Below are 115343 nucleotides of genomic sequence, written 5' to 3' on the forward strand. Positions count from 1 at the left end.
TCACCCGTCCGCCGCTCGTCACCTCAGGAGCAAGCTCCCTTGTGTTACCGCTCGACTTGCATGTGTTAGGCCTGCCGCCAGCGTTCAATCTGAGCCATGATCAAACTCTTCAATTAAAGTTTTTTTGTTCGACTACGTCGAACTGCTCAATGAATTCTGTATCTTTTGCTTTCACTTTTTAAAAAGTGAAGACAAAAGTCATATTGCTATGAACACTCATTCATTAAGTAAATTTTTGATTGCTTCGTTAGAAGCAATTTCGAATAACTTAATCTCTGTGAGTGCCCACACAGATTTGCTTGTCATATTGTTAAAGAGCGTGAAGTCGTCTTTCAGACTTCGCCTTAGACGCTTAGGTCGTTTGGCTGAGGAGGCGTATTCTACACTTCCCGTTGTCGGCGTCAAGCGCTTATTTTAAGAAGTTTTTCAAGCGATGATTCTTTATACAAGGCACATCTAATAAAGCTCTTAAAGCGATTGTCACCAGATTCAAATCTCTTTCGATTTTTGAATCCCTAACACCGCTGCAAGTCCCGTTCTATCTAGCGTTTACGCTGGGTAGTTGGCCTGCTGTGCCGTGTCAGTGGATGCGCATTATAGGGATGTGAGATGAAAGCACAAGGGGCTTTTTCAATAAAAGCCGAATAACTTAACCAAATGAACATTAATAAGGCACTATGCGGTTTAATCCAACAAGAATACCGAGTTCAGCATAGGTTAGCGGCTATCACAGCGAGTATTTAGCGGGCGTTCGATAGCTCTTTATATAGTGCCAGCTCTTATAGTAGTGCGACTTATTGAATAATCTATCGCCATATTGGCATTCTATAGCATTCACGCTAGCATGGTACGGGTGAGTATCAGACTTCATTTAAGTCAGTTCATTTTAACTATGGATAGAAAAATGATTAAAACAATAAAAATAGGCGACACTAAGCTTCAACTTCCTGCCAGCACAACTGCCATTGCTAGCGCACTTTTGGTATTGTCACTCTGGTCGTCATCATCCCATGCCAACGTTATCTACACCTGGATCGACGACAAAGGGGTTACTCACTATAGTCAACAGCCACCTGAGCACACTCAAGAACAAACCAATTCGGATAAACTGTACAGTGAAGATATCGAGCCCAAGCAAATTGGTACAGTAGCGCCATCCGCATCAATAGTAGATAAGGCCCCAACAGATTTAGAGAATAAAGCAGCAGTCATTACCCAGAATGACCAGAAACAAGCGGAAGGGATCTGTAAAAATGCTAAACATAGCCTTAATGTGCTTACGACTCACACTAAATTAAATAAGAAAGATGCTAGCTCGGGTAAAGTCGTCGCAATGACAGAAGAGCAGCGACAAGCCGCAATCGCTGAGCATAAACAGAAAATCAAGCTCTTTTGCGTAAATTAAAGCTCATTGACACCTCTTATGGCCCTCGGTTCTGACAAAAAAACAGACTCAAATGAGTCTGTTTTCTTATAGAGTCACACTAGTTACTCGCTTGAAGAGTATACATCGAGCGTGCAACACCATCTTTACAGGCTTCCTGCCCCGCAGCCCAACCATCATCAAAGCGTTGTAGGCCGTCCAGTGCAGTATCTTTCTTTATCGAGTCATATAGCTCAGTCTGCTTCTTCGCTGTGACATAAGCATTTTTACAGCCACGGTAATAACCATAGTGATAAAGGCTTTCATACTCCTTGTTACCTTCACCAATATAAGGCCCTGACACCGACTTTTCTTCATAACTCGAACTTGAAGAACAGCCAATCACACTAATTGAAACTAATGCGATAAAGGCTAATTTATTTTTCATAATGCTCTGCTCCGTGTCCATTTCAAATTTTGAATTCACAATTTCAGTACATACCTTGAGTATTATCCATTACTTAAATAATACCAATTAGGCGAATAACAATCGGTAAAGGCTAGATATTGAAAATAAATATGTTTAGGTAAATTAATCGTCATCCATAACCAATATACCTTAAGACAGAGGAGTGTTGAGGTTAATTTTTAAACAAAAAAGCTTCAACCTAGGTTGAAGCCTTTTCACCAAACACCTAATGTCTAGGTTCTAACTTATTGTGTAAATACTAAAGCATCATCAGCAACTGAAACCTTAATATCCTTACCCGGCAAGAGTTGACCACTAAGGATCTTCTGCGCCAATGGATTTTCAACCTCTTGCTGCAGCGCTCTCTTTAGCGGTCTTGCACCATAGATAGGATCAAAGCCCGCTCGTGCGATCATTGATAGTGCCTCGTCTGTCATCTCAAGTCCGAAGTCTTTTTCAGCAAGACGCTTCTTAAGCCCTTCAATCTGAATGCCAGCAATATGAGCAATGTTTTGCTCATTCAACGGATGGAAAACAACTGCCTCATCAATACGGTTCAAAAACTCCGGTCTAAAGTTCTGCGTCACAACCTGCATCACATCTGACTTCATCTCATCATAGGACTGAGTACCAAAACCGAGCTGAATAAGATCAGAACCTAAATTTGAGGTCATGATCACCACAGTATTTCTGAAATCTACGGTACGGCCCTGACCGTCGGTAAGACGTCCATCATCTAATACCTGTAGTAAGATATTAAATACATCAGGGTGCGCCTTCTCTACCTCATCCAATAAAATTACTGAATATGGCTTACGTCGCACGGCTTCGGTTAAGTAACCGCCCTCTTCATAACCGACATACCCTGGAGGAGCACCAACTAAACGCGAAACCGAATGTTTCTCCATAAACTCTGACATATCGATTCGCACTAATGCCGATTCGGTATCGAATAAGAACTTCGCCAGTGACTTACACAGCTCAGTCTTACCTACACCGGTTGGGCCTAAGAACAGGAACGAACCAATAGGACGATTCGGATCTGCAAGACCAGCTCTGCTACGGCGAATAGCATTAGACACTGAATCAACCGCTTCATTTTGACCAATCACCCGCTCATGCAGCGCATCTTCCATCTTAAGCAGTTTTTCACGCTCACCTTCAAGCATCTTAGACACTGGAATACCTGTGGCCTTAGATAGTACTTCGGCAATCTCAACATCGGTGACTTTATTACGTAATAAGGTCATGTCCTGCATCTCAGCTTGTGAAGCAAGATCTAGTTGCTTTTCTAGCTCTGGAATACGGCCATACTGCAGTTCTGACATGCGAGTTAAGTCACCTGCACGCTTAGCTACCTCCATATCCATTCTAGCTTGCTCAAGATCGGCCTTAATATGCTGAGTTCCGGCTAATGCCGCTTTTTCAGTACGCCAAATCTCATTTAGCTCGGCCGCTTTTGCCTCAATATCTTTCAGCTCGCTACGCAGCACTTCTAAACGACGTAAACTCGCTTCATCTTCCTCTTTGCTCACCGCCTGCTCTTCCAGTTTTAACTGAATTGCGCGGCGCTCTAATCTATCTAAAGATTCTGGCTTAGAGTCAATCTGAATACGGATACTCGATGCAGCCTCATCAATCAGATCGATTGCCTTATCGGGCAACTTACGATCAGAAATGTAGCGGTGTGACATGCTTGCCGCCGCCACGATAGCAGGATCGGTAATTTCAACGTGATGGTGTAGCTCATAACGCTCTTTAAGGCCACGCAAGATGGCGATAGTGTCTTCAACACTTGGCTCGTCAACCAACACTTTCTGGAAACGACGCTCAAGGGCCGCATCTTTTTCAATGTACTGACGATACTCATCCAATGTTGTGGCGCCCACGCAGTGTAAGTCACCACGAGCCAGAGCAGGCTTAAGCATATTACCTGCATCCATTGCACCATCAGACTTACCAGCACCAACCATGGTGTGCAACTCGTCAATAAAGAGGATGACTTGCCCCTCTTCTTGAGAAAGCTCATTGAGCACTGCTTTTAAGCGTTCCTCAAATTCACCACGATACTTAGCACCAGCCACTAATGCGCCCATGTCTAATGACAAGACACGTTTATTCTTAATGCCTTCTGGAACCTCATTGTTAATGATCCGCTGAGCGAGACCTTCAACAATCGCCGTTTTACCCACGCCAGGCTCACCAATAAGCACTGGATTGTTTTTACTACGACGCTGCAACACCTGAATAGTACGGCGAATTTCATCGTCACGGCCAATAACAGGGTCTAACTTACCCTGCTCTGCTCGTTCTGTGAGATCGACGGTGAACTTTTTCAGAGCTTGGCGTTGATCTTCAGCATTTGGGTCATCAACTTTTTGGCCATTGCGGATCTGATCAATGGTCGACTCCATTAACTCTTTTGTCGCACCAGACTGCTTCAACGCTTGTGCTAAAGCATCATTACCCTCGAGTGCAGCTAATACAAACAGTTCACTAGAGATAAACTTGTCTTTACGCTTTTGCGCTAGCTTATCGCATAAGTTGAGTAGGCGAACTAATGCCTGAGATAGCTGTACATCGCCGCCCGTCCCTTCGACTTGCGGTCTTTGCTCTAAATCTTTACTTAATAAAGAGCGCAGGGTACTCACTTGGATCCCCGCTTGTGTCAGTAGAGGGTGAATTGACCCCCCGTCTTGATTTAGTAATGCCATCATCAGGTGTGATGGTTCGATAAATTGATGATCTCGTCCTAGTGCCAATGACTGAGCATCTGAGATCGCCATCTGGAATTTATTAGTCATACGATCGAGTCGCATAAATCCTCCGAGAACACATTAAAATTCTATAAATAAAAGGCAATGAATATTGCGCATCTGCTTCGAGAAATTGAATTGGATGCCATTATGACCATTGCTAGAAACGGTATAAATCCATTCGTACTTCTATTCACATTAGAAAAGGGGGTACTCCGCTATTAAGCAGAATATCTGTTACTTAAAAGATGGGGACTATTTAAACAAAATCAAGTCTGAGTTAACGATTAAGCCAAATAAATGATGCCATGCGGCCAGTAATACCGTCGCGGCGATAGGAAAAAAAGTGGGATTCATCTGCAACAGTGCAGCGCTGGTCTTTAAAGACACGCTTCACACCTAACAAAGCCAATCTAAATTCAGCAAGGCCTTGAATATCGGCTAGGAATTTAGCCTGACCATTGGCATCGATATGTGCCGTAAAAAATTTCGCAGCTTGTGGGTGCTTGGCTTCAAACTGTGCCTTTACCTCACTGCCGACTTCAAATGCGTTTGGTCCAATCGATGGCCCTAAATAAGCCACTAACTCACTCGGCTGATGAGCAAACTTATGCACAGCCGCTTCAATAATGCCATCACACAATCCGCGCCAACCAGCATGAACAGCCGCGACCTCGGTGCCCTGTTCATCGCACAGTAATACTGGCAAACAATCGGCGGTCATGACTACACACACTTGATCTAAACTACGGGTGTAACTGCCATCGGCATGGTGAACTTGGGTGTTGTCAGCATCGATGACATCAATACTGTGGATCTGCTCAAGCCAAGCGGGTTTTGCAGGGAGGGATAACTGCTTTTCAATATGCTGACGGTTAGCTAAGACCTTTTGCGGGTCATCACCGACGTGCAGCCCTAGATTAAGGCTGGAAAATGGTGGCAAGCTGCAGCCACCTTTTCGAGTAGAAAAAGCGAGGTTTACCCCGGATGGGATAAACCAAGCTGGATTTTCTATTTTAGCCGTCATTAGTACGCTGTCGGGTTTTCTTCAGTGTCTTTACGCAGCGCTTTAGTCAGCTTAACCATATCCTCAGGGATAGGCGCTTGCCAGCTCATGATTTCACAGGTAAATGGATGTGCTAACTCAAGTCTTACAGCGTGCAGTGCTTGACGCTTGAAGCCCATGTAAGTCTCAAAGAAGTCCGGCGCCGCACCTTTTGGTGGACGTGGGCGACCCGCATAAACAGGGTCACCAACCAATACATGACCAATATGTGCCATATGCACACGAATTTGGTGAGTACGGCCAGATTCCAGACGTAGTCTTAGGCGTGTATGCGCTCTGAATTTTTCCGCTACGCGGTAGTGAGTCATCGCAGGCTTACCATTATGAACCACTGCCATATGGGTACGCTTAGTCGGGTGACGATCGATTGGCTCATCGACGGTACCACCAGCAATAATAGTGCCTGTGACAATCGCTTCATACTCACGGGTAATATCACGTGCCTGTAGCGCCGCCACTAGATGTGTTTGCGCTTCAACAGTCTTAGCCACTACCATCAAACCTGTGGTGTCTTTATCCAGACGATGCACAATACCTGCACGTGGCACCAACTCAATACCAGGGCAATGATGCAACAGGGCATTCATTAAGGTACCAGTTTGGTTACCCGCACCTGGATGAACCACTAAGCCAGCTTGCTTGTTGATCACCAAAATATGGTCATCTTCATAGATGATATCTAAATCAATCGCTTCAGCTTCAGCTTTAGTTTCTTCTTCCAGCGTGGCATTTACGGTTACAACCTGACCTTCTAGCACCTTAGTTCTAGGCTTGTCAGAAACCTCGCCATCAATAAAGACTGAACCTGATAAAATCCACTCTTTAATACGTGTGCGCGAGTAGTCCGGGAACAATTCGGCCAGAGTCTGGTCTAATCTTTGCCCGGTTTGTGTTGCTGTGATCTCGCTTTTTAGATTAATCTCTTGTGTCATATGAACCGTACCCACTTTTCTGGGTCCAAAAATGTTTACTATCTGTTACAATCGGATTGTTTCTATTTTATCGTGAAATGGAAAAATTCTTAACAATAACTTTAAAAGAATCGAATTCAAGTATGCATAAAATTGCCAAAAGTGTCGCTGTAGTCCTTATCACACTTGCAGCTACGGCCTGTAGTAGTAAACAGGGCGAAGACCCTGCGATGACAAAGAGCTCTCCAGAAGTGCTCTATTCTCAAGCAAGAACCTCTATGGAACTAGGTAATTACAGCAAAGCTGTTCGTTCTCTAGAAGCCTTGGACTCACGCTTTCCATTTGGTCCGCACAAGACTCAGGTTCAACTTGATCTTATTTATGCCTATTACAAACTTGACGATCCAGCATCAGGTATTGCGAATATCGATCGCTTTATTCGCTTAAACCCAACTCATAAAGATATTGATTATGTTTATTACATGCGCGGCCTAGTCAATATGCAGTCTGATCGATACCTGTTTCACGATATGCTAAATATCGATCGTTCTGACCGCGATCCAAAGGCTGCGCAAGATGCATTCAAAGATTTCGATAGACTAATTAAGTCTTATCCAAACAGTAAGTATGCAGCAGATGCACAAAAACGCATGCAGCACCTAAAAAATAGACTGGCACTTTACTCGATCAAGGTAGCTGAATACTACATAAAAATGAATGCATGGAGTGCTGCGGCGATCCGCGCTCAGTCGGTTTTAGAGACCTACCCAGGTACTCCATCAACTGAAAAAGCATTAGAGATCATGTCTACAGCCTATGGCGAACTTGGTCAAGAAAAGCTTAAAGATCATGTACTCATGGTAATGAAGGCCAACTATCCAGATAATAAATTAGTGGCTAAATAAGCTGTTAGCCAAGCATATTTGACGATAAATAATGGCCTCTTTTAGAGGCCTTTATTTTTTGTTCAATTTACAGCACTTTCTTAACTAATCAGCCCTAGTTAGCGTTTTTCCACTATATCTGCCGACTAAAATGAAATTCTAAGGCGGTTTCCTTGCGATAAACTGACCACTCACTATTTACCGCATCAATTCAAGCGAGTGCTTTCCTGTTGCCATAGGCCTACTGCTTAGGGATAACCCAACGCCAATAAAGCACTGGCAGCATCAACACATCGAAACCCCAAGCAAATATCACCACTAAGCATGAGAGCAAGCTCAGTTGAGCAATAGGCGCAAAGGCAGACAATAAACCAATAGAGAAACCCAGTGCGATTGTCAGCGTGGTAAAGCTAATGACTGGCAACACCTTGTTCAGGCTCTGCCACATAGAAGTCACGGTTAATGCTTTACTATCAGGCAGCTTTAACATCAGATGCAGCGTATCATCGACGATAATCCCTAGCATCATGCCGAGCACCACCGCCGTGCCTAAACTAATAAAGCCGCCGTTTAGTTGCCAAAGGGCAAACACCCATAATAACGGCAAGAAGTTAAGCAATAGTCCCATCAAACCAAACAGCGGTGAGCGCTTAAGTAAACTCAATAGAATCGCCAAAGCAATCAAGGCTAGTGCAAATGACAGCAGCATATTATTGGCATTATCGACGCTTAGATGAGCGAACATTAAATTACTGGCAACAGGGGGACTCACCTTTACGGCAGCAGAATGCTCTGTAAGCCAGATATCGACCTTTTGTTCAAAGCTAATCAACTCCATAGCCGTCAAGGGCTGAAGATATAAAGTCACTAAACTCGATTGCTTATCTGCCGACAATTCACTGGCAAGCCCGAGCTCTTTCACCGAGTTACTGGCTAAGATCTGTTTAAACTGATTCTTGCCAATGCCTGCACTCTTAATCCAGTCGCCGATATGCTGCACCTTTACGACCTCTGGTTGGCGTTTTAAGAAACGACTGAACTTATAGATAAAACTTATCTCACTCTTAGCAAGCTGCTCATCATTCGCAGAGCTCACGACATAATGCTGCAGGTTAATGCCTGCAAAGTATTGAGTCATTTTCTGACTAGAGAGGGCAAAAGGATTTGTAGGTTCAAAATAACTTAGCGGATCGTCATTTAACCTCAATTTAGACACACTGAGCAGCGCCAAGGCACTTATCAAAATAATTCCCGTCATCACTGCCAACGGACGCTTAGCATTGAGCTTTGCAATCTGAATCACTGCCGAAAAGTCTAGACCTTTACTCGCTGAGGCTTTGGAGTAACCTGCAAAAAAGATAAGGCTAGTTAATGTCAGCAGGTAGTTACAAAGCACCGCAAAGCTCACAAGCAGACCAAAGCTTTGAATGGGAGGAGAGGGACTGAACATCAATAGGCTAAAGCCAAATATAGTGGTGATGCTGGAGTAAAATAGTGGCGCCTGATTAATCTTTACCGTATGCCTTAGGGACTGCTCATTTGTTTGACCACGATTAATCTCGGCGCGCCAACCAAAATACAGGTGAGATGCATAAGCAAAACCTAGGGTCACAATTATCACAGGCACAAAGGCGGTGATAGCCGCGAGAGTAAGCTTTAACCAAGCCGCGACCCCTATGGTCAACACTAAGGTGATAAGGTTATTAAGACTAAGCGCAAAAACCCATAACCTCTGCCGAATAAACAGTAACGCCATCAAAAAGATGATGCCCAATAATGCGGGGGCAAACCAACTCAAGTCATGGATTAATACCTTGGCATATTGCCAATTAAGCGCATGAGTACCATTTAGATAACTGTTAACCCCTAAAGGCTGCCAGTACTCACGGCTGTTATTGTTCACTCTTTGCAATACATCATCTAACCATAAACTCTGATTAGTAAAATCTTGCACTCTATGGGTGTTCAGCTGTAACTGCAGCAACAGAGCCCTACCGCCTTGAGACAAAACAGACGCCAATCTAGGATGGGTTTTATAGGCTAATAACTTATCTTGTTTGGCAGTGCCCTCAACAAACTGGTTATAACCTTGAATACTTGCGATATCTTGGCTGGCGTTAAGCAAGCTGAGAAAGACCATTAATTGCGCCTGTGGCTCTTTATCTCGCCAATCTGAATCTGTTTCTAGCAATAGCCAGAGTTGATCATGGCGCTCAAATTTATCCATCATGCTGTTAAACGCCACGAAGCGTGGTTCAGATGGGGCGAAATAGTCATTAAAGTCTATATCGAGATTAAGCCGAGCAAAGCCCGCCACACTGAGCAACAACAGGGCAGCGATTACCATAAACATGATTATCGGGTGTCTTTGAATACGCCAGATGGCACGATATTGGTAACCCAATCACTCTCTCCCTTTAAATAGCAGTGAATAAATCAAAAAACGGGTAAAGCCTCTTCTCACCTCATCTAACTCTACGTCCACATCCATTAAGCGGCTCATTTACGATTATTGCTTACTTCTATAGCTATACGTCTAATTATTCAACGAACAAGCAAGAAAACTCACTTATTTTCAGAAATGGGTTGACTCAAAACCTTAAAAGCCTTTTAATAGCGCCCGTTGCCCGAATAGCTCAGTCGGTAGAGCAGAGGATTGAAAATCCTCGTGTCCCTGGTTCGATTCCGGGTTCGGGCACCAATATTTAGTTTAGGTGTTGCAACAGCTAAACCAGCGATAAGGCAAATTAAGACCTCAAATCGCTAAACTAAACCTCGCACTGCGAGGTTTTTTTATGCCTGTTATTTAACTATTTTAATTCAATCCACATAAAAAAGCCCCGAGATGACTCGAGGCTTAATAGAGGCTGTTGTTTTAAGTTAAGCAGTGAAGCTAGACCTTAAACTTACTCACCGCATCTTGCAGGTACTCGGCACGCTCACGCACCTCTTCGGTCGCACTGGAGTTCTGAGTGGCGACCTCAGCAGTCTCTTGAGCGATATCACGGATCACCACCACATTTTGGTTCACCTCTGCGGCCACCATACTTTGCTCTTCAATCGCGGCTGCAATCTGCGTACTCATATCCATAATATTGGTCACGTCACCGTTGATCTGCTCAAGCAGGGTGCCTGCCGATGCCGCTTGCTCTGCACTTTCATTGCCCTGTTCACGGCTCGACTGCATCAACTCAACGATAGAATGAGTGCGCGACTGTAGGGTCTGAATGATCGAAGCGATCTCCTCTGTTGACTCCTGAGTTCGCATCGCAAGACTACGCACCTCATCGGCAACAACCGCAAAACCTCGTCCCTGCTCTCCAGCTCGAGCCGCCTCGATAGCGGCATTTAATGCCAGTAAGTTAGTTTGCTCGGCAATGCCGCGAATAACATCGAGCACGCTGCCTATGGTTTCACTGTCTTTCTCAAGCTCACCAACCACAGCGGCAGACTCGTTGATCTGCTGCGCCAGCAACTCAATTTTCTCAATCGTCTGCTGCACACCAACCTGCCCGGTCTGAGCGTTGTCGTGGGTCATACTGGCTTTGTTTGCCGCAAGCTCAGTGTTCTTAGCGATCTCATCAATGGTTGCTCCCATCTCGGTGATCGCCGTTGCCACCATATCGGTCTCATTTAGCTGGTTTTCTGCGCCTTGGGAGGCGCGCGCCACATTACCTGAAAGTTCTTGGCAAGATTGATTCATGGTCTCAACTGACTGAGTAACCTGATGAATAAGCTGCTGAAAGCTTTCAACCATGCTGTTGAAGTGCTTGGCAATCTGGCCAAGCTCATCATCGCTGCTGGCGTCACAGCGCATCGAAAGATCTTTATTTTCCTCAATATGGGTAATCACATCGGTAATGCGTTTCACAGGCTCTATGATGCTGCGAATAATCATCAAGGTTGTAATCGCTAAAGCGATAGCAATTAAGACGGCAATAGCGAGGCCGAAAATAAATGCCGAACTCTCTTTATCGCTAATCGCATCTAAGGCTAAAGATTCAAGCTGATTAAGGGCACTATCAGTATTGGCAACGGCTTGGCGTAACTGGCCGCGCTCACCTTCAGAAATCGTGAGGCCGAGTTGCTTCTCTTTTTGTACTAAGGCTTTAAAGTCAGCGTTATATTGTTGAATATAATTCAGCACCTGCTGCTTGGCTTGTCTGTCCAACTTGGACGCATTCGCTATATTGATAAACCCTTCGAGGTTATCATCAAATTTCGCCACATAGCCTTCACTGCGCCTAAGCATAAAGTCTTTCTCGGCGCGTCTAAGTTGCAGCATCTGCACCATCAGTTGTGGTTCATCATATTGCTCAACTAAGCTTTCAACTTGATGAACAGCGCCTCGCAAGGTGCCATATAAACCAGTCTTCGGCGTGAGACCTATCTGCTTATTTAAGCTAACCACATTGCTAAAGGCGGATTCATAACGACCGAGCTCTTGACTGAACTCGCTTAGGCTTGCTATTGGAATAGAGTATTTATCGAATACTCGTGTCAACTTCACTACCGTTTCCTGAGCTTCTCGGTTGTCGGACACATGCTGCTCGACATACTTAAGATCCTTTCTTGCCAGAAAGTCCTTTTCATCTTTACGTAGCATTAATATCTCATTCTTAAGCCCTGAGATATCTTGCGATGCTTGTGCTAATTCCGTTTGCACTTGACTAAAATAAACTTGAAGGCCAAACATCGCGGCTAACGCCGTGATCGATACCCCTGCACTTAACAGTAACTTGTAACGTATTAGCATTTTACATCTCTACTTATTATCAACTTGTCTCCCCTAGCTAACGCAAACTGCGTTTGACCAAGGCTGCCCCCTTAACTTATCGGCCGATTATATAGTAGATTTAGCTACAAAAAACCACAAAAACAGCAAACTATAACTAACATTCTAATTATTAAGTTGAAATATAATTCAACAACTAAAAGTTCATTGACTCAGTCCAAACCTGCAAATAGTATAAAATATACTTAAATGGAGGTTTTCATGTTAGTCATTAATGCAGAATCAGTTCATCAGTCACTTAATTTCCCCGATCTAATCAATGCCCTAGATGAGACCTTCTCTCGCCCAGCAGGCATGCCGCAACGCCAAGTCTTTGGCCTTGATGACTCGGGTGAGCATCATGATGCATTTGCGGTATTACCCTCTTGGAATGATAAAGCGATAGCCGTAAAAGCCTTTACCTATTTCCCTGGCAACCCACAAAAAGACCCACTGCTTGCTAGCCTCTACTCAAAAATTTTGGTCTTTAGTCGTGAAACTGGCGAACCCCAAGCCCTCGTTGATGGCACCAGCGTCACCTTCTGGCGCACAGCGGCCATCTCGGCATTAGGCAGCCGGTACCTATCCCGAGAAGACTCAAGCAAGCTACTGGTTTGCGGCACAGGTAACTTAGCCTCCTTTATGGCGCTCGCTCATGCCAGCGTACGCCCGATTAATCAAATCACCGTTTGGGGACGCAGTGAAGAGAAAGCCCGCAAAACCATCGAGCTTATTCGCAATAAGCGTCCAGATCTTGAAGTCATGCTCTGCACTGAGCTTGAACAGAGCGTACGCCAAGCCGATATCATTAGCTGTGCAACAGGAAGCCCAACTCCGCTGTTTGATGGAGACTGGGTACAACCGGGTACCCATACTGACTTTGTGGGTAACCATAATCATGACAGACGTGAGTTCGACACAAAGCTGCTCTGCAAGTCTTCGGTATTTGTCGATTCAAAAATCAACGTGTTTGCTGAAGCGGGCGAACTGCTCTTGCCTATTGAAGAGGGGGTCTTCTCTCTTGACGAAGTTAAGGGAGAGCTCGGTCAACTGTGTACGGCGCAAATTAAAGGCCGCATTAGCAATGATGAGATCACCATCTTCAAGACTGTCGGTACAGCCTTGGCCGATCTCGTCGGTGCGCAACTGGTGTTTTCAAAACTAAGCTAGATGCCAAGCTAACTTTTGGCGAGCAGTTGTTTGCTGCATAAAAAGAGAAGCGTATTAGGCTTCTCTTTTCTATTTCTCTCACTCAGCCACTTCGTCATTAAACCCACAGTAAAAATCCCCCCTTCCCCATTTACAAAAATAATTTCTATTGCATTTAAACCTTTTTATCTATTGGCTATGTCTTATTAGTATCGCAAGCGCACAAGGAAAGTTGAGTGACGGCACAAATACGGGTAATGGAGCCAAGGCCGCTTCTAGAGCCTGAACTTATAGATAAGGCAAAGCTAGGTGACAAGTCTGCTTTTAAGAAGCTCTACCAGCTGCACCACCAGCGTGTATATGCACTTTGCTTGAGGATCACTGGCCAAGTGTCACTGGCCGAGGAAGCAACCCAAGACTGCTTTGTCAGGCTTTGGCAGAAGCTGCCGCAGTTTCGTGGTGAGAGTCAATTTACCACCTGGCTACATACTCTGAGTGTCAACCAAGCTCTATCTAGCCTAAAGAAGCACCGCTCATTCTGGTCACGGTTTGTCAGCAGCGATACCGACCTGCAGAGCGTCAGGGACGAGTATGAAGACCTAGATAAAATTTTGCTCAAACTGCCAGAAAGAGCGCGCATCGTCTTCGTTCTCCACGCCTTAGAAGGTTACAAGCACGAAGAGGTCGCGCAACTGATGGGCATCGCACCCGGTACAAGTAAGGCGCAATACCACAGGGCACAGAAATTACTTGAAGCACTAATAGAGCAAGGCCAAGTCGATATAGGAGGCCGCCATGAATGATGCTAGCGCTAAACTGACCCAATTAATTAATCAGGCGCCTAGAGAGATCGCACCACAAAAAGAGCTATGGAACGATATTGAAAGACAGCTAGATAAAGTAGAGCTTGACCAGCCTCAAAATAAAGCTCAACAGAGACCTGTATTTAGGCGTCTTGCCGTTGCCAGCATCATTTTGCTCGTGGGGCTGCTAGGCATGAATATTTGGCAGCACAATGGTGAACTTTCAACATTAGCAACGCCATCGCCGCTATTAGCCACGTTAGCTGAGATAAAGCTGCAGCATCAACTACAGGTCGAACAGTTAAGCCAGCAGCAACACCTTACCAATTGGCAAGCCAGTGAATTGGGCTTACCGCTTGAAAACGGTATCGAACAACTTAGAAAAGCCGCAGAGCAGATCTATCAAGCCCTGCAACAAACCCCCAACGACAAGGAACTTTGGCAGCTATGGCTTTGGACTCAACAGCGAGAAATTGAGTTACTCCAACAAGGCCAAACTCTGCCAGTTAACCCATTACCCCAAGGAGTTTAAATATGAAACCATTACTGAAAAGCACGCTGATGGCGAGTGCACTTTTATTGAGTCATATGGCGATTGCAGGAGAAGCGATCGAGCAGCAGCAAACGGTTGAGGCCAATCCGGTAGTGAAAGTAAAAGTGCAGCGAGGTAGTGTCAGCTTTAAGTCCTGGGATAAAAATGAGATCGCCGTAAAAGGCACACTGGACGACCTCAGCGAAGGGTTTGTCTTTTCCGTCAAAGGCAACAAAGTGCTTATTGAAGATACCCTGCCACGTCAATACAACGGCAGTAATAAAGAAGGCTCTGAGTTAGTGATAACACTGCCAAGTAACCTAAGACTTGAAGCCGAAGGGGTATCGGCAGACTACCACCTCGATGCATTAAACGGCAAGCTTGAGGTCAGTTCAGTCAGCGGCAATATCAAAGCCAATGACCTAAGCGACAAAACCCTGCTTCAGACAGTGTCTGGCGATATTTCTACTCGCAGTCTTGCAGGTAAAAGTAAGCTGCAAACCGTTTCAGGTGACATCAAGGATACCCAAAGCTCCGGCACATTAAGCTACCAAATGGTGAGTGGTGAGCTCGCTGCTGATACTCAGGCAACCAAGGTGACGATAGAGTCTGTATCTGGTGATGTAACCATAGCGTTAGATAGTGTTGATACTCTGGCAGTCAAGACTGTCAGTGGAGATTTGGAGTTATCCCTCAATTCCTTATTAAACCGCGCGAAACTCGGGAGCGTCAGTGGCGATATCGAGGTTAACTTTCTCGGTGATACCGATGTGAGCTTCAATATCAACGGCGGCCCTAGCGGTAAGATCAGTAACAAGTTAACCGAGGATAAAGTCACTAAAGAGAAGTACTCACCGCAAAGTTACCTAAAATTCCAGACGGGTGATGGCCGAGCCGAGCTCAACGCTTCCACCATTAGTGGTAAAATTGAGTTACTGAAGTAAGCAATTTAAGTCACAGCGACTCCAACTAGATACAAGCTTTACTTCATCATGATAAACAACAAAGGCTGTAACCACTATGAGTTGCAGCCTTTATTTTACCTTCAAAGCGTGGCGAGAAAAGAGACTCCCGACCTAACAACCTGTGGTGCCAATAAAGGAGATAAATTCCTTTGCGGCAGGTGTTAAGGCACGAGACTTTAAATACACAGCACCATAATCCACTTTAATATTCGGCATGTCTTGCACCTTTAATAATACTAACCGCCCCGCTTTTAATTCGTCCTCAATAATCACTTGAGGCAATAGACCTATCATATCGCTGTTATAAAGTAGCAAACGAATTGATTGAAAGATCTCAAATCGCAATAGACCAGAAAAAGCCTGTCGGCTTGAATCAAATAGATCGCCAAACAGATTTTCTATTTCATGGGTCGTGGCGCGAGGCAGGGCTATTGGGAAGTCTTTTAGCCTCGGGGTATAAAGGTTTGCTTCTCTAACGAGTGGATGTTCTGGTCTACAACAAAAAACCCCGCTAGAGTGACAATAGTTAATCACCTCTAAGTCATCTCGCTGATCGAAACCTGTTACTTTGGTTTCTGAAACAAACAGATCCAACTTCCCTCTTGAAAGTAGCTCACTCAACTCACTGACATCTCGAGTCCGTAACTCCACACTTATCGATGGTGAATACCGAGAAAACTCACTCAAAATCTCACTCAAAATATTGCTAGATGCTAAGGTTCCGCCACCAATTACAAGCTTACCGCTTGATTTACCACTGTTAACTTTTATATCAGACTCTAGAAGATGCACACCATTTAAAATCTTGTCGCTATGCTTTAAGACTAAATCACCATGAAAGGTCAACTTTACATGCCTTGAGTCGCGAGTAAATAATTGCACTCCAAGGTTCTGCTCCATCTTCTGAATACTGCGTGTCAAAGAGGGTTGAGTGATGGCTAACTTATCGGCCGCGACACTGAAGCTCTTACATTCAGCCAGCGCCACAAAGTGTTTTATATGCCTTAACTCCATATACCTCATCCAACAAAATTTTCATTAATCTAGATAAACTCAAACTCGCCATGAGCTTCGGCTAACAAACAGATAGTAACAGTTGAAGGTTAACCCTCGATTAAGCCAACTCTGCCCCTAATAAGCTATTCCAGATATAACGTTGATTCAAGCTTCGCCCATTAAAGGTGTGACAACTTGTATCAATTGTAACCATCCCCTAAGTCGTCCATACAAGCGGCATTAAACCTTGATATTTCAATGCCACAAGATCGATAGCAGATCGTTATTTCAGTGTAATAACTAAGAGAACTCACCAAAATATGAACATATTTTTCATAAAAAAAACTGAAATACCTATCAGCTATACCTGCATTCATTCTGACTATTGGCCACAAAAACAACAAACAGTTAACAATTGGGTTGCACAAATACAACCAGAAGGCAGGACAATGAAACTAAAAAAAATAAGTCTGATGACAGTTGCGGCTATCTATGCCGCAGGCGCTGGAGCTACGGCACTTAACAGTGCCCCCAATCGTATTGAGTTAGAAACACTCAGTGTGAAACCCTTTGAGATGTCAAATGAGCATTATGAAGCGATAAAAGCGGCCTCCCAGGAAAGGTTAAATCGCCCAGGAATGACAGCGAAGCCAAATAACCACCGTCCGCAGGGACAAGCTGAAAAGATACCGTTTAAATTTGAAAAAAACATAACCGGTGAACACACCTATATCATTCAACTCGCTGAACAACCTGTGGCAACTTATGATGGCAACATAAGCGGTTTTACCGCGACAGCATTGAGTTCATCGCCGCAAAATTTTAGCTCAAATAACAAGATAAACCTTAATAGCAGTGCCTCTCATACCTACCTAAACTATCTCGAAAATAGACAACTCAAGGTGAATAGCCTGATCACTAACACCTTAGGCTCACCGAAAGAGATCGAACAATCATACCGGTACGCTTTTAATGGTATGAGTATGAAGTTAACGCAGCAGCAAGCTGCACGAGTGGCAAAAATTGATGGTGTTCGTGCGGTAACACGCTCAGTGGTGCTTGAACTTCACACCGATGTTGGCCCTCAACATATTGGCGCCGATAAAGTTTGGAGTGGAGAAACATCACAAGCTAGTCCCAACACGGGGCACGGTGTGGTGGTGGGTATTTTAGATACAGGGATTAACTCTGACCATCCCTCTTTTGCTCCGGTAGGCGACGATAATGTACAGATAACCAATCCACTCGGAAGTGGTAATTTTATCGGTGATTGTGCACTTGAAGAGTTTGCCAACCTATGTAATGACAAGCTTATAGGTATACGCTCCTACTCTGAGATTACCGACTCCTATGGAGACCCTATCTTCAGAGGTATGGGACCACTCGCGCCTTGGGAACGCATTCGTCCGGCAAACGGCGAGGACTATAATGGCCACGGTTCCCATACTGCCTCAACGGTTGCGGGTAATGTTCTTTTTGATGTTCCCTACCAGATGTCAGAAATAGGGGCAGATAACAGTGTCACGGGCCGTGATACAGAGTTTGTATTTGAACGTGTTTCAGGTGTGGCTCCACACGCCAATATTGTCGCCTATCAAGTCTGTTTTCCAGGAACGGGCTCCACGCAATATGTTGGTTGTCCCCAAGATATCACCCTGAAGGCTGTCGATGATGCAATCGCTGACGGAGTTGATGTTATCAACTACTCAGTCGGGGGGGCAGAACAGCTTCCATGGGAGTCGCCAACAGAGCTCGCCTTTCTTGCCGCAAGAGAAGCAGGCATATCTGTTTCAGCCTCTGCAGGCAATGCAGGTTATGGCTGGATGGATCATGTCTCACCTTGGCTAACATCTGTCGCCGCAACAACCCACAGCCGCGACCTGACCTCTGCAGATAAGACATTAGATAACTTCGAAGGCGGAGATGAAAACCCAAGCCCATGGGGACCAATGACAGCAGCATCAATAACTGGTGGCTATAGCGGTCCCGTGTTTTTAGCAGCGGATTACAATAGCGACAATGGTCATTGTGATACTCCCTTTGCCGAAGGGACTTTCAACTTTATGCCCGATGGTGTCACCGCACTTAGCCAAGCACCTATCATTGTTTGCGCGCGAAGCAACCAAGCTCGGGTGACAAAATCTGACAATATAAAAGCCGGCGGTGCTGGCGGCTTTATTCTCTACAATCTTGAAGATGATTGGAGCGTTCCAGCCTCAGTACGTATCAGTGATTACTACTCACTGCCCGCGGCTCACGTCAATACCTATGATGGCAGTAAGATCATCAATTGGCTCGCTTCCGGCACGGGTCACCACGTGACAATCAGTGACGGGTCAATTCAACAAACAGAGGCCGAAGCAGACCAATTGGCAAACTTCTCCTCCCGTGGGCCAAGTGTGACCAATCCTCATGTCATGGCACCAACACTGGCGGCACCTGGGGTTAATATTTTTGCAGCTTATGCCAATGACAGAATATTTAGCCTAGATAACTGGGGAATGAATTGGTCAATCGTAAGCGGCACATCAATGGCAGCCCCCCATGTAGCAGGTACGATGGCACTGCTAAAGAATGCGCGCCCTAACTGGACACCGGCGCAAATTCAATCAGCATTAACAACAACGGCGAATAAAGTCGAATATTCACAAGATGGATACGGAGGCACCTACGCAGTCACCTACGATGATGCGGGCGCCGGTGTTGTCGATGTTGCCAAAGCAATTGATGTTGGCCTCGTCATGGATGAAAACATCGAAAACTATAAGAGCTCAAACCCGCTTGTCGGCGGAGATGTTACAGCACTGAATACACCTTACATTGTTAATCGTGACTGTAATGGCACCTGTAGCTGGTACCGTACATTTACAGCTACTCAAGATGGTAGCTGGAATGTGTCAGCGCAAGAGTCAGACTTTACTGGGGCTTCGACATTAAAGCTTGAGGTTTCCCCAAAGACATTTAGTCTGCAAGCTGGCGAGCAACAGCGGGTCATGATTACTGCGCATATGCCCGATATTGACTACCAGTCAGACTCCCCTGTCGGCCCTGGTAATACAGATGGCATTACACTCTATGGCAAGCTCACATTAGCGCCGAGCAGTGCAACAATGCCAGTTCAATCACTGCCTATCATTGCCAGTTACGAGCGCGCTAAACTTCCCGTTATCATTCAAACAGAAATTGGACGAGATCAGGGAAGTTATGAAACACCATCGATGCTATTACCACAAAGCGCTGAAATATCGGCCGTAGCCTATGGCTTAACCACTGGCACTGAAACAGAACACCATCTGAAGATGAATACACAGTGGCCATGGGAAGTCGAAGGCACTGTCCCTGCAGCTGAGACTCAACTAGCCTATAAGATGTTTACTGTTCCAGAAGGGACCAAACGCTTAATTGTCGAGATCACCGATGAAGATGACTACGCTCGTTACTCTAGCCGTATTGATCTTGGTCGTGATGTTAATAATGATGGCAACATCGACTATATGGAAGAGGCACTGTGTGTCTCAGACTGGCGCTTAAAAGATTACTGCGCAATCAACAATCCAGAGCCAGGACAATACTGGTACATGGTCAGCAACTTAAAATGGTCTGTAGGCAACCTTTGGGATCCCTATGATGAGGCTCACCGTATCGTTTCTAATTTGGTTATCGTATCCGATGAGGTAAGCAACAATCTGACTGTATCACCAGTTATATCTGATGGTGTCACTCCTAGCTCCTTATCCCTGAACTGGGCTTTGGACCAAGCTATTGAAGGCGATATCTTACATGGCGTTATTGAGTTAGGGCTTGATAGTAGCAACCCTGATGATATTGGTATGCTGCCAGTAAGGTTTACTAAAGGCGAAGCTGACGTCCAATTTACGGCAAGCCATGAAGGAGCGAGAATTGGTAATGTCATAGACTTTGAGCTTATCCAGCAAGCTAACCTATTTGGTCATACCCGCGATATCGATATGAATGTTGCGATTCCTGAAGGGCTAACTCTGATAGCAGAAAGTGTTCGTGGTAATGAGTTTACGCAGCCGCTAATCTCTGTCGACGGTAACCAGATCAATATCGCTGGTACACAGCAATCTTCCAAAGATGCCCCTCGCACTTACGAGTATACGACAAGCTTAGAAGATGAGATGTGTCGCCTACCCTTTAGTGATTATCCAACCTTTGTCGATCTACCCGGTATCGGTGTACCACAGGTTCCTGGCTTCGAAAACATCTGGGATCAGATGTTTGAAATTCCTGATTTCGAAGGCTATGACAAATATTTCCCACACGTGCCTCTATATGGCATCGAAGCGAAAGACACCACCAATATTATTCAGATCTATGGTAATGGGATCTTGAAGTTTGATGCTCACGCCTTTAATGCAAACTGGGCAGGCTCTAGCTTAGCACCCGATGGGATTAAAGATTTGATCGTCGCACCTCTTTGGCGTCGTGACTCAGCCACTTTAAATGAGTCAGGCATGGATCTAGATACCTTTACGCCTTACGAGCGAGGCGTCTATGCCGCGTCACTAAACCAAGAGAAATACTTCATCGTGCAATGGAAGGAGATGTATAACGTAGAAGCAGGAGACGGTCCTTGGGGTATGCCAACAGTCGATCGTGAGCAGAACTTTGACTTTCAAGTTTTAGCCTCAACCAATATCGACTTTACACCTGGTGCTTATGAACTTTACTTCTCTTATAAGGATCTTAACGGTGATAAAAGTGACCATACGATTGGCTTAAAAGGTTATCAAGGTACTCGAGGCTTCTACTACCCTGTAAATGGTTTCCACTATGATGATTACGCGGTCAACGAAGATGACAAAACTGACAGCGATATGATTATCTGTGCTAACTACCAAGGGCCGGAAAGTACTCGAATGGTCATGCGCTTCTCTGCAGTCGTTAACCCATCTGCAGCAGCAAATGTGTCAGAAGTCTCACTCACAGCAGCTGCCACAAATGGTAATACGGTAGAGCGAGCACTTCCAATAGCGGTCGCAGGCAATATCACCATATTTGATATTGCAGATCAGCTTACAGAGGAAAATACGGAGTCAAATCCGCTAACCGTTGAGTACCTGCATAATCAAAATAGACAAGTAACCATGAGCGTCAGCGGGGAAAATGTGACGGCCAATATTGATGGACTGAAATTCAGCCTCGTGCCCGACAGTGATTGGCATGGCACCACTGAGGTGACCGTTACCGTCCATGATATGGCTTACCCATCGGATCAAGCATCAACCCGCTTTATGCTGACGGTTAATTCTGACGGTATAGAGCCGACTCCGCCACCAGCGGAAGAAACACCGGATGAACAACCCAAGTCAGATAGCGGTGGTAGCCTAGGTTTCTTAGCGCTGACACTACTTGGACTCATCGTAGCTGGTCGCAGAAAGCGTCACTAAGCTAACGTCATCAAACAGAGATAAGACGAACCGTTACTTATCTCAGGACAAAACAGTAAGTCATAAAAAGGGCCCTTATCATGAGGGCCCTTTCTACATCTGTGACTAAAAGATCACGCTTTTGAGTTTGAAAGCATCAATTGTAAGAAACGCTTAGCCGCAACACTTGCCTGACTGCGCAACATCACCACACTAAAGCACACATCTAATTTCGGCATATCAACAGGCTTAAAGGTATGTAGTTCATCTGCCACAGTTTCATCCAATAGCGCTACCTGAGGTGTCAAGGCTAACATCTGTGAGTGTTGCATTGCCGCGTTAATCGGTGGGAAAGCGTCATAATGTAAAAGCCCGGCAAAATCACTTCGATATTCAAACAAGAGATCACCAAACAGCTCGACAACGCCAGCGGGTAAGTTTCTTGGGATAGCGATAGGATATTGGCGCAGATCCTCTAGGCTCAGACTATCTCGCTCTGCAAGAGGATGGTTTTTTCTCGCGCAGAAAACCGCGTTATAAGTGGGTAAATTAAAGCATTGGACTAAAGCCTCATGACCTATCTCCTCTCCCCTGACATCAGTGATCAGCAGAGATAGTTTTCCCTGAAGCAATTTAACCAGATTATTTTGCCAAGTCCCCTCTTCTAGCTCAACATGCACATCTGGGTAGCGATCGATAAAACGACCTATGGCAGGCCCAAGTATGGTGTTTGCAGGGACCGGACTCGTCCCTATCGCAAGATGGCCACTACTTTTACCTTGCAGGTACTGCAGCTCCTTACGCAAAGTGTCCACACCTTGAATGATGCTTTCACTATGATTGAGCACTAGCTCTCCTGAAGCTGTCAAGGACATCGCTTGATGACCACGGATCAAAAGCTCAGTTCCAAGCAGCCCTTCCAACCGCTGAATGCTCCGGCTCAGCGATGGCTGTGCTAGGTTCAATCTCTGCGCCGCCTTTTGGTAATTTCCCTCTCTGGCTAACACAGTAAAATTTCTTAAATGTCTAAATTCAATCAAGACTCATCCGAAAGTCGGTAATTAACAAGTTAACAACATACCCATGTTAAAAATATTGGACAAGCAAGCTGCTGTTACAACTTGTATCTGCACAGCAAAAAAAAACGAATATTAACAAAACTCCCAACTCATTGTTATAGCAAGAATAAAGCGTAGCAGCCCAATGATTGCATACAGAATGCGTATCAAGACATACGTATAACGCATTAGCTGTAAACGCTTAGCTACCGTAAAAACAAATTGCGAAATTAACAACTTCGCAACAACAAATAACAAGGAATGGACCATGAAACTCAAGAAAATTAGCGTAGTCACTATGGCTGCGTTATATGCTACTGGGTTAGGGACGCTAGTCGCGAATCCTCTATCCATAGACACCACTAATGGTGGTAATAATGAACTTATTGGAATAAAGCTTACACCAGAGCAAATCGAACAATATCAAAACAAACCAAAACACCCTGGTGTCAATCAAGCGAATCGCCCTGGACAAGTCGGCATGAACGTACATCGTGCGGCTAAAGGCAGTAGCCATAAAGCGCCATTTGTATGGGAAGATGAAGTTGAAGGCGATCACACCTACATCATTCAGTTGATGGATGCACCTATTGCCTTGTACCAAGGTGAACGACCAGAGTATGCCGCGACCTCGCCGCGCAACCAGCAGCCATCTATGCGCAGCAGTGAACGCTTCGGTACTCTCGATGTTAACAGTCAGGCAGTTAAGAGCTACCGTAGCTTCTTAACAGAAAGCCAAGATTTAACAGCAAGCAAGATCAGAATGGTCGCACCACGCGCCGAGATCAAGCGCCGCTTTAACGTTGCCTTAAACGGCATGACCATGACATTAAGCCAGCAAGAAGCAGCTAAAGTTGCCGAACTACCGGGCGTTAAAGCCGTTACACGCGCTAAAGAGTACAAACTCTTTACCGATGTTGGGCCTAAGCACATTGGTGCAGATATGGTTTGGCAAGGCAGCGGTGTCCCCGATGGCGTAGAGATGCGCGGTGAAGGTATCGTTGCAGGTATTATCGATACTGGCATTAACTCAGATCACCCATCATTTGCCGCAGTCGCTGGCGATGGTTACGTCCATGAGAACCCACTCGGTGAAGGTAAGTTTGTCGGTGACTGTGTTGAATATCCAAACATGTGTAACAGCAAACTCATTGGTGTGCGCTCATACGATATTATTACCGATACCTTTAAAGACCCAATATTCCAGCCCGATATCCCAGAGTGGGAAGCTGACTATAAACGTGCACCAACTGGTGAAGATTACAACGGCCATGGCTCACACACCGCAGGCACAGTAGCCGGTAACGTCCTACACGATGTTGCCTTCCAGCTTGCTGGAATGACTGAAAAATCCGATGGCTTCGATACGCCATTAGTGTTCCCTGAGATCTCTGGTGTTGCCCCTCGCGCCAACATTATTGCTTACCAAGTATGTTACCCAGGTGGTGGCTCATTTGGTGAAACCTATGGTGGCTGTCCTGGTGATGCGCTGGTAGCAGCAATTGAAGACGCGATTGTTGATGGCGTTGACGTTATCAACTTCTCAATTGGTGGTCTTGAAAGCTTACCTTGGTACGATGCCATTGAAATGGCATTTTTATCGGCACGTGAAGCCGGGATCTCTGTTGCAGCCTCGGCAGGTAACTGGGGGCAATATGGTCCATCTTATATCGACCACGTATCACCTTGGTTGACCTCTGTTGCGGCGAGCACCCACGGTCGTCAAATAGAGCCTGTGGCGGGTCGTATTGGTGACTATGTTGGTGCCAATGCGCCAGATGATATCGAAGGTTACGGGATCACCGGTGACTTTACCGGTAACTTAGTTAATGCCGCTGATTTTGGTGACGGACTTTGTTTAGAGCCATTTGCAGAAGGCACCTTTGAAAGTGACGATATCGTTTTATGTAAGCGTGGTGATATTGCTCGCGTACAAAAAGGCGTTAACGTGGCTGAAGGCGGTGCAGGCGGTGTTATCCTTTATAACGCCATCTCTTGGGATGATGGTCGAGGCGGTAACACCCTTAACTTAAACCCCTTCCCAATTCCAGGTATGCATATCGATATGGTATCGGGTAACGCACTTGTTGACTGGGTAGCAAACTCAGAGACTGCGCCTCAATTAAGTATCTACGCATCAGAGATTACCACCACAGAACGTGAAGCCGATATCTTAGCTAACTTCTCATCTCGCGGACCAAGTACCACGAACCCAAATACTATGGTGCCGAACGTATCAGCACCGGGTGTCGATGTATTTGCAGCCTATTCAGATGAGATGCCATTTAGCTTGTATCCAGCACCAAGCGATTATGTTGCAATCAGCGGTACTTCGATGTCAGGCCCCCATGTAGCAGGTGCACTAGCCTTGCTAACACAGGCGCACCCTCAATGGACTCCAGCAATGATCCAGTCGGCATTGATGATGACGGCACAATCGGGTAAAGCCTACAATAACGATTATCCACCCGTCCTTGAAACAGCGGGTTTCCACGAGATGGGAAGTGGTGTCATCAATGTGGCTAGAGCGGTAAAAGCCGGTCTCGTCATGGATGAGAACGGTGATAACTACCGTGCAGCTAACCCAATGGAAGGTGGCGATGTAACGGCACTCAACGTGCCCTACTTAGTTAATGCAGCGTGTAAAAGTACTTGTACTTGGATGCGTACCTTTACCGCCACCAAAGATGGTGAGTGGAGTGTCGATTCAGAAGTGCTTGAGATGGACGGCGCGCCTTTCTTAGAGCTGGATGTATATCCAAAGAGCTTCACCGTAAAAGCCGGTGAAACTCAAAGCATCATGGTGACGGCAAAGGTACTCGATGTAACCTCGGTAAACGCCAGCTCAGCTAACCTTGATCTCTTCGGTAAGGTGAACCTAACACCTGCAGATAAAGCAGTGCCAAATCAGTATCTGCCAGTGATTGCAAGCTTCAGTGGTTCTAACCTTCCAGAAATCGTATCGGGCCTTATCCACCGTGATAACGGCACCTTGCTAACACCCGAACTCATGACAAAAGAGATTGCAGAACTCAATGTTAAAGTTCACGGCTTAACAGCGGGTGATGTGGTTGAAAGCCAGCTAAGTGCGGCTTATGTAAACTTCGAAGATCCTGAAACCATGCTAGACAATCCAGGGATCAAAGTGCACTTCTTTGACGTACCAGAAGGCACAGCTCGTATTGTTTGGGAGCAGGTATCAGAAGATAAAGCGGCAGCGTCATCGCTCGATATCGGTATGGATCTTAATGAAAATGGTCTAGTTGAATGGTATGACGAGGCGATCTGTTACTCATTTACCGACGTACAAGATTACTGTGCAATTAACAACCCAGTGCCAGGCCGTTATTGGGCGATGCTAGGTAACTTCAAACGCCCTTGGGGTGATGAAGAAGATACTCAAGATACCATCACCACCAGCTTAGCGGTAATCCCAAGTGTAGATAGTGGCAACCTAAGCGTTACAGGTCCACAAACCACTAACGGTTTAGAGCCATACAACTTAGCGATGAACTGGTCTTTAGAAGGTGCAGAGAAAGGCGATCGTTTCTATGGTTTGGTCGAAGTCGGTAATAGCGCTGACAACGTGGGTAACCTTGGTAAGATGGCGCTTAACTTAGTCCATGCTGGTGACGATGTGATGATTAACTCCAGCCAGCAGCAAGCTAAAGAGGGCGATATTGTTCAAATCAATGTTCAGATGGCACCTAATATGGTTGGTCTTGAGCGTGATGTGAATATGCAGTTAAACCTTCCAGAAGGTTTACAGCTTATCGCTGATTCGGTCACGGCAAACAGCAGCAATCAAAACTTAGCCGACGCATTAACCGTTGAAGGCAATCAAATCAGTCTTGCAGCCATGCAACAAGCCAGTAATGCACAGGCGCGAGAGTATCAGTTTACCACCAGCGAAGATGACATGACCTGTCGCGTTCCTGTTGGCTCAAACCCTTACTATCTCGACTTGTATGGCGAAGCCTACATTGAGCCTGAGTTTGCCATTGGTGGTCGCGCGAATGAGACGATTACCGTGCCATTAAGTATCTTTGGTGTCGATAGGATCCCGCTTTACAACAACAATCCCGACTACATGGAGAAGGATACATTAACTATCTCACCAGCGGGTTTCATTCAGCTTGATAGTATGCCGCTATTCTGGCCACTGCACTTCCCAATGGATGAGCAGTTCTTCCCAGATACTGTGATTGCACCGCTATGGCGTGGTGATGGATTTATGCTACCAGGCTTTGATATGGCAACAGAGGCTTATGATGGTGTATCGCTAGCAACAACCACAGATGGTCGCTACCTGATTGTCGAGTGGGACAACATGCGCCAAGAGTTTGCCTTCGGTGTTAACTTTGATCCTGACTACGATGCACGTTATAGCTTCGAGCTTATTGCATCAACAGAGCTTAACTTCTCTGCTGGCGAACATGAATTTATCTTCGCCTACGACAAGCTTACCGGTAAGAAGTCGCACTTAGGTTCAATTGGTCTGCATGGCTTCCACGGTCCTCGTGGCACCTTCGGGCCAGCTTATGGCTACAGCGGTGACGGTTTCGCCTTCAACGATGTTGATGAGAAAATCTCTGAAGGCTTAGTTGTTTGTGCTAACTACTTCGGTCCTGAGCAATCGGCTATCGAGTTATCATTCTCTGCACGTGTTGCCGCAGCGGGTGTCGGTCAAGATCTACAGATCTCAGTAGACAGTGATTACACCGGCAGTGACAGCATCACCACCACTTCTGTACTAACAGTGCCTTCAAATCTTGCGATTGGTGCACTAAACGACATGAATGTGGATGAGAACGAAAGCATCAGCTTTGAAGTGATGGTTCAAGATAAAGAGAACACAGCCAACGGCATTCAGGTGTCTGCAGACAATGTTACTGCAACTATTGAAGGCAATATGGTGACTCTGACTCCTGCAGCAGATTGGCATGGCGACACCACGGTAACCGTAATGGCCCATGACTTAGCCTTCCCTAATGACGCAGTGCAGACTAGCTTCACACTCACGGTTAACTCAGATGGCACTGAGCCGACTCCGCCACCAGCGGAAGAGACTCCAGATGTTGAAGAAACTGATGATTCAAGCGGTGGTAGCTTAGGCTTCCTAGGTCTTGCACTACTAGGCTTATTTGCTGCTGGTCGTAGAAAGCTGCACTAAGGTTGCAGTAAGACCAAAAGCTTTAACGAGCATTGAGGTTAAGTCACTGCTCCAACTGTTTTCACAACGCTTAACCTTGTTTTGGGCCCTCATATGAGGGCCCTTTTTTTACAGCGAAATAATCGCGAGTTCGCTTACTTGACCTTACTTAACTGATTTGATTTCAGCATCCGTTAGGTAGCGCCATTCACCCAACTCTAAATCGGCATCAAGCTCAATAGCGCCAACGCTTTCACGATGAAGCTTAGTCACCTTGTTACCAACCGCTGCCAGCATGCGCTTAACCTGATGGTACTTACCTTCGGTAATGGTCAAACGCGCTTGGTTTGAGCCCAAGATCTCAAGCTCTGCAGGTTTAGTCAGGCCATCTTCGTTATTGAGCTGCAGACCATCGGCAAACTGCTGTACCAAATCATCGCTTAATGGATCAGCAGTTTCTAATAGGTAGCGCTTACCACACTCTTTCTTTGGCGAGGTGATCTTATGGGACCATTGACCATCGGTGGTAATCAACACTAGTCCAGTGGTATCGGCATCTAAGCGACCCGCAATATGTAAGTCTTCAGGGCGAATCACATCAAGCAAGCCAATTACCGATGGATACTCTTCATCTATGGTTGAGCAGATGGTACCAACAGGCTTATTTAGCATGATAAAGCGTGGGCCAATAATGGTTAACACTTCACCGTTAAGGCGGATCTCATGCTCATCGGTCACTTTAAAGCCCGAGTTTTTAACGACCTCGCCATTGCAGGTCACATCGCCACGATGCAGGGCTTTCTTAGCAGAAACACGAGAGTGTGAGGTCGACTCACAAATAAATTTATCTAAACGCACAGTAATAACTCAGCTTATATAACCATAATGGCCGACATTATGAGGCCAGCGCCGCCAAAGGGCAAAGTTTTGCTTGGTTCTTCTACAACCAAAGGCGTATCGTGCAAAATAGTTTTCTAGGAGAAAAGTATGGATCAGACACCGAGCTTTCAACCCACGTCGAAGAAAATTGACGTCTCAGCAACAGATACAACTGTTCTCATTAAACAAGCTGAGCAAATCAAAGAGTACAAAGTCATGCTCTCAGGCGAGGCCTACAACTGCCTTGATAAGGAACTAAACCAGTTTTGGCACCAGCAGCAAATGCGTAATCAACAAATGAACCTCAATAGAGAAGTTGACTCTGCACTCCTACCCCATGTTGCTAATAGCGCTTTTATAGCGCTCCCAATCAATATCAGTTACGGCATCAATATCAAATTGGCCGATAAGGTATTTATCAATGCTAATACCACACTGCACGATAATGCATTCATCACCATCGGCTCACAAACAATGCTTGGGCCCAATGTGCAGATTTACACCGCAAGCCATCCATTAGATGCCGAAGAGCGCTGCCGCGGCATCGAAACCGCTAAAGCGGTGAATATAGGCTGTAAAGTCTGGATTGGAGGAGGCGCAATCATATTACCCGGTATCAACATTGGTGATGAAGCTGTGATAGCAGCAGGCTCAGTCGTCACTAAGGATGTTGGCGCAAGACAAGTGGTAGCAGGCAATCCTGCCAAAGTGATAAAAAGCCTATAGTCGATATCACTTTTAACTAAAGATTGCTCAATTTTTAGTTAAGGAAACCTTTTCTTACACATGAAAGGGGAAATATACAGATAAGTTTACGCACCAGACTTGTTCACAGCACATTAAAAACCTTAACATGCGTATCTCAATGTAGTTTATGCGTTCTCTATATCTGCCTAGGTATAAAGTATAAATACGCCAATTGAACTTTAAGAAAAACAACTCGCTCGACTCAAAAGCAAGAATAAATTGACGATATAGATTAAGGAAGAAAAATGAAAAAAGTACTCGTTGGGGGCTTATGCGCTTCCCTTATCGTTGGCCTTAGTGCATGTAACAGCGAACCGACTGACATTAAAACACCTGACACCGACAAAACCGAAGCCGCCGTTGCCGTTGAAAAAGCACTAACCTCAGGTATCGACTTCGCCAATTTCGACAAATCAGTTCGCCCACAAGATGACTTCTATTCATATGTAAATGGCACTTGGGTTAAAGACACCGTTATTCCAGGCGATCGCACCAGCACGGGGGCATTCTACGACCTACGTGAAAAATCTCGTGACGATGTTAAAGCCATTATCGAAGAAGTGGCTGCGACACCAAACCTAAAAGCGGGAAGCGACGAGCAGAAAGTGGCCGACCTATACAACTCATTTATGGACGTTGACACCCTCAACAAGTTGGGCGTAACACCAATTCAAAGCGAACTTGAACGCGTTAATGCCATTAAGTCTAAAGATGACCTTGTCACTTACTTCGCTCGCAGCCAAATTATCGGCAGCGGTACCCCGATGGCATTTTATATCAATGTCGATGCCAAAGACTCGAGCCGTTACGCCACACATATTTGGCAATATGGCCTAAGCCTGCCAGAGAAAGATTACTATCTGAACCAAGATGAGCGCTTCGTTAATATCCGTAAGGCCTATCTTGAGCACATCGAAAAAATGTACACCTTAGCGGGTCTGCCAAATCCAAAAGCCAGCGCTGAAGCGATTTTGGCATTGGAAACAGAGATCGCCAAAAAGCACTGGGACGTGGTTGAAACTCGCGACAGCACCAAGACATACAACAAGTATCAGGTAAAAGACTTACCGACATTGGCACCAGATATTAACTGGGACGGTTACTTAGCAACGCTTGGCGCCGACAAACAAGCCGATATCATTATCAATCAGCCTAGCTATATTCAAGGCCTGAACCAAGTCATTAAGGATACAGACCTTAATACCTGGAAGACTTACATGCAGTGGCAGGTGCTAACTCACGCTGCAAGTAGCCTAAGTGAAGATCTGGATACCGAAAACTTCGAGTTTTTCTCTAAAACCCTAAACGGTCAGCAAGAGCAACAGCCACGCTGGAAACGCGGAGTATCATCAGTAAACGGCCTATTAGGTGAAGTGGTTGGTAAAGTGTACGTTAAGCGTCACTTCAAGCCAGAAGCCAAAGAGCGCATGCAGATGCTAGTAGAAAACTTACGTGGTGCCTATGGCGACAGCATCGACTCACTGGAGTGGATGAGCGCCGACACTAAAGTGGCAGCCAAAGATAAGCTCGCCAAGTTTGACCCTAAGATTGGTTATCCTGATCGCTGGGAAGACTACAGCAAGTTGACCATCAAATCTGATGATCTGTATGGCAACAACCAGCGCGCAAGCGAGTTAAGCCATGCAAAAGAGTTAGAAAAACTCGGTAGTCCAATCCGTAAGTGGGAATGGCACATGACGCCACAAACCGTAAACGCTTACTACAACCCAACTATGAATGAAATCGTGTTCCCAGCAGCAATTTTGCAGCCACCATTCTTTAATATGGCCGCAGATGATGCCGTTAACTATGGCGGTATTGGTGCGGTTATCGGTCATGAGATGGGCCACGGTTTTGACGACCAAGGTGCTAAGTTTGATGGCGAAGGTAACATGCGCGATTGGTGGACCGAGCAAGACTTAACCGAGTTCGCAGCACGCGGTAAGGCGCTAGTCGATCAATACAACGACTACGCGGTATTTGACGACTTAAACGTGAACGGTGAACTGACACTTGGCGAAAACATTGGCGACCTTTCCGGTGTCACTATTGCCTACCGCGCTTATAAGAAGTCACTTAACGGCAAAGAAGCGCCAGTGATCGACGGCCTAACGGGCGATCAACGTTTCTTCATCGGCTTCACTCAGATCTGGCGTGCAAAGATCAAAGAGGAATCGATGCGTAACCGCGTGGCAACCGACCCACACTCTCCTGCAGAGTTCCGTGCCGTTGGTGCGCTATCTAACATGCCTGAGTTCTACAGCACTTACGATGTTAAACCTGGCGATGCCATGTACATCGCACCAGAGAAGCGTGTAAAGATCTGGTAATAAAGAAAAAGCTGAGATGAACGGCCTGCGGCCTAGGGAACGTGACGGTGTCACTTACGGAACGCTTCGCTGACGGAAAGGCGAAGAAAGGTCCTAGGAAAAGCAAAGACGATGAAAGCCAAGACGGGTAAAGCCGGTTAAAAGCAGGACAAGCGGTGTTTGTTGTAGGTCGGGCTTTAGCCCGTCTAGCTTTTGCTTTTCCTCGAGGGCGAAGCCCGTTCTCGAAGCGCAGCGCTCTAGGACCTAGGTCCTCAAAAATAAAATCTAAAAAGCCGTTGATGTCTCATTTCATCAACGGCTTTTTGTTTATTGTTGTCCCAGTTAACACTATGAACAAATGTTAATTTGTCATTCAGCATAGCTTAAGCATTTTCCAGTTAGATTAGCGATACAGCCACAAATAGAGACTGCTATGAACCGGATATTACGGACATTTTTCATCTTTTTACTGTTACTGTCGACCCGTACGGCCTTTGCTCATAATGTCGATCATGGACAAGGCAATACTAAAAATAACGGTAGTTACGCCGCCAAACAGGCCTTCTCCAAAAATCTCGATGGCCTGACCGCCATTCAGTCTATGCAATATCAGGTGCCCAGACAGACCAGTGCCGATCTCGATACTCTCTATAGCCAAGCCAACGATGCACAACAGGAATTAGCCGAGCTGCTTAATATGATCACGGCTCAATCTCATACTCAATCTGTGTTAGCCGATATTAAGAGCCGTGAAAGAGCACAGGCCAAAGTGCAAAGCAAACTTAATAACGATGCCAGCCAACTGACCGACATCGTCAGAGCCAGTATCGTTAGCCACGATATTCACAACCTGATGCAGGCCTTTGCCTTGCTTAAGTCTGACAGCGAACTGATTCAAGTTAAGAACCGCTTCGCCGCCCCCAAAGAGTCGGGCTACCGCGATCTAAACCTACTGGTCAAATTGCCACAATCACAGATGATCGCCGAAGTGCAGTTACACCTTGCCGATATCGCCGAGATTAAAAGTGGTGCCGAACACCAAGTGTATGAGCAGGTGCAAACCATTCAAGCCTCAGCAATGCAGGAACAGCGCGACTTAAGTGACATTGAAACCGCTAAAATCACTCGGCTTCGCCAAGAATCCCACAAGCTGTATCACAAAGCATGGTTAAGATATAAACGCAGTGACCAAGAAAGTACTTTTAGCACTGCAGCTTAATAGTAAAAAGCTTGTTTAAAGGGCCCGCATAATTGGGTCCTTTTTTATTGCGACTTTTTATCTCCTCCCACCACAAAGCCTTTTGTGACTTAGGCAATAATTGTCTATACTCCCGCCCAATAGTCTATATAGCCAAAATACAGCCCAACTTATGAATGATATTATTGAGCAACTCCAAGAAATGAGCGAAACGGTTCCTGTACCGTTAGAGCTAGCAACCTTTGAACAAATTGTTGAAGTGGAAGAGGAGATCCTTATTCCGCTACCTATGGAGCTGAAAGAATACTTACTTTATGCCAGTGATGTTATTTGTGGCAGCCTAGAGCCCGTTACCGCTAGCGACCCGAACTCGCATACCTACCTACCAGAGGTAGCGGCTTATGCTTGGTCAATTGGCCTGCCACGTGAGTTCATCCCTATTTGCCAACAGGGCGATAGCTTCTTTTTCATTAGCCAAGAAGGGCAAATTCAGCTTTGGCAAGATGACGAGATCTACGAGGATGACTCATGGGAGTCTTTCTGGGATTGGGCTGAAGATGTGTGGATGCGTAGCTAAATTTAGCGAATACGCCATCACAACAAAATTTACTAAGGAAATATCATGTCTAAAGAACTTGGTTTGAATGCCATTGAAATGCAGTACCTTCGTCACTCATTGGCGTTAACCACAGCCCAAGTTGCCGAAATTGGTAAAGTGACCGAAGCCGATGTTATCGCTTGGGAAGCAGGTGAAAAACCAGCTCACATGCCAGTACAGAAGAAACTACTCGAGATTGATGAAGCGATCGAGATGCAAGTACTTAACACCTGTGATGGCATCGAAGAGCTATTCAAGTCTGAGCCAAAGCGCACACTTAGCTTCGTGGTTTACCCAACTCAAGCGCTATATGCTCAGTACAACCCTGAGTTTCTTGGCACACTGCCATTAGCCGAGCTATATAACGTTTCTGCATACCGCATCAAGAAAGAGTGTAAGCTAATGCTTGAAGTTGACGTGGTACTGGTAGCGCTAGATTTTGAATCTTACAAAGCGTTCCGCGAAAAAGAGGGCTTGAAAGAGAGCCGCGAAAACCGCGCGAAATGGGCTAAAGCGCAGTTATAAGTTCTAGAACCTAGATCCTAGGTTCTAGGAAAAACAAAGAAAGGTCCTAGGTTCTAGGAAAAGCAAAGACGGTAAGAGTCGAACGGCCTGCGGCCTTGCGAACGTGACAGTGTCACTACAGAACGCTGCGCTTACGGAAAAGAAGGTTCTAGGTGCAAGGAAAGCGGCGTTTGTAGTAGGTTGGGCTTTAGCCGCTTTGCTTTTGATTTTCCTAGCAGGGCCAATCCTTTACAAGAGGCCCGCCCTCGAAGCGCAGCGCTCTAGCACCTAGAACCTAGGTCCTGCATTAAGCCGCTCCCGCCTCCTCTTTAGCAAGGCCTGCAGCCATGGCTGGACGCGCGGTAATTCGATCGCGATATGCGGTCAGTTTTGGTGGAATATCTTGCTCAAATCGTGTCGCCCACAGCAAGGTGTGCCCCAGTAAAATATCGGCAATAGTCAGCTCATCACCGAGCAAAAACTCACTCTCTGGTAACCATTGCTCTGCAATTGCCGCAGCTTTATCAAATTCCCACTTAGCCACCGACAGCATCTCTGGTAAGCGCTGCTCCTGTGGTAAGGCAAATTTATGTTTACCTATGCTCCACAGTGGCTGCTCAAGTTCACTGGTGATGAAGCTCACCCACTTATGATGCAGTGCCGACTCATGACTGCCCGCCTTTGGCAATAACTTGCCCGCGCCATATTTCTCAGCCAGATATAACACGATGGCGGCCGACTCGGTAATAGCAAAGCCATCCTCCACCAGCGCAGGCACCTTAGCGCAAGGGTTAACCGCTAAAAAAGCAGGATCACGCCCATCGCCCTTAGCAAAATTGATATAGCGATATCGCCAATCGAGTCCAAGCTCTTCTAAGGTCCATGACACTCGCAATGAACGACTACGGGGGATCCCATACAGTGTAATCATCTGACGATTCCTTACTTAACATGAATTAGCTAAACCCATAAGCTACTGTGAAGGGCCGGTAATTAAAACCAGCACATTGTTTCAAAACATAACAGCTTCAAAATAAACAGTTTCAAATTAGCGCTATTTTTGCTTAAGTAACAGATGAAATAACAAAAATCAGCGCTACAACACAAGGGAATGATGATGCAAAACAGCCAAGAAACCAGTATCAAACAGGCAAGCTTCGCTAACAACCTAGGCCAATACTGGCTCACTCCCTTCGCTATCGTGTTGACACTCTCTGTCGTTGGCATCCCGCTATTACTGCTATATCTACCATTAGGCAGCATCTTAACCCGTCGCTACATCGACAATATGAGCACTGAACTCACCGATAGAAAACTGATTGTGCGTAAGGGCATTTTCACACGTACCGAAAACAGCGTGCCACTGGATAAGATCACCGATATGGCACTGATCCAAGGACCACTGATGCGCATCTTTAAGCTACATAAGCTCACCATAGAGACCGCAGGACAATCAGGGGCTGGCGCACTACTGAACCTGACAGGCATCAATGATGCCGCCGAGTTTAGAAGCCTAGTGCTGGCACAAAAAGAAAGGCTGACTCAACAAGAATCACTAACCGTTAAAAATGAAAGTCATGCTCCCGACGTGATAAGCGTTTTGCAGGAGATCTCTGCGACCCTAAAACGCATTGAAGCCAACACTAAACACTAGACGGTTCCTGTATTAACTCGCATATTGTTTTTTCAAAGAGCTAGTTATCCCGCTTGAATTTGTTATGATTATCACCCTAATGGTGACAATGATAATTGCTGGCTTAACAATAAGTTGATGCTCAGCACAGCACTGTTGCCCGCAGGCGAGTATGGTAGCGCCATAAGAGTGCTATCATGGCTAGGATTAACTGACTCAGTGATTTTTGCCACGCTCTTTATCTGTTTGATGCGAAAAAATAACGTTAACGGACATCTAGATTTCAATGCACCTAATAACAAAAACGCTTATAGGTACGGTCGTTGTTGGCTGTTGCCTTTGGGCGGCAAACAAAGCCAGTGCCAACCGGGTCGCAAACAGTGACATAGCCAAACAGCTTCCTACCATTATCAATCAAGCAGAGCGTCCCTTTAGTGGCGTAATCATGGTTAAGCAAGATAACCAACCTGTGTTTGCTTACATCTCTGGCAATCATATTGACAAACATTCCAGCTTTTTAATTGGCTCGTTGTCAAAACAGGTGACCGCTGCACTTATCTTAAAAGCTGTCGATGATGGCCTAATCGATCTACATAAAAGTGTCAGCCATTACTTACTAAAAGATGGCAATAAGCCCCGCGCTTATGTGCCACCAAGCGTGACCGTATCGCAATTGCTTAGCCACACCTCTGGTTTACTCAAAATCGGCGAAGCGCCGCTTTTTAAGCCCGGCAGTCAATTTCAATACTCAAATTATGGCTATACGCTACTTGGCGACATACTTGAAGTGGTTTACCAACTCCCCATTGACGAGCAAGTTAAACGGCTAAATCAGCACTATCAGCTGCATGGTTTATATGCGCAAACAGGTAGCATCAGTAGTATTAAACCGAACCACGCCAATTTCATCCTAGGTAAAACAGAGACCTTAATCCAAGACAGTGAAGGTAGAACTCAGTCACAACTTAATCCTGTCGAGCTTAGCATAGATAAATCCATGATAGCGTTCGGCGGTATGGCGGCATCGGTTGAAGCTTATGCTCACTTTCAAGATGCCCTTTATAACGGCAAGCTACTAAGCCCTAAAAGTTTAACCCTAATGACCTCACCACAAGCCACCCGTGAGCATAGATGGGGAACATTAGAGTATGGTTACGGTACGCAAATCAGCCGTGATGAACCGTTAGTCGAGTACAGCCACAGTGGCTATCTCCCCGGTTACGTGAGCCTAGCGGCGTATTATCCAAAGTCTAAAGTGAGCTTAGTGATTTTAGAAAATACCTCTTGGGATCTTAGCAACCCTGAACGCACATTTGGATTACATGACGCCATACGCAACAGTATACGAAGTAAGCTCATTGCGCTTGAAGACCGCCCTGTCGCCAAGTTATATCAAGCAGGAGTCCGCGCCGTAGAAAGTGCGATAGCCCCAACTCATACGGTTTCAAAGGTCGCCGAGTAATTGCTATTGCAGGGTTAAGTTCTGCTATAATACCCAGCGATGATCGCGCAGCCGCGCGCTCCCATAGTTAGAAGAAATCAAACTCATGATTAACAATGATATTTTACGTAAAGTTCGCTATATCCTCGACTTAAGCAACGCAAAGATGATCCGTATTTTTGCTAAAACTAAGCACGAAGTGACCCAAGAGCAGATGATCGACATGCTAAAAAAAGAGCATGAAGAAGGTTATGCACCGCTTAATGATAAAAATATGTGTCGTTTCTTGGACGGTCTAGTGATCTACAAGCGTGGTCTAAAGCCAGGCGCAGAAGCTCCAGAGCCGCTATCTCAACTGACCAACAACCTTATCTTCAAGAAGTTAAGAGTGGCATTTGAGCTACGTGAAGACGATATCATTGAAGCACTAGCACTGGCTGAGTTCAACATGAGCAAGTCAGAACTAGGCGCGCTATTTAGAAAGCCTGGTCACAAGCACTACAAGCCTTGTGGCGACCAAGTTTTACGTAACTTCTTGATGGGCTTATCAATTAAGTACCGTCCAGAAAACGCAAACTAACTCTCACTCACATTGATATGTAAGTGATTAAAGCACTGCCAATGGCGGTGCTTTTTTTTTAAAAGAAGGTACTAGGTTCTAGGGCGCTACGCTTCGAGAGCGGGCTTCGCCCTGCTAGGAAAATCAACAGCGTGACGGGCTAAATCCCGACCCACAACAAACACCGCTTCTCCCTGCTTTTAAACGGCTTTTCTCGGCTCGGCTTTCATCGTTTTTGCCTTTTGCATTTCCTAGGACCTAGGACCTTCAGCTCTTTTCCCCTTCTTTATCCGTAAGCGCAGCGTTCCGTCAGTGACGCCGTCACGTTCGCAAGGCCGTAGGCCGTCCGTCTTAGCTTTTCCGTCTTAGCCTTCCCTGCTTTTCCCGTCTAAATTAAAAAAATCCGCCCGCAAACCACAACAAAGATCACTGTTTATGTTAGTCTTCCGTGATTAGCATCACTTGTAATCCTAACTAACAAAAATAACGTAAAGGTTTCCAATGGACGATAACAAACGCCCGCTCTATCTTCCTTTTGCCGGTCCAGCCATTCTTGAAGCCCCTTTGATCAACAAAGGCAGTGCTTTTACCGAAGAGGAAAGGATCTTTTTTAATCTTGAAGGCCTACTGCCCCACGTTATCGAGACTATCGAAGAGCAAGCCTCAAGGGCTTATGATCAATACAAAAACTTCAGTAACGATCTCGATAAGCATATCTACTTAAGAAATATTCAAGATACCAACGAGACACTCTATTACCGCCTAGTACAGAACCATATCACCGAGATGATGCCCATCATCTACACCCCAACAGTGGGCATGGCCTGTGAGCGTTTCTCCAAAGATTACCGTCGTAACCGCGGCCTATTTATCTCCTATGCCAACAAAGACCGTATCGACGATATCCTCAATAACTCGACTCGCCAAAAAGTGAAGATCATCGTGGTTACCGACGGTGAACGTATTTTAGGTCTAGGCGATCAAGGCATTGGCGGCATGGGGATCCCAATTGGTAAGCTGTCGCTTTACACCAGCTGTGGTGGCATCAGCCCAGCATACACTCTGCCAATCACACTCGATGTGGGAACGGATAATCCACATCTGCTTGAAGATCCAATGTACATGGGCATGCGTAGCCCACGTATTGGCGGCGAAGAATATAAAGAGTTTGTCGAAGCCTTTATGCAAGCGGTAAACCGCCGCTGGCCAGATGCGCTGATTCAGTTTGAGGATTTCGCCCAGAAGAATGCTATGCCACTGTTAGAGCGCTATAAAGATCAATACTGCTGCTTTAACGATGATATTCAAGGCACCGCCGCCGTTACCGTTGGCTCGCTTTTAGCTGCCTGTAAAGCGGCAAAGAGTAAGCTTAGCGAGCAGCGCATCACCTTTCTAGGTGCAGGCTCTGCTGGCTGCGGTATTGCTGAGGCCATTGTGGCACAGATGGTCTCCGAAGGCATAAGTGAAGCTCAGGCTCGCAAGCAGGTGTTTATGGTTGACCGCTGGGGTATGTTGCAATCAAACATGCCAAACCTACTGCCGTTCCAGCAAAAGTTAGCCCAGCAGTGTGACGATGTCGCTAACTGGGATAACTTCAGTGACAATATCTCTTTATTAGATGTGGTCAATAACGCGAAGCCAACCGTGCTTATTGGCGTTTCAGGTGCACCGGGTCTGTTCACAGAAGAGATCATCAAGGCGATGCACAGCCACTGTAAACGCCCAATTGTGTTCCCACTATCGAACCCAACTAGCCGTGTTGAAGCAACGCCGAAAGACATTCTGCACTGGACGCAAGGTCAGGCACTTGTGGCGACAGGTAGCCCGTTTGAGCCGGTGGTGATTGATGACACCACCTATGAAATTGCCCAGTGCAACAATAGTTATATCTTCCCAGGCATCGGCCTTGGCGTATTAGCGTCAGGCGCAAAACGTGTCAGCGACGCCATGTTGATGGCATCGAGCCGCGCGCTTGCGGAGTGCTCACCACTGGCAATAGACGGTGAAGGCTCGTTATTGCCAAAACTTGAGGATATCCATCTTGTCAGTAAGCGTATTGCTTTTGCAGTTGCCCGAGTGGCCATTGAAGAGGGCCATGCGTTGCCAACAACCAAAGAGTTACTGACTTATGCGATTGAAGATAACTTCTGGACCGCAGAGTATAGACGTTATAAACGAACCTCGTTCTAAGGTTCTGTTTCGGAACCTTAACTAACGAAGTTAGGTAAATCAAGCTTCGCTTGACCTTATCGATAGACTGCGTCTAACAACTAAAGTCGTGAGCTTCCAGCTCACACTCGGGCAAAAGGGGGACAACAGCTTCCCCCTCTTGGCCATTTCATTCATAAAGAGTCCCAGCCGCCCCAGACGAAGTTGTTGGTCCTCATACTCCAATAAAAATTGCCTAACGGCTCAGATGGGGAATAGGTGTTTCCTGTAAGTTATATAGAACCTTTTTTATACTCCAGACTAGTTGCCAACACTTCAAGTCCCACTTCACTAATTCTAAGTTTGACCAGCTTTCTCTTATATGCAATAAGTGTAAAAGATAACAATTACTGACCACTTATCTCTAGAAAATAGGAAAGGAGTCATGTTAAATAAATATAATATTGATGAACTTACAAGATTTTTCAGGCAAAAAAACATACCACTTTGCGAACATGAATTTATTATTCGAGAACTCGAATATGACATGTGGGATTTCAAAGTCAGAGAGTCTAATGCTAACCAACGAGCGCAATTGAAGCTTATACAAAAGAATGCAGCATCCCTACTAAGCAAACTAAAAAGTATCTCTTGGGAGCTATCATCTGAGCTTCATGAACTTTTCGACGATGAGTATAGATCAGATTCAGTATTGGACGCTGAAGAGAATAATTTCGAGGAAGAAAGCATTGACTCTAAATTTATAAAAGCGTTAGAAGAGAATGCAGATAACCGGATATTACAGAATATTTATGATGAAGCAGTTAGTAGCGCATTTTATGAAGTACCCATTGATGGCCCAGCAAATGCACTCGACTATATAAATAAATTAGCATCAACCTGCCAGAGACTGATTGATAAAAAATCAGATAGTAAAGACAAGGAAATATATCCAGCTCTTCAATCACGATGGGATAGCATTGGAGAAAAATACAACATAGAAATAAGTAAAACAAACTCTATAGAGTTCATCTCGGTATGTATAGGTAAGGATGTTGAGACAGTAAAAAAACAGTATTTAAGGTTAGATATTCGGCCATATACAACGGTAAAACTAGAACTCACCGAAATAATTAACCTTGAAACTCTAATATTAGAGAGATATCGAGATGATTGGCAACGATTACTAAATCTACCTAAATTTAATAACTCAGCTGCTAATGTAAACATCCATTGGATTTTGGCCGATTCATTTCAGGAGAGAAAGGCTGAATACTCAAACTACAAAAAGTATCTTCAGTTTCTTAGTGATGAAGGAATTAGGGACATAATCGGCGAACATAAATAGAATTGTCCCTTACTAAGCATAACTAACTTGATAACATTCTTTGTAAGAAAAATTGAATGCGCTTAGGAGCCTACGTATGCTTTTCCCATTTTTGAAACTTATATCAAAGCAGTCAGTCACAATAAAAGGGCAAACGTCTACAGAAGGAGCAGATAAAGCAGTGAGGATAATAGCTACAGGGCTAGCATTGTCACTTGTAATCATATCTCTTAGTGTACTGCTACTTACAGTAACATGAGCTGAATAAGTAGCTCAGAGTAAACCTAGCTAATTATCATTAATTTCCTAATACTATTTCCCCTCCTTTAGAGCCTTATATCAAACTAAGGCTCCAGTCCTTGACCGTAACTTTAAAGCTAGCAGATTCCTCTGATTCACAGAATACGCGAGATTCCCCATCGGAGTTGCCGAAGTACGTTGAAGAAATAACCGTGATGCCCACACGGACGTGGGCATAGCTTTCGCGGGGCAGGATGCCCCATCGGAAGCGTTAGGTTATTTCGAATAAGTACGAGGGTGACAACTTCGTCGGGGCGGCTCGGGTGATGCAAGAGGGGGAAGCTGTTGTCCCCCTTTTGCCCGAGTGTGAGCTGGAAGCTCACGACCTTTATCAAACGAAGTTTGATTGCCCTCAACACAGATAGAAAATTGCATTATCTATATGCAAATAAAAAGGCTATAGGAAAACTCCCATAGCCTCTTAAAAATAGCCTTTTTGACTTAACTTTTTAGCAAAAAGCTAAACCAACCTATTTGCCTTCGATTACCGACTTGATGCTATTAAGCATCGAACGGTCGGTACGGGCTTTCTTCAACTTGCGTACACTTTCCTTAAGCGAAGCGTCAGACAAACGAGTGAAGATGCCGTTGTACTCTTTCTCGGCGATCTCATCATCGGTATCAGCCATCTCAGCGATGTCTTGTGCTACGCGGCTAAGTTGGAACCAAGCGTTAGCGATATAAAAACCGTGGAAGTCTTCCTTCGGCAATAGCGTCTTAGCACTCGCTGGTAGAGCTTCCCAACCTGAATTGAACTTAAGATCGGTATCTTCGATAAGCTCATTACACAGGTTAGCGTAGGCTTCAAATAAGTTCTCCGGGATCTCTTTCATCGGCATCACGGTATTGCATACGTTCAGTGCCACTTGCTCTGCGCGCTCTCTGTACGCTTGAGTTACTTCTGTCATTTTTCTCTCTCAAAATTGCTGTAAATAGGTCTACAAATTCGCTTCTATTATCGGTTAACTAACCGATTAAAAACTGCCACTAACATAGAGGCCGTAATTGCCATTGCCAACAACCGGCGTGATAGTGATGCCCTTGTAGGGATCGGTAAAGTATAGACCAGACAAAATACCGATAGCGGCACCAGCTAACACATCTTCAACGTGGTGCTTGTCACTTTCAACCCGAGTGTAACCCACATAAGCTGCGCCGATATAAGCAGGAATAGCCCACTCCCAACCGTAACGTTGCTGTACAAAGGTCGCTGCGGCAAAACTGTCAGCGGTATGGCCTGACGGAAATGAGTCATTGCCAGAGCCGTCGGGCCTGTCTTTATCGATGCTGTACTTAAGACCTTCGACCACCAAGCGAGACACGACGCCCGTTTTTGCTAGCTGCCATGCCCCTTCGTAACCATCTTCATAGATAAGAGCTCCGCCCAAAGCGACGGTAGGCAGTAAAAGGTGTAAAACATCACCGGATTTTTCTAAATCCGATGCGGCAGATGCCGATCCACTTGCCAGCAATAGCATAGCAATAAGTCGTTTTCTCATTCGATTCACCTTCCTGTTAGCCCTTTAAAAGGCGTTGTTATACAGACACCTCGAAGCAAATGCAAAGACTTGTCTATTATGGTTTTGACGCTAGGATGAACGTGAATAAAAAATAGCGTTCAAAAAATAGTTTATAGTGTATGCTTGTGCATAAATATCAATGACTTTAAGACAAAGCAAACGCTAAATGCCCAAGCCGTTTTTGTTAATAAAAATCATTCTTTTTCTTGGCTTATTTTCGGTAAGTGCTTTGGGCTTCGCCGAGCAAAGCGATAGTGAAAAAGCCGATGAGATTTTTAAACTGCTTGATAACGGCACCATTGAAAAAAACCAAACCTACCAAATTTACCTCGCAGAACTCGACACTCTCATCCCAAAAACCGATATTCAAAGACAGTTGCGCTTAACTCGAGCTCGTTGCTGGGCATTTGATGCGTTTGAAGAGGGACAAGTTAGCAAGGCGCTGGCCTTTGCCGAGCAGGCATTAAACAATCCCAATCTGGCCAATTATCCAAACGACAAGTTAGATCTCGAGCTTTGCCAAACTTGGTATACCGAACAAGATGGTGATGTGGATTTAGCGCTAGCGGGTTATAACAAGGCGATCGCTCAAGCCTATGCATTAGAGAACTTACGCTTAGTCGCCGACGCCAGAGGCATGCGCGGTTACCTGCACTCCTATCAAGGAAACTTTACTCAAGGGCTAGAGGACTTACTCACCTCACATTCGCTTTACCAGAGCCTTGCTCTACCGGCTTGGTCTCGCACCAGCTTGTATGAAATAGCCACCAGTTATCGCCGCCTTGGCGATCAAAAAAGTGCCATTCGTTACTTTAAACAACTGCAAAACAGTTATATCAAGAGCAACAACTTAGATAGTGCCAATGCAACAAAGGTCTCTATTGCCATTGCCGAAGAGGAATCAGGCAATTTAGAGCGTGCCAAGCTGCTGTTTGAGGAGGGTTATCGCTATTGGAAAACCAATAACCAAGAATTAGAGCAAGCGACCGTCGCGGTTAATATCGCCGGTACCTTGATTCAACTCGGTGAACTTGAGCAAGCCAGTCAATATCTTAATGAAGCCGAGCCATTTATCCTGCCAACAGATGAAGCCTTCTACAGCTTTTTGCACCTGTTTAGAGCACAGATCTATCTCGCCCATGATCAACTGCCACAGGCACATAAGAGTATCGCCTATGCACGCGCCGCCTTTAATCGTGTGAAAAACCTTAGAGGGTTAGCACAGCTGCAAATGGTTGAGAGCCAAATTTTTCTTGAAGAAAGCCAATGGCAACAAGCCTACTTTGCGCTGAGTGAGTATGTGAAAATGCATAACGAATTGGATGCCAAGCTACTCTCAAGCTATACCACTGAGATGCGTACTCGCTTTAATGCGAGTCAGATCGAAGAAGAAAATCGCCACCTGATTGAAAACCAGCAGCTTAAGGAGCTAGAGGTCGCAATGCTTGAGCAAAACAAGCGCCAGCAATGGATCATCATAGTCCTTGGCAGCTTTTTAATGCTTATCATCTCGGTGTTTGCCTATAAACAGATCCAGAAGAATCGCTTACTGTCTGCCCTAGCTCTCACAGATGATCTGACCCAACTGCCCAATCGTCGCTACATCTATGACAAGGCTCAAAGCCGCTTCGAAGAGGCACAAAGTGCACTATTGCCTCTGTCGGTCATCGTGTTCGATGCAGACTACTTTAAGCAGATTAATGACAAGTACGGCCATGAGGTTGGCGATCAGGCTCTTGTACTATTAGCCGAGACTTGCCGCGATTTGCTGCCCCCAGAGCATAAAGCTGCACGAGTCGGCGGTGAAGAGTTTTTAATCCTACTCGTCGATACCGATATGACTCAGGCCTATAAGATTGCAAAAGATTTGGTGCAAAAGGTGAGTGAGAGTAACTTTAGCGCATTCCCACAAGGCTTTACTATGACCATCAGCGCCGGCGTTGCCAACCTAAGAGCTGAGGATAACAAGCTATCGCAACTACTCAAGCGAGCCGACGACGCCCTCTACCACGCTAAGAGCGAGGGGCGTAACCAAGCGAAAATGAGTTAGACTCACCATAACAAATGGACAGGCATACCTATTTTATCCCAATAACTGCTATCATTAGCGGTTACTTTAAGCCGTTACTTTCCCTTGAATAGACCTATGTCCGACACTCCTTCACAACTTGCCACGCCCGATAGCTTAACGCCAACTCAACTGGGGGCATTAGCCCTGCAAATTAAAACTTGGGGTCAAGAGCTAGGCTTCGCTCAAATCGGCATTTGTGACACAGACTTAAGCAAGGAAGAACCCAAGCTGCAACAGTGGCTAGAGATGGGCTATCATGGTGAGATGGGCTATATGGCCAATCACGGCATGATGCGCGCTCGTCCCCATGAGCTACACCCGGGCACTAAGCGTGTCATCACGGCGCGCATGAATTACCTGCCACCTGAAGCGGGGTTTGCCTGTAACCTTAAAGATCCTAATCTTGGTTATATCTCTCGTTATGCAGGTGGGCGTGATTATCATAAGATGATCCGTAATCGCCTCAAAAAACTGGGCGATAGAATCGAAGCAGAGTTAAAGCTGCTTGGAGTTGATAAACCTAACTCCCGCCCCTTTGTCGACTCGGCGCCGATTTTAGAGCGCCCCCTAGCCGATAAGGCAGGCCTTGGCTGGACTGGCAAACATAGCTTATTGCTCAACCAAGACGCTGGCAGCTGGTTCTTCTTAGGCGAGCTATTAATTGACCTGCCGCTGCCCGTGGATATTCCTGTTGCCGAAGGTTGTAACACCTGTGTAGCCTGCATCAAGTCTTGCCCAACCAATGCCATCGTCGAGCCTTATACCGTCGATGGTAGCCGCTGTATCTCTTATCTCACTATTGAGCTGCAGGGTGCAATACCAATGGAGTTTAGACAGGCTATCGGCAATCGGATCTATGGCTGTGATGACTGCCAACTGGTTTGCCCGGTCAATGCTAAGGCGCCTCTAACCGAAGAAAGCGACTTCCATACTCGCCCGTCACTCAAACAGCCTCAACTACTTGAGCTGTTTTCTTGGAGTGAAGCCGAATTTTTAAAGCTCACCGAGGGCAGCCCTATTCGCCGTATCGGCCATGGCCACTGGCTAAGAAATATTGCCGTCGCGCTGGGTAATGCCCCCCACAGTGAAGCTAGCATCACTGCACTTGAGGCACGTAAGTTATCGAATGAAGTGGATGAGATGGTAGGAGAGCATATCGACTGGGCTCTTGAGCAGCAACATCAGAAACTGCAAGCTGCGCATAGTCTTGGTCTTAACGAAAGCGCCAGCAGCCTAAGCCGCAAAACCCAAAGGATTATTCGCAGTGTAGAAAAAGGCCTAACGCGAGACGCGTAGGCCTAATCAACTCAATCTGTGTAACAAATCATCAAAAACCGCTATGCATTTTGATCTAAGGTGAAACCTATCTTCACTGTGACCTGCCAGTGAGCGATTAAGCCCTCCTCTAAGTGTCCTCGGGTTTCCACTACCTCAAACCACCTAAGGTGTTTTAGAGATTCATTTGCTGCGGCAATCGCATTTTTAATGGCTTCATCAGAGCTAATTGGAGACGATCCTGTTAGTTCGATGATCTTATAAACATGACTCATAGTGACTCCAACTGTGGTTAAGGGATGATCTTAATCAGTATAGAACAACATCTATTTTAGTCAGTCTGAGAATGAAATTTCCTACAGCCAAATTTCCTACTGAACCTCGAAACTGCCCACACCAAAGTCAAACGTCTTCGCCAAGCGATTCCAAGCATTAATTTGAATGACAACCAGTGTCAACTCACTTATCTCTTTCCCAGTGAAGTAAGCCTTTAGCGCTTTTGTCGCCTCAACTAAACGATTCTCTTCATGGGTTACCCCGGCATGAGGTAGGTCCGTTAGTGCTTCGGCCCAATTCAACACCACGCGCTCTTTATCTGTGTAATAAGGTGCTTCACGCCAGATAGATAAAGAGGTCATTCTCTGCGCGGTTTCGCCGGCGGCCAGTGCTTCTTTAAAGTGCATATCGATACAATATGCACAGCCGTTAATGAGTGATACTCGGTAACGAATAAGCTCGAGTAGAGTGTGGTCAATACCGCAGCTGTTGACATAATTTTCGGTTTTTAACATACAGCCCATTACAGCGCTGGCGATATCGCTACTCTCTAGTGCCGCAGTAATTGAAAGCTTGTGATTAGTTACTTGAGTCATCTTATGTACCTTCTAGAAAAATAAGTTAATGGAACAACACCTATTATCCATAGTTACAAAAAAGCTAGAATACCCATCAAAACTGCTTTACCTTTGCATAAAACGCAAAGATAAATTTAAGGCTGATTATGCTAAGTGCAATGCGGATCTTCATCAAAGTTGTTGAACTTGGTAGCTTCTCAAAAGCCGCCTATGTACTCAATATGGCCCCATCGAGCGTCGCCCGTAATATCGATAACCTTGAGCAAGACTTTAATGCTGTCTTATTAAAGCGCAGCACTCGACAGCTTTTATTGACCGAGGCTGGAGAACAATTTTTAGCAGGTGCTCGTAAACTCGTAAGCGATGAGCAATTACTTAAGGCATCACTGTCAAAGCAAGATCCACAGCCCGAGGGTACATTAAGGATTTCGGTATTCGAAGGTTTTGGCCGGGTAAAAATCTGCCCTATTCTGCCGGGATTTCTAGCCCAATATCCCAAGGTAAAGATTGAGATAGACTTAGACAATCAGCTTGTTGATTTGCATTCAGAAAACATTGATATCGCTATCCGTATTGGAAGCCCCGCCGACTCCAGCCTGCATGCTAGAATGCTGATGGCTAACCAAACCTCACTCTGCGCTAGCCCTCGCTATTTAGCGCAGTTTGGTACGCCCAAAAAACCTGACGATCTGCAGCAACATAACTGTTTGCTACTCGACCGAGACAGACAGCGCACCTATTGGCATTTTCGTAAAGGTAAACAATACAAAAAAGTCCCTGTGCAGGGCAATTTAACCTCAAGAGGCGGCACGCCCATTTTAGAGGCTGCTATTCATCATGGCGGTATCGTGCTGCTATCGAGTTGGATGATGGATGACTTAATCGAAGATGGTAGCTTAGTGCGCTGTCTGCCCGAGTGGACGCCTTCTTTATCAGAGCAATCCAGTGGCGATATCTATGCGCTATACAGTGGCGGCAAACATATGCGTCCAGTGATCCGCGCCTTTATTGATTACCTAGTCAAAACACTAAAGCTATAACTAATAAAAAGCCGCATAAGCGATGATATGCGGCTTGTTATACAAGGTTTATCTTGGCTCACTTTAAGCCAGTAACATACGCCACCAGATCCCCGGTAAGCTGGTAAAGCCTGTGGTATAGGACACCACTTTCCCCTCTTTGATGATCATCAAAGTCGGTGTGACATGTACCGACCAGTCACTAGCGCTGCGATTATCGGCATCATTGATCACCGGAAAGTGATAACCGTACTCCTGCATATATTCACCAATCTCATTATTGGAACCCGATGCTATCGCCACACTCACCACGGGAAACGATGCAGAAATCGACTCCACCGATGGGCTCACCGAGCGACAAACCGGGCACCATGTGCCCCAGAAATAAACCAATACCGGCTCATTGGCACTCAAGATGGAGACATCAATTTTCTCGCCACCGATAGCCACACCGCTAATGGCAGGAAAATTATCGACCTCTAAGTTTCTACTGCGCCACTTATCCATTACCCATGCCACGCAGCTCACCAAGACAAGCAAAATCAATAACTGCTTGAGCCAATAGCCAAGACGTTGTTTAAATGTGGGCTGTTTCTCTGTCATCAATCCCTTCATTACGCGCATAATGTCGCGAAGCTAAAATGAATATGTCATACCAATTAAATGCATAAGACCGGAGAAATGACAAAATAGTTCAGCACTCGCGGCTAATATCAAACGGTATAATAACCCGTTTCAGCTGCTAACCTTCAGCCTTGTACTAGCCCAAAGTACGCCTCAATTGCTTAGCAGCCCTAACTAAGTTAACTAACGCAGGCTCAACTTCATCCCATGTACGAGTCTTAAGACCACAATCGGGATTCACCCAGAGTTGCTCAACAGGGATCTTGGTCGCGGCCTTTTCCATCAAACTTATCATCTCCTCTACCGTTGGCGTATTCGGTGAATGAATATCGTAAACCCCAGGGCCTATCTCATTAGGATAATTAAAGTCTTCAAATGCATTGAGCAGCTCCATTCTAGAGCGCGAGGTCTCTATGGTGATCACATCGGCGTCCATTGCCGCAATCGCCGCTATGGTCTCATTAAATTCGCTGTAACACATATGGGTGTGAATTTGCGTTTCGTTGTTAACGCCAGCGGCGCTGAGCTTAAAGGCATTGACCGCCCAGTTAAGATAATCCTGCCAATCGCTCTTTTTCAGCGGTAAACCTTCACGAAACGCAGGCTCATCGATTTGAATCATGCCAATCCCCGCATCTTGCAGCTCCATCACCTCATCACGAATGGCGAGAGCGATTTGAGTGGCTATCTGCTCACGACTGATATCTTCGCGGGCAAATGACCAATGCAGAATCGTTACCGGTCCGGTGAGCATGCCTTTAACGGGTTTCTCGGTAAGGCTTTGAGCAAATTTGGCCCACTCTACAGTCATGGCTGCAGGGCGTGATACATCACCATAAATAAGCGGCGGTTTAACGCAGCGAGAGCCGTAACTTTGTACCCAACCAAACTGGGTAAAACCAACCCCTTCAAGCTGCTCACCGAAATATTCCACCATATCGTTACGTTCTGCCTCACCATGAACCAGCACATCGATATCCAGCTTTAATTGGCGCTCTATGGTGTCTTTGGTCACTTGACGTAACTGCAGATTATACTGCTCAAGGCTAATTTCACCTTTGCGCCAGCGACTGCGTAAGCCACGAATGGCTGGCGTTTGTGGAAAACTGCCTATGGTCGTGGTGGGAAGTAAAGGCAGGCGATACCTAGCTCGTTGGGCAGCTTGTCTTACTGGGAAAGCATCATCACGCTGATAATCTTGCTCAGTTAGTGCATCGACACGAGCGATCACCTGTTGATTCGCCGCCTCAGCACGAGCATCACGCCTTGCTTGGCATTCGAGCACAATCGCATTGGCCTCGGCTGAATTAGGCTCCGTGAGTAACAGTTTGAGCTTTGTGAGCTCAGCAAGCTTTTGTTTGGCAAAAGAGAGTTGCAGCTTAAGCTCTGGTGCAAGGTTGGTTTCTATCTCTAAATCCACCGGGCTATGCAGCAAAGAGCAGGAGGGTGACAACCATAAACGCTGCTTAAGATCCCCCACGACACTCGATAACCCCTCTGCGAGTTCGTCAAGCTCTGCCGCCCATACGTTACGACCGTTAATCACGCCCGCCGATAACACTTGCTCTGCGCCTAAACTGGGGAGGAATGTTTGTAACTGCTCCGGGGCCGTCACTAGGTCTAAATGCAGGCCTGCAACGGGTAAGTCGGCCACGAGATGATGATGGTGAGCGATGCTGCCGTAATAACTGGCTAGTAACACCTTTAACTGACTGTTTGCCAATGAGGTATAGCTCTGACTGATAGCTGCTTGCCAATCGCTATTTAGCTCTAATGCCAAAACGGGTTCATCGAGCTGCACCCACTCGACCCCTTGGCTAGCAAAACGCTGTAAGATCTTTTGGTACGCCTCAATCAGTCTTGGCAGTAAGCTTAACTTATTAAATTCCCCCTCGACCGTTTTAGACAGATACAGGAAAGAGACAGGCCCTAAGATCACCGGCTTTGCCTGATAGCCTAGAGCCTGAGCCTCACTCACTTCATCAAACAGCTGTTGATAATCGATGTCGAAGCGCTGGTCTTCGGTGAGCTCGGGAACGATATAGTGATAATTTGTATTGAAAAACTTGGTCATCTCGGCGGCTGGTGCATCTTTGCCACTCGGTGCTCGGCCACGACCGATACGAAATAGAGTATCAAGATCCGTTGGCGTCTCTCCACGGTGCCGCTTAGGGATCGCCCCCAGAGTCACACTCAAGGTCAACACCTGATCATAGAAAGCAAAATCGCCAACAGGCAGTAATCTAACCCCGGCATCAGCCTGCCAGCGCCAATGTGTTTGACGTAATTCCCTAGCAACTTCATGTAACCGTGACTGCTCAATCTCACCGCGCCAATACTTCTCTAAGGCAAACTTTAGCTCTCGTTGACGACCAATACGTGGAAAGCCCAAATTATTTAATTGCATATTGTATACCTTTTGATGTTAAGATGAGTAAAATTCAGAGTTAACGCCCTTCTGAATGACATATAACGAAATACAACAACGGGCGTCTGGACGTCTAGAAGTTTATTGTGATAGCCTTGGTATTCGCAATCGAAACGAATTCAAGCGCTACATGAGCGAATTTCATGTGAGGATAATATGATAGAGCTTAGACATTTACGTACGTTAGTTGCCCTAAAGGAAAGCGGCAGCCTCGCTGGGGCTGCAAAAAAACGCTTCGTCACTCAGTCGGCACTGTCGCATCAGATCAAGGAATTAGAGACGCGTATTAACTCCGCTATTTTTGTGCGTAAGAGTAAGCCCCTCTCTTTTACACAAGAAGGCGCGAGACTGCTCAACCTTGCTGAAGATATTCTGCCAAAAGTGATCGAAACCGAGTTTGATCTGAAAAGAGGCTTAGAGGATGGTGACAACCACCTAGGCGTGGGTATCGAATGTCATAGCTGTTTTCGCTGGTTAATGCCGGTGATGGAAGAGTTTAGACAGCAATACCCTCAAGCCGATCTGGATCTATCTAGCCGTCACCTATTCGATTCCATCAACGCCCTTGAGCAAGGTGAGCTCGATGTTGTACTGACATCTGATCCCGTGCCGGGTCAATCGATTGCCTATCAACATCTATTCGATTTTGAAGTGAGATTAGTGATCGCCAGTGATCACCCTCTAGCGCAACAGGAATATGTCACACCTAAGCAACTAGAGAACTTGCCTATTTTAAGTTATCCGGTTTCACTTGAGCGTTTAGATCTCTATCGTCACTTCCTAGAGCCTGCAGGCATAAAAGCAGGACCGCAAGTTAAGTGCGATCTGACCATGATGCTACTACAGCGAATCGCCTGTAAGGACGGTATCGCGGCGCTACCAAGCTGGTCGATTAGCGAAGCCCACGGCCTAAGTCTAACGAGCGTGAAGTTAGGCCCTGAAGGTCTGAAACGCCCATTGTTTGGTGCCTACCGTCGTAACGGTGCCAACGCACGCCTAGCTCAGCACTGGTTAGAGTTGGTAGCAAAAGAAGGTTTAGCAAAGCAGAGACTAAACTAAATGAAATGAAACAGAAAAGCCTGCAGATTTGCAGGCTTTTTAATATGACTGTCTTGCCCTGAGATAACTTGAGTTTATACGGCTCTGAGTAGAAGATTTCGCTTAGCGAGTACTCTTCTTAATATCAGGCCAGGCGAGTTAACGTTATGGGTTTGGCGTAAGTTGTGTGCCACCATAAACTCGCCACAGAGCTCTTCATCTAAGCCCAATGACTCGAACGCTTCGATGGTGAGCGTCTGTTGCTTATCTTCAATCACAGATTTAAGCACACTTAGCGGATAGGGCTCTTTAAGCTCAGAGTTGAGATAAGCAAACGCCGTAAGGGCGATGATCTCACCAAATACACTAAACAAGGCTAAGGTCTGCACTTCATCAGGGTTAATCTGTACGTTATCCATTTGATGAAGCTGATCGACAGCATCGACAGCAATCGACTCGGTTAATGTCCAATATCCCTGAACCAACTTCTTATAAGGCTGCTCCAACTCATCTAGGCGCTCTTTCAAGTAAAAGGTAAACGCGTAACGATAGATATTGACCTGACCTAATCGCACTAAAGCATCTTTTAATGAACGATTTTTTGTCGACTGAGGCGTTGCGTGGTCTGCACTGCTGCTACGCCATAACAGGTGAGCAGATAAGGCAGGATCTGACGAGACGATGTCGATGACATTGCGGATATCGCCGTCTGCTATGATAGCCTTCTTCAAAGGGATAAGGATCCCTCTACGACCTATTACCTGCTCTTCATTGCTGATAATAGCACGTACTTGAGTAAATACTTGCTGCTCAAGATCTGTCATGGGAAACGTTAAACCTTATTCTTCTAATATTGATCCGCAAACTACTTAACGCTCCTAACTGGAGACCACAAAAGTAGCTTGGTTTTATCTGAACTAATTCTATATAAATTAACCCATAATTTGAGGCTAAAGGTCAAGCCATATACGCCATTACCTTATCAAGTTTCTAATGTTTTCGGCGTATTAATTTAACTAAGCCGAACAAAACTGTGATAAAGCCTGCAAACTAGCCATAGGACGAGGCGTTTAACTCTCTCTGTAACGACTGTGACTATATCGCTTGGTAAATTGCCTGGGCGAGTTCTAAATAACCCGCGTCATTTAAATGTATTGCGTCAGACTTTTTACTCGGGCTCTTCAACAGGCTGCTTAGCGTATCTTCTATTAACACTAACTGGTATTCATCGGCTAATTCGGCATAAATTGGAGAGGGAGACAGGAATAAACTCTTTTGTGGTACCGCCACTAGCAACACAGGGATCTGCTTTGCCTGAGCCTGTTCAATCATATTCGCCAAGTTCGCCTTGGTCTTATCCTGTGGCTGATTGCGAAGAAAATCATTGCCCCCCTCTAGTAAGATTAATAGCTCAGGGTTATGCCTTGCTAGTAACTCAGCTAAGCGCTGCTTACCTGCAGATGTGGTTTCCCCCGAGACACCAGCATTAATCACCTCATAGCCGCTAATACCGGCAAGCTGATTTGGATAATCCAGCCCCTTACTGGCACCGACACCATAGGTCAGGCTATCACCAAAGGCTAGTACCCGCGCATTTTCTGTTAACGGTGGAATGCTCGGGCCTGAACAAGCTTGTAATAATAGCAAAGGCACAATAACCAATAGACGGAATAACCTAACTGCACGGCGATAAGAAAAATGGCGTTTCATCGGTCAACCTTATGGATTGAAATCAAATTGGTATTAGCCAAAAATAACATAAAAAAAGCCAGACTCAAGGTCTGGCTTAGAGTGTTATCCCATCAAGTTAAAATGCTTGGTAGCTGACACTAAAGAACAACTCTCTTCCCGGGCCAAAGTAGTTTTTATCTGAGATAATCTCTTCATCAAACAGGTTATTGGCCTTCAATCTTAGACTCCAAGCATCATCAATTTGGTAACCAACGCTGAGGTCTAACTTATGGTAAGCATCTAAAAACTGCTCAGATCCGGCATAGCGTTTGCCCTGATAATGGTAGTTAGCCAGCAGATCAAACTGCAGCCAAGTGTAGCTCAACATATAGTTAAACTCGTTCTCGCTGCGGCCAATAAGTTGCTCTCCCGTCTGCGTATTTTCAGCATCCAGATAGGTATAGCCCAGCTGATGGTCAAGCCCAAACAACTGGTAATGAGCCGACAGCTCTACCCCGGTGATCTTGGCTTCATTGATGTTGGCAGGTTTCCAAATATCCCAGCCAAAATCATCTTTTTCACCCGTTGGGGCCCAAGCGATCAGGTTATCAATCTTATTTTGGAACACACTGATATAAGCACGAAAGGCTTGGTTATTAAAATGCAAAGTGAGGTCATAACTTTCAGCCGTTTCAGAGAGCAGTTCAGGATTACCTGAATCCGGCCAGTATAAGTCGTTAAAGGTCGGCGCTTTAAACGCAGTGCCCGTTGTCGCAGCAAAACTCCATTGCTCATTAAACTGATAAGCAAGGCTGGCATTATAGGAGAGTTCATTATCGATATTTTCCACATCATCATAACGTACAGCAACTTCAGCCAGCAGCTTACTCCACTGCTTTTGTACTAATGCATAGACTGCAAAAATATCGCGCTGATCTTGAGCGTAATCTCCTTTTACTTGCTCTGTAGACCAATCTATACCGCCTGTTAGGGTAAGCTCATCGGCAGCTAAGTACTGATTACTCCAGTTAACTTGATCTCGCTTAGTTTCAAATTCCGCAATGGCAACGCTTGCGTCGTCACCACGGAAGTTTTCGTTATTATCCCGAGACTGGCTCAAGGCTAACTTACTGGTGAACTTATCATTATGGTACTGACCCGCAAGGTTCCACAGGTAATTCTCATAGTCAGACTCATCGGCAGAACCCGACGCATAGATATCGTCGTATTGTGTATTGCCTTTATCGTACTGACCATTCCAAATCGCTTGCCAATTCGAGTTGATCTGCTGTGAACCTTTTAGTGAAAGGGCGTTGCGTTTATAACCGTCATCGTCATTTTCCACCTCGGCACCATTGTAAACATCATAGCCCTTAGACTGCTCATGGTTTACCGCGATGGTCGTACTCCCCTCCCCATGGCTCATACCAGCGCCAAATGAGCCACGAATGTAGTCATCGCTGCCATATTCCGCACCAGCAAACCACTCTCCACCACTAAGTTGACGGGTGAAAATTTGAATGACGCCGCCAATCGCATCGCTCCCCCAAACAGAGGCTCTTGGGCCTTTAAGCACTTCGATACGCTCGATGTTCTCAGGTGAAAGCGTGTTAAAACTCACGGTGCCCAGTGTCGCGGAGCCAACTTTAACGCCATCAACTAGCACCAAAACATGATTTGAATTGCTGCCACGAATACTAATTGAGGTCGCCTGCCCCGCACCACCATTGCGCGATACACTCACCCCAGGTAGTGTTTCCAAAACATCGGCAACAGACTTAGGATTCAAACGTACAATCTCTTCGCGCTCAATAGTATTGATAACGGTCAGTTGCTGATCTGCCGTTCTATCGAAACGTGAACCGGTTACGGTGATCGTTTCATCAATGTTTGCAGAGGTGATATTGGTTTCTTCGGCCTGCGCCGAAAATGCAGATAAACTGATAAGACTGCTCACGAGCAGTGCGATTTTAGATGGTTGTGTTCCCATTTACCTTTGACTCCTAAAGGAAAACGGGGCAAAAACGTCACGGTGATACAAGCCAGAAATGGAAAAAACCTCCATTTAACGGGTTCGTTCAATTGCCGCATTTCGAGATCTGCCCGCCGAAATCATCGAAATCACTTTGCTGGCCGGTCTCCGGACTTAGGTTCTGTATTACTCAGTAATACACGAGTACAAGCTTTACAACACCTATCCATTAAGGCGCACTCGTCTCTCACCATTCACCGTTGCGGGGGCAGTGTCAGAATTTAACTGACTTCCCGATTATCCCTAATACCAATAGGTATAAGTTGCAGCTGCAACATAAGGCACCAATAAAGTTGACTAAATTACTCTGTTTTATTCAATTATATACTTGTTATCCCTCAGAGCGACAAAGCATCATCTCAGAGAGTGCGCGCATTATAGACGTCTATACGGTTAAATGTCTAACTTAACCATCAGAGAAGGCAGTCTTTTAGAATAGCGTTTTTCATTACATCAGTCCTTACCCAGTGAGCGAGCTTGCTCTGGTTTACAGCAGACCATTAAAAACAAAAATAATCAGAAAGGTTATGGGGGGGAAATAAAGCGGCGCAACAAAGACTAGCTAGGGTTGAGCCGTTCTGCGTCTACGAAGGGAGTCAAAAAAGCGAATCCACTGCATCCGCTTTTTATTAACGATTAAAGCAAGGCTAACGCCGATTTCAACTTATCTTCTAGCTCTGAGTTGCGAAGCACCTGCTTCTCCATATCGAAGTTATCGAAAAAGCTTGGAACTGACAGCGTTGCTTTTACCTCTGCAGCAAAGTATGGCGCCGAGCCCGCTGCTGCCGCTAAGACGCTTGCAGCACCTCCAGGTCCTGGAGACGTTGCTAACAATAGCATCGGCTTATTTTGGAACACCTTCATATCGATACGCGATGTCCAGTCAAACAAGTTTTTATAGGCCGCCGTATAGGAGCCATTATGCTCAGCAAAAGAGATAATAATCGCATCGGCCTCACCAATTTTGGCAAAGAACTTTTGTGCCAGCTCTGGGTGACCTAACTCCTCTTCTCTATCTTGACTAAAGATAGGCATTTCATAATCGTTGATATCGAGGATCTCAACGTCGGCACCGTCTACGAGCGATGCCGCATAGCTTGCGAGCTGCTTATTAATTGACTTAGAACTGCTGCTGGCTGCAAAGGCTAATAGTTTCATAATTGGGCTCTCTTATTCAGTCACTGCAGGTTATGCCTGCAAAAGTAGTTGATTTGGCTGCCGCTAGCCTTAATGTGAAGATTAACTTGTGAGCGACAACCCGATGAAGAGCAGTGTATATTAGTTACGATTAGTTATTAATAACCTAAAAAGACAATAACTATTTCCATACAACTCTTAATCAGGCGATTGATGTGATAATGAATAAACTGTTTGACGGTATCGTGATTTTTACACAGGTGGTTAAGAGTGGTGGTTTCTCGGCTGCAGCAGAGGTGCTGGGACACTCCACCTCCTATGTGAGTAAAGAAGTCAATAAGCTAGAGGCGCGCCTCGGAGTGCGACTGCTCAACCGTACTACCCGCTCTATTGGCTTAACCCCTGAGGGGGAGGCTTATTTCCAGCAATGTCTACAACTAATAAGCGATGCAGAACAAGCTATCGGCTTAATCACCCAACATGATATTAGCCCCCGCGGAGTATTGAGGATCAGCTGCCCTGTTGGTTTTGCCCAGAACCACCTCAAGCCTATTATCAGCGAATACCTGCAGCGTTACCCCAATGTCAGCCTAGATTTAGATTTAAGTGATAAGCGCACCGATGTGATTGCCGATGGGTATGATTTAGTGATTAGGGCATCGGCGCAGCTTGAAGAGTCGAGCCTCATCAGCCGCAGACTCTATAGCTGTAAAGCCTATACAGTGGCCTCGAAAGGGTACATCTCTCGCCACGGAAAGCCTCACCATCCCAGAGAGCTAGAAACCCATAACGGGATCTGTTACTCCAACCATAAACAACCAAGCAAATGGGATTATATTGATCATGATGGCAAACACTTTGTAGTGAATATTAGACCTAAGATCCTCTGTAACAATGGCGAGATGCAGCTGAGCATGGCCTTGGCTGGCCATGGTATAACCCGCTTACCGAGTTTTTATATGCAAGGTGCACTCGAGAGCGACCAGCTTGAGATCCTCTTTGACAACTTTCCCAGTGCCGACATCGACGTCTTCGTGGTTTACCCAAGCCGCAAACATCTATCACCTAAAGTCAGAGCCTTTATCGATCTCGCTGCCGAGCGTTTTTCCTCTCACGATATAAAGAAAGGAGATAAATAGCTGGCAATGTTAATCTTTATGACTATTTTTTAAATTTATCGCTTTAAAGTTAACCGGCGGAAAACTTATAATAAATCAGCCTTCCTACCCCACGGCAAAGTTACATTGAGCCAAGGCGCATTCTTTGGGGACAAACAACTTAGGTGAATTGTGTGCTAAAGAAAATTCTTGCAATGACCAGCTCAACCCAGATGTTAGTAGCCATGTTTGTCGGCTTTGGTGTCGGCCTGTTTTTCGGCGAGTCCGTTGGCTGGATGGGCACCATTGGCACTAGCGTTATTCTGCTGATGCAGATGACTGTACTGCCCTATATCGTTGTGTCGCTGGTTGGCGGTATCGGCAAATTACAAAAGAGTACCGCTAAACTTATCTTTAGCCGCGCAGGCCTTATCATGTTACTGCTCTGGCTGTTAGCCATCGTCATGATCGCCTTGATGCCGCTCTCTTTCCCCGTTATTGAATCGGCCTCCTTCTTTAGTACCAGCAGTATCGAACCTGTCACCCCTATCGATTACTTTAAGCTATATATTCCATCAAACCCCTTTGAGTCGATGGCCGATGGTTATGTGCCTGCCATGGTGGTATTTAGTATCGCTATGGGGCTAGCACTGATTGGCATGCAGGGCGAAAATAAACAGCAAATATTAACCTTTATGCACACCAGCTCTGAGATCTTCTCGCGCATCACTCAGGGGCTAGTCAAAATTCTACCAATCGGTATTTTTGCCATGTCCGCTTCGGCGGCAGGTACCATGGGCGTGGATGAATTTGCCAGCATGCAGGTTTACCTGATCAGCTATTTTGTACTGTGTTTACTGCTAACCTTCTGGGTGCTGCCCTGGATTGTCGCCTCGCTAACACCGATCACCTTTGCCCAAGCGCTACGAATTTCGAAATCGAGCCTAGTGACCGCCTTTGCCACGGGTAATATCTTCATCGTGATCCCTGTGATTGTTGAAGAGTGTAAGCAGGTAATGCGCGAACACGACGACTTATGTGAAGACGGTGCCACCTTAATTGAAATTTTGGTGCCGATTGCCTTCACCTTCCCCAATATCGGTAAGTTAACGGTTATCATGTTTGTCTATTTTGCCGGTTGGTTTAACGGCACGCCAGTGGACGTAGCCAGTATTCCATCTCTTTCAATTAGTGGTCTTTTAGCGCTATTTGGCAGCGTGTATGTCGCGATCCCCTTTATGCTCGACTTAGTCAAACTGCCAGCCGACCTGTTCCAGCTATTTGTCATGTCAGGCTTTATTACCGGTAAGTTTAATTCTATTGCCGCAGTGATGAACCTATTTGTACTGACTTTGCTGACGGCATCCCTGTTTCAAAAGTCACTTAAGCTGCGTCCGCCACAGCTGCTAAAAATGGGCATAGGGATCGGCGCCAGCGTATTGTTGACCTTGATTGTTTGCCGCATCGGCATGGGGATATTTATCCATAGCCCAGAGATCACCAGTGGGGTTATCGCTAATATGCAAGTGGCCGATAAGGTGCCGACCAAGGTTAAAAAGCAATTCCCGATTGTAGGCAAAACGCCTTCAACACCTATTCGCAGCGTCCAAGCAATTCGAGATGCAGGCACACTCCGAGTCGGCTACATCCCCAGTAATGTGCCCTTTAGTTATTACAATAACGCGGGGCAATTGGTTGGCTTTGATACCGCTATGGCCACAAAACTTGCCGAAGACTTAAAGGTTAAAATCGAATTTATTCCCTTTAAAAAAGACCAATTAGCCGCATCGCTGAAGGCGGGATTTTTCGATATAGCCATGTCTGGCCTCGCCATGGATATCGAGCAGATGGATGCACTTAGCTATGCTAACCCCATTTTAGAGCTTAACCTTGCCATCGCCACTAAAGACCACCTGGTGAACGACTTTAAGAGCAACGAAAAAATCAAAGAGATGCATAACATGACTATCGCTTATGTTGAACACAGCGATGCGATTGAGGAGGCCAAACTCTTTGCCCCTAATCTTAAGTTCGTCAAAATAGAGGGCTATAAAGACTTCTTTAGGCAGAAGAAGCACAAGTATGATGCGGTGGTCATTAGCGCCCAAGCTGGCTCTGCTTGGACCCTGTTCTTCCCGGGTTACGGCATTGCACTTTTAGAGAGTAACTCCCATTATCCCGTGGCGTACGCTGTCGCGCAGTCTAACCAATCGCTGCTCAACTACATCAACAATTGGCAGCGTTTACGTAAAGTCGATGGTACTCAAGAAGGTATCTATGATTACTGGATGCTCGGTAAAGGCGCTGAAAAAGAGCAGCCACGCTGGTCGATTATGCGTGATGTATTGCACTGGGTTGACTAAGGTTTGATAGGCTAGAGCTTAGAAGAGTAAACAAGTCTGCAGTTGAGAAAAGTCTCCATTAAAAAGCCCTTAATCGATATCGATTAAGGGCTTTTCTATTTTAGGCTTTCGATTGCGGCGTCGGAGTCGACAATTGATGCACCTCACCCTCGCTTAGATAACGCCACTCACCGACCTTAAGATCTAAGCTCAAATCACCAATTTTCTCTCTGTGTAGGCCGTTGACCCGATTACCCACCGCGGCAAACATCCGCTTAACCTGATGGTATTTGCCCTCAGTAATGGTCAGTAGCACCTCTTTTTCAGTCACTAGCTCCAGCTTAGCTGGCAGGGTAAGTGCTTGCTCATTTTGCAATTGCAGCCCATGTGCAAACCTAGCAACCATCTCTACTGCATCATCAATAATGGGATCTCGCAAAGTCACTCGGTATGTTTTCTCGCACTGTTTATCGGGCCTGATAATATCGAATGACCAGCGACCATCGTCGGTCAGTAACACTAAACCCGTGGTATCGGCATCGAGCCGCCCAACAATGTGCAAGTCTTCCACCCTTTCAATATCGATGCAGCGGAATAGGCTTGGGTAGTCGCCATCAACATTGGAGCTGAGAGTATGGAGCGGCTTATGCAACATGATATAGCGCGATGGCCTTGCGACTAACCTTTGTCTTCGATAGCGCACCTCATTGCTTTCATGTACCTGAAAGCGAACATCAGTGATGACCTCACCATTAACACTAACTTCAGCCCGCTCTATGCACTCACTCGCCTGGCTGCGGTTAAGCTCGGTACTCTTGCAGATAAATTTATCTAGACGCATATCACTCAGCTATCACTTCTTTCTACGACAGAATTATCGCAAGCTACACAAATTGCACAAGGGTTCATTTTAAAAATGCCAGTATTTATCCAGTCCTGTAGAGGTTGAGCTGTTAAGCGGGTGCGATTTCAGGCACAATACCCGGCTAAGAAAAGGCATAAAAAAGCCTATTTACTTTGTCGTAAACGCTTAGGAACCCACAATGACGCAGATCACCCTACTTACCCCTGACGATTGGCACTTACATTTTCGCGATGGCGATATGTTACAAGAAACGGTTCCCGCCACTGCGCGCCTGTTTCAACGTGCGATTGTGATGCCTAACCTTTTACCACCTGTCACCGATGCAAAGATGGTAACTGAGTATCGTGAGCGTATTTTGGCGGCACGACCAGCGGGTTCAACCTTTGAACCGCTAATGACGATCTTTCTAACCAACAACACCACAGAGCAAGACATCATCGATGCCAAAGCCGCAGGTGTTGTTGCCGCAAAGCTTTATCCAGCAGGCGCGACGACTAACTCTGACGCCGCAGTAAAAGCCCTCGATGCGCTATTCCCAGTATTCGAAGCCATGGCAAAGCACGGCATGTTGCTACTGGTTCACGGTGAAGTGACAGAATCTCATATCGATATCTTCGACCGCGAAGCTATGTTCATCGAACGCTACCTTGCGCGCATCGTTGCATCATTCCCAACTCTTAAAGTGGTATTCGAGCATATCACCACTAAAGATGCGGCTGAGTTTGTGATGGAGGCTGCTGACAATGTAGCGGCAACGATTACCCCGCAGCACTTACTGCTAAACCGCAATGACCTGCTAGTTGGCGGCGTTCGTCCACACAACTTCTGCTTACCTGTGCTTAAGCGCAGTACTCACCAAGAGGCGCTACGCGCAGCCGTTGCGACAGGCTCGAGCAAGTTCTTCTTAGGTACAGATTCTGCGCCGCACGAGAAGCATCGTAAAGAATCGGCTTGTGGCTGTGCGGGTTGTTACAGTGCATGGAGTGCATTAGAGCTATACGCACAGGTATTTGATGACTTAGGTGCACTGGACAAGCTAGAAGGCTTTGCCAGTAAGCATGGCCCAGATTTTTACGGCCTAGCGCGCAACACCAGTACCGTTACCCTAGTCAAAGAGAAATGGACAGTACCGAGCGAGATCATCTTGCCAAACGGTAACCCAATTGTGCCATTCTTTGCTGGTGAAGAGGTGAACTGGAAAGTGAAAACTGCTTAAACGCGGAGCACTACGCCAATCATGCTAAAAAAAGCCTGCTCATTGCAGGCTTTTTTGTTTTTTAACTGTGTTCCGTCCTGAGATAATAGCAAAGCTAGCTATGTGTCTAAATGTATCCATATCAGCGCCAAATACACACACTGTTACCTCAAGACATCGGCTGAATTGAAAATAAGATAAAGATACATTTGAATACAAAGTTAGCACATCTTTTTTCATTGCCTTGCGCTTAAATGCCTCCATGCAAACGCATAACTTAAAGCTATTTTAAGTCCATAACGCAAGGAGCAACCGATGAAGAAACTATTACCATTAACCGCGATTGTACTGACCTCAATCACCTTTAATGCATCAGCTGCAATGGAACCCAATTTAGAGAAAAAGCTAATTGCCGTCTGTAAGACTGCTTTAAGCGATAACCTGCTTCTTTATAGCAGAACCATGCAGGAAAATAAGATAAACAAACACAGGGTGTTTCCAAGGCTGGTCTGTAACGGTCAGAGTTTCCACGATTTTGCGATCTCAAATGGTGCCACTAAAGTAGCCAATAAGATTGCGCCATATAATAGCTCTGGCAGCACATCAATTACCGACCTTGCAATGACAGACTCGAAAGACGTCGGCTATTCTGTCATTTTCTAACGCTCAAGCCTGATGAAAAGGGAGTTAACCTTTTCATCAGGCCTGCTGAGATTTAAGTTACTGAGACAAGGGTTACTCCCGCCCCAATGCATCCCCTAATGGCTCAAAATAGGCGATAAGCGCATTGAAGATCTGCGCCCTGTGCTCAAGGGTCGGGTAACCACCCGCATCAAACAGGGGGGACTTTAACGTTTCATCTACCAAGTAGGGGTTAGTGATATCTGGGTAAGATTCGATGCAGGACTCAAACGCCCGCGCCATTAGCTCGGTTGGCCGTGAAAAATACTGAGTACCATACTGTTTATCCAGTGCAATGGCACGATTAACATAATCGTACCCATCCTCGCCATTTTCACTGAGCATACTCACCTCAAACACACGATCTAAACGCCGGTTAAGTGGATGCTGAATCGGTTTAACATCGGCAATCCAGCTGTGGCTGGCAAAAGAGATCCCTCGCGGTGAGATATGAAAAGATTTAGAAGCGATGTAATGGTCAAACGCATGCCAGAACTCATGCGCCAGTGCTCCCGCGCCGGCATTTTTAGCCAGTGCTAGCTCACGCCGCTGCGGAGCATAATGGGCTTGTACGCCTTTTTGACCGCCACTGCCAAAGGCAAGGTTCAAGGTTTCGCGCAGCCCCAGCGCCTTAGGGGGAAGTTTTAAGATAAAAGCCAAGTCGGCCAAAGAGTCAAAAATCAGATTAGCAGCCTTGTCGCGCTCCTCATTTTCAACCCACTTACCTAGGCGGATATGGCCAAGACCAAATACCTGTTTGATATCGACAAAGCTGACCTGCTCGTCGAAGCGGTAATCGGGACCTATACGCTTGTAGCTGCGGCTTTTTAGCACCTATGAGTTCCCTGTTGGTAAAGTTCTGAGTTTTTGTGGCATCAATTATAAAGCGATAACCGATCCTGACTAGCAATTACTATAATTCTATCGCGATAATCCATCGCCACAAATTATCCGCTTCGCCTTAAGGCTAGCTTAGGCGATGCCATAAGCGATATAATCGCCCACATTAGTTTCAGATCATATAGGCCTTATCATGGCACGCACCGCAGCCGCACTACACATTTTGGTTAAGCACCAAACACTTGCCGAAGACATTATCAAGCAGCTTAACAAAGGGGCTAAATTCGACGTACTCGCCAAGAAGCACTCTACCTGCCCATCGGGCAAAAAAGGCGGCAGTTTAGGCGAATTTAAGAAAGGGCAGATGGTGCCTCAATTTGATAAAGTCTGCTTCACAGGCGAGTTAATCACCCCGCATCTAGTGAAAACAAAGTTCGGTTGGCATGTGATAAAGATCCTTTATAGAACCTAGGTTCTAGGACGCTTCGCTGCGAGGGCGGGCTTCGCCCTGCTAGGAAAAGCACAAGCTTGACGGGCTTAAGCCCGACCTACAGAATAGAATATGTTTTTTGGCCGTTCGTCGTTGCTCTTCCTAGGACCATCTTTTCCTAGAGCCTAGGCCCTTTCTCAGCTTTTTCCAGCTTTTCCGTTAGCGCAGCGTTCCGTAAGTGACGCAGTCACGTTCGTAAAGCCGTAGGCCGTTCGTCTTTTCTTTTCCCGTCTTTGCTCTTCCTAGGACCTGCTTTTCCTAGAACCTAGCACCTTCTTTACCGCTTAAGCTTATAAAGATTGCCGCTATCGGTACTGAAATAGATATCCCCTTGTGGCGACACTTCAATGTCTCTAATTCGCTCGCCTAGCTCTGACATGAGCCGCTGCTCAGCAACCGCTTTGTCTACGTCGTTAATCGTCACCACATTGATGTGGGTCAGCTTTAATGCCCCCGCCAATAACTTACCATCAAGCTCTGGAAATTTATCACCGTGATACATCACCAGACTGCCTGGGGCAATAGAAGGAACATACACCTTTACTGGCGGTTCAATCCCCTCTTTTAATTTACCCTCGCCAACGCTTATTGGTCCCCAATACTCTTTCCCATGGGAGGTTACTGGCCACCCATAATTAGCCCCTTTTTTAATTAAGTTGATCTCATCACCACCACGTGGGCCATGCTCAATTGACCACAGCTTTTGGCTTTGAGTATCAAAAAATAAGCCCTGAGGGTTGCGATGGCCGTAGCTCCAGATCTCATCAAGCACGGCTTTATTATCAATAAAAGGGTTATCGCTAGGCGTGCTGCCATCTGGTTTCAAGCGTAAAATGGAACCTGCATGAGTTAGCGTATCTTGGCCATTATCACGTACACCACGATCACCAATTGAGAAGTAGAGACTATTCTTATCAAAGGTAATACGACTACCAAAGTGCCTACTGGTATCTGTGCGCGAAGTTGATACAAACAGATCTAGCCAATCAGTAAGCTTACCGTTTTTGTAAGTCGCTTGAGCAAGTGTCGTGGCGCCCTCGCCACCAATGTCTTTGCTGTAAGTCAGGTAAACTTTGTTAGCTTCAAAAGGAGATAGTGCGATATCCAGTAAACCGCCCTGCCCTTGGGCCCACACACCTTCTGGCGTAAACAATGTTTGATGCTTACCCGTTTTAAGGTTTACACGCTTTACCACGCCTTGTCTCTCTGTCACCAGCATGGTTTGCGGGTCAACATAGGCTAAGCCCCAAGGCACACTCAACCCACTAGCCACCTTTTCGGCTTCAAGTGCTTGAGCACTGCTTACCAGCATAAGAGCAGACATCAACAAACTGATAGTTTGAGTCACTTTCATCGACATACCTGTCCTTTTTTAATTACTTTTATAATTAAGTTCTAGGTTCTAGGTTCTAGGTTCTAAAACCAGCATAAAGCAGTCTATTTAAGATTCAAGTTGGAATTGAGAGAGGACATCTACATCTATTAGGCCCTAGGTTCTAGGTCGCTTCGCTGCGAGGACGGGCTTCGCCCTGCTAGGAAAATCAAAAGCGTGACGGGCTAAAGCCCGACCTACAACAAACACCGCTTCTCCCTGCTTTTAACCGGCTTTTCCCGTCTCAGCTTTCATCGTCTTTGCTTTTTGCATTTCCTAGGACCTTTCTTTGCTTTTCCTAGAACCTCGAACCTTCTGAGCATTCCGTTAGGCCGCAGGCCGATCAGCTTTGTTTTCCCTAGCACCTGCTTTTCCGTCTCAGCTCTAACCGCCATAGATAAAAAAACGCCTTGCGGCATCAGCAGCAAGGCGTTCGACTTTCTATCAACTATCAACTATCGATTAGCAGCAAACTGGATTAACGAATTGCTGAAATAAGGTAATCGATTACGGCTGTCTCAGGTGTCGACTTGTGCTTAAGCTCAAATAATGGCGTAGGACGCTCTAACATATTACGCTCAACCATTTCGTTCAGAATAGGTAAATCCAGCGTCCCCGCTTTACCCGCTAATAAGTTATCTAACGAGGTGGTTTTACTTAAGTTAACGATATCTCTAAAGCCCTTGAGGTAGAGAAAGTCTTTAGTTAAACCGCCGCCGCGATAAACGCGAGTCGTTAAGGTAAAGGCTTGCTCTGTGGTTTGACCATATTCACGTTTCAACGTTTGGAAGGTCATCGAAAAGTCACGCTGCTCTAGCATCAAGTTCACCGCGATAACGCGCAGCGCCAAGATCTTAAGACGATTAAGGGTTAAGTTGCCCGAGCAATATTCGCTATAAATCGCCACACCTTCTTGAGTATGGGTATTGCCCACTAAACCAAGTGACAACACTCTTAGCTTTTGGCGACGAGCATTCACAGTGGTGAGCATATGCACACCTAGCTCATGGTAAGCAAAAGCGACTAACTCTTTGCTGGTAAACATGGCATCTTTGTTGATTAACAGGCTGCCGCGCTCGTTGTTTACCATCGCCTTAGCTACGATACGTGTCGATTTTTCAACCTTACACTTAAGGCCCCATTCATCGGCCTGCTTTTGGAATGACTTCACCGCATAGGCAGAATCATAAATCGCTTCCTCGTCATCCCCCTCGATATCAGGTGCACGCAACAGGAACTCGGCATTGGCGATATCTTCTTTATCTGGCTGGCCGTAATACTTAAGCGAGTTATAGACAAACTCGTCTGTTCCAATTGAGCATAAAAGATCAATTTTAGTGGCTAAGTTATCGATCACGTGACGATAAAGCTGCTGAATATCGGCGTCCATGATATTAGAGACAGGCAGCTTATATAACTGCTCACGGAACTGATATGGATTCAGGTTTAGCTGCTTGTAGCTAAACTCAGGCGCAGCAGCACCTTTACGCGCCAAGAACTTTTTACGCTCACTGGCAATATTAATCGGGTTAATATATTTCAGCGTCGCAACGTTACTGGCCAGCTTAAATAGGCTCTTATCAAGCGACAGTATTTCAGGTGGCAGCGTTGATGACAGCAGATCGACATTTCTTACTGACTTGCGCTTACCAAAACGGCGCATAAAGTAAGCCGCAGTTTCTGAGATAGCTTGCTTAACCCCTGCCTTAAGCTCTTCTAAAACCAGCGGGTATAACTCACCTGTGGTTTCATCCATAAAGACTTTTTTCACTTCAAGTGGTAACACTAGCGTGTGGTCGAAATGGGCGTTCACATGGGCGATAAGATAACCACGGCCTTGGAAAACTTCGTCTCGTGCGGCGCGAACATCAAGGTTTGGCAGCTCAATCTTGCTTAACTGTTTCTCAAAACTCTGGCAGGTCGTGCCCCAGCGCTCAATATCTATCTGGCTGGTACCAATATTAAAGGTCGGTGTATCACCTTCAATTTTCTGGTAATTATATGAGTGCACGTCAAATACAATACTGTTATTAAACTGCTTCTCTAAACGTGCAACCAAGGCGCTCAGTACATTATAGAAAGACTGATGCTTAGCATGGCTTTCATTACGCTGCTTAGTGGTTAATGGTTTTTTCCAAGCCGTCTTATAGTTGGTTGAATGAGACTTTGGGCGATTCAAGTCATATTCAAAACGTGAGTCATTACCAGTCAATACGATCGGGAAAGAGGACAACATGTCAGCGGTATAGGGTGCCTCAGCGTATAGGCGCTCCTCAGCGGTTAATTTACAGTTGTTTTTCAGCTCATCACGTAAATGGTGACCGTTATGAATAGCGGTACACACAAACGGAGAGTATTCATCAATCTTTACTGTAAATGAACCTGCTTCAACTTCCGCATGGAAGCATTCGCCTTTATTAATTAACGCTATACACTCTTTTTCAGATAACCTGAGCATCTTCAATCGCCTTTCTAAATTCAGTTTTTCTGGTGTTCAATGCTTCTTTGGCATCGATTACACCTTCAATAAAATCAATAACTTTCTTCTGAAGCTTAACGCTGTTTAACTTGTTGATACGCATGATGCCACCAGGGCTTTGCACGTTTACTTCAATCAACTTTTCGTTAATCACATCAATGCCGACAAAGAACAAACCATCACGCACAAGCTTAGGTCCTATATGCTTGCACAGCTCCTTTTCTTTTTTAGTCAGCACATGCTTCACCACACTGCCACCGGCATGAATATTTGAGCGAACCTCACCTGGTGCTGGCACACGCTTCATCGCACCAATAGGCTCACCATTTAGCATGAGAATACGCACATCGCCCTCTTCGGCGCCTTCAACATATTCTTGCAAAATAACGTAATTACCACCTTTGCCACTATTGATGTAGAACTGCAGCAGCGAGTGGAAACTCTTCTGCGCCGCTTTCTCAACGAGAATAACCCCCTGACCACCAAAACCATCTAAGGGTTTCATGATCATCTTATCGGTCTTGGACTCACGCAGTACCTGCTCTAAATACTCTGGCGTCTTAGATACATGAGTGACCGGAATGAAGGTATTATTTGGATCATCAAATGACGCGGTATACAGCTTATTATTGGCAATACGCAGGCCATCGATGTCGTTCATGATAAACACATCATCGCGTACCGAATCGAGGAAGTTGAGCGCAATCGGGTCGAGCGGTGGGCTCGCACGCATAAAGATGCTGTCAAACCCTGCAAGCGGCAACTGCACCTTTTTAAACTCAGCCTTCTTATAGAAAGAGACAATATTGCTCGGCGTAGGCTGCTCTTTATTGAATACTTGGCAAAACGCACTCGCCTCAGAGTCACGCATGGTTAAATTACTTGTGGTAGCCAGCGCAACGGTATGCCCCCTTGCAACACACTCATGAATTAACCTCAGTGTGGTGTCGGTTTCAGGCACAATAGTAGACCACGGGTACATCAAAAATAGAATATTCAATGGGATCTCTTTATAAAACGGAATGCTCTAAAGATCTTGGGCCAGATGGTGGCTTGGGGAGGTGTAGAGTATTCAAAATAAACAACACAATGACTTAGGTGAAATATGACCTAAATCGGACTATGGCATCTATCTATCAATACAAGTTGTACTAGATATGGTGTCGCTAATTTACACCAAATTTTGCAATTGGAATATAAAAATATACCCACAAAATAAAATAAATTCATTCACTAATCACACAACTAGTCGACAACCATCAAGCCCCTATAGCATGGCCTTTTCAGGACTTTGTCATCATGCATAAACTTGGGCTAAAGGCCTGTCTATGAGTGACGTTCTATCGCTGCTAATGGCAAAAAACAATCTGAATATCTATTAACCCAATGCTGCTATAACCGCTTTTGAAGTGGTACGACTGTGCTCAGGCGCATAAACCTTTATCTGATTTCTTCCCGAGTGTTTCGCATCATATAGGGCTAAATCGGCACGTTTAACCCAAAGCTCAGGCTCTTCAGCTGCGATAGATTCAGCAATACCTATGCTAAGTGTCACTCCTGAGGCTTCGGGGTATAGCTTGGTTATGCCCTCAATCACTTTGTTATTGATCGTGTGAGCCACTGCCACCGCGCTCTCAACGCTGGTGCTGTCGAATAACAGCAAGAATTCATCGCCTCCGAGGCGAAAAAGCAGGTCGCTCTTTCTGCAATTCATATTAATCCGTTCGACGACAACCTTTATCACTTTATCACCCATATCATGACCATGTAGATCGTTCACCAGCTTAAAGTTATCGATATCGATGAGGGCAATACAGGTTCCCAGCCCCATCTTGGCGTTTTCACTTGCCATCAATAAGGAATCATCCATCTGATAACGGTTCAACGCTCCAGTTAATGAATCTTTTATTGAGAGTTCACGCAAATCTCGTTGTAACTTTCGCATAGCTCCAATCACAACATGCGCAATAGATACACATATCAGCAGCGCCAAGACATATCGTAGAGTGACCATATAAGCTTGATGTGGAATCGCTGCTAGCGCCGAGCCGAAAATAATCAGTGCATTGGTCAACATCGCCATTTTTTTTGGCACCATAAACACTATGGTCATAACGACAGGAAACACCCAGTAAGTCGCTAACGTACCGAAAGTATGGATACTCAACACTATCGATATACACAGTAAAAACAGTGGGGGGAAATACCCGATAAGTTGACGCTTTAAACGAAAAATAGCGATGACTTCGATAATTAAACTCAGCTCAAAAGCCAACAGAAAAAAGCCTAAGCCAAGCTCACCGATAAAGAGGTTTTTAATCCCCAAGGGGACAAAAGTAACAAGGGTGACAAGCAGAATGAAAGCCAGTACACGCCTATGCTTGTATAGATCCAAACGATCTTTATCCCGATGTTTAACTGAAAAGGTTAAGCTATCCATAATGCGACCTTTTTAATACAAAAATTTAAGCTTTGGAACAAAGGCACCTAATACACAAAATACGACACATTAGAATAAGGTCAAGTAAATAGCCTAATATATGTAGCGATATGCTTACCGATTAGGCCTTGATAAAACAGATAATCAGACCTTTAAGTAATCAAAAATTTCAACTTATCGAAACAAACACCCTATAATATTTCTAGCATAAAAAACGCAGCCTATTGGCTGCGTTTTGACATTACTGAATGCCGTTTTAAAAAATCATTCTGTTAAATAACTTTTTAAACAATGTAAGGTGGGAAAAGTTGATGCTCTAAAATTAGCCAATGACAACATCTATTGGCATTGACACCTAGCAGATGCTCCACACGGTTCTACCTTGGCAACAACACACTCGCCACTGCTACTGCCCTTACCCATACACCAAGCATTGCAGTCGAAAATGTCCGGATGCCCAGTATCATCTCTATGAGAGTGCAACACGCCTTTACCCGGGTTAGACTCCACCAGCAAACCATTTGCTAAACAGGCTTCACCAAAACTCCTGCCATTAAAACTCCCCTCCTCATCAGTCGCCAAATGACAGCCAGCAATACCGGGAGCGACACCGTCAGTGTCTTTCCACCAAGTGGTTTCCCCTGCAACCCAATCAGTAGGTTTAAAAGTAAAGGTGCCTATAGCACCGGACTGTTCCTTAGCACCCTTCGATGGCGGCCCATCTGGTGTTTGTGCGTTTAACATTGAGGAGAAGATGATACAGATAAGCACACATACCTTTTTTAACAGACCCATTTTATGACCTCTTTACACATGCCTCTTTCTCATGACATAAGTCGTCAAGCTAACCATTAAACTCACTCATTGAAAGATTTCCCAAAAAAATAACGCTCAAAACTTAACCTGCAAACGTCAAACATTCAAGATTACTAAAGTAACTATCATCTTTATCGATAAAGCACGCGACTAGCCACTCGCATACAAAAATGCTTAAGCAAGGGTCTCCATCAATATTAATTTATGACTATGCTTTAAGCTGATGCCTGCAAAGAACTTATAGCGAGCCCATCTTAAGAGGGGAGAAACATGAAACCTATCATTGCCGATAATAAACCCATAAAAGTCAGCCTAGAAAAGGGTAAAGAGTATTATTATTGTCGCTGCGGCCGCTCGAAAAGCCAGCCATTTTGTGATGGTTCCCATGCAGGTACTGAGTTTACACCTCTGGCATTTACTGCCGACAAAAGTGAAGATGCCTACCTGTGTCAGTGTAAACACAGTGCAAACCAACCTTTTTGTGATGGCTCACATGAACAGTTTTCTCAAGTGGATGTTGGCAAGCAAGCTCCAGAGGCTGCCCTAGCCGCCGATACCACTCCTCAAGCTAAAAATACAGCAGCAGAGCCAACCCTCGAGTATATCCATCAACTGGCGCGAGAGGGTTTATCTAAAGTGGGTCATCACGGCCCGATGACGGCGATGGGCGTTCCGCGTAACGAGCTACCACACTGGGATGATTTACAATTGATGGTGGCGCAAATGGCAACCAAACCGTTAATGGAAGATGCCAAGGTAGCCACCGAGTTAATCATAGGCCCACAAGCAAGAAAGCCACTTAAGTTAGCAATTCCACTGTTCGTTTCGGATATGAGTTACGGCTCCCTATCAGAGGAAGCCAAAATCGCGCTCGCCCGTGGTGCCGAACTTGCAGGTACCGGGATCTGCTCTGGCGAGGGAGGCATGCTAATAGAAGAGAAAGCCGAAAACTCTCGTTACTTCTATGAACTTGCTAGTGCAAAGTTTGGCTATAAAGAGGCCTTACTTAACCAAGTGCAAAGTTTTCATTTTAAAGGCGGACAAGGGGCTAAAACAGGTACTGGCGGTCATCTACCCGCGAGCAAGAATGTGGGTAAAATATCTGAAGTTCGTGGCTTACCAGAGGGCACAGATGCCATCTCTCCTCCTACTTTTATAGACCTAAACAGTAGCGCCGACTTTAAGCGTTTTGCCGATAGAGTCCGAGAGGTTTCGGGGGGGATCCCCATAGGCTTTAAACTCAGTGCGAATCATATCGAACGCGATATTCAGTTCGCCCTCGACGCCAGTGCCGATTACATCATACTGGACGGCCGAGGTGGTAGCACGGGCGCTGCACCTGAAATTTTTCGCAACCATATCAGCGTTCCTACCATTCCAGCGATTGCTAGAGCAAGGCGGTATCTTGAGCAGCAAGGTGAGAGTGGTCGAGTAACGCTAATCGCGACGGGAGGAATACGCACTCCTATCGACTTTGTTAAAGCGCTAGCCTTAGGTGCAGACGGAGTTGCAATATCGAATAGCGCAATCCAATCCATTGGCTGTGTTGCCGCGCGTATATGTAATACTAACAACTGTCCTGCAGGCATCGCCACTCAAGATCCGCAGCTTCGAAAAAGGCTTAACATTGATAAATCAGCCAAACAGTTACAGAACTTTTTTGAAGCGTCAGTTCAACTGATGCAAGTGATGGCCCGTGCTTGTGGTCACAACGATTTGTGCCAGTTTAATAAAGATGATTTAGCCACCTGGCACATTGAGATGGCACGCTTAACAGGGGTTAAGTATTCCGGCTTCATGGCGCCTTAGTCGTCCACTGAGTGCTAACCAATCTTTAGAAACATGATAAACGGTTAATACATTAGGTTTAAAAAAGCCCTGAGGAAAGCATCAGGGCTTTTTTATTTAAGAGTGAATAGATACAAACCTTTATTGCGCTATTCCTCCCATAAAGGCTTTATCGGCCAGCGCTAACATGGCAAGATCTTCTTTGGTATCACCGTAGGCGTAGATCTGGCTATAACGACTTAAATCAAACTCCTGTGATACCTTATAGGCCTTTGCCTCACAGCTACAGTCTCCAGTGCTGTAATAACCGCTATAGCGATTGCCGTCAATTGCCATCTCACTGCAGATGAGTGAAATGCCCATCATCTGACACCAAGGTTTAAGGTATAGATCCAACGAGGCCGAAACCAACACTATGGTCGCGCCATCGGCTTGATGCTGTTTTAGGGTTTGCAGCATGTCGACTCTTAAACAGGAAGGAATAACATAGCGAGCATAAGCTTCACCTATCGCGGTGACCTTTTGTTCACTGCGCCCAACGAAGGCAAAAAAACTCACAAATGGCCTCAGCTTTCGCGCGGGGATAACCCCTAATTTATAAAGTAGATAGAGCGGCGACATAAACACTATGCCAAGTAAGAGGCGAAGTGGCGTTGCCGAATAGAGGATAAACTTGGTAAACATATCTTGATGGGTCAAGGTGCCATCAAAATCAAACAACACTAGCTTCAAGCCTATCTCCTAAGCAGCCAATACAATAGCGAGCTATTCTAACAGCTTTTAGGCGATCTCCTCCTCGATAATATCCACCAGCTTTAATTGCTCGTCATGACCAAAGACCGTTTTCTCGGCGTTCGAGACCATAAATACATTCTCGGTACATTCACCTAGGGTACTGATTTTTGCGGAGTGAATAACCAGATTACGCTCAGACAATAAATTACAGATCTGCTCTAGATAGATAGGGTCATCTAGGCTGTTCACCTTGAGTAAGGCACGGTTTTTCTTGGTCGTATGCAGCACGGTGACCACGGGTGGGCTATCGAAGTTTTTTAATGCTCTTGGCGTCATCAACTTTCTCGGCCTCTCGCGTCGCTCAATTGCACGGAAAATTCGTTTGATGATCTGCTCAATACGCGGTTCATCATCAATGGGTTCATCCTTATGATCCAGCACCTTGATGATCTCCAATACTCGACCATCTTTAGTCTGCATCATCTGTGCATCTTTCACCTTAAGTTTTGAGCTAGCTAAGGTCTTAAACAGATCCACAAATAACTTGGCTCTGTCTTGGGTATAGACAAAGAGACTGGTAAAGCCATGGTCACTGTTCTGGCCTGCAAACACTCGGGTTGTCCCCGGCTCAGTGGTGAGAATATGCTGAGTGATCTCAACGATATCCGCTACCGAGTTACTACTAAAGAAGTTATTCGGTAGAGTATGCCAAAAGGCGCTCAGCCGCGTTTCATCTATCCCTTGTTGCAGCAATAGAGGTTTAGCATCGGCCTGGTTTTCACGAATAACGGTGCGAACCTCGAATATATTTTCAATCCCTTGCTTTAATGCATCACGGATCGCCATATACAAGAGCGTCAACTGGCTCTCCTGCCAATCGTTCCAGTAACTCTCGTTGGTTGCCATCATATCCGCGATGGTAAATAGGAACAGCGCATTAAGCTTATCTTGTGAGCCTACGCTTTTAGCGAGATGTTTAATCACATCCGGCTCACTAATATCTTGGGTCTGAATCGCACTGATCAACAGGTTTTGGTTTGCAACTAACCAATAGATAAGCGAAGTCGTAGAGCCCTTTAGCAAGTGCTCTTCCGCTAGCTCTTTTGCTTGAATGGCGCTCAGCTCACTGTTTTCTATGGTTTGCTTACCTGAGAGATGGTGACACAGGGTTGCAAACACTAAGGCAAAGCGATTACTGATATTTTGATAAATCGTATAGGTAAGGCTGTTCTTCTTGTTGAGCGCGAAACTGTCGATATATTGAATCGCCTTAAAGGTATGCTCATCCACGGTAAAGGCGTTATGCATATCAAACTGCATCTGCCCTTCGATGGCATGCCACTGTGAGCAGTAGGCCGCTAACACGCCGTATCTATGCATCAGCCCCAAGCACTTTCGCAAACCCTTTGGGTGAGACAAGATGGCTAAAAATTCTTCTCGGCACCCTTGATAATCCTGAAGCTCACCGAGTAAACCACGCCTAGTTTGCCTGAGCAGTCGCAGAGTTTTCGGCGCTATGCCTTCGATATTGTCATTCTCGGCAAGCAGTTTAAACATCCGCATGACTTGGCGTTTGTCGATGAAGGCCTGAGTAAATTTCACCTCAATGAGTCCATTGCAGACACTGAAGTATTTATCGATTGAGTCGAGGTTGCTGCGCTCAGTTTCATTTAAGGTGTCGAGCCTAAAAGAGTCACAGATGATCTGGTTTAGCTCTCGCACTCGGGTCATAGCCCTAAATAACTGGCGCATCATACGCTCAATGGCGAGCTGACTATTGTCACCTTGGCCAAAATGCATAAATTCGGCCACAGCCGCCTGATGCTCAAATAGCAGTACATCTTGCGCAGACTGAGTTACACAGTGCAGAGCCCACCGAACTCGACAGATAAAGTCATAGGCCTCTAGCAGCTCATAGACTTCGTCTTGCTGTAAAAAGCCAATTGTTTTTAATGCGTTGGCATTGGCTAATGAAAAGTGTTTCTGTGCAATCCACATGATAGTGTGTACGTCGCGCAGACCACCAGGATTGTTCTTTAAGTTAGGTTCTAAATACAGCGCAGTATTTTGTGCTTTGTTATGTCGTTGCAGCTGCTCATCCATTTTAGCGTCGTAGAAGGACAAACTGGTCCACAACTCATCTTGATAGAGCTGCTCTTTAATGGATTGCGCATGTTTCTTGGAACCCACTAAACAGCGAATATCGAGCAGATTTGTCGCGATGGTAATATCTGATTTTGCAGACGCTATAGATTCAGAAAGTGTTCTTACGGTTTGACCAATGTCTAAACCAAAATCCCAGAGGCGGGTGAGAAAGAGGGATAATTGTTCTTGCTGTTGCGGGGTTAACTCTTGTTCGACAATAATGGCTAAATCGATATCCGACCTAGGGTGTAGTGCCCTTCGACCATATCCTCCCACCGCATTGAGTGACATTGAGGTATTATGCAGATGGTACATCTTCCACAGTGATACCAACATCTCGTCTATATGCTTCGCCCGCCTTTTCAGCAAAGACTGCACTGGCAGGGTTAAAAACTGCTCGTTAAGCTTTTCATCAAAGGTTTTTATATGGAGCTTTAACTCCGAGATGGAGTTCAGATCCAATGCATTAGACATAATAAGGGCTCTTTTCCTATATCGCTAAACAACAAGTTCACACTAGCTTACGACTCACTCATATTTAATGGCTAGTGACTAAACTTAGCCGCCTAAAAGATGATTCGAACTGGAGCTTCAACCGCAAAACAATAACAATTACAAGACTTTTTTTCAACAAAACACGAAATAAAGCCTGTTCAAAAGCCTGAATCAACACAAGGTTTACCTGTAAATAACCGCTTAAATTGCAATCAACTCCAGCCCTTTAAAACGTTAAAAAAACTATCGACATTGATAACGAAACCCATTGAATAGGCACCATTAACAACATTTACCTGCAGCCTTTGATAGGGTACTCTCTGGAGCCATAGATACCTATAAACTGTAAATAAATTAGCGATAAGGTAAAGGTCGCCCCAATGAAGCAAAAAATTGTGCTGGTTAAGAGTTATTTCGCCAAGATTAAAACGGATATGCGCGAAGAGATGTGGGCAGCTAAGCCAAAAACCTCAGACTTTGAATACTCCACCTGCAAGATTGATAGTGATAGACTCAATGCAGACCTGCAGCAGGCACTCGAAACGCTAAACCAAGACGGTTATAAGGTGGTACAGATAACGCCAGTGACCTCTGGGGACTTTGCCTTTAAAGACCACTTCAGCGATCCACACCTACTCGGCAATGGGGTTACAACCGAGGGGGGCTACGGTTATGGCTTTTCTTACACGGATAGTTTGATTATTCTGGCAGAGCTTATTGCTGAAGCACCCAAGCAACAAGTGGCAAATGAAAGCCTAGACAGTCCTATTCTAGATACCAATATTCCTACAGATGAGCTTAGCTAAGCTCATTCATTCTTGGCTAATGTTTAACTAGACATTCTGAAACAGCATCTCAATGGTAAAGGTAAGGACAAACTGATTAACCCGCTCGGAAAATTCATCCTCTTTACTCCAATTGTATTCAGGCGTAATTGCAAAGAATAACCAGTTCCTAGCAAAATTTTGTCTGTAGGTCATACTGACACTGGCATTCTTAACGTAATGATAGGGTTCATCGACGCCATAGATGCTCGCCTGATAGCTCAGCGCCTGCTTGTTATTGATGTATTGATAGACTTTAACGCTAGAGCCAAACTCCCAACCATTGTCTCGATTCTCATATTGCGCCACCGCGCTCCAACGACCAACAAATGTCTCGTTAAAGGCATGCTCAATATCAAACTCGGTTGACTCACCCGTAACCTTCTTCTCTTGATACAGCTTTTGAGTCAATCGAGTCACTGTACTCTCTGAAAGAGGATAAGTGTAACGCCATCTCGCTTCGACCTTAGGCTTGAAATTCGCCTTAATATTGAAACTGACACGATCTTTGGCGTACCAATCATATCTAAGACCGATATCTCGTTCATTATTGTCATCTGGTGATCTAATAAAGGCGAACGGATCATCCTCCCCTGTCGAGTCTAAAATAAACTTTAAGCGCTTGGTTACGCCAGGTAAATTTAATCTGGCATTGAGATTCGCTCGGTATTTGAACCCCTCTTTTTCGTAATAAGCAAAGTCGTTATACCAGCGCACAATGGTGCCTGCTCTGGCATCCTCTTCGACTCGCTCATCTACAAAAAAGCTATCGAACCAGATGGCGGGCTGACAGAATTTAGTGTTGAGGTAATCGAATGCTTTATCTATCGCTCCTTCCATCTGTGACTGGCTATAACAGGGATCATCTTCTGGTGTTAGCTTGGCTTCTACTGCTGCTGATTTAACTTCAATATTCTTAGTTTCAGTCAGCCTAACTTCTGCAGACTTAGTCTTTTCAGGTTGAGCATCAACAGTGGAGTGCACTTCAGGCTTAACCTCTGCGCTCCTCGCTTCTTTAGGAGCACGCACAGGAGTATCCTCCCCATATGCTGGAGCAAGGTTTAAAGCTAAAACAGTAAATAACAACCACTTAGGTGACAAGCGATGCACTCAACATATGACATTAATGTATCGAGATAGTACCATCCATTACATCAATTTTACATCTTGCGGTTCACTCGCCTAGCGTCATTCTTCTAGAGTCTGACTATCGATAGAGTTCGGCGACCAGACAAACTGAGGTAGTTGAGTAAGATCTAAGCAGTCTCCTTGCTCGGCTATCACACTCTGACTCGGTGCTAAGCTAGGATCAGCATTCAACTGTGCTAACAACACTTTCTGCGCCTCAACCTCTCCATGCACTAAGATCACTGGTGGGGAGTCATTAAAATGTCGATACCAGTGCAACAACTCAGCTTGATCCGCATGAGCCGACAACCCTCCGACTGTATGCAACCTAGCAGCAACATTAACGCTTTCGCCACTGATGGTTAAGCTTTTAGCGCCATCGACCAAGAGTCGCCCAGGAGTACCCTGAGCCTGATAACCACAAATAATCACATCCGATAACGGGTTGGCTAAGTTATGTTCTAAATGGCAGCGAATACGACCTCCATTACACATGCCACTACCAGCAATAACGATCAAGCCTTGGTGAATATGATTCAGCTCCATCGACTCCTCAGTGGTATCGATAAAATCAACATTTGACAGTAGCGGGTGCTTACCCGGTGACATACGAGTAAAACGCTTAAAATCTTCATCCATTAGGCTATAGTTTTCTACATAGATCTGTGTCGCCCGAATTGCCATAGGGCTATCTAGGCAGATCCGCCAGCGAGAAAGATCCCACTCCTTGGCATGGAGGTGAAATAGATACAGCAGCTCCTGCGCTCTACCAACGGAAAATGCGGGCAGTAAAATATTGCCTCGACTCTGCTCAATGGTGCGGGCAAATATCGATTTGAGCTCTTCTAAGGTGTCATCCCAACTACGGTGCAACCTGTCGCCATAGGTGCTCTCCATCAGCACCAGATCGGCCTTATCGATTAGCGTGGGGTCATCGAGAATCGGCATCCCCTCTCGGCCTAGATCGCCACTAAAAACCAGCTTTTTACTATCAGCTCCTTGTCCCAGCCACAGCTCAACTACAGCTGAACCTAGAATATGCCCCGCATCGGATAAACAGACTTTAAGCTGGGAGGTAACTTGCGTCCTCTCACCATAATCAAGCGCCACAAATTGCTGCATTACGCGATCAACATCGGCTTCATCAAAGAGTGGTTCTAGCAAAGGTAAGTCATTCTTTGCCCGTTTCTTGTTAAGTCTTTCAGTATCTCGAGCCTGCAACATAGCTGCATCTTTTAGCATCACACCACAAAGCTCAACGGTGGCCTTCTGACTATAGATGGGCCCCGTAAATCCTGATTTAACCAACAAAGGTAGCCGACCTGAATGATCGATATGGGCGTGACTCAGTACCACAGCATGGATCTGAGATGGAGTGAAGAAAAAGGGCTCATGGTTGCGCAACACATCGGCCTTACTGCCTTGGATCAGACCGCAGTCGAGCAGTACTTGGCATCCATCAATATTGAGTAGATGACAAGAACCAGTCACCTCTTGTGCCGCGCCGAGAAAAGAGAGAGTCATCTGCATCGCAATCTTCCTTAAAAGGCACCTTAATCCCCTTTACTATAGTGTTAATAAAGGTTGAGTCATCTCTGGTGCTTATGCTTAAAAGATATACCCTGAAATTGATTCCGACTAGTTGAAGTGTAAAAATATCTTACCGATAACGTGGCGACATAAAAAAAGCAGGAATAACATAATTATCCTGCTTATAAAATGGGAGCTTAGAGGTGAGCCCAAGTGTGGGCTCAATGCGACTCTGTTAGGCTTTATGCCTAGTTTTACTTAATATTTAGCTTGCAGTGTTACCCACAATTTATCTGTATCATTGGAGAAACCGTAGCCAGCATCTGCACCACTAAAGCTGGCGTACTTAACACCTACGCTGTAATACTTAGCGAATGGATAGGTAGCAGAAACGCCCCACTCTTTACCCATGTCGATATCGCCATAGTCAGAATCAAACTTGTGGTATTTAGCTAGTAACTTTAGTCCTGCAAGCTTTGCAGTCAAAGTAAAGCTCGCGTCAACTAGGCCATTTTCCCAGTTACCTTTACCGCCAAATAGGAACTTATCGGTCCAACCGTTAAAGGCATGTAGTGTCGCTAGCGGTGTAATAAAGCCAGCTTTACCGTCATCAGAGCCCAGTACTTCGTAACCTACTTTTGCGCCAAAAGCATCAAAGTTAATACCAGCCCCAAGGTGGTAATAAGAGGCGCTATAAGTCTCAGGGTTATTAGCAGCTTCTGATTGCTGAGCAAATTCAGCTTGGTAGCTTAGTTTTAGAGCGTCAAGCTTAATATCACCAGTTGCACGAATACCGTAAGTGTCGGTAGAGAAAGCAGCAACATCAACATTATCAATCAAATATGCATAGCCTGAGATCTTAGCGAAATCTAGCGCCTTGTAATTGATGTTGACTAAATTAGTCTTGCTTTCATTCTCTTCTTTGCCTGAACCTTCAGGGAAGATACGGTTCACATTCGCGACATAAGCGTAAAATGCCGTTAAACCTTCAACAGCGGTATTCTTAACAGACACAGCGTCATAGGTCTGTTCATTTTGACGGAAGCCGACACCACCAACAAAACGCTGGTTATCAAGTAAAATACGCTGACGACCAAGCAAGGCTAATGTTTCTGCAGGGCCTTTATAACCAATATAGCCCTGATTTATTTGAGTATACTTATAATCACCAATCAATGGCTCATTCTTAGATGAACGCACATCATCAATCTCAGCAACTGCGTATAGGTTATAGATATCGCCAGTTTGGTAATTTAAGCGTGTGCGTAATGTAGTTTGATTTTGCTGATCGACATTAGCCACATCCACATCTTCATAGCGAAGACGGAACTGCACTTTCACAGCAGAATCATCAATAAAGGCTTTCTTAAGTGGATCAACTGTTTCTGCAGTTGCAGCAGTTGAAGCTAAGCTTGCGAGTACAGCTAAAGTAAGGGCATGGACTTTCATTTATTGTAATCCTTTTGTTTCATCATTCTCATGCGTAGTTATATTGATGAAACAGTTTTAACTTTTTGATCTAAAACAATGTTACATAGCGATTACAAGCTGGTTACCAAATTTGTGATATAGATCATCATTAGATACTAATTTAGTAATACCTATAAATAGGTACCACCTTGTTTATCTAATGATTTAATTACTTAAAAAGTTTGCGATTAAGAGTTTTTTCAGTGGACTATTCTAAGGGCTGTTTGCTATGCAAAATTCAACGCTAGGCTAGTATGGGTTAACGAGACATTAAAAAATGAGTATTAAACTGGGCCTCAACACCTTGTAATTCCCCATGCAATTAGCTTTACTTACCTAGCAACAATACTGTTCATTAACTATTTAGGGGTTAATATGTTAGGTGAAAACCATTCAATTATGCATGAGTTTCCTGAGTACCAAGATACTATTGTTAAGCTATGCCAAAGTGATGACACTTTTGCACAGGATACCAAACGTTATAACACGCTGGATAAAGAGATCCGCGAACTTGAATTAAAGGGCGCACCAATTGATGACACCGCCATGCATCAATTAAAACTCGATCGAGCAGAGCTAAAAGACTCACTGTTTCATCGTCTCAGCACAAATACCTAAGCAGCACATACCAAGTCAATAAACGGCGAGCGTTAGTCGATAATAAAAAGGGAGCCTAAGCTCCCTTTTTTAGTCTAGCGATATCGTTACTGAGGCATGCTGCCTTGGATGATTGTCGCACTATTATGGCTTCCTACTGAAGTCACTGTCGCAGTATTATGCGCTTCATACTGGGTCACAGAAACATGGTTGCCCACACCACCATAAACATAAACATCAGCCGCTTGGAACTCACCACTTTGTGCAACAGTAATCTCGTTTTCAGCGCCCCACCAAGACTCAACTGAAGCTTCGTTGAATTCACCGTTTTGTGAGATATCAACTACCGACTGATCATGCGCCGCATCAGCATAAACACGGTTACCTGTACCGTCTTGGGAAACCATCAATATGTTATCTCTGCCCCAAGTTCCTGCACCCACAGTGTCACCATAACCACTTGGTGTATTACCACCACCTATGATGACGTTATCTGTACCTTGCTGGTCAATGCTGATCTGGCTACCGCTACCGAAGCGCGTGCCTGCTGCAGCAAAGTTACCTAGACCATTTTGGTTAATGCTAATGCTGTTTCCATAGCTATCATCTGCTTGTTCAACTAAAGCATGGTTACTTTCACCCACTTGAGTAATGATGGCTGAATCGCCGTTACCCTGCTGGCTTATTGTCGCTCCATTACCCTTACCCGTAGTGCTGCCACTTTGAGTCAATGTAAGTTGGTTATTCGCACCGCCTTGAAGCACACTTGCAGTGTTAGATTCATCGAATTGGGCAATGATTGCCGTTTGAGCTGTGCCAGTTTGGTTTACAACAGCGCTGTTACCTTGTTCTTGCTGGCTTAACGATACAACACTTAAATCACTTGCTTGAGTAATGCTAGCGCTTTGACCTGCACCTGACTGATTCACACTAGCCTGGTTTTCATTACCGATTTGCTCAATTGTCGCAGACTGTGAAGCCCCCACATCAGCGGTTTGATTTACGTAGATGCTGTTGAGGTTACCATTTTGACCCGTGCTTAGAGTATTACCTAAATGTTCTGAACCCACTTGGTTAGCAAAAAGGCTGTTACCATTGCCCGTTTGAGTCGCGGTGACACTGTCTTTAGCTTGCTGATTGATATAGCCTTGGTTGTTATTACCTGTTTGCGCAAGGTTAGCAATGGCCTCTTCGCCTGCTTGGCTAACGCTTGCAATGTTTGCATCGCCAATTTGCTCTACATTAGCCGTTGTTTGCATCGCTGTTTGGCTAATATAACCATAGTTGCCCGCACCATTTTGATTAAGAGTAGCACTTGTAGAATCTGAATCATCGTAAAACTCATCGGCATTGGTGAACTGGTCTATCACACCAGTATTTGCACTGCCCGTTTGAGTAAGTACTGCGCTCGCATAGTCAGCATCAGCTTGTTGAATGGTTGCACTGTTACCGCCGCCAATAGTTTGGGTAATGGTGGCACTGGCGTGATCCGTCGATAAGTTATTAATAAAAGCGGTATCACCAGAACCATTTTGAGTGATGCTTGAAAGTGAACCATCGGCGCTATCTTGGAAAATTATCGCGTGATTAGCATCACCATTTTGAGTAATTACCGCATTGGCTTCCTCTTGAGTGCCACGCTGCTGTCTGATGCTAGCAACATTGGAGCTACCCGTGGTATCTATCGTCGCTGTTGAGCTACTGATCTCATCATTTTGCTCAATATTTGCGTAGTTACCTTGCCCAACTTGATCGATATCAGCCGTTGTATTCGCCGTTTCAGTTTGTGAAACAGAGGCTTGGTTCGTGGAACCATCTTGATCAACTGTCGCCTTATTATTCTCACTGCCATTAGCTTGATAAACATAAGTCAGGTTTGAATCACCTGCTTGATTTACCGTCGCTTCATTATTTTGGCTATCTGCAGCGTAAACGCTAGTCGATGCGAATATTACCGACGAAACTAATAACGCAATTTTAGTGTATTTCATATCCCTATACCCTTTCCCTAAGTTGGCATTATGAGGTAACAGGCCAAGCCCATCACAGCATGGAGTTAATATTTTTACGCAAGAACTCCAGTAAAATATTCTGAAATGCTTGCGATTAACGAATGCATATTTGAGCAACACTCATAATTGAAGCCACCAGAATAGTGCCAAAGATTATGCTTAGAGATGCGCCTAACTGAATCCCTCCAAAGTATTAACCCAGACTAGCCTAAAGTCGTAAAATCCCGCTCAGATATAGACTTAAATACTAAATATGCTTAAACCACTGCAAAACTAAAGAATACAAAGAAGTTGGTCTTGAGCACCAAAGAACAGATGCCTATTACCATTAAGGTCGGCGCAAACTTGGGGCGGCAAACTCCGCACAAGCATGATGGGTAAAGGTTCGATGCCGATTATAGACATTCACCAGTTAACTAAATTAGTCTCTGTTTTTGAACGTCTTGCTAAACTTAAGGTGGATCTTTCATGCCCCATCTCGACCTCTGGCCTCAAACATTCATGATCAGCAAAACATAAGGTGCGCCAGATCTAATTATTTACCAGTACGTACAAATTGACCTACGAAACTATTGAATTGCATCATCAGTATCAATATATTTATCAAACCGATAACATGCAGATTAACTGATTGTATTACACAATTACTTTTCCCTATTTGCATTCCAATTCATAACTCTATTTAGATTCACGGAAGATTAATGTCATGCAGGATTCGCTAAAGGGCATCGTTACTTATTGGTTCTTTCTCATTAGTTTTTGGTCTATTGCCGTTGCCTGCTGCTTTACCGGTAAAGAAGCCATAAAACATTTATCAGTCAAACGTAGCATCAAGCACATCATGTTTGGCCTACCGATTTTCATACTGTTCTACTTCGTGGTTAAAGCCTTCGGTGTGCCAGAATTCGTCGTTTATGACCATGTAAAACCATTAAAGTATCAGAACGAAATCATCTATCCAGCAGTTCAAATCCATCCCATACTTCAAGATGCACGCTATGAACGCCTTGGCTATATCAACCAAGATCTTAGCCAGTTTGAACCCAGCGTCGAGATATTTGCGCAATTTAAAACACCTAGGTTAGAACATACTACGGTGCATGGGCTAAACAGTTACATTAATGAGGCTGCTCTGCTGGCGTTAATACTCATTTGGTTGCTATTTACCAATAAGCTGCATAATTCATTGAGCGCTTCCGATGCCTATTACGATGCCATTGAAAACCCCAATCTAGAAAGCTACTTAAGTTATATCAATGCTTCTCAGCCCATCCGTTTCTTGCAGCCAATAAAACGTAGAAAAGCGAAGAAAACCATTAAGCTTATCACCCGCTTCTACAACAAAATTCAAGTTCGCTTCTTCGAACGACTCTATGAAAAACACCCCCTTCCGGTCTACATGACCTTAATTGACTATTTCAATAACAACACGGAATCTCATCCTAGCCTAGCATTTAGCGTAAGCACCGAGAATGCCTCTGAAAATGCGTTAACTAAACGGATGAACGATGGTGCACCTTTCAATCAAAACTACATGCTGCCCAACTCAAGTCAGTTATCTAAGTCACTATCGGAGTCAGTCATTTATGTACTCAACAACCTGACCGCCGAGAATTACATTAGCTACACCAGCGAGGCTGCTTTAGCCGTTAACTGCCCGCTGCAGTACCAGTACAGCCCTCACTGGCTTGAAACCGAAGGCAAAGAGAAGGTGATCAACGTATTTTTTAGCAAAAAACCAAACTCTTGTAACGATGCTAAGACCTTCATCCCTGAGGGCATGTTCTCCATTATCAAAGGAGTCAAGCAGGTCAAGAAATCCAGTAGTAATAAAGAAAAAGTGTCTATCGCTGTCGCAAAGCAGATCATGCCAACCTTTATCAAAGGAAGTGCCATCGCCCTGCAAGCAGAAGCCAGCACGGTTAACAAACAACAGATCCAAGATAAGCTGAAGTACATCTCTAACAAGAACAAAGATCTGTTAGATAAGGTGATCCGCTCAGGAAAAGATGCCGTAAAAGATGAGGTCATCGACAAAGTGATCGAGGAGGCTCTGAGCCAGAACGCAGTCTTCATCGATGGCATGATCGGTGACGTATATGATCTGGTTACTGAGCACTCAGATCTATTCAATGAGATTATTGATCCTGAAACCGTTTTTGGCTTTATCGAAGTACTGGCGGAAGGGGAATAAATATGAAGTATCTTTTGATTATTCTCAGCTTTTTATTCGCCACTAATGCTCAAGCTGAAAAAGTTAATATTAAAGACATGGTTGCCGATCAAATCGTTAGCCAGCCTATTGAATATACCGTAGATAAAGTCTTCAGCATTTTCCCATTTAAGTATTGGTATAGCTTAATACAATCTAACAGAGTGCATAGCGCGACCAGTGGTAAGGGCTACCGTGTAGCCATTCCTGAAATACAAAATAACTTGGTGCTATACGCACAGCCAGTCAATACCGCAGGTCCAAAAAGACGTTTGTTTAAACACAACACACTGTTTAAAGGAAAGTACCGCCTCACCTCCTCCAAAGGCACTAAAGCCGGTGGCCTTACAGTTTCAAAAGACACCAACATTGACTACCTGAAAATATTAGCCGTCACAGGCAGCAAGGCGGATCTACAGTTTGCTAGGCTAACGATAGAAACTAGCCCCAGCAACGCTCAGATCACCATTAAAGGTTATCCCGATAAGTACCATAAAGGCATGAAAATACCCGAAGGAAAATATCAGGTTAGTGTGTCAGCTAAAGGTTATAGTGCAAAATCTGCCACGCTAGACATTAAACAAAAGCAAAATAATCATTTCAAACTTAGCCTCAACAAAGTGAAACCAATCCCTAGCAAGACGGCACAGAAACCGACGCCAAAAGTAGCGCCAGTTATTGCTGTGAAGCCGCAACCTCAACAATTAACTCAACCCACTATCAAACAAGAGCAGCTAACTCATACCAAAGCGACCGCATCGACAGGCATAGATCCGCTAAAGCCTGTAGATGTGGCGCTAACTTTTAATTGGAAAAGTCGTCAAAGTGACCGTATTTTGCTGACACTAAAGGACAAAGAGGGAAATAGTTACAAGGATAGAAGCCGAATTCGGGGACGCGAGGTCACCCTAAATATGAAGCTCAAACCTGGGGAATATGAGGCCAAATTATTGCTACGTAACAAAGGGCAATATGAAATCGGTAAGATTACCGTTGTTGCAGGTAAAGACAATATACTGACTAAATACTTGCAGTAACATCTTAGCAAGATTATTACGACTCAGTCAGAATGCGACTCATAACCGTGCTCCTAACACCATTGGGAGTAGGAGTTAACTGCTTAAAATAACTGGAACCATCTTCCCCAGTGTCAGAACAGGCATAATTTTGAGCTAATCGAGCTAAAAGCTGGCAAGGATAGATAAGTGAACACAATTCACTTTCACTCATCTTTTTTAATTTTCTAAGGGAAATAACACAAAATTAAGCTGGATTGCTGGCTCTAAAGGTGCGTGTTTTCTAGAGCAACATAATCTTTGCTTTCAAACTCTAAATTGATAAAAGCATGGTCACGGCCTACCATCTTTTGCTCCAAGCTAACAGTAACCCCTGTTGAATCAACTGCCATCCAGTGCTTACCATTACATAGCCCTTGTAATACACATTGGTAAGAGCTTAACTCACCTGGTGAGAATGCTAAGGTGTGGTAACCACTGTCAATTAATGAATCTTTAATTTCATGAAAATCGGTTTTGAAACTAACACCGTGAGCCGAGTAATCATGGGTCCTCATTACCACTTTCACTAAACCTTTACCTGGTTCTTGAACTAGCTTATACAACTTAGCGATGGAATTATTTTTAGGCAAATGATCTGTTTTAACTTCACAATAACTCTCTCGTTTAGTCACCTCCCCATACTTAGCGATGTCTTCTCCCCAGGTAATTCCAAAAGGAGTCGATGCAGATACAGCCATAGGTGCAATCAGTAAAAGTAAGCTAAATAATTTCATCCCATATCCGAGCTAGTCAATTTTTTGGCGCATACTACCACTAAAGAGGTATTTATCAAGAGGCGAACTCACATAAATAAAAAAATGTACAATTACAAGCAGTAAAGATCATACAAGAACTCAACATTGGAAATATTAAACTAAATTAAGCTCAAACAAGTTCGATTAATTGACACTAAATCCTCTCTATACAATCACTTCTAGCAAATTAACTTCAACGAATTAACATATAAAGCAATCAAGGAGAGTTAAAGCAACTTAACAAATACCTATATGAGTTCGAATAGGCTTTATGCTATTTTCCCCGCCTAAATAAGTATATCTCCAATTGGTTAGGTGACGATTACTTACAATCATAACAAGCATATAAGGACAAGGACTCAATGAGATCATCGAAGTTAACCATCGCCTTACTAAGCTCAACGCTATTGGCCCTAGGCGGCTGCGCACTCTCCCCGGCTCCTAAGCTTGTGAGTGAGCTGAAATTCACCGATCCGCTCTTTGCAAAATGCGTACAGCAAACTGGAATAGAAGAGCTGGTTCAGATCACTGAACTTAGCTGCAATAACCAGCAAATAACCAATGTTGATGAGGTACGCTTCATGCCAGCATTGACAGCATTGGTGTTACTGGATAATAAAATCACAGACATCGATATCAGCGAGCTTGAACAGCTAGACCGCCTCATTATTGGCAATAACCAACTGAACTATATCGATCTATCTAATAACCCACAGCTCATCGCGGTCAATGTTTCCGGTAATAACATCGATGCACTGGATATTCGTGCGAACCCTAAACTCAGGAGTCTCTACGCCTATAAATTGCCACTGAGCAGCATCGATGTTTCAGCACAACCAAAACTCAGGGATCTAGGCTTAAGTCGCCATCAACTAACCGATATTGACCTTTCTGGTAATAGAGAGTTGCAGACACTAAATCTATCGGTCGGTACCCTCAAAAAAATTGACCTGTCGAATAATCCAAAGCTAAACCACCTCCATTTGTCAGGTAACCAACTCACCGGCCTTAACCTTGATAACAACCCCGAACTAAGAGTCGTTGTAGTCAGAAATAACCAGCTCAAGCATTTAGATCTAAGCCACAATCCGCAACTAATTAAAGTAAAAGCCGATTACAACCAGATTGCTGACATTCAATTAAGCGATGGCGCACCATTAACGGAGCTGGAGCTCAATAACAACCGCATTACAGAGTTGGATATATCTTCATTCAAGCAGCTTGAAAAGCTCGTCGCATTTAATAATCCACTACAGCAGCTGATCTTAAATGAGCAGTATCAGCCTAAAGTGCTATCAATAGAAGGCACACAGATTTCAATAGCCAATAACAACCTCAATAAGCAGAATATCTCTAACTTGTTGTCACCACGAGTGAGCATTGTCGAAGGCGGCACAATTACTCAGAATGGTAGTCAATACAATGTATCAGCCAGCCAGCTAGTGATGCCTACCCTAGGGCAATATATCGGCTTTCGTTACGCGGTTAGCCTGCCAAAAGACAGGTCAGGCAAAGTCGATTCTAGCCTTGCCAATCAAAATCAATTTCCAATTACGGTGCGTATGACTCACCCAGAGATAGTCGACCCTAGAAGTGGAAAGGGCTTTACCACCTCAAGCTGGACCGACACCATGTTCAAGCACGACCGTAATTTGGCCATGTGGTATTTCGGAGAGCCCCATGAGCTAGTTACTGGGCGCTGGACACTCGAGATCCTTTATCGCGACACTGTTGTGGCGAAAAAATCTTTCATGCTAGTCAATATGGATGAAAAGCCTAAACTAAGCAGTCAGCAAAATAGAGTCGTTGAACAAGGGCTAACGCTAGAAAAACTGGTCACTCAAGGTGAGTATTACCTTTGTAATCAAGATAAATACCAAAACTGCTTAGGTTTTAAAGATGCCAATAGTTGCTCGATTAAACTGCAACCTTTTAAATCACAATGTTTAAAAGATGCACTAACGACCGTCAAGCAACTTTCTGAAATCCCAATGAATGACCAACTAAAAGAGTTCTTTAGTCATTACATCGCCTGTATGGGCAGTCAATACATTGAAACGACCGAACTTAACCCACAACAGGTAGGTCACTGCTTAAGCCAATAGCATTTCACCGGTTTATAATGCATCTCCTTTTCAAGCCCGCCTCGCGCGGGCTTTTTATTAGTGATACCAATCAGTATAAAAATTTGGGCGCTCAGCGAGTTAAAAATTCGATACCGAAACGCCTTGAGCCCCTCGTTCAACAATACTTATTAACAATTCAAATGTTGACATTTTATGGCAATTCTAGAAGATAGCTTAGTTAACAATAATAAAAAGTTTGTAAAAAAATCATAATAAGATCCGTTAAATAACGATAAAAACTTTTGACAAGGAAGAAAGCATAAAAATGAAAAAGTCCCTAATTGCTATTGCCTTAGCCACGACCTTTCTGGGTGGCTGTGGCACATCAGACGTAAATACTCAAACTAAAGAAACCAAAACTGAAGTCACTAAAACCGCGAATACTAAAGCCGAACTCGGTAGCTTTGGCGTTGACTTAAGCGCCCGTAACGAAGCAGTTAAACCCGGTGATGACTTCTTTATGTATGCCAGTGGTACTTGGTATGACAACTATGTGATGCCTGCCGATAAGACTCGCTTCGGTGCCTTTACAGGTCTTGCTGAGCGAAGCGAAAAGCAGGTTAAAGAGATCATCGACGATATCGCCAGTCGCAGCGACCTAAATGCTGAAGAGCAGTTAATCGCCGACTTTTATCAGTCTTACATGGACACAGATACCATTAACAAACTCGGTATCACCCCAATCCAAGACACTCTTGACCAAATTAAAGCCGTTAAAAATACCGATGATTTGACTAAGATCTTCGGACAGGCTTGGCTAACAGGCGCTAGCTCGCCTATCGCTGGTGGCATGTGGTTTAACCGCCTCGATCCAAATCAGTACGAGATGTCTATCGGTGCTGGCGGCTTAGGCCTACCCGCTCGCTCATACTACCTAGAAGATGCCGAGCGCTTCGTTAAAATTCGCGAAGCTTACGTCAATCATATTGCCGAAATGCTGGCCTTCGCCGGCATTAAAGATGGCCAAGCACGCGCCGAAGCGATCTTAGCGTTAGAGACTAAGATGGCTGAAGGTCAATGGCCACGTGAGAAGCGTCGTAACCGCGACCTCACGTTAAACCAAATTAAGCGCACTGATTTAGCAAAAGAGTACCCAGGTTTTGATTGGGACGTTTACTTTGCCGAGACAGGCTACCAAGTGCCGCAGCTGAACATCTCTCAGCCTGAGCCAGTAAAAGCCATGATTGACCTCGTCAATAAACAGCCACTTAATGTTTGGCAAGACTACCTGACCTTCCATACCGTTAGTAATAATGCTGGCTTACTGTCTGAAGATATCTACGCAGCAAACTTTGGCTTTTATGGTAAGACCTTAAGTGGTCAGCAAGAGCCACGCCCTCGCTGGAAACGTGCAATTGCTGAAATGTCTGGCACTCAGTCACTCGGTTTTGCTATCGGTAAAGTGTATGTCGCGCGTTACTTCCCAGAGTCATCTAAGCAGCAGATGGCTGAACTGGTTGAAAACCTACGTACCGCAATGGGTGAGCGTATCGATGCTCTAGACTGGATGGGCGCCGAAACTAAAGTTAATGCTCACGCTAAGCTTGCGGCGTTTAACCCGAAAATTGGTTACCCTGATGTATGGCAAGAGTTTGATGGTGTCGAACTCACTAACAACAACCTTGTTGGTAATATTCAAAACCTGCGTCAATTCTTTAATGCCGATAGCGTTGCTAAAGAGCTTAAGAAGACCGACCGTAACCGTTGGGGCATGACCCCACAGCGCGTAAACGCCTACTACAACAGCTCGTTTAACGAGATTGTTTTCCCAGCGGCGATTCTACAACCACCATTTTTCGATCCGAATGCCGACCCAGCGGTAAATTACGGCGGTATTGGTGCCGTTATCGGTCATGAAATGGGGCACGGTTTCGATGACCAAGGCTCGAAGTCTGACGCTAACGGTATTCAGCGTAACTGGTGGACCGACTCCGATCGCGCCGCATTTGAAGCTAAAGCCGATCAGCTTGCTGCCCAGTACAGCAAGTATGAGCCTATTCCTGATAACTTTGTTAACGGCCGCAACAGCCTAGGCGAAAACATCGGTGATGTGGGTGGCCTTGCTATGGCTTACCACGCATACAAGCTAAGCCTTAACGGTAAAGAAGCCCCTGTGATTGACGGTGTTACCGGCGATCAGCGTTTCTTCCTTGCTTGGGCACAAGTGTGGAAAGAGAAACGTACCGAGCAAAGCATGCTTAACCAGCTACGCGCAGGGACTCATGCACCGGGTCGTTACCGCGCTCTGGCACCACGTAACCACGATGCTTGGTACAAGGCATTTGACGTAAAACCTGGTGACGAGCTGTACCTTCCAGAAGATCAGCGCGTTCGCATCTGGTAATACGCTCGCGCGAACACAAGCTAAAATTAGCTAGAAATAATGCCAGTCACTTGACTGGCATTTTTTATACCTCATTGCTCTCAATCAGATTAAATAGTTATATCCATAAAGGGTTTTAAAAAGGTAAATCGACCCGATATCTATACTGTTAAGCCTAAATGAAAGTTAAGCTAGAGCAGGCAAGCCGCTCGACTCAAATAAGCGAGATTGACGCACTAATACCCATAGGACATGAGATGACAAAGCAATATACCCCCGCAAAAGTTTGGACCATGGATAATCAAAATGGTGGCCTGTGGGCCAGCATCAACCGTCCAGATTCAGGTGCTAGACATGAGCAAGCTTTACCTAAAGGTAAACAGCCATTGCAGCTATACTCATTAGCAACACCTAACGGCCAAAAAGTCACTATCATGCTGGAGGAGCTGTTGGCCAAAGGTGTAAAAGAGGCGGAGTACGACGCCTATCTAATCAACATTGGCGAAGGCGAGCAATTTTCATCAGGCTTTGTTGAAATCAATCCAAATTCGAAAATCCCAGCCCTAATTGATACCTCTGCCGATAACCCAATTCGGGTATTTGAGTCCGGTAATATCTTGCTCTATTTAGCCGAAAAGTTTGGCCACTTGCTGCCAAAAGAGATTGCCGCCAAAACAGAGGTGATGAACTGGCTATTCTGGTTGCAAGGCTCAGCCCCCTACCTAGGTGGCGGCTTTGGTCATTTCTATGCTTATGCACCAGAAAAGTTCGAATATCCAATTAACCGCTTTACCATGGAGACCAAGCGTCAACTGGATCTGCTCGATAAGCAACTTGCCAACAATGAGTTTATCGGCGGTGATGAGTACAGTATTGCCGATATCGCTATCTGGCCTTGGTATGGCAACTTAGCCCTAGGTAAATTATACGATGCTGCCGAGTTTTTAGATGTCGACAGTTATCCTCACCTGCAGCGCTGGGCGAAACAGATAAGCGAGCGCGACGCCGTAAAACGAGGGCGTATCGTTAACCGAACATCGGGGGAAGAATGGGAGCAGCTTAGCGAGCGCCACTGCGCTGCCGACATTGATGCTGTGCTCAGTAGGAAACCTTAGGCAGCCCCCATAATATGACAAGATATACGCGCTGTTATTTAAAAGAGAAGGCACTCGCTTAACTGCGAGTGCCTTCTCAATAGCCTGAATTCACCGACTCGCTGCCGACAACTAACTACCAACACCACAGCGGCTTAAGCGTTTTATCATCGCTTCATGCTGCGGGTAATCCTTTAATAATGTTTCTTGACTGAATAGTTCAAAGTCATCAAAGGTGAAGCCTGGTGACACCATGCATCCCACCAGAGAAAAGCCTGGTTTATTCATCGCCGAGCCAAAAATGCAGCCTTTAGGTACGAGGAATTGTGGTCGCTCACCTGCCGCCAAATCTAAGCCTAACTGCGCAGTTGTCAACTCACCTTGCTCATCAATCATATAAATCGTTAACGACTCGCCTGCGTGAAAATACCACATCTCATCGGCTGTTAAGCGGTGAAAGTTCGACACCTCCCCCGTACGCAGCAGAAAGTAAATACTGGTCCACAGTGCACGTGTATCATCGAACTGCTGCTCAGAGCGGTATGATGAGCGGAAATAGCCACCTTCAACATGTTGTTCTAATTCTAAATGTTGAATGAATTGTTCAGCAGTTTGCATCGCAAATACCTATTTTTTGGGTTGGGAGCGTTTTAGTTAAAACGTTTTTTGTAGAGGAGTTTCTATAAAATCAGTATCCGAAAGTATAATCCAACACAGCCCCCCGGACTGCGACCACAATTAAAGTTTCACGCATTTACAGCCTGATGCCCCAACCAAAAAGCCTTGAATATTTAACTCTGGGCTTTTTAAGACGAATTAGAAAAGCAGTTAAAACGCAGCGAGAGCCATGTTAATCGCTAACAACCTTCAGTGTTAGCTTAGTGCCGAGTGCTGGCCTCGAACGCCATCACGCACCATCTCTTTGCCAGTCTCATACACCTTACAAGTTACCCAAGGTGCGTGTAGCAACCTGTGAGCATTATCGAAAACCACGATTACTGCAGCAAGCCTCTTTACTGGCGATCACTAAGTATGATGATGATGCTTAATAATCTCTCCTCTATGACAATAAAGACATTAGCAAAATCCCATGACGTTTATAAATATTTAAATTAACTAAGGTTGAATCAAATGAGAAAAGCACTACTCACTCTATCTGTTCTATTTGCAACGTCTTATGTCAATGCCGCAACACTGCACGAGCCTGATGCCGAATTTATTACGAATAGCAAACAAGTTGGGATCTCACAAGCTAATTGGGATCATGGACAATCTGCTAAATTAACCATGCAAAACGCCTATAAGTTCACCTATAGCCAAGAGATGGAAAATGGACCATTTATCCATGACCTAAGTAAAGCAACGGGATTTGATCTCAGTAAAGCGCAAGGATACGACGCTGATGGGCCTCATAGCCTTGATATCATCATCCGCGATAGGTTAAACCAAGAGTCATTGATTATTCTAAAAAATGGCAAGCTTGTTGATGAATTTTACTGGAATGGAATGAACAAAGATAAGACACACCTGCAAATGTCTATCACTAAATCTTTTACCTCAATGACGTTAGCTCAACTTGTTGATGAAGGTAAAGTAGACATGCAAGATCCTATCGTAAAATATCTACCAGAGCTAAAAAGTGCTCCTGGCTATGCAGGTGCAACAGTGCAACAAGTTGCCGACATGCGCTCAGGAATAAAGATCAACTTTACCCCGGGAAAAATCTGGGATGAACGTATGACCAATGTCCAAGAGTGGAACGGTGTGAACAAATATCCAGAGTTAAAATCGATATTAGATTTTGGTGCAACGTTAAATAAACGCTCAGATTTCAACCATGGTCAAGCTTATGATTACCAATGTGTAAATACCGAGATGCTAGGCATGATCGTAGCAAGAGTCACAGGTAAATCACTTGCTGAAAATATGGAGCAACGCTTATGGAAAAAAGTGGGATTTGAACACAATGCTCGCATTCAATCTAATAGTCATGGTGAAGCGGTTGGCTCTGGTGGCTTAAATGCAACAGGCCGCGATGTAGCATTAATGATGGACGTATTAGTTAACGGTGGAAAAAACCGTCAAGGTGAGCAAATTTTACCAACAAGCTTCATCGATAATCTTCTAGCTGGTAATGATGAAGTACGTTCAGCTTGGAAAAATGGTGCAGAATCTAAACTAGCTCCTGATGCTTGGTATAAAGATCAAATTCGAGTATTTAATATTGAAGGCCACAAGTTCCTCGCTTTCGTTGGTATCCATGGGCAGGTAACTGTTGGTGAACCTACTACCGGTATCGTTATTCACATGAATGGTGCTCAAGATGAAATGCAAGCAACAAGAACCGTTGCTATGACTTTCTTAAATGTTATCCCTACGCTACTCAGCGAAGTTAATAAGCAGAAATAAAGTATCACTCATCAAGCAACGCAAAAAGATTAAGACTTTCCCATGAAGGTCTTAATCTGTTTATAGGCTAAACGACATAAAGCTCAGCCGTTATGATTAAAGAAATAGCTATATGTTTAGGTATATACCTAATATTCCAATTACTTATCGCACTACTACTCACGAATATTCATTGGTTAATATTAATTGAGAATATATATTCTTAATCCTGGTTAACTATGCACCACCAATATTTAGACCTACAATACAAGAGTAAAAGCTTTATCAAGAAACTTAGTGATGCTTAGTAAAAAGCTAGCGAGTATCTTATGATTGAAGAGTAGCGATGTTTGTTTGTCACTCTTCAATATAAACTAGCTTCCCGGCGACATATTGAAGAGAGGAGACTCTCTTCAATATACCTTAACCCACACTTTTAATCGCCAGAGACACTTTTAAGCCCATACCTATTTGGTGTTTAAACGTTTTATTCAGCACCGCCCATGGATACGAGTTACACCTCATTTAACTTGAAGTATGTACCTTCTCTCTAGGTTATTCCCTTGCCCCATGAAGGTTATGACCTTGAACCCTAGTCACTTTATAGAGTGAAAATACGAGGAACCAATGCATTAATTGTGAATCCCCACAATTATTCTATGGCTAGCTCACAAACCAACAAGACACCTTGAATACCTATATTCACTAAGACTGTTAATAATGCCTAGTAACCGTTTATTTCCGATACTAACGCCTCCTAACTTTTAATTAAAATCAAACGAATAGAGATATATGCATTGGTAAAATAGACGTGTTGAGTGTCTGCTGTTTATAGACAGTTGAGCATGTAGCAAAAATCTTTATTCCTGTTTTCTGATATCAAAAGAGTCAGTCTCTTTTGTGTGGGAGCTACAATGAAAAAACGTTCACTCGCAAGTATTTTTATCATTTCATCAATAAACGCTACACACTGCTATGCAGCTGAAAATACAATTGACACAAACCTGACTCAAGTCTCCGTCACCCCCGCACAATACTCACCTATCTTTCAAACGAAAACCTATAGCACTGCACTTATCGCATCGGAAAGAGTACAGGTTATTGCATTAACAACAGGCTACCTAGAGAAGAAGTTTGTTCGTAATGGCCAAACGGTCACCGAAGGTGATGTCATCGTCAAGCTTGAGGATATTGACTACACCATTAATCATCAAGAAGCCATGGCAAACTTAGCCCTAGCGTCTGCCCAGCTTAAAGAAGCAAAATCGGCCTATGAAAGAGGGATCAAAGTCCGTAAACATGGGGATATTGCAGAATCCACCTTTGATAAAATGGAAGCTGCCTATGAAAGTGCAAAAGCACAACAGTCACTAGCAAAAGCTTATGAAAAGCGCGCTCTAGTCGAACTAGAAAGAACTCAAATTCGTTCCACAACAAACGGTAAAATTACCTCTCTGTATGTCGATGAAGGCCAAGCACTAAATCGTGGTGAGCCAATCAGCTATATCGTCAATGATGCTCATATCGATGCAGTAATCGAACTCCCCAGTAACGACCCTTTTATTCAAAATATTCATAACCTAACGGCGAAGCTTATTGTTAATAACCAAGCTTACTCAACCGATGGCGAGCTTTACGCTATTGATGGGGCTATCGATCCTAAGAAAGGGTCATTAAAGATAAGCTATCGCTTTGATAATAATGGAGAACTTTTAGATGGTCAGTACGCCAAGGTTGTACTGTCTAACACCACCCCTAAAGGCAACATCGCAATTCCCCAAGCCTCAGTCTTAACCGACCGTGAGGGTAAATTTGTTTATCTAGTGGTTGATAATAAAGTTGTAATAAAAAGGGTTAACTCGTTAGGCACAAATGAACTCCATGAGCTCATCGAAGGAGTGAATCAGGGCGATAGTGTAATAACAAGCCCGACAATCAAACTCTATCCAGGTCTAGACGTTAGCATCAAGGGGTAAGCTATGAGTCGTTTTTTTATTAATCGCCCTAATTTTGCCATCGTTATAGCCCTATTTATGAGCATTATTGGTGGTATTGCAATCGCTTTACTTCCAGTGGGTCAATACCCCAATGTCGCGCCTCCCACTGTGATGGTTTATGTCAATATGGATGGTGGCTCCACCGATGTGATGCAGAAATCAGTAGCTTCAATCATTGAAAAAGAGGTCAATGGCGTAGAGGGTATGACCTATATGAAGTCTAATATAGGCAATGATGGCTCATACTCATTAGAGGTTAGTTTCGAAATCGGAATCGATGCCGATAGAGCGGTAACTTTAGTCCAAAACCGAGTGAATAAATCTATTTCTCGTCTGCCTGAAGGTGCTAGGCGTTACGGAGTGACTGTTGAAAAGGTCTCATCGGGTATGCTGATGGCATTCAGCGTGCGTGACAATACCGAAAAAATGGACTCCATCGAACTCTCTAACTGGACATCTGTCGCACTTAAAGAGGGGTTACAACGGATCTCTGGCGTGTCTCGCGTCATGGTGATTGGCGAAAAAAACTACTCTATGCGTGTTTGGCTAGATCCAAGTAAAATGAGCGCTTTGGCATTAACAGTTGAAGATGTCCAAGCCGCCCTTTTAGAGCAAAATCAAATATTAGCTGCAGGTAGAGCAGGTACGGAACCGAGTGCAGGCATTCACTCTTGGGAATATACATTTAAAGTTGATAGCGCGCTGGCCTCTGCAGAGCAGTTTAGCGAAGTCATTGTTCGCTCAGATCAATTTGGCTTAGTCAAAGTGAAAGATATTGCAAGAACTGAACTTGGCTCAGTGCAATACCTTGCAAATACTTATCACAACAATCAAGCCGCTTCGACCGTATTTATGTACCGCACCCCAACATCTAACGCGATGGAAGTCGGCAGTGCGGTAAAAAACTACCTTAACACAGTGAAACTCCCCACAGGGATTGAAATTGAGATCCCATATGATGGTACTGTATTTGTACAAGCAGCCATTGATGACATCTTTAATACTCTGCGTGATGCCGTTATTTTGGTTGTATTAATCACCTTACTCTTTCTGCAGAGTTGGCGGGTTACTTTAATCACTGCCGCTGCCATCCCTGTTTCACTTATTTCAACCTTTGCAGTCATGCTGGCCGCAGGCATGACGATCAATATTATCAGTATGTTCGGCCTTATTCTGGCAATTGGTATTGTGGTGGATGCCGCTATTATCGTGATTGAAAATGTCGAGAGACTACTTGAGGAAGATGAGTCGCTCAGTATTAAGCAAGCCGTCTTGCAAACCATGCAGGAAGTCACAGGCGCAATTATCGCGTCAATGTTGGTGCTGCTATCGGTATTTGGACCAACCCTCTTTATGCCTGGAATGACTGGCATCTTATATGGCCAATTTGGTATCGCGATTAGTGCAGCAGTCGTAATCTCCACCATTGTCGCTTTAGTACTAACACCAGTTATGTGTGTCCTACTAATGAAGCGCGGTGAAAGCAAAAAAATCTGGTTATTCAGAGTATTTAATAAAGGTGTTGACCATACCCGAAACGGCTTCGGCTTTACTGTTAACTTTTTAAGTCGACGACTTGGCTTAGCAGTGCTGCTATTTACAGGCATGCTAGGCAGCATCTACCTGCTTGGGGAAAACACTTCAACAGGGTTCCTACCTGAAGAAGACAAAGGCACATTGTTTGCCGTAGTTATGCTACCCGATGGTTCAGCACTTCACCGCACCGATGCAGCTCTGCATCAATTATCGGAAAAAGCCCAACAGATTAAAGGAGTCAAAACGGTTCTATCTGCATCAGGATTCAACCTTATAACCAACACGACAGGTTCAAATGCGGGTCTGTTACTGATCTCTCTCGATGACCTAGAGGAGAGAAAGTCAGATGAAACCGTTAGTCAATGGGCGATTTTAGAACAAGTCCAAGCAGTGATTAACAGCAATGATGAAGTTTACGGCTTTGCCTTTGCTCCCCCAGCGATTCCTGAACTAGGACTCGTGTCAGGCTTTGATTTAATGTTTAAAGATAAGTTCGCTCGCGATCCAAGCGAGCTTGCCGATGCAGCAAACACATTTATAAACAAAATCAATGAAGATCCAAGGGTCGTAGGAGCTTACACAACCTTTAATGCCAACACCCCTAATGTGGTATTAGATATTGATCGTGAACAGATCAAAATGCAAGGCCTGCGAATGGATCAGGTATTTAATACAATTCAAGCCCAATTCGCAGGCGCTTTTGCAGGGGAGTTTAATCATGAGGGGCGTAACTTCTATGTATTTGTACAAGCAGAACAGGTAAGTCGTAAAAACATAGATGACCTCAACTATCTCACCGTGCGTAATGATAATGGTGACTTAATTAACATCAGCTCATTAGTGACCCCTAGAGTCGAATTTGGTCCACAGGTGATCCAGCAGTTTAACTTGATGCAAGCGGTCAATATTAATGGTTATCCAGCACAGGGTTACGCTTCAGGCGACGCTATCGCGGCCGTTGAAGAGGCAGCTCAAGATCTACCAGAAGGATTTGAGATTGAGTGGTCGGGTCTAACGAAACAGGAGCTAGCAGCGGGTGACTCTGCAGTCATTGCTTTCATGTTGGCAATTCTATTTACATACCTCCTACTTGTTGCACAGTATGAGTCTTGGGTCATCGCATTATGCATCATCCTATCGGTTCCTACGGCCCTACTCGGCACCTTGTTTACCGTATTTGCTATGGGTAGTGATATTAATATCTATGTCCAAATAGCCATGGTACTGCTGGTCGGCATGGCAGCTAAGAATGCAATTCTAATTGTCGAGTTTGCCAAAAACCTAAGAGAGGAAAAAGGCTATGACATCGTCGAAGCCGCCGTAACCGCGACCAAAATGCGTTTTCGTGCAGTAATGATGACGGCAATGAGCTTCGTACTTGGACTAGTACCATTAATGTTCTCTGATGGTGCAGGTTACGCAGCCCAGCAATCAATTGGTTGGGCCGCATGTGGCGGTATGATTTCAGCAACGTTTATCGGCTTACTTATTGTCCCAGTCATCTATGTCATGCTTCAAACCTTGCGCGAGAAGTGCGTCAACGTACCGCTTGCGCCAACCAAGGATCCAATCCCCAATTAAATAAGCTATTGTCTAATGAAAATGCCAATTCCGATTGGCATTTTTCATTAGAGACTGACTAAAATCCCCTCCAAAATCTGACACTTAAAAGCCTAACTCAACCATAAGCACTTCACTAAAAACGACTAAACCTCCTAGTGATGTCTACCTAAGTTAAATTCATACAATGGCGTTAAATAGCTAGTGATATAGCGATGAAACCTTCTCCCTGTATACCAGCTTAAAACATGAATAATGCTTTTTTGGAGGTACTATGAACAAATCAATCTTATCTATCGCACTTATTATCGGTTTATCAGGAACCGCGCTTGCTAATGATTCTCAGCCAGACCCTTCCGATCTCACAGCTGTAAACTCATTTGCCTACGGCACAGTCGACAATGACGGCAAGCTCAACGGCATGGTTGGCGTCGCTGGTGCTTACTCTGAAGGCAATAACTTTATTGGCCTAGTCGAGCATGCAGTGGCGACCAAAAACAATGAATTTGGCCAAAAGGCGCAAAACTCGCGCCTACGCTACTTTCAAGTTTTAGACACTAATAGCGCATTGCTACCACAAGCAGGATTTTCAGTTGACTACATGAAGGGCTGGAAGAGTGCAGATGACGATGTCAGCACTGATATCGTTGCACTTGGCGCTATCGCAAAAATGACCACGCCATGGGAAGCCATTTCGCTCTACCCGAATGTCGCTTATGTAAAAGGTGAAGCTTCCCAAGGTTCTGGCAATAGTCTTGACTTAAGTGGTTATCAACTCAACCTATTTGGCTCTATTGCCCTTGGTGAACTTGGTAAATATCTGATACTTCAGCCCCAATTTATGCACCTTGATGGCGAACCGAGTAAAAACGCAAAGGGTGAAAAGCTTTCGGCGAATATTTTCAAAGTAAAAACGGGCTTTGGTATGCCAATCAGTGAAAGCGGTCGATGGTGGGCAGAGCTGAGTCATACCTATACCCGAAGCGACAGCCAGGTAAACATCACTGGCACGTCCATCAATGCAACGGATAATGACAATAAGTTTGAACTCGGGATCTCCTACTACTTTTAAACCGATTCAACTTGAAGGGCAGCGAGGAGTTATCACTAATACGCTGCCTTCTTTTGAAGTGGCGTCTATAGCAGACCGTCTAAAAAGTGAGCCAGTTAAAGCCACGACACCTAATATAGAACCGCCTTTTACATTGTACTTTTGAGAACCATCAATATGAAAAAAACAGTACTATGCCTATCTCTATTCTTTTTCTGCTCTATTTCTATGGCGAGTGATTTTTATGTGCCAACAACTATCTCAAAAGAGGGGCAGCTTTTCCTAAAAGAAAACTTTTCCCATGAACTAAGAGATAAATCGGTGATCCCTGCAGAGCTAAACAAAGAAGGTTGGCAACAGATGCAAGCGCTCTCGAATGAACAGGTAAAACCACTCAATGATGCTGCAGTGTCTATCTATAAGCCAAATATTAAACACGATGTTATTAATGGTGTTCCTGTACTCGATATCAAGCCAAAAAACTGGAAAGAGAGTGCCAAAGTATTAGTTTATGTTCACGGTGGTGCTTATGTCGCATACAGTGCCGAGTCCTCGCTAGCGAGCAGTGTTCCCGTCGCTAACGATACTGGATTAAGAGTCATCTCTGTCGATTACACCTTAGCGCCTCACGCACAATTTGACAGCATAACGAATCAGGTTATCAGTGTTTTAACCGGGCTAAAGCAGAAAGGTTTTAAAATGTCGGATATAGCGCTGTACGGTGATTCAGCAGGTGGCGGCTTAGCAGCCGGAAGCTTACTAAAGATGCGAGATTTGGGTGAAGAGCTACCTGCTGCACTAGTTTTATGGTCTCCATGGTCAGATATCACACAAACTGGTGACTCTTACCACACATTAAAAGATGCGGATCCACTCTACCGATATGAGTTGTTACTAAAGCCTTCTGCTGATGCCTATGCCAATATTAAAGATCAGAAACACCCCTATGTATCACCTGTGTATGGTGATTACACAAAGGGTTTCCCTCCGACGCTCATCCAAGCGGGTACAAAGGAAATATTTTTAAGTAACGCAGTACGTTTATACCAACAAATTGACGCTAATGGCGGTGAGGTAAAGCTCGATATCTATGAAGGGATGTGGCACGTGTTTCAAGCCTTTTCATTTCATATTCCCGAAGCTGAACTCGCAAGAAAAAAAATGGCAGGTTTTCTAGAAAATAAGCTCAGCAGTAATACGCAAAGATAACTCAAGAAAGTAGATAAAGAACGTGCATAAAAAATAAGGGCGTTAAAATTTTAACGCCCTTATTCATTAAAGCCTTTAATCATTAGATCTGAGTTGGCAAGCCTTAGTGCTGGCCTCGAACGCCATCACGCACCATCTCTTTACCTGTCTCATACACTTCATCGGTTACCCAACGCGCATGTAGCAGTTTATGCTGATTATCAAACACAGCCACAAAATGACGACCATCGGCATTATTGGTTGCCATACCGATACCAGCAACTCCCTCTAGACCCAAACCACCAGTTTCAACCGACACCAGAAAGCGTCTTAGGTCATCGAGATTATCAATTACGTTTTGCTCATCACTCATCTTTAATACTCTTATCTGTTCACTCAACCAAAGCGCCTATCGGCCCTAAGTATATTATGCGGCGTACTTTACAGATCATAGCTAAGGATTAAAAGAGTGCACTTCTACTTTGAACAAAGGTAAATATCACGCAAGCCATTTAACGTCTGGCTGCAATTTAAGCAGACGCTTAATTTAGTCTATTAGCTTGGTCACAAAACGCGTCTTATTTTGTTCAATTTAATAATGCTCATGTAATACTCCCGCCGCAATAACCCTACAATAAATAAGATGGATTGAGACTCATGACTGAGATTAAATTTGGTGTATTAGGGCAGTATTTTCATTGCCCTGTGAAAGGTGATTTTGAGTATGCGTCTAACGCATTGGTGCTTGTTGATGATAAGGGCGTGATCGCCTCAGTCCTCACCGAAAAAGATGCCGACTTTCAAACACAGCTCAGCCAATTATCTGCCAATAAACAACTCATCGAATTAAGCAGTAGCCAGTATCTAATGCCTGGCATGGTTGACTTACACGTTCACGCACCGCAGTTCCCGCAAGCGGGTAAAGGCCTAGACCTTCCCCTTTACGACTGGCTACAAGATTATACCTTCCCACTTGAAGCCAAGTTTGAAGATTTGAACTTTGCCAAGAAAATTTATCCAGAGCTAGTACAGTCACTGCTCGCCAATGGCACCACCAGCGCCGTGTATTTTGCCACTATTCACAAGCACACTTCTGTAGAGCTTGCGCGTGAGTGCTTAAAGCAAGGTCAGCGCGGCTTTATCGGTAAAGTGAATATGGATGAGGCGAGCCAATGTCCACCATTTTATATTGAGCCATCCACACGCGATGCCCTAATCGACACCGAAGACTTTATTCAACAAGTCCTACAACTTGAAGGCAACGAACATCAGTTGGTTTCACCCGTTGTTACTCCGCGCTTTGTGCCTAGCTGCACCAGCGAGATGCTACAGGGCTTAGGCGAGTTAGTACAAAAGTATCATTGTCATGTGCAGACTCACTGCTCTGAAAGCGACTGGGCGCGCGATTATAGCCAAGAAAAATACGGCAAGACTGACGTTGAGATCTACAGCGATTTCGGTTTGATGACGAGCAAAACCATTTTGGCGCACTCGATCTTTTTAACGCCAAATGATCATGCGGTGATTAAGGCGACTGGCGCAAGTATTGCTCACTGCCCGCTATCGAACATGTATTTTGCCAATGCGGCAATGCAGACCCGTGAAATTTTAGATAATGAGCTAAAATGTGGCCTGGGTAGCGACTTAGCTGGCGCACCTATTCCATCGATTTTCCACACCTGCCTAGATGCCGTTAATCACTCTCGTGTACGCGAAGATGGCACATCAACTTATCTACCAGCAGATAGTCGTGGTGAAAGCGGCTCTCGCATCTCCTTCTTAGAGTCTTACTGGATGGCAACGGTGGGTGGCGGACAAGCGATTGATGCCAGAGTCGGCCTGTTCCAACCCGGCTTTGAGTTTGATGCCTTAATCGTTGATACCGCAGTTGCTGACAGCAACATCTTTATCCTCGATGAGATGGACAGCGCCAAAGACAAACTAGAGAAGATCATCACCCTTAATAGCCGCCAAAACATCCGTAAGGTGTGGGTGAAAGGCCAGTTAGTGATAGAGAAGTAATCTCTAAAATTATTGGTTTGATGTTGCACTAGATATAAAAAAGGCTCAGAAGCTTACCCTTCTGAGCCTTTTTTGTTTATCAGTTTTACAAACTACACATTCAAGCGAGTCGGACTAATGCCCATCTACAAAGGCAAACTTAATAATAAACAGCAGTGCAACTATCGCCACACCTGGGTGAATCTCACGCCAGCGGTTAGTACCAGCTTTTAACACACAGTAAGTGATAAAGCCTGCTGCCACGCCTTCGGTAATCGAGAAGGTAAATGGCATCATCACGGCAGTGATGAAGGCCGGCGCCGACTCTGTCAGATCTTTGCCATCAATTTTAGCCAGCTCTGACGACATCAAAATGCCCACATAAACCAGCGCACCAGCAACCGCATAACCCGGTACCATAGCCGCAAGTGGCGAGAAGAAGATAACCAAAATAAACAGTAGACCCGCAACGATAGCGGTTAAACCTGTACGGCCACCCGCAGCAACACCCGCCGAGCTTTCAATGTAAGCGGTTACCGTTGATGTGCCCATATAGGCGCCAACGACTGAAGTTGCAGAGTCGGTCATCAAGGCTTGCTTCATACGTGGAAAACGACCGCGCTTGTCGGTGAAGCCACACTTTTCGGTTACACCAATCATGGTGCCCGAACTATCGAATAGACTCACTAGGGCAAACGAGAAAATAACGCCCATTAGCGCCACATCTAACGAGCCAGCAAGGTCTAACTCACCAAAGGTATTAGCAATACTTGGCGGCATTGACACAATACCTGTGTACTCGATATCCCCCATCAAAGCCGCAATAGCCGTCACAATAGCAATCGAGACCAGTACTGCTGAATGGATACCACGAGAGGCTAAAATAACGATAATAAAGAAGCCTAACGCGCCTAACACACATTGCAGAGAGCTTAAGTCGCCCACGGTTATCATGGTCGCAGGGCTTGCCACCACAATGCCCGCATTACTAAAGCCGACCATGGCTATCAGCAAACCGATACCGCTAGGAATACCGATACGCAAACATTTGGGGATATTGGTTAAGATCCACGAGCGGATCCCAAGTAAGGACACAATAGCAAAACAAACGGCTCCCCAAAAAATGGTGCCCATACCAATTTGCCAACTCACGCCCATGCCTACCACCACAGAGAAGGCAAAAAACGCGTTCAGCCCCATCGCAGGTGCGAGTGCGATAGGTAAGTTAGCAATCAGGCCCATGGCGATACAGCCAATAGCACTGATAATACAGGTCACGACAAACACCGCACTGGCATCCATACCGGCAGCGGAGAGGATTTGTGGGTTAACAAACACGATATACACCATGGTCATGAAGGTGGTAATACCTGCAATGACCTCGGTTGAAACAGTGGTGTTATGGGCCGACAGTTTAAAAAAGCGCTCCATCAATCCCGTTTTAGCAGGGATTGCCTTCGAATTAGCTGCCGTGTTAGCAGCTTCAGGGCATGCTTTTACATCACAGTGCGGTGTGTTACTTGGCGTACTCATAAATAGATTGTTTCCAACTTAAATTCACAGAACCAGCGCCCTAAACATTAGGTTTTAAGTTAACTGCGCCAATATTGATTGAGAGGCGCGCGCACTTAATCGCCAGAAACAGGTATTCCGGCGATGACGACTTAGCGATTACGGTTTTATACAACGAGGGGCGCTATTGTAGAGTACCCACGGTGACAAACAGGAGTGATTAGCATCACAAATTGCAGAGTTATTTAGAAAACGGTCAACATGAATAATCACTAGCCCAGTTACCAGTTTTCTCGATAGCAAAAAATTGGCAACAGAGTAAGAACCTCATCCCTTAAGGCTTCTGGCTAAGCCTTTAGATACAAAGTAATTATTGAGCTAGAACACGCTCAATGCTAGTGTCAGCCACAAGTTTGTTCACACTCCAAGGAAAAAAATGCTAAAGAAAATCTTAGCCAGTGTCGGGATCGGCAAAGCGACTGTCGATACTATATTGCTCGATGAACAACTTAGAGCTGGCGAGCCATTTACAATTGAAGTGGTTATCAAGGGCGGCGAAGTCGAGCAAGAACTCAATGGCCTTGAGTTTGCCATCATGGCCGAAGCGAAAGCCGAGAAGCAAGTCGGTGACGATGAAGTAAAGTATAACAAGAGTATGGTACTGCAAAGCTGGAAACCCAGTTTCAAACAAACCATTCAGCCAGGCGAAACCATTACTCGTCAGTTTAATTTAAGCCTGCATCCAGAAGCCCCTTCCACTAATCTTTTTGGTCAGCGCATCGCTAAGGTTTGGCTGCAAACTGGGCTTGATATTAAAAACGGTATCGACGGTAGTGATAAAGACTCACTGGTAATCGTACCTTCTAATACGCAACTTGCAGTATTAGAGCTGATTGAAAACAGCGGTTATCGTCTGTTTAAATCAGATATTGAAGCGGGTTTTGTTCGCGCGCAGGGCTTTGCATCGCATCTACCTTGCTACCAAGAGTATGAGTTTAAGCCTCAATCACGCTCCTTTTTTGGTGCACGCGAGCTAGAGGTGACCTTTGTCGATAACGGCGCCGAAACTGGTGTATTGATTGAAATAGACAGAGCCTTTACCGGTGATGGCTACCACAGTACCTCGATTCCAAATCACTGTGACACTGTTGAAAGTGTAAGACCCTATATTGAGAGACTGCTTGCTTAATGTAGGCGAGTACACAATTATGTGTACTGATACAAAAGTGCCGATAAGCCATGCTTATCGGCACTGTTTAATCATCTCCCTGTTATTAACTTTTGGCTAACTTCAGGGACTAACTCTAAGTGATAGCGCTAAGGAAAAGCTTTAGAACTTGTGACCCGTTACCTGCTCAACAAATTCAATATTAAGTTCGATACCTAATCCTGGCTTATCACTGACCTCTATCGCGCCATCGACAATCTTAGGCTCGTTAAGTGTCAGCTGCTGCGTCAAGGTGCCGTTCCAGAAATCTGGGTGCAGATACTCGACATATTCAGAGATATGACAAACGATACCAAAGTGACGCGCCGCTGCAGCAGTTATGCCTGTTTTCCAGTTATGGGGCATTAGCTGAGCGTTATGGTGCTCACAAATATCCATAATGCGCAGCAGCTCAGTAACACCACCACAGCGGTTATAATCAGACTGCACTACCGAAATCCCGGTTTTCTCAAGCCATTCTTGCGCTTCAAAGCGTGTGGTCGACATCTCGGCGCCACATAAGCGAGTATTAATCGCCGCTGCGAGCTTTTGATGACCAATCAAATCATCATGCTGTAGGCAGGCTTCAATAAAGTACAGGTCAATGTCTTCTAGCTGACGGAAGGTCCAACGGGCTTTCTGCCAATCGGTCCATCGATATAGACAGTCAACCATCATGTCCATATCCCAACCGATGATCTCACGCAGCTCACGTAAATAAGCTACAACCTCTTTATCACTGACCTTATCATTAGGGATGATGCACACCTTAACGGCCTTGGCACCACGCTCTTTCGCTTTAGCGATCAGCGGCTTATATGCCTCAACAATATCACTAAGTGTGGCATCGGCAGCAACAGATGGATACAGGGTAAAGTAAGGCGTCAACTGAGCTTTCTGAGCGCCGCCCATAAGCTTATAGGCAGGCACACCTAACTGCTTACCTGCAAGATCATATAGCGCCATATCAATACCAGAGATAGCAAATAACCCTAAGCCTCGCATGCCGATCCACTTTGTGGTGTCGTACATACGGTTGTAGTTAGCGCGAAACTCTAGCGGATCTCTACCGATCACCGCTTCTTTAATGTTATTAAGCCATTTATGCTCGTTCTCAATTTCCGAGAAGGCTTTCATGCACTCTGGTGGGCCATCGGCCTCACCCAGTCCATAAACACCATTTTCATCGGTAACCTTAACGATAACGGTGTTTTCACTCCAGTTAGTAGCAGCTACGTTTACCGGAATAAATTCAACTGAAACAATATTTGCGCCCATCTCGTTATACCTCAACCTTTGCTAATTCAGCATGAGCAGGCACAGCCTGTTCTACATCGGATTTAACAGTCTGTGTTGCTGTTGATTTGAACAGTTCAGGATGGTCTTTTCTAATCCATTTCATCAAACACACTACCATCATGATATTTAAGACAATCATAGGTAAACCAACAATAATACACATGGACTTAATCGTGTCGATACTGCCGCCCATAAAGAAGGCTGCCATCGAAACTGCACCAATACCGAACGCCCAAATCAATCTTACAGAGACATCTGGATCGGCATCGGCGTCCAATTCTTTGGTCGTCATCATAGAGATAGATACCGCAGCCGATGTCATGGTTGTCGACATCAGGAAGAACTCAACAATGAGGAAAACAATCAAAATGGCCGCACCAAACGGCAGTGCATTAATCACCTCAATCACAGCCATGGAGACCCCAGCCTCATTCATCCATTCAAGTACAGGCAGTGCACCTGTTAACTCACTGAATACCGAGTAACTACCAAAGATAGCGATAAAGAAAGCACAACCCGCCGAGCCAAAGAAAATCGTGGTCAATACCAACTCTTTAATCGTGCGTCCCTTAGAAATTCGCGCTAAGAAAATGCCCATCATTACAAGGTAAGCAAAGTACCAAGCCCAGTAGTACATGGTCCACGCTTGTGGGAAACCAGACTTTTGTACTGGATCGCTCCAGAAGCTCATGCGAACAAAGTTATCGACCATCACGCTCAAGCTGTCGAAGAAGTAAGACAGAATAAACGCAGTAGGGCCTGATAACAGGATGAAAATACCTAAGGCAAACGCTGCATATACACACCAGTTAGCAAGCTTAGCAACGCCCTTCTTCATACCTGCCAACATCACCACGGCATAGAAGACAATAAATAGCACAATTAGGCCGACCTGAAGCCAGATATCATTTGGTAAACCAGTGACTTTCTCAATACCCGAACCGATAAGGTCAACAGCCAGCCCCATTGAGGTAGAGAAGGCACCTAAGGTACCAAAAATGGCGATAATATTGATGAAAGAGCCTAGCGGACCATCAGCATTTTTCTTACCAATCACATCTTCTAGTAAGTTAGATAGACGTAGGTTACGCTTCTTTTTCTTATGTAGATAATAAGCATAAGGTACAGCTGGCAAACAGAAAATCGCCCAACCTATTGGTCCCCAATGGAACAAGGTGTAAGTGATAAGCCACTGAGAAGCCTCTGCACTGCCAGCCTCAGCAAACATCGGCGGACTCTGCATATAATACATAGGCTCACCAACAGCCCAAAAAATCAATGCTGCGCCCACACCCGCTGTAAAGATCAAAAACGCATAAGTAGCATAGGTGAACTCAGGTGCATCGTTATCGTCACCTAACTTAATATGGCCAAAACGGCTAAAAGCAATCCACATCAAAAAAACAAGTGCACCAAAACCCGCTAATTGGATAAACCAACCAATATCATTGGTCACCCACTTCATTCCCGCATGGGCAACTTCTTTAGAGCTTTCAGGAAAAAATACCGCTAACGCCAAACTTAAAAACGTGAAGCTGATGGCAGGCCAAAACAGCTTATGATCGAGATTCTTGAAATTCATAGCTAAATTCCACGCAGCTCCTTTTTGTTATTATTTAAAGGAGCAAGCTTGATGCCGCCTTATGCTGTTAGCACAATCTATGCGGCGAGTTATATTGGGTTACAGCGCACTACCATTAGCAATCATAGCGGCGCGGATCTCTGCAACATTTAGGTCACGGATGTGACTTTGGTTATCGATAGCTTGTATTGCAGCTACGCCAGCGGCGTGGCCTAATTCAAAACATTGAGCGGTGACACGTGCAGAAGCTAACGCTTCATGCTCAGCACTAAGGCAGCGACCCGCAACAATGATATTTTCGCCGACTTGAGGGACTAACGTCGCGAAGGGAATATCGTAGTAGTCATTCAATAACCAGTGTAGCTTTGGCTTATCGCCAGAGTGCAACTCAATTGGCCAAGGTGTACGACAGATACCATCTTGCTGTTTGCGGCAGTTAACCACATCATCATTAGTTAGTGTCTTCACCCCTTTGATAGAGCGTGTCTGACGAATGCCGACTTCAACACCAGTATCAACCACATAGGCATTGTCACAACCCGGCACAAACTCATTAAGAAACTTGGCATAGGCACGAACTTGACGACGCCCAAAGACTTCGGCTTCAGTAAAATCAACAGGGTCAATCACATTCAGCACTCGGCCATCTTGGCCAGCCAAGCGAGTCGCATTAACCATCAGCTCACCGGGGCGAGTTGTCGGGAAGATCCAGATCTTATGGCGTGGCAGTTCCCACCCCAGCTCGGTATTCGCTTTAAGAATGTTCTCAGTCACCTTCGGCGGACAGATGGTGTCCATTCCGTAGTAATCCAAATACTGCTCCATATCCACACCCGCAATACGGAAGAACATGGTTGGATTTTGAATACGGCCTTCATCACCAAAATAAGTATCTAGGCCTGCACGAGCGATGACTGCGGCATCACCCGATGCATCAATAATCATTTTTGCAAGAATGACGCTCTGGCCTGCATTTGATTCAATCACCACACCCTTGAAAGTATCGCCATCCATAATCACGCCCGTTACAGCAGTGTGATACAAGATATTCACTCCTGCGGTCGTTAGCATGTCATCAGCAACTTCACGCCACACTAGAGGATCATGAGTAACGGTAAAGGTCTTGCCATAGCGCTGCGGTGCGGTAACGCCGTTATTATCAGCCAGTGCGTTACGGAAACGCTCGGTAAAGCCGAATACAACTTGTTCAGGCTCGGCGGCTTCATCATCGGTCGCCATATACATGCCACAAATAGTGCCAGATAAACCTGCGACAGCAGCACCACCACAAAAACCATACTTTTCAATTAAATAGGTATCTTTACCCGCCGCAGACGCGGTTTCTGCTGCAGCGACACCAGCAGGACCACCACCCACGACTAAGACATCAATCTCAGCCAAGATAGGTAGTTGTGGCACCTGCTCAAAACGATTAATAATTTGCCAATTTTTCATTTTTGCTCCAATGGATACCGATATAGACCAGATGAACACTAATACACAGCTAATATGCACCTGATATTCATCTGATATATCAGTTGTTGAGAGCTAATATATTCCTGTATCATGCAGCGAACAAGTGAAAGCTACAAAACCGTGATCTAGATTGCGAAGATAGAAAAGGAGTGTGACGATGATCATTAATGACGTAGCGAATAAATCTGAATTTGCATACGACCAGCTAGAAAAGATGATTACTTTCAGGGAGCTTAAGCCTGGTTCCATGGTTAGTGAGAAGCAACTTTCAGAGCAGCTTGGTGTTGGCCGAACACCTGTTCGCGAAGCGCTACAACGTTTATCGTACGAGCGAATGGTAGAGATCCATCCTCGCCGCGGGATCCAAATTCCACAGATATCATTAGAAAGCCAGCTTAAAATTCTCGAGGTACGTCGAGATGTTGAAGCGCTATGTGCTCGCTTTGCTGCAACGCGAGCCTCAGAGTCAGAAAAGATACGAATGACTAAGCTAGCGAGTCAATTAGAAGATAATGCCGCCAAGCAAGATGATCTGATTTATGCCCAGTTGCTGAAGCAGATCCATATTTTATTAGTACAAGTCTCTAATAATGAATATTTGCAACTGGCGATGGCGCCACTGCAGGGACTATCACGTCGTTTCTGGTTCGCCTACAAGAATGAATCTAGCGATCTGGCTGATGCAGCGTACTTACATGCGACCATACTGCGTAAAATTGTAGAGGGCGATCCCATTGCAGCAGTAGAAGCATCTTATGCGCTCAATGATTACCTCACCAACATGGCTCGCCGCACAATTAGTTAAAATAAGCACTACCCCAACCATAGTGGAGTCGTCTCAGGCTCCATTACATCTGCTCATCTGATAATGATTTTCTCAAATTGAAAACGATGAAGGAGAGGTGTTTGAGCAATGGCTATCTGAGTCGATGCAAAGCTCTACTGACGTAGGCGATTACCTGCTAGTAAGTTATTCACGTATATTCTGTAAGAAAGGCATCTGACCTACGGCGAATATAATTACAATATCAGCAAAGGCAGATGGCACAGTCCGTGGTCAACTTTGACGAGACCAGCTTTAACGCCAAATTTGTGGTGGCACTACTACTGGGGTTAGCGGTTATCGCGGCCTATTATAGTAGTGAGAACCTTATCTGTGCATCTGTTCTTGGGGCAATCATGGCAACCGTTTCCGGCCTAAACTTACGTAATAAACGCCGCAACCTAAAAGCGGCAAATCAGGTCATTAAACCTATCATGGACACCCTATATCGGGGTCGCTATGGCAAACAGCAACTTTTAGAATTCTTGCAGAAGCTAAGCTAGAGTAGAACTAGAGTTAAGCTAACAAGCCAGCATCAATTGCTGGCTTTTTCTTCAATATTATCGCGATAGGCATAGACTTAACTCAAACAACCTACTCAGGAATGGGTTTCTTCTCAGCTTCTCGCTTTAGCTCATCAGCTTTTTTACGAGCATCATCTTCATACCTGTCGGCATCCTCTCTCGCATCACGCGCATCTTGCTTGGCCTCTTTCATATCTTGGTCAACATCTTTACGAGCCTCACGCTCATACCTGTCGGCATCCTCTCTCGCATCGCGCGCATCCTGCTTGGCCTCTTTCATATCCTTGTCCACAGCTTTACGAGCATCACGATCATACCTGTCGGCATCCTCTCTCGCATCGCGCGCATCCTGCTTAGCCTCTTTCATATCCTTATCCGCAGCTTTACGAGCATCACGCTCATATCTGTCGGCATCCTTTCTCGCATCACGCGCATCCTGCTTAGCCTCTTTCATATCCTTGTCCGCAGCTTTACGAGCATCACGATCATACCTATCGGCCTCTTTGCTTGCTTCGTGTGCATCCTTCTTGGCTTCTCGCATATCCTTGTCTGCAGCTTTACGGGCCTCACGTTCATACTTGTCGGCCTCCTTTTTCGCTTTCCTAGCCTCTTTCTCAGCTTCTTTCTGAGCCTGCTTCTCAGCTTTTTCCGGTGGCTCGGCCATCGCACTCGACGATAATGCAGCTAAAAACGTAGATACAACTAGT

The 115343-nt window shown here is 45.1% G+C and carries 86 protein-coding genes, 1 tRNA gene, 1 rRNA gene and 1 riboswitch (1 of these 89 running past the window's edge); of the genes, 46 read left to right on the top strand and 42 right to left on the bottom strand.

All coding sequences use genetic code 11. The annotated features are described in order from the left end of the window. Positions 1-116: ribosomal RNA gene (locus JMA39_RS14110) — 16S ribosomal RNA — on the bottom strand; the annotation flags it as partial. A 788-nt stretch (positions 117-904) separates the two neighbouring features. Here JMA39_RS14110 and JMA39_RS14115 point away from each other — a divergent pair. Next, positions 905-1405 carry a DUF4124 domain-containing protein gene (locus tag JMA39_RS14115; RefSeq protein WP_237732840.1) on the top strand — a complete coding sequence of 167 codons (501 nt, stop codon included), beginning with the start codon at positions 905-907 and terminating at the stop codon, positions 1403-1405. A 79-nt stretch (positions 1406-1484) separates the two neighbouring features. On the opposite strand, the gene JMA39_RS14120 is transcribed toward JMA39_RS14115, so the two are convergent. The 4 genes from JMA39_RS14120 to rluD all read right to left on the bottom strand — a co-directional run bounded on the left by JMA39_RS14120 (position 1485) and on the right by rluD (position 6586). Then, a complete protein-coding gene (locus JMA39_RS14120; RefSeq protein ID WP_202722502.1) occupies positions 1485-1811 on the bottom strand; it encodes a hypothetical protein in 327 nt (108 codons plus the stop codon). 266 nt (positions 1812-2077) lie between these two features. After that, complete coding sequence (clpB, locus tag JMA39_RS14125; protein ID WP_202722503.1) at positions 2078-4651, bottom strand: ATP-dependent chaperone ClpB; 2574 nt, start codon at positions 4649-4651, stop codon at positions 2078-2080. Between the two features lie 217 nt (positions 4652-4868). After that, the gene (gene pgeF / locus JMA39_RS14130) at positions 4869-5615 is read right to left on the bottom strand and encodes a peptidoglycan editing factor PgeF (RefSeq protein WP_202722504.1); all 747 of its coding nucleotides are present in this window, start codon (positions 5613-5615) and stop codon (positions 4869-4871) included. Beyond that, on the bottom strand, positions 5615-6586 hold the full coding sequence (rluD, locus tag JMA39_RS14135) for a 23S rRNA pseudouridine(1911/1915/1917) synthase RluD (RefSeq protein WP_202722505.1): 972 nt from the start codon (positions 6584-6586) through the stop codon (positions 5615-5617). The genes pgeF and rluD overlap by 1 nt, the downstream gene beginning before the upstream one ends. A 122-nt stretch (positions 6587-6708) precedes the next feature. Here rluD and JMA39_RS14140 point away from each other — a divergent pair, with 122 nt between their 5' ends. Next, positions 6709-7470, top strand: coding sequence for an outer membrane protein assembly factor BamD (locus tag JMA39_RS14140; RefSeq protein WP_202722506.1), 762 nt, complete (start codon positions 6709-6711; stop codon positions 7468-7470). A gap of 220 nt (positions 7471-7690) precedes the next feature. Here the strand turns inward: JMA39_RS14140 and JMA39_RS14145 are convergent, their stop codons facing one another. Beyond that, complete coding sequence (locus JMA39_RS14145) at positions 7691-9853, bottom strand: efflux RND transporter permease subunit (protein ID WP_237732841.1); 2163 nt, start codon at positions 9851-9853, stop codon at positions 7691-7693. Between the two features lie 221 nt (positions 9854-10074). On the opposite strand from JMA39_RS14145, the gene JMA39_RS14150 reads away from it, so the two are divergent. Next, a tRNA-Phe gene (locus JMA39_RS14150) sits at positions 10075-10150 on the top strand. A gap of 192 nt (positions 10151-10342) precedes the next feature. On the opposite strand, the gene JMA39_RS14155 is transcribed toward JMA39_RS14150, so the two are convergent. After that, positions 10343-12205: a methyl-accepting chemotaxis protein gene (locus JMA39_RS14155; protein ID WP_202722507.1), complete on the bottom strand. Its 1863-nt coding sequence runs from the start codon at positions 12203-12205 to the stop codon at positions 10343-10345. Positions 12206-12445: 240 nt separating this feature from the next. Between JMA39_RS14155 and lhpI the strand changes: the two genes are divergently transcribed. The 4 genes from lhpI (at position 12446) to JMA39_RS14175 (ending at position 15651) form a co-directional block, all read left to right on the top strand. Continuing rightward, a complete protein-coding gene (gene lhpI / locus JMA39_RS14160; RefSeq protein ID WP_202722508.1) occupies positions 12446-13393 on the top strand; it encodes a bifunctional Delta(1)-pyrroline-2-carboxylate/Delta(1)-piperideine-2-carboxylate reductase in 948 nt (315 codons plus the stop codon). A 236-nt stretch (positions 13394-13629) separates the two neighbouring features. Continuing rightward, positions 13630-14175, top strand: a complete 546-nt coding sequence (locus JMA39_RS14165) for an RNA polymerase sigma factor (RefSeq protein WP_202722685.1) — start codon at positions 13630-13632, stop codon at positions 14173-14175. Then, entirely contained in the window at positions 14168-14707 is a 540-nt protein-coding gene (locus tag JMA39_RS14170) for a hypothetical protein (protein WP_202722509.1), read from the top strand. The genes JMA39_RS14165 and JMA39_RS14170 overlap by 8 nt, the downstream gene beginning before the upstream one ends. 2 nt (positions 14708-14709) lie before the next feature. Beyond that, complete coding sequence (locus tag JMA39_RS14175; RefSeq protein ID WP_202722510.1) at positions 14710-15651, top strand: DUF4097 family beta strand repeat-containing protein; 942 nt, start codon at positions 14710-14712, stop codon at positions 15649-15651. 132 nt (positions 15652-15783) lie between these two features. Here the strand turns inward: JMA39_RS14175 and JMA39_RS14180 are convergent, their stop codons facing one another. Then, positions 15784-16686, bottom strand: coding sequence for a LysR family transcriptional regulator (locus tag JMA39_RS14180; RefSeq protein ID WP_202722511.1), 903 nt, complete (start codon positions 16684-16686; stop codon positions 15784-15786). A 431-nt stretch (positions 16687-17117) separates the two neighbouring features. Between JMA39_RS14180 and JMA39_RS21320 the strand changes: the two genes are divergently transcribed. After that, positions 17118-22082, top strand: coding sequence for a S8 family serine peptidase (locus JMA39_RS21320; protein ID WP_202722512.1), 4965 nt, complete (start codon positions 17118-17120; stop codon positions 22080-22082). Between the two features lie 113 nt (positions 22083-22195). Here JMA39_RS21320 and JMA39_RS14190 read toward each other — a convergent pair whose 3' ends face one another. Continuing rightward, positions 22196-23101 (bottom strand): LysR family transcriptional regulator, encoded by a 906-nt coding sequence (locus JMA39_RS14190; RefSeq protein WP_220741578.1) that lies wholly within the window; start codon positions 23099-23101, stop codon positions 22196-22198. Between the two features lie 286 nt (positions 23102-23387). On the opposite strand from JMA39_RS14190, the gene JMA39_RS21325 reads away from it, so the two are divergent. After that, positions 23388-28292, top strand: coding sequence for a S8 family peptidase (locus JMA39_RS21325; RefSeq protein WP_202722514.1), 4905 nt, complete (start codon positions 23388-23390; stop codon positions 28290-28292). A 144-nt stretch (positions 28293-28436) separates the two neighbouring features. On the opposite strand, the gene rsuA is transcribed toward JMA39_RS21325, so the two are convergent. After that, complete coding sequence (rsuA, locus tag JMA39_RS14200; protein ID WP_202722515.1) at positions 28437-29129, bottom strand: 16S rRNA pseudouridine(516) synthase RsuA; 693 nt, start codon at positions 29127-29129, stop codon at positions 28437-28439. Positions 29130-29348: 219 nt separating this feature from the next. Between rsuA and JMA39_RS14205 the strand changes: the two genes are divergently transcribed. The 5 genes from JMA39_RS14205 (at position 29349) to JMA39_RS14225 (ending at position 34527) form a co-directional block, all read left to right on the top strand. After that, positions 29349-29876, top strand: a complete 528-nt coding sequence (locus JMA39_RS14205; protein ID WP_202722686.1) for a sugar O-acetyltransferase — start codon at positions 29349-29351, stop codon at positions 29874-29876. Positions 29877-30142: 266 nt separating this feature from the next. Further along, complete coding sequence (locus JMA39_RS14210; RefSeq protein ID WP_202722516.1) at positions 30143-32227, top strand: M13 family metallopeptidase; 2085 nt, start codon at positions 30143-30145, stop codon at positions 32225-32227. Positions 32228-32639: 412 nt separating this feature from the next. Then, complete coding sequence (locus JMA39_RS14215) at positions 32640-33425, top strand: RelA/SpoT domain-containing protein (protein WP_202722517.1); 786 nt, start codon at positions 32640-32642, stop codon at positions 33423-33425. 151 nt (positions 33426-33576) lie between these two features. Continuing rightward, positions 33577-33981, top strand: coding sequence for an SMI1/KNR4 family protein (locus JMA39_RS14220; RefSeq protein ID WP_202722518.1), 405 nt, complete (start codon positions 33577-33579; stop codon positions 33979-33981). 45 nt (positions 33982-34026) lie between these two features. Continuing rightward, the gene (locus JMA39_RS14225; protein WP_202722519.1) at positions 34027-34527 is read left to right on the top strand and encodes a DUF4447 family protein; all 501 of its coding nucleotides are present in this window, start codon (positions 34027-34029) and stop codon (positions 34525-34527) included. Between the two features lie 286 nt (positions 34528-34813). Here the strand turns inward: JMA39_RS14225 and JMA39_RS14230 are convergent, their stop codons facing one another. Next, entirely contained in the window at positions 34814-35437 is a 624-nt protein-coding gene (locus JMA39_RS14230; RefSeq protein ID WP_202722520.1) for a glutathione S-transferase family protein, read from the bottom strand. A gap of 186 nt (positions 35438-35623) precedes the next feature. On the opposite strand from JMA39_RS14230, the gene JMA39_RS14235 reads away from it, so the two are divergent. The 5 genes from JMA39_RS14235 to JMA39_RS14255 all read left to right on the top strand — a co-directional run bounded on the left by JMA39_RS14235 (position 35624) and on the right by JMA39_RS14255 (position 41635). After that, complete coding sequence (locus tag JMA39_RS14235) at positions 35624-36160, top strand: PH domain-containing protein (RefSeq protein ID WP_202722521.1); 537 nt, start codon at positions 35624-35626, stop codon at positions 36158-36160. A 265-nt stretch (positions 36161-36425) separates the two neighbouring features. After that, positions 36426-37601: a serine hydrolase domain-containing protein gene (locus tag JMA39_RS14240; RefSeq protein ID WP_202722522.1), complete on the top strand. Its 1176-nt coding sequence runs from the start codon at positions 36426-36428 to the stop codon at positions 37599-37601. Between the two features lie 85 nt (positions 37602-37686). Next, positions 37687-38160: a YehS family protein gene (locus JMA39_RS14245; protein ID WP_202722523.1), complete on the top strand. Its 474-nt coding sequence runs from the start codon at positions 37687-37689 to the stop codon at positions 38158-38160. A gap of 480 nt (positions 38161-38640) precedes the next feature. Beyond that, positions 38641-40329, top strand: a complete 1689-nt coding sequence (locus JMA39_RS14250; RefSeq protein WP_202722524.1) for an NAD-dependent malic enzyme — start codon at positions 38641-38643, stop codon at positions 40327-40329. 403 nt (positions 40330-40732) lie between these two features. Further along, a complete protein-coding gene (locus tag JMA39_RS14255; RefSeq protein WP_202722525.1) occupies positions 40733-41635 on the top strand; it encodes a hypothetical protein in 903 nt (300 codons plus the stop codon). Between the two features lie 749 nt (positions 41636-42384). Here the strand turns inward: JMA39_RS14255 and JMA39_RS14260 are convergent. Next, the gene (locus JMA39_RS14260; RefSeq protein ID WP_202722526.1) at positions 42385-42822 is read right to left on the bottom strand and encodes a DUF3069 domain-containing protein; all 438 of its coding nucleotides are present in this window, start codon (positions 42820-42822) and stop codon (positions 42385-42387) included. A gap of 66 nt (positions 42823-42888) precedes the next feature. Further along, on the bottom strand, positions 42889-43413 hold the full coding sequence (locus tag JMA39_RS14265) for a phosphatase PAP2 family protein (RefSeq protein ID WP_202722527.1): 525 nt from the start codon (positions 43411-43413) through the stop codon (positions 42889-42891). A gap of 187 nt (positions 43414-43600) precedes the next feature. Here JMA39_RS14265 and JMA39_RS14270 point away from each other — a divergent pair, with 187 nt between their 5' ends. Further along, positions 43601-45484, top strand: a complete 1884-nt coding sequence (locus tag JMA39_RS14270) for a GGDEF domain-containing protein (RefSeq protein WP_202722528.1) — start codon at positions 43601-43603, stop codon at positions 45482-45484. A 96-nt stretch (positions 45485-45580) separates the two neighbouring features. Further along, complete coding sequence (gene queG, locus JMA39_RS14275; RefSeq protein ID WP_202722529.1) at positions 45581-46801, top strand: tRNA epoxyqueuosine(34) reductase QueG; 1221 nt, start codon at positions 45581-45583, stop codon at positions 46799-46801. 41 nt (positions 46802-46842) lie between these two features. On the opposite strand, the gene JMA39_RS14280 is transcribed toward queG, so the two are convergent. Further along, entirely contained in the window at positions 46843-47055 is a 213-nt protein-coding gene (locus JMA39_RS14280) for a dodecin (RefSeq protein ID WP_202722530.1), read from the bottom strand. A gap of 96 nt (positions 47056-47151) precedes the next feature. Beyond that, the gene (locus JMA39_RS14285; RefSeq protein ID WP_202722531.1) at positions 47152-47652 is read right to left on the bottom strand and encodes a carboxymuconolactone decarboxylase family protein; all 501 of its coding nucleotides are present in this window, start codon (positions 47650-47652) and stop codon (positions 47152-47154) included. Between the two features lie 128 nt (positions 47653-47780). Here JMA39_RS14285 and JMA39_RS14290 point away from each other — a divergent pair, with 128 nt between their 5' ends. Then, a complete protein-coding gene (locus JMA39_RS14290) occupies positions 47781-48674 on the top strand; it encodes a LysR family transcriptional regulator (RefSeq protein ID WP_202722532.1) in 894 nt (297 codons plus the stop codon). A 63-nt stretch (positions 48675-48737) separates the two neighbouring features. On the opposite strand, the gene JMA39_RS14295 is transcribed toward JMA39_RS14290, so the two are convergent. Both JMA39_RS14295 and metE read right to left on the bottom strand, forming a co-directional pair. Further along, positions 48738-49256 (bottom strand): protein disulfide oxidoreductase, encoded by a 519-nt coding sequence (locus JMA39_RS14295; protein ID WP_202722533.1) that lies wholly within the window; start codon positions 49254-49256, stop codon positions 48738-48740. 157 nt (positions 49257-49413) lie between these two features. Beyond that, positions 49414-51684 carry a 5-methyltetrahydropteroyltriglutamate--homocysteine S-methyltransferase gene (metE, locus tag JMA39_RS14300; RefSeq protein ID WP_202722534.1) on the bottom strand — a complete coding sequence of 757 codons (2271 nt, stop codon included), beginning with the start codon at positions 51682-51684 and terminating at the stop codon, positions 49414-49416. A 177-nt stretch (positions 51685-51861) separates the two neighbouring features. Between metE and JMA39_RS14305 the strand changes: the two genes are divergently transcribed. After that, complete coding sequence (locus tag JMA39_RS14305) at positions 51862-52764, top strand: LysR family transcriptional regulator (protein ID WP_202722535.1); 903 nt, start codon at positions 51862-51864, stop codon at positions 52762-52764. A gap of 74 nt (positions 52765-52838) precedes the next feature. Here the strand turns inward: JMA39_RS14305 and JMA39_RS14310 are convergent, their stop codons facing one another. From JMA39_RS14310 to JMA39_RS14325, 4 genes are all read right to left on the bottom strand, one after another. Continuing rightward, entirely contained in the window at positions 52839-53567 is a 729-nt protein-coding gene (locus tag JMA39_RS14310; protein ID WP_202722536.1) for an HDOD domain-containing protein, read from the bottom strand. A 271-nt stretch (positions 53568-53838) separates the two neighbouring features. Then, a complete protein-coding gene (locus JMA39_RS14315; protein WP_202722537.1) occupies positions 53839-54453 on the bottom strand; it encodes an arylesterase in 615 nt (204 codons plus the stop codon). A 97-nt stretch (positions 54454-54550) separates the two neighbouring features. After that, positions 54551-56404 (bottom strand): TonB-dependent receptor domain-containing protein, encoded by a 1854-nt coding sequence (locus tag JMA39_RS14320; RefSeq protein ID WP_202722538.1) that lies wholly within the window; start codon positions 56402-56404, stop codon positions 54551-54553. A gap of 124 nt (positions 56405-56528) precedes the next feature. After that, positions 56529-56750: riboswitch (cobalamin riboswitch) on the bottom strand. Between the two features lie 332 nt (positions 56751-57082). Continuing rightward, positions 57083-57604 (bottom strand): NADPH-dependent FMN reductase, encoded by a 522-nt coding sequence (locus tag JMA39_RS14325; RefSeq protein ID WP_202722539.1) that lies wholly within the window; start codon positions 57602-57604, stop codon positions 57083-57085. A 200-nt stretch (positions 57605-57804) separates the two neighbouring features. Here JMA39_RS14325 and JMA39_RS14330 point away from each other — a divergent pair, with 200 nt between their 5' ends. Both JMA39_RS14330 and JMA39_RS14335 read left to right on the top strand, forming a co-directional pair. Beyond that, entirely contained in the window at positions 57805-58722 is a 918-nt protein-coding gene (locus tag JMA39_RS14330) for a LysR family transcriptional regulator (protein WP_202722540.1), read from the top strand. A gap of 173 nt (positions 58723-58895) precedes the next feature. Next, positions 58896-61043: a cation:dicarboxylate symporter family transporter gene (locus JMA39_RS14335; protein WP_237732842.1), complete on the top strand. Its 2148-nt coding sequence runs from the start codon at positions 58896-58898 to the stop codon at positions 61041-61043. A gap of 100 nt (positions 61044-61143) precedes the next feature. Here JMA39_RS14335 and JMA39_RS14340 read toward each other — a convergent pair whose 3' ends face one another. After that, complete coding sequence (locus JMA39_RS14340) at positions 61144-61863, bottom strand: pseudouridine synthase (protein WP_202722542.1); 720 nt, start codon at positions 61861-61863, stop codon at positions 61144-61146. A gap of 202 nt (positions 61864-62065) precedes the next feature. On the opposite strand from JMA39_RS14340, the gene pyrC reads away from it, so the two are divergent. Together pyrC and JMA39_RS14350 are read left to right on the top strand one after the other, a co-directional pair. Beyond that, positions 62066-63103 (top strand): dihydroorotase, encoded by a 1038-nt coding sequence (gene pyrC, locus JMA39_RS14345; protein WP_202722543.1) that lies wholly within the window; start codon positions 62066-62068, stop codon positions 63101-63103. A gap of 294 nt (positions 63104-63397) precedes the next feature. Beyond that, on the top strand, positions 63398-63745 hold the full coding sequence (locus JMA39_RS14350; RefSeq protein ID WP_202722544.1) for a DUF3718 domain-containing protein: 348 nt from the start codon (positions 63398-63400) through the stop codon (positions 63743-63745). A gap of 72 nt (positions 63746-63817) precedes the next feature. Here JMA39_RS14350 and JMA39_RS14355 read toward each other — a convergent pair whose 3' ends face one another. Continuing rightward, positions 63818-64597, bottom strand: coding sequence for a CLCA_X family protein (locus tag JMA39_RS14355; protein ID WP_202722545.1), 780 nt, complete (start codon positions 64595-64597; stop codon positions 63818-63820). 199 nt (positions 64598-64796) lie between these two features. Here JMA39_RS14355 and ppiC point away from each other — a divergent pair, with 199 nt between their 5' ends. After that, a complete protein-coding gene (gene ppiC / locus JMA39_RS14360; RefSeq protein ID WP_202722546.1) occupies positions 64797-65075 on the top strand; it encodes a peptidylprolyl isomerase PpiC in 279 nt (92 codons plus the stop codon). Positions 65076-65370: 295 nt separating this feature from the next. Here ppiC and JMA39_RS14365 read toward each other — a convergent pair whose 3' ends face one another. The 5 genes from JMA39_RS14365 to JMA39_RS14385 all read right to left on the bottom strand — a co-directional run bounded on the left by JMA39_RS14365 (position 65371) and on the right by JMA39_RS14385 (position 72179). Further along, entirely contained in the window at positions 65371-66447 is a 1077-nt protein-coding gene (locus tag JMA39_RS14365; protein ID WP_237732843.1) for a PQQ-dependent sugar dehydrogenase, read from the bottom strand. 496 nt (positions 66448-66943) lie between these two features. Continuing rightward, complete coding sequence (locus JMA39_RS14370) at positions 66944-68923, bottom strand: flavohemoglobin expression-modulating QEGLA motif protein (RefSeq protein ID WP_202722548.1); 1980 nt, start codon at positions 68921-68923, stop codon at positions 66944-66946. Further along, entirely contained in the window at positions 68907-69944 is a 1038-nt protein-coding gene (gene gshB, locus JMA39_RS14375; protein WP_202722549.1) for a glutathione synthase, read from the bottom strand. The genes JMA39_RS14370 and gshB overlap by 17 nt, the downstream gene beginning before the upstream one ends. Before the next feature lie 378 nt (positions 69945-70322). Then, positions 70323-71384: a GGDEF domain-containing protein gene (locus tag JMA39_RS14380; protein ID WP_202722550.1), complete on the bottom strand. Its 1062-nt coding sequence runs from the start codon at positions 71382-71384 to the stop codon at positions 70323-70325. Between the two features lie 339 nt (positions 71385-71723). Next, a complete protein-coding gene (locus JMA39_RS14385; protein WP_202722551.1) occupies positions 71724-72179 on the bottom strand; it encodes a hypothetical protein in 456 nt (151 codons plus the stop codon). 291 nt (positions 72180-72470) lie between these two features. Here JMA39_RS14385 and JMA39_RS14390 point away from each other — a divergent pair, with 291 nt between their 5' ends. Continuing rightward, positions 72471-74009: a glutamate synthase-related protein gene (locus JMA39_RS14390; RefSeq protein ID WP_202722552.1), complete on the top strand. Its 1539-nt coding sequence runs from the start codon at positions 72471-72473 to the stop codon at positions 74007-74009. A 120-nt stretch (positions 74010-74129) separates the two neighbouring features. On the opposite strand, the gene JMA39_RS14395 is transcribed toward JMA39_RS14390, so the two are convergent. Both JMA39_RS14395 and glnD read right to left on the bottom strand, forming a co-directional pair. Continuing rightward, positions 74130-74711, bottom strand: coding sequence for an HAD-IB family hydrolase (locus tag JMA39_RS14395; protein ID WP_244999902.1), 582 nt, complete (start codon positions 74709-74711; stop codon positions 74130-74132). Between the two features lie 57 nt (positions 74712-74768). Then, positions 74769-77342, bottom strand: a complete 2574-nt coding sequence (gene glnD, locus JMA39_RS14400; RefSeq protein WP_202722554.1) for a [protein-PII] uridylyltransferase — start codon at positions 77340-77342, stop codon at positions 74769-74771. A 401-nt stretch (positions 77343-77743) separates the two neighbouring features. On the opposite strand from glnD, the gene JMA39_RS14405 reads away from it, so the two are divergent. After that, positions 77744-78169, top strand: coding sequence for a hypothetical protein (locus JMA39_RS14405; RefSeq protein WP_202722555.1), 426 nt, complete (start codon positions 77744-77746; stop codon positions 78167-78169). A 27-nt stretch (positions 78170-78196) separates the two neighbouring features. Here JMA39_RS14405 and JMA39_RS14410 read toward each other — a convergent pair whose 3' ends face one another. From JMA39_RS14410 to JMA39_RS14420, 3 genes are all read right to left on the bottom strand, one after another. Further along, positions 78197-79216 (bottom strand): hypothetical protein, encoded by a 1020-nt coding sequence (locus JMA39_RS14410; RefSeq protein ID WP_244999901.1) that lies wholly within the window; start codon positions 79214-79216, stop codon positions 78197-78199. A 159-nt stretch (positions 79217-79375) separates the two neighbouring features. Next, on the bottom strand, positions 79376-80845 hold the full coding sequence (locus JMA39_RS14415) for an MBL fold metallo-hydrolase RNA specificity domain-containing protein (RefSeq protein WP_202722556.1): 1470 nt from the start codon (positions 80843-80845) through the stop codon (positions 79376-79378). Between the two features lie 258 nt (positions 80846-81103). Beyond that, positions 81104-82294: an alginate export family protein gene (locus JMA39_RS14420; protein ID WP_202722557.1), complete on the bottom strand. Its 1191-nt coding sequence runs from the start codon at positions 82292-82294 to the stop codon at positions 81104-81106. Between the two features lie 396 nt (positions 82295-82690). Between JMA39_RS14420 and JMA39_RS14425 the strand changes: the two genes are divergently transcribed. After that, on the top strand, positions 82691-82933 hold the full coding sequence (locus tag JMA39_RS14425) for a YdcH family protein (RefSeq protein WP_202722558.1): 243 nt from the start codon (positions 82691-82693) through the stop codon (positions 82931-82933). An 86-nt stretch (positions 82934-83019) separates the two neighbouring features. Here the strand turns inward: JMA39_RS14425 and JMA39_RS14430 are convergent, their stop codons facing one another. After that, entirely contained in the window at positions 83020-84903 is a 1884-nt protein-coding gene (locus JMA39_RS14430; RefSeq protein ID WP_202722559.1) for a beta strand repeat-containing protein, read from the bottom strand. Positions 84904-85630: 727 nt separating this feature from the next. Between JMA39_RS14430 and JMA39_RS14435 the strand changes: the two genes are divergently transcribed. Both JMA39_RS14435 and JMA39_RS14440 read left to right on the top strand, forming a co-directional pair. Further along, positions 85631-87118: a hypothetical protein gene (locus tag JMA39_RS14435; RefSeq protein ID WP_202722560.1), complete on the top strand. Its 1488-nt coding sequence runs from the start codon at positions 85631-85633 to the stop codon at positions 87116-87118. Between the two features lie 2 nt (positions 87119-87120). Further along, positions 87121-88173 carry a PEGA domain-containing protein gene (locus JMA39_RS14440; protein WP_202722561.1) on the top strand — a complete coding sequence of 351 codons (1053 nt, stop codon included), beginning with the start codon at positions 87121-87123 and terminating at the stop codon, positions 88171-88173. Positions 88174-88418: 245 nt separating this feature from the next. Here the strand turns inward: JMA39_RS14440 and JMA39_RS14445 are convergent, their stop codons facing one another. Next, complete coding sequence (locus JMA39_RS14445) at positions 88419-88928, bottom strand: hypothetical protein (RefSeq protein WP_202722562.1); 510 nt, start codon at positions 88926-88928, stop codon at positions 88419-88421. 383 nt (positions 88929-89311) lie between these two features. On the opposite strand from JMA39_RS14445, the gene JMA39_RS14450 reads away from it, so the two are divergent. From JMA39_RS14450 to yghU, 3 genes are all read left to right on the top strand, one after another. After that, a complete protein-coding gene (locus JMA39_RS14450; RefSeq protein WP_202722563.1) occupies positions 89312-91054 on the top strand; it encodes a DUF3859 domain-containing protein in 1743 nt (580 codons plus the stop codon). A 286-nt stretch (positions 91055-91340) separates the two neighbouring features. Further along, positions 91341-93419, top strand: a complete 2079-nt coding sequence (locus JMA39_RS14455; protein ID WP_202722564.1) for a M13 family metallopeptidase — start codon at positions 91341-91343, stop codon at positions 93417-93419. Between the two features lie 236 nt (positions 93420-93655). Then, positions 93656-94513: a glutathione-dependent disulfide-bond oxidoreductase gene (gene yghU, locus JMA39_RS14460; protein WP_202722565.1), complete on the top strand. Its 858-nt coding sequence runs from the start codon at positions 93656-93658 to the stop codon at positions 94511-94513. A gap of 111 nt (positions 94514-94624) precedes the next feature. Here the strand turns inward: yghU and JMA39_RS14465 are convergent, their stop codons facing one another. Then, complete coding sequence (locus JMA39_RS14465) at positions 94625-95110, bottom strand: cupin domain-containing protein (protein WP_202722566.1); 486 nt, start codon at positions 95108-95110, stop codon at positions 94625-94627. A gap of 263 nt (positions 95111-95373) precedes the next feature. Here JMA39_RS14465 and JMA39_RS14470 point away from each other — a divergent pair, with 263 nt between their 5' ends. The 6 genes from JMA39_RS14470 to JMA39_RS14495 all read left to right on the top strand — a co-directional run bounded on the left by JMA39_RS14470 (position 95374) and on the right by JMA39_RS14495 (position 104233). After that, the gene (locus JMA39_RS14470) at positions 95374-95541 is read left to right on the top strand and encodes a hypothetical protein (protein ID WP_202722567.1); all 168 of its coding nucleotides are present in this window, start codon (positions 95374-95376) and stop codon (positions 95539-95541) included. Between the two features lie 82 nt (positions 95542-95623). Continuing rightward, the gene (locus JMA39_RS14475; RefSeq protein ID WP_202722568.1) at positions 95624-96901 is read left to right on the top strand and encodes a serine hydrolase domain-containing protein; all 1278 of its coding nucleotides are present in this window, start codon (positions 95624-95626) and stop codon (positions 96899-96901) included. 893 nt (positions 96902-97794) lie between these two features. Next, positions 97795-98856 (top strand): efflux RND transporter periplasmic adaptor subunit, encoded by a 1062-nt coding sequence (locus tag JMA39_RS14480; RefSeq protein WP_202722569.1) that lies wholly within the window; start codon positions 97795-97797, stop codon positions 98854-98856. A 3-nt stretch (positions 98857-98859) separates the two neighbouring features. Continuing rightward, positions 98860-101994, top strand: a complete 3135-nt coding sequence (locus JMA39_RS14485; protein WP_202722570.1) for an efflux RND transporter permease subunit — start codon at positions 98860-98862, stop codon at positions 101992-101994. Positions 101995-102247: 253 nt separating this feature from the next. After that, on the top strand, positions 102248-103045 hold the full coding sequence (locus JMA39_RS14490) for a hypothetical protein (protein WP_202722571.1): 798 nt from the start codon (positions 102248-102250) through the stop codon (positions 103043-103045). 156 nt (positions 103046-103201) lie between these two features. After that, on the top strand, positions 103202-104233 hold the full coding sequence (locus JMA39_RS14495) for an alpha/beta hydrolase (RefSeq protein ID WP_202722572.1): 1032 nt from the start codon (positions 103202-103204) through the stop codon (positions 104231-104233). Between the two features lie 103 nt (positions 104234-104336). On the opposite strand, the gene JMA39_RS14500 is transcribed toward JMA39_RS14495, so the two are convergent. Further along, entirely contained in the window at positions 104337-104585 is a 249-nt protein-coding gene (locus tag JMA39_RS14500) for a hypothetical protein (protein ID WP_202722688.1), read from the bottom strand. Between the two features lie 284 nt (positions 104586-104869). Here JMA39_RS14500 and guaD point away from each other — a divergent pair, with 284 nt between their 5' ends. After that, entirely contained in the window at positions 104870-106234 is a 1365-nt protein-coding gene (gene guaD / locus JMA39_RS14505) for a guanine deaminase (protein ID WP_202722573.1), read from the top strand. Between the two features lie 114 nt (positions 106235-106348). Here the strand turns inward: guaD and JMA39_RS14510 are convergent, their stop codons facing one another. Then, positions 106349-107647: an NCS2 family permease gene (locus JMA39_RS14510; RefSeq protein WP_269154450.1), complete on the bottom strand. Its 1299-nt coding sequence runs from the start codon at positions 107645-107647 to the stop codon at positions 106349-106351. 514 nt (positions 107648-108161) lie between these two features. Here JMA39_RS14510 and JMA39_RS14515 point away from each other — a divergent pair. Then, positions 108162-108914 (top strand): sporulation protein, encoded by a 753-nt coding sequence (locus JMA39_RS14515; protein WP_202722574.1) that lies wholly within the window; start codon positions 108162-108164, stop codon positions 108912-108914. Positions 108915-109055: 141 nt separating this feature from the next. Here JMA39_RS14515 and JMA39_RS14520 read toward each other — a convergent pair whose 3' ends face one another. From JMA39_RS14520 to JMA39_RS14530, 3 genes are all read right to left on the bottom strand, one after another. Beyond that, complete coding sequence (locus tag JMA39_RS14520) at positions 109056-110210, bottom strand: mandelate racemase/muconate lactonizing enzyme family protein (protein ID WP_202722575.1); 1155 nt, start codon at positions 110208-110210, stop codon at positions 109056-109058. Between the two features lie 4 nt (positions 110211-110214). Further along, a complete protein-coding gene (locus JMA39_RS14525) occupies positions 110215-111813 on the bottom strand; it encodes a BCCT family transporter (protein WP_202722576.1) in 1599 nt (532 codons plus the stop codon). Positions 111814-111912: 99 nt separating this feature from the next. Next, on the bottom strand, positions 111913-113268 hold the full coding sequence (locus JMA39_RS14530) for an FAD-dependent oxidoreductase (protein WP_202722577.1): 1356 nt from the start codon (positions 113266-113268) through the stop codon (positions 111913-111915). Between the two features lie 178 nt (positions 113269-113446). On the opposite strand from JMA39_RS14530, the gene JMA39_RS14535 reads away from it, so the two are divergent. After that, positions 113447-114094: a GntR family transcriptional regulator gene (locus tag JMA39_RS14535; protein ID WP_202722578.1), complete on the top strand. Its 648-nt coding sequence runs from the start codon at positions 113447-113449 to the stop codon at positions 114092-114094. 236 nt (positions 114095-114330) lie between these two features. After that, the gene (locus JMA39_RS14540) at positions 114331-114615 is read left to right on the top strand and encodes a hypothetical protein (RefSeq protein ID WP_202722579.1); all 285 of its coding nucleotides are present in this window, start codon (positions 114331-114333) and stop codon (positions 114613-114615) included. A gap of 91 nt (positions 114616-114706) precedes the next feature. On the opposite strand, the gene JMA39_RS14545 is transcribed toward JMA39_RS14540, so the two are convergent. After that, a protein-coding gene (locus JMA39_RS14545) for a hypothetical protein (protein WP_202722580.1) crosses the window boundary here: on the bottom strand, positions 114707-115343 show its 3' portion. The gene runs 26 nt beyond the window's last position; only the last 637 of its 663 coding nucleotides appear in the window; its start codon lies off the right edge, out of view; its stop codon occupies positions 114707-114709.

It is taken from the genome of Shewanella schlegeliana, from assembly GCF_016765635.1.
GTDB classification, from domain to species: Bacteria; Pseudomonadota; Gammaproteobacteria; order Enterobacterales; family Shewanellaceae; genus Shewanella; species Shewanella schlegeliana.

What these genes read in the sequence shown, in the direction of transcription:
- JMA39_RS14115 (WP_237732840.1), top strand. Translation starts at nt 905, where the DNA reads ATGATTAAAACAATAAAAATAGGCGACACTAAGCTTCAACTTCCTGCC.
- JMA39_RS14120 (WP_202722502.1), bottom strand. Translation starts at nt 1,811, where the DNA reads ATGAAAAATAAATTAGCCTTTATCGCATTAGTTTCAATTAGTGTGATT.
- clpB (WP_202722503.1), bottom strand. Translation starts at nt 4,651, where the DNA reads ATGCGACTCGATCGTATGACTAATAAATTCCAGATGGCGATCTCAGAT.
- pgeF (WP_202722504.1), bottom strand. Translation starts at nt 5,615, where the DNA reads ATGACGGCTAAAATAGAAAATCCAGCTTGGTTTATCCCATCCGGGGTA.
- rluD (WP_202722505.1), bottom strand. Translation starts at nt 6,586, where the DNA reads ATGACACAAGAGATTAATCTAAAAAGCGAGATCACAGCAACACAAACC.
- JMA39_RS14140 (WP_202722506.1), top strand. Translation starts at nt 6,709, where the DNA reads ATGCATAAAATTGCCAAAAGTGTCGCTGTAGTCCTTATCACACTTGCA.
- JMA39_RS14155 (WP_202722507.1), bottom strand. Translation starts at nt 12,205, where the DNA reads ATGCTAATACGTTACAAGTTACTGTTAAGTGCAGGGGTATCGATCACG.
- lhpI (WP_202722508.1), top strand. Translation starts at nt 12,446, where the DNA reads ATGTTAGTCATTAATGCAGAATCAGTTCATCAGTCACTTAATTTCCCC.
- JMA39_RS14165 (WP_202722685.1), top strand. Translation starts at nt 13,630, where the DNA reads ATGGAGCCAAGGCCGCTTCTAGAGCCTGAACTTATAGATAAGGCAAAG.
- JMA39_RS14170 (WP_202722509.1), top strand. Translation starts at nt 14,168, where the DNA reads ATGAATGATGCTAGCGCTAAACTGACCCAATTAATTAATCAGGCGCCT.
- JMA39_RS14175 (WP_202722510.1), top strand. Translation starts at nt 14,710, where the DNA reads ATGAAACCATTACTGAAAAGCACGCTGATGGCGAGTGCACTTTTATTG.
- JMA39_RS14180 (WP_202722511.1), bottom strand. Translation starts at nt 16,686, where the DNA reads ATGGAGTTAAGGCATATAAAACACTTTGTGGCGCTGGCTGAATGTAAG.
- JMA39_RS21320 (WP_202722512.1), top strand. Translation starts at nt 17,118, where the DNA reads ATGAAACTAAAAAAAATAAGTCTGATGACAGTTGCGGCTATCTATGCC.
- JMA39_RS21325 (WP_202722514.1), top strand. Translation starts at nt 23,388, where the DNA reads ATGAAACTCAAGAAAATTAGCGTAGTCACTATGGCTGCGTTATATGCT.
- JMA39_RS14210 (WP_202722516.1), top strand. Translation starts at nt 30,143, where the DNA reads ATGAAAAAAGTACTCGTTGGGGGCTTATGCGCTTCCCTTATCGTTGGC.
- JMA39_RS14215 (WP_202722517.1), top strand. Translation starts at nt 32,640, where the DNA reads ATGAACCGGATATTACGGACATTTTTCATCTTTTTACTGTTACTGTCG.
- JMA39_RS14220 (WP_202722518.1), top strand. Translation starts at nt 33,577, where the DNA reads ATGAATGATATTATTGAGCAACTCCAAGAAATGAGCGAAACGGTTCCT.
- JMA39_RS14225 (WP_202722519.1), top strand. Translation starts at nt 34,027, where the DNA reads ATGTCTAAAGAACTTGGTTTGAATGCCATTGAAATGCAGTACCTTCGT.
- JMA39_RS14230 (WP_202722520.1), bottom strand. Translation starts at nt 35,437, where the DNA reads ATGATTACACTGTATGGGATCCCCCGTAGTCGTTCATTGCGAGTGTCA.
- JMA39_RS14235 (WP_202722521.1), top strand. Translation starts at nt 35,624, where the DNA reads ATGCAAAACAGCCAAGAAACCAGTATCAAACAGGCAAGCTTCGCTAAC.
- JMA39_RS14240 (WP_202722522.1), top strand. Translation starts at nt 36,426, where the DNA reads ATGCACCTAATAACAAAAACGCTTATAGGTACGGTCGTTGTTGGCTGT.
- JMA39_RS14245 (WP_202722523.1), top strand. Translation starts at nt 37,687, where the DNA reads ATGATTAACAATGATATTTTACGTAAAGTTCGCTATATCCTCGACTTA.
- JMA39_RS14250 (WP_202722524.1), top strand. Translation starts at nt 38,641, where the DNA reads ATGGACGATAACAAACGCCCGCTCTATCTTCCTTTTGCCGGTCCAGCC.
- JMA39_RS14255 (WP_202722525.1), top strand. Translation starts at nt 40,733, where the DNA reads ATGTTAAATAAATATAATATTGATGAACTTACAAGATTTTTCAGGCAA.
- JMA39_RS14260 (WP_202722526.1), bottom strand. Translation starts at nt 42,822, where the DNA reads ATGACAGAAGTAACTCAAGCGTACAGAGAGCGCGCAGAGCAAGTGGCA.
- JMA39_RS14265 (WP_202722527.1), bottom strand. Translation starts at nt 43,413, where the DNA reads ATGAGAAAACGACTTATTGCTATGCTATTGCTGGCAAGTGGATCGGCA.
- JMA39_RS14270 (WP_202722528.1), top strand. Translation starts at nt 43,601, where the DNA reads ATGCCCAAGCCGTTTTTGTTAATAAAAATCATTCTTTTTCTTGGCTTA.
- queG (WP_202722529.1), top strand. Translation starts at nt 45,581, where the DNA reads ATGTCCGACACTCCTTCACAACTTGCCACGCCCGATAGCTTAACGCCA.
- JMA39_RS14280 (WP_202722530.1), bottom strand. Translation starts at nt 47,055, where the DNA reads ATGAGTCATGTTTATAAGATCATCGAACTAACAGGATCGTCTCCAATT.
- JMA39_RS14285 (WP_202722531.1), bottom strand. Translation starts at nt 47,652, where the DNA reads ATGACTCAAGTAACTAATCACAAGCTTTCAATTACTGCGGCACTAGAG.
- JMA39_RS14290 (WP_202722532.1), top strand. Translation starts at nt 47,781, where the DNA reads ATGCTAAGTGCAATGCGGATCTTCATCAAAGTTGTTGAACTTGGTAGC.
- JMA39_RS14295 (WP_202722533.1), bottom strand. Translation starts at nt 49,256, where the DNA reads ATGACAGAGAAACAGCCCACATTTAAACAACGTCTTGGCTATTGGCTC.
- metE (WP_202722534.1), bottom strand. Translation starts at nt 51,684, where the DNA reads ATGCAATTAAATAATTTGGGCTTTCCACGTATTGGTCGTCAACGAGAG.
- JMA39_RS14305 (WP_202722535.1), top strand. Translation starts at nt 51,862, where the DNA reads ATGATAGAGCTTAGACATTTACGTACGTTAGTTGCCCTAAAGGAAAGC.
- JMA39_RS14310 (WP_202722536.1), bottom strand. Translation starts at nt 53,567, where the DNA reads ATGACAGATCTTGAGCAGCAAGTATTTACTCAAGTACGTGCTATTATC.
- JMA39_RS14315 (WP_202722537.1), bottom strand. Translation starts at nt 54,453, where the DNA reads ATGAAACGCCATTTTTCTTATCGCCGTGCAGTTAGGTTATTCCGTCTA.
- JMA39_RS14320 (WP_202722538.1), bottom strand. Translation starts at nt 56,404, where the DNA reads ATGGGAACACAACCATCTAAAATCGCACTGCTCGTGAGCAGTCTTATC.
- JMA39_RS14325 (WP_202722539.1), bottom strand. Translation starts at nt 57,604, where the DNA reads ATGAAACTATTAGCCTTTGCAGCCAGCAGCAGTTCTAAGTCAATTAAT.
- JMA39_RS14330 (WP_202722540.1), top strand. Translation starts at nt 57,805, where the DNA reads ATGAATAAACTGTTTGACGGTATCGTGATTTTTACACAGGTGGTTAAG.
- JMA39_RS14335 (WP_237732842.1), top strand. Translation starts at nt 58,896, where the DNA reads ATGACCAGCTCAACCCAGATGTTAGTAGCCATGTTTGTCGGCTTTGGT.
- JMA39_RS14340 (WP_202722542.1), bottom strand. Translation starts at nt 61,863, where the DNA reads ATGCGTCTAGATAAATTTATCTGCAAGAGTACCGAGCTTAACCGCAGC.
- pyrC (WP_202722543.1), top strand. Translation starts at nt 62,066, where the DNA reads ATGACGCAGATCACCCTACTTACCCCTGACGATTGGCACTTACATTTT.
- JMA39_RS14350 (WP_202722544.1), top strand. Translation starts at nt 63,398, where the DNA reads ATGAAGAAACTATTACCATTAACCGCGATTGTACTGACCTCAATCACC.
- ppiC (WP_202722546.1), top strand. Translation starts at nt 64,797, where the DNA reads ATGGCACGCACCGCAGCCGCACTACACATTTTGGTTAAGCACCAAACA.
- JMA39_RS14365 (WP_237732843.1), bottom strand. Translation starts at nt 66,447, where the DNA reads ATGAAAGTGACTCAAACTATCAGTTTGTTGATGTCTGCTCTTATGCTG.
- JMA39_RS14370 (WP_202722548.1), bottom strand. Translation starts at nt 68,923, where the DNA reads ATGCTCAGGTTATCTGAAAAAGAGTGTATAGCGTTAATTAATAAAGGC.
- JMA39_RS14380 (WP_202722550.1), bottom strand. Translation starts at nt 71,384, where the DNA reads ATGGATAGCTTAACCTTTTCAGTTAAACATCGGGATAAAGATCGTTTG.
- JMA39_RS14385 (WP_202722551.1), bottom strand. Translation starts at nt 72,179, where the DNA reads ATGGGTCTGTTAAAAAAGGTATGTGTGCTTATCTGTATCATCTTCTCC.
- JMA39_RS14390 (WP_202722552.1), top strand. Translation starts at nt 72,471, where the DNA reads ATGAAACCTATCATTGCCGATAATAAACCCATAAAAGTCAGCCTAGAA.
- glnD (WP_202722554.1), bottom strand. Translation starts at nt 77,342, where the DNA reads ATGTCTAATGCATTGGATCTGAACTCCATCTCGGAGTTAAAGCTCCAT.
- JMA39_RS14405 (WP_202722555.1), top strand. Translation starts at nt 77,744, where the DNA reads ATGAAGCAAAAAATTGTGCTGGTTAAGAGTTATTTCGCCAAGATTAAA.
- JMA39_RS14415 (WP_202722556.1), bottom strand. Translation starts at nt 80,845, where the DNA reads ATGCAGATGACTCTCTCTTTTCTCGGCGCGGCACAAGAGGTGACTGGT.
- JMA39_RS14420 (WP_202722557.1), bottom strand. Translation starts at nt 82,294, where the DNA reads ATGAAAGTCCATGCCCTTACTTTAGCTGTACTCGCAAGCTTAGCTTCA.
- JMA39_RS14425 (WP_202722558.1), top strand. Translation starts at nt 82,691, where the DNA reads ATGTTAGGTGAAAACCATTCAATTATGCATGAGTTTCCTGAGTACCAA.
- JMA39_RS14430 (WP_202722559.1), bottom strand. Translation starts at nt 84,903, where the DNA reads ATGAAATACACTAAAATTGCGTTATTAGTTTCGTCGGTAATATTCGCA.
- JMA39_RS14435 (WP_202722560.1), top strand. Translation starts at nt 85,631, where the DNA reads ATGCAGGATTCGCTAAAGGGCATCGTTACTTATTGGTTCTTTCTCATT.
- JMA39_RS14440 (WP_202722561.1), top strand. Translation starts at nt 87,121, where the DNA reads ATGAAGTATCTTTTGATTATTCTCAGCTTTTTATTCGCCACTAATGCT.
- JMA39_RS14445 (WP_202722562.1), bottom strand. Translation starts at nt 88,928, where the DNA reads ATGAAATTATTTAGCTTACTTTTACTGATTGCACCTATGGCTGTATCT.
- JMA39_RS14450 (WP_202722563.1), top strand. Translation starts at nt 89,312, where the DNA reads ATGAGATCATCGAAGTTAACCATCGCCTTACTAAGCTCAACGCTATTG.
- JMA39_RS14455 (WP_202722564.1), top strand. Translation starts at nt 91,341, where the DNA reads ATGAAAAAGTCCCTAATTGCTATTGCCTTAGCCACGACCTTTCTGGGT.
- yghU (WP_202722565.1), top strand. Translation starts at nt 93,656, where the DNA reads ATGACAAAGCAATATACCCCCGCAAAAGTTTGGACCATGGATAATCAA.
- JMA39_RS14465 (WP_202722566.1), bottom strand. Translation starts at nt 95,110, where the DNA reads ATGCAAACTGCTGAACAATTCATTCAACATTTAGAATTAGAACAACAT.
- JMA39_RS14475 (WP_202722568.1), top strand. Translation starts at nt 95,624, where the DNA reads ATGAGAAAAGCACTACTCACTCTATCTGTTCTATTTGCAACGTCTTAT.
- JMA39_RS14480 (WP_202722569.1), top strand. Translation starts at nt 97,795, where the DNA reads ATGAAAAAACGTTCACTCGCAAGTATTTTTATCATTTCATCAATAAAC.
- JMA39_RS14485 (WP_202722570.1), top strand. Translation starts at nt 98,860, where the DNA reads ATGAGTCGTTTTTTTATTAATCGCCCTAATTTTGCCATCGTTATAGCC.
- JMA39_RS14490 (WP_202722571.1), top strand. Translation starts at nt 102,248, where the DNA reads ATGAACAAATCAATCTTATCTATCGCACTTATTATCGGTTTATCAGGA.
- JMA39_RS14495 (WP_202722572.1), top strand. Translation starts at nt 103,202, where the DNA reads ATGAAAAAAACAGTACTATGCCTATCTCTATTCTTTTTCTGCTCTATT.
- JMA39_RS14500 (WP_202722688.1), bottom strand. Translation starts at nt 104,585, where the DNA reads ATGAGTGATGAGCAAAACGTAATTGATAATCTCGATGACCTAAGACGC.
- guaD (WP_202722573.1), top strand. Translation starts at nt 104,870, where the DNA reads ATGACTGAGATTAAATTTGGTGTATTAGGGCAGTATTTTCATTGCCCT.
- JMA39_RS14515 (WP_202722574.1), top strand. Translation starts at nt 108,162, where the DNA reads ATGCTAAAGAAAATCTTAGCCAGTGTCGGGATCGGCAAAGCGACTGTC.
- JMA39_RS14520 (WP_202722575.1), bottom strand. Translation starts at nt 110,210, where the DNA reads ATGGGCGCAAATATTGTTTCAGTTGAATTTATTCCGGTAAACGTAGCT.
- JMA39_RS14525 (WP_202722576.1), bottom strand. Translation starts at nt 111,813, where the DNA reads ATGAATTTCAAGAATCTCGATCATAAGCTGTTTTGGCCTGCCATCAGC.
- JMA39_RS14530 (WP_202722577.1), bottom strand. Translation starts at nt 113,268, where the DNA reads ATGAAAAATTGGCAAATTATTAATCGTTTTGAGCAGGTGCCACAACTA.
- JMA39_RS14535 (WP_202722578.1), top strand. Translation starts at nt 113,447, where the DNA reads ATGATCATTAATGACGTAGCGAATAAATCTGAATTTGCATACGACCAG.
- JMA39_RS14540 (WP_202722579.1), top strand. Translation starts at nt 114,331, where the DNA reads ATGGCACAGTCCGTGGTCAACTTTGACGAGACCAGCTTTAACGCCAAA.